Origin of the sequence: Chryseobacterium sp. AG363 (assembly GCF_003610675.1) — a bacterium.
Taxonomy (GTDB): Bacteria; Bacteroidota; Bacteroidia; order Flavobacteriales; family Weeksellaceae; genus Chryseobacterium; species Chryseobacterium cucumeris.
Map to the genome: position 1 here is coordinate 1 of NZ_RAQF01000004.1, position 115,343 is coordinate 115,343.

At 36.0% G+C, this 115,343-nt stretch carries 103 protein-coding genes (1 of these 103 running past the window's edge); 34 read left to right on the plus strand and 69 right to left on the minus strand.

The window, feature by feature from the left end:
* Positions 1-775 precede the first annotated feature (775 nt).
* The 10 genes from DEU39_RS16295 to DEU39_RS16340 form a co-directional block, all read right to left on the minus strand.
* Positions 776-1,339 carry a hypothetical protein gene (locus DEU39_RS16295; protein ID WP_147367600.1) on the minus strand — a complete coding sequence of 188 codons (564 nt, stop codon included), beginning with the start codon at positions 1,337-1,339 and terminating at the stop codon, positions 776-778.
* 7 nt (positions 1,340-1,346) lie between these two features.
* Positions 1,347-1,880 (minus strand): hypothetical protein, encoded by a 534-nt coding sequence (locus DEU39_RS16300; RefSeq protein ID WP_120232660.1) that lies wholly within the window; start codon positions 1,878-1,880, stop codon positions 1,347-1,349.
* Entirely contained in the window at positions 1,877-4,630 is a 2,754-nt protein-coding gene (locus DEU39_RS16305; protein WP_120232661.1) for a hypothetical protein, read from the minus strand. The genes DEU39_RS16300 and DEU39_RS16305 overlap by 4 nt, the downstream gene beginning before the upstream one ends.
* Complete coding sequence (locus DEU39_RS16310; protein ID WP_120232662.1) at positions 4,623-5,423, minus strand: WxL protein host-binding domain-containing protein; 801 nt, start codon at positions 5,421-5,423, stop codon at positions 4,623-4,625. Before DEU39_RS16310 ends, DEU39_RS16305 begins: the two co-directional genes overlap by 8 nt.
* Positions 5,424-5,527: 104 nt before the next feature.
* Positions 5,528-6,106: a hypothetical protein gene (locus tag DEU39_RS16315; protein ID WP_062675679.1), complete on the minus strand. Its 579-nt coding sequence runs from the start codon at positions 6,104-6,106 to the stop codon at positions 5,528-5,530.
* Positions 6,107-6,278: 172 nt separating this feature from the next.
* Positions 6,279-8,624 carry a phosphocholine-specific phospholipase C gene (locus tag DEU39_RS16320; RefSeq protein ID WP_120232663.1) on the minus strand — a complete coding sequence of 782 codons (2,346 nt, stop codon included), beginning with the start codon at positions 8,622-8,624 and terminating at the stop codon, positions 6,279-6,281.
* An 82-nt stretch (positions 8,625-8,706) separates the two neighbouring features.
* A complete protein-coding gene (locus DEU39_RS16325; RefSeq protein ID WP_228436810.1) occupies positions 8,707-10,227 on the minus strand; it encodes a SusD/RagB family nutrient-binding outer membrane lipoprotein in 1,521 nt (506 codons plus the stop codon).
* A gap of 20 nt (positions 10,228-10,247) precedes the next feature.
* The gene (locus tag DEU39_RS16330) at positions 10,248-13,388 is read right to left on the minus strand and encodes a SusC/RagA family TonB-linked outer membrane protein (RefSeq protein ID WP_120232664.1); all 3,141 of its coding nucleotides are present in this window, start codon (positions 13,386-13,388) and stop codon (positions 10,248-10,250) included.
* 302 nt (positions 13,389-13,690) lie between these two features.
* A complete protein-coding gene (locus tag DEU39_RS16335) occupies positions 13,691-15,295 on the minus strand; it encodes an autotransporter assembly complex protein TamA (RefSeq protein ID WP_120232918.1) in 1,605 nt (534 codons plus the stop codon).
* A 122-nt stretch (positions 15,296-15,417) separates the two neighbouring features.
* On the minus strand, positions 15,418-16,212 hold the full coding sequence (locus tag DEU39_RS16340; protein WP_120232665.1) for an SDR family oxidoreductase: 795 nt from the start codon (positions 16,210-16,212) through the stop codon (positions 15,418-15,420).
* A 396-nt stretch (positions 16,213-16,608) separates the two neighbouring features.
* On the opposite strand from DEU39_RS16340, the gene DEU39_RS16345 reads away from it, so the two are divergent.
* From DEU39_RS16345 to DEU39_RS16355, 3 genes are all read left to right on the plus strand, one after another.
* Positions 16,609-19,497 carry a SusC/RagA family TonB-linked outer membrane protein gene (locus DEU39_RS16345; RefSeq protein WP_120232666.1) on the plus strand — a complete coding sequence of 963 codons (2,889 nt, stop codon included), beginning with the start codon at positions 16,609-16,611 and terminating at the stop codon, positions 19,495-19,497.
* Between the two features lie 25 nt (positions 19,498-19,522).
* On the plus strand, positions 19,523-21,031 hold the full coding sequence (locus DEU39_RS16350; RefSeq protein ID WP_062675684.1) for a RagB/SusD family nutrient uptake outer membrane protein: 1,509 nt from the start codon (positions 19,523-19,525) through the stop codon (positions 21,029-21,031).
* A 123-nt stretch (positions 21,032-21,154) separates the two neighbouring features.
* Positions 21,155-22,981: an alkaline phosphatase gene (locus tag DEU39_RS16355; RefSeq protein ID WP_120232667.1), complete on the plus strand. Its 1,827-nt coding sequence runs from the start codon at positions 21,155-21,157 to the stop codon at positions 22,979-22,981.
* Between the two features lie 221 nt (positions 22,982-23,202).
* Here DEU39_RS16355 and DEU39_RS16360 read toward each other — a convergent pair whose 3' ends face one another.
* The 5 genes from DEU39_RS16360 to DEU39_RS16380 form a co-directional block, all read right to left on the minus strand.
* On the minus strand, positions 23,203-24,201 hold the full coding sequence (locus tag DEU39_RS16360) for a phosphatidylinositol-specific phospholipase C (protein ID WP_120232668.1): 999 nt from the start codon (positions 24,199-24,201) through the stop codon (positions 23,203-23,205).
* Between the two features lie 331 nt (positions 24,202-24,532).
* Entirely contained in the window at positions 24,533-25,213 is a 681-nt protein-coding gene (locus DEU39_RS16365; protein WP_228436812.1) for a hypothetical protein, read from the minus strand.
* A gap of 79 nt (positions 25,214-25,292) precedes the next feature.
* Entirely contained in the window at positions 25,293-26,513 is a 1,221-nt protein-coding gene (locus DEU39_RS16370) for a 3-phosphoshikimate 1-carboxyvinyltransferase (RefSeq protein ID WP_120232670.1), read from the minus strand.
* Positions 26,514-26,582: 69 nt separating this feature from the next.
* On the minus strand, positions 26,583-26,909 hold the full coding sequence (locus DEU39_RS16375; protein WP_047385875.1) for a nucleotide pyrophosphohydrolase: 327 nt from the start codon (positions 26,907-26,909) through the stop codon (positions 26,583-26,585).
* On the minus strand, positions 26,909-28,318 hold the full coding sequence (locus DEU39_RS16380) for a hypothetical protein (RefSeq protein ID WP_120232671.1): 1,410 nt from the start codon (positions 28,316-28,318) through the stop codon (positions 26,909-26,911). The genes DEU39_RS16375 and DEU39_RS16380 overlap by 1 nt, the downstream gene beginning before the upstream one ends.
* Positions 28,319-28,502: 184 nt before the next feature.
* Between DEU39_RS16380 and DEU39_RS16385 the strand changes: the two genes are divergently transcribed.
* The 8 genes from DEU39_RS16385 (at position 28,503) to DEU39_RS16420 (ending at position 37,024) form a co-directional block, all read left to right on the plus strand.
* Positions 28,503-28,754, plus strand: coding sequence for a type B 50S ribosomal protein L31 (locus DEU39_RS16385; protein ID WP_002976190.1), 252 nt, complete (start codon positions 28,503-28,505; stop codon positions 28,752-28,754).
* A gap of 97 nt (positions 28,755-28,851) precedes the next feature.
* A complete protein-coding gene (locus DEU39_RS16390; protein WP_120232672.1) occupies positions 28,852-30,012 on the plus strand; it encodes a GlmU family protein in 1,161 nt (386 codons plus the stop codon).
* 99 nt (positions 30,013-30,111) lie between these two features.
* Positions 30,112-30,621 (plus strand): RNA polymerase sigma factor, encoded by a 510-nt coding sequence (locus DEU39_RS16395; RefSeq protein WP_120232673.1) that lies wholly within the window; start codon positions 30,112-30,114, stop codon positions 30,619-30,621.
* The gene (locus DEU39_RS16400; RefSeq protein WP_120232674.1) at positions 30,596-31,285 is read left to right on the plus strand and encodes a hypothetical protein; all 690 of its coding nucleotides are present in this window, start codon (positions 30,596-30,598) and stop codon (positions 31,283-31,285) included. The genes DEU39_RS16395 and DEU39_RS16400 overlap by 26 nt, the downstream gene beginning before the upstream one ends.
* 16 nt (positions 31,286-31,301) lie before the next feature.
* On the plus strand, positions 31,302-32,588 hold the full coding sequence (locus DEU39_RS16405; RefSeq protein ID WP_228436814.1) for a DUF4252 domain-containing protein: 1,287 nt from the start codon (positions 31,302-31,304) through the stop codon (positions 32,586-32,588).
* A 12-nt stretch (positions 32,589-32,600) separates the two neighbouring features.
* Positions 32,601-33,104, plus strand: coding sequence for a DUF4252 domain-containing protein (locus DEU39_RS16410; RefSeq protein ID WP_120232675.1), 504 nt, complete (start codon positions 32,601-32,603; stop codon positions 33,102-33,104).
* 242 nt (positions 33,105-33,346) lie between these two features.
* Positions 33,347-34,807, plus strand: a complete 1,461-nt coding sequence (guaB, locus tag DEU39_RS16415; RefSeq protein ID WP_120232676.1) for an IMP dehydrogenase — start codon at positions 33,347-33,349, stop codon at positions 34,805-34,807.
* Positions 34,808-35,155: 348 nt separating this feature from the next.
* The gene (locus tag DEU39_RS16420) at positions 35,156-37,024 is read left to right on the plus strand and encodes a GEVED domain-containing protein (protein ID WP_120232677.1); all 1,869 of its coding nucleotides are present in this window, start codon (positions 35,156-35,158) and stop codon (positions 37,022-37,024) included.
* Positions 37,025-37,078: 54 nt separating this feature from the next.
* On the opposite strand, the gene DEU39_RS16425 is transcribed toward DEU39_RS16420, so the two are convergent.
* From DEU39_RS16425 to ruvC, 5 genes are all read right to left on the minus strand, one after another.
* Complete coding sequence (locus DEU39_RS16425; protein WP_062675694.1) at positions 37,079-37,276, minus strand: KTSC domain-containing protein; 198 nt, start codon at positions 37,274-37,276, stop codon at positions 37,079-37,081.
* Between the two features lie 95 nt (positions 37,277-37,371).
* Positions 37,372-38,055, minus strand: coding sequence for a T9SS type A sorting domain-containing protein (locus DEU39_RS16430; protein WP_120232678.1), 684 nt, complete (start codon positions 38,053-38,055; stop codon positions 37,372-37,374).
* A gap of 5 nt (positions 38,056-38,060) precedes the next feature.
* Positions 38,061-38,654 carry a phage tail protein gene (locus DEU39_RS16435; RefSeq protein WP_062675696.1) on the minus strand — a complete coding sequence of 198 codons (594 nt, stop codon included), beginning with the start codon at positions 38,652-38,654 and terminating at the stop codon, positions 38,061-38,063.
* A 174-nt stretch (positions 38,655-38,828) separates the two neighbouring features.
* Positions 38,829-39,899: a DUF4407 domain-containing protein gene (locus tag DEU39_RS16440; protein WP_120232679.1), complete on the minus strand. Its 1,071-nt coding sequence runs from the start codon at positions 39,897-39,899 to the stop codon at positions 38,829-38,831.
* A gap of 155 nt (positions 39,900-40,054) precedes the next feature.
* Positions 40,055-40,609, minus strand: a complete 555-nt coding sequence (gene ruvC / locus DEU39_RS16445) for a crossover junction endodeoxyribonuclease RuvC (protein ID WP_034692903.1) — start codon at positions 40,607-40,609, stop codon at positions 40,055-40,057.
* A 100-nt stretch (positions 40,610-40,709) separates the two neighbouring features.
* On the opposite strand from ruvC, the gene DEU39_RS16450 reads away from it, so the two are divergent.
* Together DEU39_RS16450 and DEU39_RS16455 are read left to right on the plus strand one after the other, a co-directional pair.
* Positions 40,710-41,195, plus strand: coding sequence for a hypothetical protein (locus DEU39_RS16450; protein ID WP_147367601.1), 486 nt, complete (start codon positions 40,710-40,712; stop codon positions 41,193-41,195).
* 2 nt (positions 41,196-41,197) lie between these two features.
* Positions 41,198-42,556 (plus strand): M64 family metallopeptidase, encoded by a 1,359-nt coding sequence (locus DEU39_RS16455; protein ID WP_120232681.1) that lies wholly within the window; start codon positions 41,198-41,200, stop codon positions 42,554-42,556.
* Positions 42,557-42,586: 30 nt separating this feature from the next.
* Here the strand turns inward: DEU39_RS16455 and DEU39_RS16460 are convergent, their stop codons facing one another.
* Positions 42,587-43,111 (minus strand): 2'-5' RNA ligase family protein, encoded by a 525-nt coding sequence (locus DEU39_RS16460; RefSeq protein WP_120232682.1) that lies wholly within the window; start codon positions 43,109-43,111, stop codon positions 42,587-42,589.
* Between the two features lie 81 nt (positions 43,112-43,192).
* Between DEU39_RS16460 and DEU39_RS16465 the strand changes: the two genes are divergently transcribed.
* Together DEU39_RS16465 and DEU39_RS16470 are read left to right on the plus strand one after the other, a co-directional pair.
* Complete coding sequence (locus DEU39_RS16465; protein WP_120232683.1) at positions 43,193-43,516, plus strand: PadR family transcriptional regulator; 324 nt, start codon at positions 43,193-43,195, stop codon at positions 43,514-43,516.
* A complete protein-coding gene (locus DEU39_RS16470) occupies positions 43,513-44,232 on the plus strand; it encodes a hypothetical protein (RefSeq protein WP_147367602.1) in 720 nt (239 codons plus the stop codon). The genes DEU39_RS16465 and DEU39_RS16470 overlap by 4 nt, the downstream gene beginning before the upstream one ends.
* 17 nt (positions 44,233-44,249) lie before the next feature.
* Here the strand turns inward: DEU39_RS16470 and DEU39_RS16475 are convergent, their stop codons facing one another.
* The 3 genes from DEU39_RS16475 to DEU39_RS16485 all read right to left on the minus strand — a co-directional run bounded on the left by DEU39_RS16475 (position 44,250) and on the right by DEU39_RS16485 (position 49,702).
* Complete coding sequence (locus DEU39_RS16475) at positions 44,250-45,362, minus strand: serine hydrolase domain-containing protein (protein ID WP_228436816.1); 1,113 nt, start codon at positions 45,360-45,362, stop codon at positions 44,250-44,252.
* Positions 45,363-45,573: 211 nt separating this feature from the next.
* On the minus strand, positions 45,574-46,284 hold the full coding sequence (locus DEU39_RS16480; protein WP_120232685.1) for a diphthine--ammonia ligase: 711 nt from the start codon (positions 46,282-46,284) through the stop codon (positions 45,574-45,576).
* A gap of 70 nt (positions 46,285-46,354) precedes the next feature.
* Entirely contained in the window at positions 46,355-49,702 is a 3,348-nt protein-coding gene (locus tag DEU39_RS16485; RefSeq protein WP_120232686.1) for a methylmalonyl-CoA mutase family protein, read from the minus strand.
* A 256-nt stretch (positions 49,703-49,958) separates the two neighbouring features.
* Here DEU39_RS16485 and DEU39_RS16490 point away from each other — a divergent pair, with 256 nt between their 5' ends.
* Entirely contained in the window at positions 49,959-50,291 is a 333-nt protein-coding gene (locus tag DEU39_RS16490; RefSeq protein ID WP_062675912.1) for a hypothetical protein, read from the plus strand.
* A 38-nt stretch (positions 50,292-50,329) separates the two neighbouring features.
* On the opposite strand, the gene DEU39_RS16495 is transcribed toward DEU39_RS16490, so the two are convergent.
* The gene (locus DEU39_RS16495; protein WP_183037434.1) at positions 50,330-51,427 is read right to left on the minus strand and encodes a DUF3667 domain-containing protein; all 1,098 of its coding nucleotides are present in this window, start codon (positions 51,425-51,427) and stop codon (positions 50,330-50,332) included.
* Between the two features lie 349 nt (positions 51,428-51,776).
* Between DEU39_RS16495 and rplM the strand changes: the two genes are divergently transcribed.
* The 3 genes from rplM (at position 51,777) to rpsB (ending at position 53,594) form a co-directional block, all read left to right on the plus strand.
* Positions 51,777-52,232 carry a 50S ribosomal protein L13 gene (gene rplM / locus DEU39_RS16500; RefSeq protein WP_002976217.1) on the plus strand — a complete coding sequence of 152 codons (456 nt, stop codon included), beginning with the start codon at positions 51,777-51,779 and terminating at the stop codon, positions 52,230-52,232.
* A 6-nt stretch (positions 52,233-52,238) separates the two neighbouring features.
* Positions 52,239-52,625 carry a 30S ribosomal protein S9 gene (gene rpsI, locus DEU39_RS16505; RefSeq protein WP_002976218.1) on the plus strand — a complete coding sequence of 129 codons (387 nt, stop codon included), beginning with the start codon at positions 52,239-52,241 and terminating at the stop codon, positions 52,623-52,625.
* 207 nt (positions 52,626-52,832) lie between these two features.
* Positions 52,833-53,594: a 30S ribosomal protein S2 gene (rpsB, locus tag DEU39_RS16510; protein ID WP_062675707.1), complete on the plus strand. Its 762-nt coding sequence runs from the start codon at positions 52,833-52,835 to the stop codon at positions 53,592-53,594.
* A 73-nt stretch (positions 53,595-53,667) separates the two neighbouring features.
* On the opposite strand, the gene DEU39_RS24220 is transcribed toward rpsB, so the two are convergent.
* From DEU39_RS24220 to tsf, 9 genes are all read right to left on the minus strand, one after another.
* Positions 53,668-53,853 (minus strand): bacteriocin-like protein, encoded by a 186-nt coding sequence (locus DEU39_RS24220; protein WP_131797547.1) that lies wholly within the window; start codon positions 53,851-53,853, stop codon positions 53,668-53,670.
* A gap of 386 nt (positions 53,854-54,239) precedes the next feature.
* Positions 54,240-54,680: a membrane lipoprotein lipid attachment site-containing protein gene (locus tag DEU39_RS16515; protein WP_120232688.1), complete on the minus strand. Its 441-nt coding sequence runs from the start codon at positions 54,678-54,680 to the stop codon at positions 54,240-54,242.
* A 6-nt stretch (positions 54,681-54,686) separates the two neighbouring features.
* Positions 54,687-55,376 (minus strand): DUF6759 domain-containing protein, encoded by a 690-nt coding sequence (locus DEU39_RS16520; protein WP_120232689.1) that lies wholly within the window; start codon positions 55,374-55,376, stop codon positions 54,687-54,689.
* 17 nt (positions 55,377-55,393) lie between these two features.
* Positions 55,394-56,071: a tRNA (guanosine(46)-N7)-methyltransferase TrmB gene (trmB, locus tag DEU39_RS16525; protein ID WP_034692928.1), complete on the minus strand. Its 678-nt coding sequence runs from the start codon at positions 56,069-56,071 to the stop codon at positions 55,394-55,396.
* 96 nt (positions 56,072-56,167) lie between these two features.
* Positions 56,168-56,932 (minus strand): DUF6759 domain-containing protein, encoded by a 765-nt coding sequence (locus tag DEU39_RS16530; protein ID WP_120232690.1) that lies wholly within the window; start codon positions 56,930-56,932, stop codon positions 56,168-56,170.
* A gap of 295 nt (positions 56,933-57,227) precedes the next feature.
* Positions 57,228-58,022: a hypothetical protein gene (locus DEU39_RS16535; RefSeq protein ID WP_120232691.1), complete on the minus strand. Its 795-nt coding sequence runs from the start codon at positions 58,020-58,022 to the stop codon at positions 57,228-57,230.
* Between the two features lie 203 nt (positions 58,023-58,225).
* Positions 58,226-61,624 carry a T9SS type B sorting domain-containing protein gene (locus DEU39_RS16540; RefSeq protein ID WP_183037435.1) on the minus strand — a complete coding sequence of 1,133 codons (3,399 nt, stop codon included), beginning with the start codon at positions 61,622-61,624 and terminating at the stop codon, positions 58,226-58,228.
* A 221-nt stretch (positions 61,625-61,845) separates the two neighbouring features.
* Positions 61,846-64,671, minus strand: a complete 2,826-nt coding sequence (locus DEU39_RS16545; protein ID WP_120232692.1) for a gliding motility-associated C-terminal domain-containing protein — start codon at positions 64,669-64,671, stop codon at positions 61,846-61,848.
* A 300-nt stretch (positions 64,672-64,971) separates the two neighbouring features.
* Complete coding sequence (tsf, locus tag DEU39_RS16550) at positions 64,972-65,796, minus strand: translation elongation factor Ts (RefSeq protein ID WP_034692936.1); 825 nt, start codon at positions 65,794-65,796, stop codon at positions 64,972-64,974.
* 143 nt (positions 65,797-65,939) lie between these two features.
* On the opposite strand from tsf, the gene DEU39_RS16555 reads away from it, so the two are divergent.
* The gene (locus tag DEU39_RS16555) at positions 65,940-66,710 is read left to right on the plus strand and encodes a DUF6759 domain-containing protein (protein ID WP_120232693.1); all 771 of its coding nucleotides are present in this window, start codon (positions 65,940-65,942) and stop codon (positions 66,708-66,710) included.
* Between the two features lie 60 nt (positions 66,711-66,770).
* Here the strand turns inward: DEU39_RS16555 and DEU39_RS16560 are convergent, their stop codons facing one another.
* Together DEU39_RS16560 and gltX are read right to left on the minus strand one after the other, a co-directional pair.
* Positions 66,771-67,727, minus strand: a complete 957-nt coding sequence (locus DEU39_RS16560; protein ID WP_062675714.1) for an acetyl-CoA carboxylase carboxyltransferase subunit alpha — start codon at positions 67,725-67,727, stop codon at positions 66,771-66,773.
* Between the two features lie 49 nt (positions 67,728-67,776).
* Positions 67,777-69,285 (minus strand): glutamate--tRNA ligase, encoded by a 1,509-nt coding sequence (gene gltX, locus DEU39_RS16565; RefSeq protein ID WP_120232922.1) that lies wholly within the window; start codon positions 69,283-69,285, stop codon positions 67,777-67,779.
* A 440-nt stretch (positions 69,286-69,725) separates the two neighbouring features.
* Between gltX and DEU39_RS16570 the strand changes: the two genes are divergently transcribed.
* From DEU39_RS16570 to DEU39_RS16580, 3 genes are all read left to right on the plus strand, one after another.
* Positions 69,726-71,156 carry an MAC/perforin domain-containing protein gene (locus DEU39_RS16570; protein ID WP_120232694.1) on the plus strand — a complete coding sequence of 477 codons (1,431 nt, stop codon included), beginning with the start codon at positions 69,726-69,728 and terminating at the stop codon, positions 71,154-71,156.
* Between the two features lie 279 nt (positions 71,157-71,435).
* Positions 71,436-72,836, plus strand: coding sequence for an MAC/perforin domain-containing protein (locus DEU39_RS16575; RefSeq protein ID WP_062675716.1), 1,401 nt, complete (start codon positions 71,436-71,438; stop codon positions 72,834-72,836).
* Positions 72,837-73,095: 259 nt separating this feature from the next.
* Positions 73,096-74,061 carry a hypothetical protein gene (locus DEU39_RS16580; RefSeq protein ID WP_120232695.1) on the plus strand — a complete coding sequence of 322 codons (966 nt, stop codon included), beginning with the start codon at positions 73,096-73,098 and terminating at the stop codon, positions 74,059-74,061.
* Positions 74,062-74,113: 52 nt separating this feature from the next.
* Here DEU39_RS16580 and DEU39_RS16585 read toward each other — a convergent pair whose 3' ends face one another.
* The 18 genes from DEU39_RS16585 to pdxA all read right to left on the minus strand — a co-directional run bounded on the left by DEU39_RS16585 (position 74,114) and on the right by pdxA (position 91,607).
* Complete coding sequence (locus DEU39_RS16585; RefSeq protein WP_120232696.1) at positions 74,114-74,995, minus strand: hypothetical protein; 882 nt, start codon at positions 74,993-74,995, stop codon at positions 74,114-74,116.
* Positions 74,988-75,890, minus strand: a complete 903-nt coding sequence (locus DEU39_RS16590; RefSeq protein ID WP_228436818.1) for a glycosyltransferase family 2 protein — start codon at positions 75,888-75,890, stop codon at positions 74,988-74,990. The genes DEU39_RS16585 and DEU39_RS16590 overlap by 8 nt, the downstream gene beginning before the upstream one ends.
* Positions 75,869-77,008 (minus strand): glycosyltransferase family 4 protein, encoded by a 1,140-nt coding sequence (locus tag DEU39_RS16595; RefSeq protein WP_120232697.1) that lies wholly within the window; start codon positions 77,006-77,008, stop codon positions 75,869-75,871. The genes DEU39_RS16590 and DEU39_RS16595 overlap by 22 nt, the downstream gene beginning before the upstream one ends.
* A complete protein-coding gene (locus DEU39_RS16600) occupies positions 77,008-78,255 on the minus strand; it encodes a glycosyltransferase family 4 protein (RefSeq protein WP_062675720.1) in 1,248 nt (415 codons plus the stop codon). Before DEU39_RS16600 ends, DEU39_RS16595 begins: the two co-directional genes overlap by 1 nt.
* Positions 78,256-78,331: 76 nt before the next feature.
* Complete coding sequence (locus tag DEU39_RS16605; RefSeq protein ID WP_120232698.1) at positions 78,332-79,567, minus strand: glycosyltransferase; 1,236 nt, start codon at positions 79,565-79,567, stop codon at positions 78,332-78,334.
* Positions 79,568-79,570: 3 nt separating this feature from the next.
* Positions 79,571-80,758, minus strand: a complete 1,188-nt coding sequence (locus DEU39_RS16610) for a glycosyltransferase family 4 protein (protein WP_120232699.1) — start codon at positions 80,756-80,758, stop codon at positions 79,571-79,573.
* A gap of 3 nt (positions 80,759-80,761) precedes the next feature.
* Positions 80,762-81,748 (minus strand): hypothetical protein, encoded by a 987-nt coding sequence (locus DEU39_RS16615; RefSeq protein WP_062675723.1) that lies wholly within the window; start codon positions 81,746-81,748, stop codon positions 80,762-80,764.
* Between the two features lie 4 nt (positions 81,749-81,752).
* On the minus strand, positions 81,753-82,499 hold the full coding sequence (locus tag DEU39_RS16620; protein ID WP_062675724.1) for a glycosyltransferase family 2 protein: 747 nt from the start codon (positions 82,497-82,499) through the stop codon (positions 81,753-81,755).
* Positions 82,500-82,552: 53 nt separating this feature from the next.
* Positions 82,553-83,317: a polysaccharide deacetylase family protein gene (locus tag DEU39_RS16625; RefSeq protein ID WP_120232700.1), complete on the minus strand. Its 765-nt coding sequence runs from the start codon at positions 83,315-83,317 to the stop codon at positions 82,553-82,555.
* Position 83,318: 1 nt separating this feature from the next.
* The gene (locus tag DEU39_RS16630; RefSeq protein ID WP_062675726.1) at positions 83,319-84,119 is read right to left on the minus strand and encodes a glycosyltransferase family 2 protein; all 801 of its coding nucleotides are present in this window, start codon (positions 84,117-84,119) and stop codon (positions 83,319-83,321) included.
* Positions 84,120-85,367 carry an ornithine--oxo-acid transaminase gene (gene rocD / locus DEU39_RS16635; RefSeq protein WP_062675727.1) on the minus strand — a complete coding sequence of 416 codons (1,248 nt, stop codon included), beginning with the start codon at positions 85,365-85,367 and terminating at the stop codon, positions 84,120-84,122.
* 285 nt (positions 85,368-85,652) lie between these two features.
* Positions 85,653-86,786 carry an FAD-dependent oxidoreductase gene (locus tag DEU39_RS16640; protein WP_120232701.1) on the minus strand — a complete coding sequence of 378 codons (1,134 nt, stop codon included), beginning with the start codon at positions 86,784-86,786 and terminating at the stop codon, positions 85,653-85,655.
* Between the two features lie 78 nt (positions 86,787-86,864).
* Positions 86,865-87,437, minus strand: coding sequence for a Crp/Fnr family transcriptional regulator (locus DEU39_RS16645; protein ID WP_228432415.1), 573 nt, complete (start codon positions 87,435-87,437; stop codon positions 86,865-86,867).
* Positions 87,438-87,565: 128 nt separating this feature from the next.
* Positions 87,566-88,921 (minus strand): acetyl-CoA carboxylase biotin carboxylase subunit, encoded by a 1,356-nt coding sequence (gene accC, locus DEU39_RS16650; RefSeq protein WP_062675730.1) that lies wholly within the window; start codon positions 88,919-88,921, stop codon positions 87,566-87,568.
* Between the two features lie 98 nt (positions 88,922-89,019).
* A complete protein-coding gene (gene accB, locus DEU39_RS16655; protein WP_034692974.1) occupies positions 89,020-89,502 on the minus strand; it encodes an acetyl-CoA carboxylase biotin carboxyl carrier protein in 483 nt (160 codons plus the stop codon).
* Positions 89,503-89,629: 127 nt separating this feature from the next.
* The gene (gene rpmF, locus DEU39_RS16660) at positions 89,630-89,833 is read right to left on the minus strand and encodes a 50S ribosomal protein L32 (RefSeq protein WP_002976251.1); all 204 of its coding nucleotides are present in this window, start codon (positions 89,831-89,833) and stop codon (positions 89,630-89,632) included.
* Between the two features lie 67 nt (positions 89,834-89,900).
* Entirely contained in the window at positions 89,901-90,431 is a 531-nt protein-coding gene (locus tag DEU39_RS16665; RefSeq protein ID WP_062675731.1) for a YceD family protein, read from the minus strand.
* 84 nt (positions 90,432-90,515) lie between these two features.
* Positions 90,516-91,607, minus strand: a complete 1,092-nt coding sequence (pdxA, locus tag DEU39_RS16670; protein ID WP_120232703.1) for a 4-hydroxythreonine-4-phosphate dehydrogenase PdxA — start codon at positions 91,605-91,607, stop codon at positions 90,516-90,518.
* 48 nt (positions 91,608-91,655) lie between these two features.
* Here pdxA and DEU39_RS16675 point away from each other — a divergent pair, with 48 nt between their 5' ends.
* From DEU39_RS16675 to DEU39_RS16685, 3 genes are read left to right on the plus strand one after another with little or no spacing between them, the layout of a single operon-like run.
* Positions 91,656-92,240, plus strand: a complete 585-nt coding sequence (locus DEU39_RS16675; RefSeq protein ID WP_120232704.1) for a riboflavin synthase — start codon at positions 91,656-91,658, stop codon at positions 92,238-92,240.
* 1 nt (position 92,241) lies between these two features.
* Positions 92,242-93,696, plus strand: a complete 1,455-nt coding sequence (locus DEU39_RS16680; protein WP_062675734.1) for a sensor histidine kinase — start codon at positions 92,242-92,244, stop codon at positions 93,694-93,696.
* Positions 93,696-94,388: a tRNA1(Val) (adenine(37)-N6)-methyltransferase gene (locus DEU39_RS16685; RefSeq protein ID WP_120232705.1), complete on the plus strand. Its 693-nt coding sequence runs from the start codon at positions 93,696-93,698 to the stop codon at positions 94,386-94,388. Before DEU39_RS16680 ends, DEU39_RS16685 begins: the two co-directional genes overlap by 1 nt.
* 37 nt (positions 94,389-94,425) lie before the next feature.
* Here the strand turns inward: DEU39_RS16685 and DEU39_RS16690 are convergent, their stop codons facing one another.
* Both DEU39_RS16690 and rpmH read right to left on the minus strand, forming a co-directional pair.
* Positions 94,426-95,136 (minus strand): cell division ATP-binding protein FtsE, encoded by a 711-nt coding sequence (locus DEU39_RS16690; protein ID WP_062675736.1) that lies wholly within the window; start codon positions 95,134-95,136, stop codon positions 94,426-94,428.
* 154 nt (positions 95,137-95,290) lie between these two features.
* Positions 95,291-95,449, minus strand: coding sequence for a 50S ribosomal protein L34 (gene rpmH / locus DEU39_RS16695; protein ID WP_002976260.1), 159 nt, complete (start codon positions 95,447-95,449; stop codon positions 95,291-95,293).
* A 236-nt stretch (positions 95,450-95,685) separates the two neighbouring features.
* Here rpmH and DEU39_RS16700 point away from each other — a divergent pair, with 236 nt between their 5' ends.
* Positions 95,686-96,690 (plus strand): DHH family phosphoesterase, encoded by a 1,005-nt coding sequence (locus DEU39_RS16700; RefSeq protein WP_120232706.1) that lies wholly within the window; start codon positions 95,686-95,688, stop codon positions 96,688-96,690.
* A gap of 33 nt (positions 96,691-96,723) precedes the next feature.
* On the opposite strand, the gene DEU39_RS16705 is transcribed toward DEU39_RS16700, so the two are convergent.
* The 8 genes from DEU39_RS16705 to tilS form a co-directional block, all read right to left on the minus strand.
* Positions 96,724-97,530 carry a patatin-like phospholipase family protein gene (locus DEU39_RS16705; protein WP_120232707.1) on the minus strand — a complete coding sequence of 269 codons (807 nt, stop codon included), beginning with the start codon at positions 97,528-97,530 and terminating at the stop codon, positions 96,724-96,726.
* 71 nt (positions 97,531-97,601) lie between these two features.
* A complete protein-coding gene (locus tag DEU39_RS16710; RefSeq protein WP_120232924.1) occupies positions 97,602-98,384 on the minus strand; it encodes an alpha/beta fold hydrolase in 783 nt (260 codons plus the stop codon).
* A 110-nt stretch (positions 98,385-98,494) separates the two neighbouring features.
* Complete coding sequence (locus DEU39_RS16715; protein ID WP_120232708.1) at positions 98,495-99,019, minus strand: biopolymer transporter ExbD; 525 nt, start codon at positions 99,017-99,019, stop codon at positions 98,495-98,497.
* Positions 99,020-99,202: 183 nt separating this feature from the next.
* On the minus strand, positions 99,203-100,738 hold the full coding sequence (locus DEU39_RS16720) for a T9SS type A sorting domain-containing protein (protein WP_120232709.1): 1,536 nt from the start codon (positions 100,736-100,738) through the stop codon (positions 99,203-99,205).
* A gap of 135 nt (positions 100,739-100,873) precedes the next feature.
* Positions 100,874-102,943 carry a protein-disulfide reductase DsbD family protein gene (locus tag DEU39_RS16725; protein ID WP_062675739.1) on the minus strand — a complete coding sequence of 690 codons (2,070 nt, stop codon included), beginning with the start codon at positions 102,941-102,943 and terminating at the stop codon, positions 100,874-100,876.
* A 335-nt stretch (positions 102,944-103,278) separates the two neighbouring features.
* Positions 103,279-104,238 (minus strand): redoxin domain-containing protein, encoded by a 960-nt coding sequence (locus DEU39_RS16735; RefSeq protein ID WP_120232710.1) that lies wholly within the window; start codon positions 104,236-104,238, stop codon positions 103,279-103,281.
* 61 nt (positions 104,239-104,299) lie between these two features.
* Positions 104,300-104,878 carry an RNA polymerase sigma factor gene (locus tag DEU39_RS16740; RefSeq protein WP_062675741.1) on the minus strand — a complete coding sequence of 193 codons (579 nt, stop codon included), beginning with the start codon at positions 104,876-104,878 and terminating at the stop codon, positions 104,300-104,302.
* Positions 104,851-106,203 (minus strand): tRNA lysidine(34) synthetase TilS, encoded by a 1,353-nt coding sequence (gene tilS / locus DEU39_RS16745; RefSeq protein WP_062675742.1) that lies wholly within the window; start codon positions 106,201-106,203, stop codon positions 104,851-104,853. The genes DEU39_RS16740 and tilS overlap by 28 nt, the downstream gene beginning before the upstream one ends.
* An 87-nt stretch (positions 106,204-106,290) precedes the next feature.
* Here tilS and DEU39_RS16750 point away from each other — a divergent pair, with 87 nt between their 5' ends.
* Entirely contained in the window at positions 106,291-107,124 is an 834-nt protein-coding gene (locus DEU39_RS16750; protein WP_047435593.1) for an OmpA family protein, read from the plus strand.
* 52 nt (positions 107,125-107,176) lie between these two features.
* On the opposite strand, the gene DEU39_RS16755 is transcribed toward DEU39_RS16750, so the two are convergent.
* From DEU39_RS16755 to DEU39_RS16765, 3 genes are read right to left on the minus strand one after another with little or no spacing between them, the layout of a single operon-like run.
* Positions 107,177-108,139, minus strand: coding sequence for an HTTM domain-containing protein (locus tag DEU39_RS16755; RefSeq protein ID WP_120232925.1), 963 nt, complete (start codon positions 108,137-108,139; stop codon positions 107,177-107,179).
* A 4-nt stretch (positions 108,140-108,143) separates the two neighbouring features.
* Positions 108,144-108,716, minus strand: coding sequence for a hypothetical protein (locus DEU39_RS16760; RefSeq protein ID WP_120232711.1), 573 nt, complete (start codon positions 108,714-108,716; stop codon positions 108,144-108,146).
* A 52-nt stretch (positions 108,717-108,768) separates the two neighbouring features.
* The gene (locus DEU39_RS16765) at positions 108,769-109,362 is read right to left on the minus strand and encodes a hypothetical protein (RefSeq protein WP_062675744.1); all 594 of its coding nucleotides are present in this window, start codon (positions 109,360-109,362) and stop codon (positions 108,769-108,771) included.
* Positions 109,363-110,189: 827 nt separating this feature from the next.
* Here DEU39_RS16765 and DEU39_RS24835 point away from each other — a divergent pair.
* The 6 genes from DEU39_RS24835 (at position 110,190) to DEU39_RS16790 (ending at position 114,003) form a co-directional block, all read left to right on the plus strand.
* Positions 110,190-110,345 carry a CCPGW family putative bacteriocin gene (locus tag DEU39_RS24835; RefSeq protein WP_409193480.1) on the plus strand — a complete coding sequence of 52 codons (156 nt, stop codon included), beginning with the start codon at positions 110,190-110,192 and terminating at the stop codon, positions 110,343-110,345.
* Between the two features lie 133 nt (positions 110,346-110,478).
* Positions 110,479-111,126 carry an O-methyltransferase gene (locus tag DEU39_RS16770; RefSeq protein WP_120232712.1) on the plus strand — a complete coding sequence of 216 codons (648 nt, stop codon included), beginning with the start codon at positions 110,479-110,481 and terminating at the stop codon, positions 111,124-111,126.
* 85 nt (positions 111,127-111,211) lie between these two features.
* Positions 111,212-111,928 (plus strand): C40 family peptidase, encoded by a 717-nt coding sequence (locus DEU39_RS16775; RefSeq protein ID WP_062675746.1) that lies wholly within the window; start codon positions 111,212-111,214, stop codon positions 111,926-111,928.
* Between the two features lie 22 nt (positions 111,929-111,950).
* Positions 111,951-112,418, plus strand: coding sequence for a DUF1648 domain-containing protein (locus DEU39_RS16780; protein WP_120232713.1), 468 nt, complete (start codon positions 111,951-111,953; stop codon positions 112,416-112,418).
* On the plus strand, positions 112,415-112,759 hold the full coding sequence (locus DEU39_RS16785; RefSeq protein ID WP_120232714.1) for a cupin domain-containing protein: 345 nt from the start codon (positions 112,415-112,417) through the stop codon (positions 112,757-112,759). The genes DEU39_RS16780 and DEU39_RS16785 overlap by 4 nt, the downstream gene beginning before the upstream one ends.
* A 5-nt stretch (positions 112,760-112,764) precedes the next feature.
* Complete coding sequence (locus DEU39_RS16790; RefSeq protein ID WP_120232715.1) at positions 112,765-114,003, plus strand: 3-deoxy-D-manno-octulosonic acid transferase; 1,239 nt, start codon at positions 112,765-112,767, stop codon at positions 114,001-114,003.
* Here the strand turns inward: DEU39_RS16790 and DEU39_RS16795 are convergent.
* The gene (locus DEU39_RS16795) at positions 113,995-114,621 is read right to left on the minus strand and encodes a deoxyuridine 5'-triphosphate nucleotidohydrolase (RefSeq protein WP_120232716.1); all 627 of its coding nucleotides are present in this window, start codon (positions 114,619-114,621) and stop codon (positions 113,995-113,997) included. The two genes, DEU39_RS16790 and DEU39_RS16795, sit on opposite strands and share 9 nt — an antisense overlap.
* Positions 114,621-115,343 carry the 3' portion of a glycosyltransferase family 2 protein gene (locus DEU39_RS16800; protein WP_062675751.1) on the minus strand. The gene runs 33 nt beyond the window's last position, so only the last 723 of its 756 coding nucleotides appear in the window; its start codon lies off the right edge, out of view — the gene reads right to left on this strand; it ends in the stop codon at positions 114,621-114,623. The genes DEU39_RS16795 and DEU39_RS16800 overlap by 1 nt, the downstream gene beginning before the upstream one ends.

Below are 115,343 nucleotides of genomic sequence, written 5' to 3' on the forward strand. Positions count from 1 at the left end.
GGTACTGCTAACGCGGGAGAGTAGGCCGCCGCCAGTTTTTATTTTATTTTTAAAAAACCTTTATCTTTACGATAAAGGTTTTTTTGTTATATACCTACATCAACACCATCAACACCATCAACACCAACAGCACTCAACATACTCCGTAAACTAACTAACACAAATCTAAACAGAAACAGAAGTAATGAGTAATAGGTAATGAGCAGTGGATAATAGATGTTCGTAGTAAGTAGCCCATCTCATCTATCCGCTATTCTTCTTCCTCCAGCTTTAGGCTTCCTGCAGACCTCTGTTTTTTATTCTTTATCCAACGATGGGTCTTTACCTTCAATACTATTTATTCTTCCCAGGCTGTCACTCCAAAGAAATCTAAATAAGGTTTTCTCTATTAAAATGCTTCGACTCCGCTCAGCATGACAATGCCAATACTAACTGCTAAAGAATCGTGGACATTATCCTGCCATCTTGCATCCTTTAAACCTCTAATAAATAAGTCTGGATTCCTGTGGAACGAAATAATTGGAATAAACGTGCATTCTTACACTTGCAGTTCTGAGATCTAATCGCTGTACCTCGTACCTCGGAAATTAGGAACTCTATCTTTTTAAGACCGTAAATCGCTTATTGTGGTTGAAAGCTAGTTCATATATATAAATGAGATTTAATCCCTCAGAATTCACCTTATTTTAAGTCAAAAGAAATAAAAAACCGCTTCTCTAAAGAAACGGTTCTTATGGGTTACATTTTGATTGTAATCTAGCTTACCAATGATGACTTAGTTTGCTGCTATCGTAAAGACGATTTGTGTGCTATAAGATGCTGCAGGAATAGTCACAGAAACACCTCCTATTTGGAGCTGAACACTAATGGCTGAGTAATCTACACTATTATTGACACCCAATAATCCACTAAAGGTTATTGTTGATAATGTGACAGCGCCAGCCTGTGGAATTTCTATAAAATTTGCACTTCCTCCATTGATAGAAGCGGTACAAAGGACACAAAGACCATTGATTATTGCTGTTCCTCCACTTCTTTTTGCGGACAGTTTCAGGGAACTGTTCCAGGAAGTCGGGTTAAGTTGCATGGTTATTTTGGCTCCGGAGGCTGAAAGAAGATTAAGAAAAGATCCTGGTAAATGACCTGATATTGTTAATTGTGCAGGGTTCTCATAAGTTCCGATATAATTACTTCCTGCCTCAGTAATGGTAGGTACACTCACAGTCCAGTTAGTTCCGGCAATACTTATGGTTTGCCCTTCAAGATAGCTTCCCATTATTAAAGCAATAATGTAAAGATATCTTTTTAAGAACTGTTCTTTGAGAAAGTGACTTTTCATTTTCATTTTATTCTGTGATGGTATAAGTGATGATGATTGCTGTATTGGCCTGAGCTTGTAAATTGGCATAAGTATTAGTAGCAAGTGAAATGGTAAGAGCATGGCCGTTATTCGCTCCGTTTCCTGTATATGCTCCGCCAATACCACTAATGATGGTAGTAGGAGTTGTGGTGAGAATTATTTGTCCTGAAGATGTTCCCAATGTTCCGCCGCCAGCTCCTGAAGCCGCCGCCGCCTGAATTCTTATATTGACGCCTGCGATAACTTTATTTACTGAGGCCGTAATCCTTCTGGTAAGACCTCCGGAAGCAATAGCTGAAGTATAGTTGATCCATTTCGATGTATTGGGAGTAGGTGCTCCAAGAGCATTTCCAGCTTCTGTAGGAGCTGTAAAATTTAACACAATACTGCCTGTAGGCTCAATGTCCATTAAAGTTACTACAGGCAATGTAAGACTAACAGTAGTATTTGCGGTCTGGGAATAGATTGGCCCGGATACAACACAAAATGCAATTAATAATAGGGTACGGATCAGAATCATCTCTTCTTTTTTATTTCATTATATCCTACTTTCAAGGATTCCTTTTGATATTTGATCTCTATCTGTTGCTTAACAACATTGATGCTTATTTTTTTTGTTTCCGAAGGCTTTAAAGTAAACAGAAACTTGTCTGATGAAATTTTATATCGTTTATCAAGCCCGTTACGATAGACTTTAATAGTCCAGTCTCCAGGCCTAAGATAAGTAAAGTCGAAGTTTTCTCCAATGAGACAGATCTTACGGTAAGTCTGATCATTATTGGTAGCTTCCACAATAATACTTTCTTTTTTCTTTTTTCCTTTTTCAGATTGTATCTGGTCAAAATCAGGTTGATCTTTTTCTCCTGTCTCTAAGAATTTAACGTGGCCCTGAACATTTGCAGCTGTGGTTAATCCAAAGTTAAAAGTGTTTTCCTTATTGATCAATGAAAGAGCAGCAGGAAACGTTTGAGTCGGAATATCATTGATTTCCGTAGTGGAACGGTCAATTTCAAGAAAATAATTCCCTGGGATAACGTTTTTAAATATATAATTTCCTTCCTTATCCGTAATGGACAGATAACTTCCAAGCATTAATCTTATGCCTTCAGTCTTTTTTATACCCAGGTTACCAACATTTCCAGACAATGAAATATATTCGGCAGTTTTCTGTACAGGAATATTGGGACGCCATGTATAACGCATGGAGAATATAAAATCTTTATCTCCGATTTCTCCTCTTTGCAATGAATATCTTCCGGAAAGATCAAGTTCATTTCCGGGAAATAACTGCTGGTGAAATAGAAGTTCAAACAGATTTCTGTCTTTAAAATACTCCTCAGGCATATAATTATTCTGATAAAATATACTTAAGCTGGTCTTATCAGAAAACCGACTAAAGATTCTGGCTCCATAATAGATATTTCTCTGATTTTTAAGCTGATATCTTGAGCTGATGGCATAACTTCCGAAGATGTTAAAAGATGTTCTGAACTTTTGAAATGACAGATTTGCGGAATAAAAGCTTGAATTGCCACTGAATCCCGTTAGATAATTATCTGTTTTTCCAAATTGTCCATCCACATTTACCTGAAATACCCCAATCTGCTGATTAATACTTACTTTAAAGTAACGTTCATAATAATCAAACTGTTTAGGTTCTAAACGGTCTTTATAGGTTTGATATCCATTATTAAGGATAATGAAACCACTCGGTATATATTTGTACTGTATACCATATTGAAAATACTTTCTATAGGGTGCTGCCAGGAGCAGTGTATCTCTTTGGAAATTTTTGGCATCCTGCATATAATTGGCAAAGAAACTTATTTTCTTTGTGAGATTGTAGGAAATATTACCATTAAAAGTATTTGTATTGGTAAAATATCCTCCGAAATCAGGACTTGCTTTCATGTACATTAAATTTCCATTCAACTTTTTAAAAACGGCCTCAGCCTGTAGTAAATAAGCTGTTCCATCTGTTTTTTGTGTAGTACTGTATGCCAATTCTCCAGAAAAAGTTATATTGTTTGAAACCTTAAATTTTCCCTTGGCGTAAGGTAAATGAGCATTAGAATCAAGTCTTACTTCACTATATCTGATTTCTTCTTTTCTTGGAGTTTTGTAAAGGTATCCTACAGAAATTTCGGACTCTTTTCGGATTTTAAAGGCTGAATAGAAATTGAATTCATCTTTAATATCTCTGAAAAATCTCGGATGGTTATAGAACCCACCGAAGCTCACTTTATCAAAGTTATACCGGATTTCTGCCCCGCGGCCATATCTTGCAAATTCTGTAAGATAGGATGAAGAGTAGGTTTTATCACCTAAATGAATAGAAAGATTGTTCCGTTTATAATTTACAAAATATTCTTCATATTGAGTAAATGTATTGAGTTCTACAGGATTGTGAGTAACCGCCCTAAACTCAATCTGATTCTTATTGTCTTTGTCAAGTGCTCCTTTACCATAGATTTCTCCCTGAAAACCATCATTATACACTCCCATATTCTGCATGCCAATAAAAGATAATGAGAAAGCAACAGGAAGCCTGTGATAAATATCTTTCTCAGAAGGTTTTGCTGATATCACCTGAGTACTCACATAGACATCCTGATTTTCTTTGGGATTAGCCTTTGAGTGCACCGAAAGGTTTAGGTTTTGAAATTCATTTTGAGCGAGTTCAGGATTTGTTACTTTATGAATAGTAATTGTTTTAGACTCATTAGGCTCCAGTACCAGTGATGTTTCATTATCGACAATAGCATTTTTACTTTCGAGAACAATACTTTCTGTTACATTACCATTATTTTTTAAAAGAAAAGAGGCGCGAATTGTTTCTCCTGCTCTTACAAATTCAGGTGTATTTAAAGCGGTAACTAAAAGATTCCTGTGTCCGGAAACAATGATTTTTGAATTTTTTGTAAAAGATATTCCGTTATGGCGATCAGTTACATTCATTATCACGGAATAAATACCCTGTCCTGTTTCTGTTCCCACCCGTAAAGGAACAAGATATACAGAGGTTTCATGAGGAAGAATCTGAAATTCTCCTTTTGCTAAAATAGGATTAATAGAGGAACTTGATGTGGTAATTGAAATATCATAGGTCTTGGCTTCATCCGAATTGTTTTCTAAAGTGAAGGGAATAGAAGTAGACATTCCCGGCATTAAACTATCTTTTTTACTGATCAATCTATTGGATTGCTCTTGAGAAAAAATAAATACCGGGAATAATGATATGATAATAAATAAAGTCCAAGTTCTACTCATTTTTTACTTCTAATTCCACATTGAGTGCAAAAGCATTCTCTTCTTCATCGGCAGCTATGATAGCAGCTTTATATTTGTCTGGTGGTACTTTACTAATGTCAATGTAAAATGTTTTGGAGGTGTTGGGTAACAGCCCCATCGTTAAACTTGAATAAGTTCCCACCTTCTCACCCGTTTTTCGGTTATAGATTTCTATGGAAGCAGTTGGTTTACAGTAAAGATTACCATTATTGGCTATTGCTATCTTTGCCGTTTGTTTTCCTTCCTGTTTTTCCACCTTGATACTTTCAAACTTAAGATCCGGTTTTGCTTTTTCTGTTTCAAAATCTGTAATGACCTGAATGGCATATCGTATAATAGAAGTGATGCTGACTCCTGGTTTACTGTCACTGGGTTTTATATCTTCTACCGGTTCTACAATGATCACACTCCAATAGCTTCCCGGATCCATTGCCTGATTGGGAATGGTTATTTCATAGAAGATCTCAGTCTTTTCTTTACCTTTAAGGGTAACAAGATTAGTGTTGAGTTTCAGCCACTCTCCGTTACTTCGTTTATTGGTACGTAATGCTGTATAATTGATCGTTCCGTCCGCATGGTAGGTATAATCCTGTAAAAATATTTTTACGCTTTGAGGATTGCTGCCCGTGTTTTCAATGGCAACTTTTCCCTTATAAACCTTTCCGTTTTCTATTTTGTAAGAATGCGTAAGTCCGTTGAGAATCACAATACCGGCACGTAAAAAGCTGAACTGCAAAATCAGGGTGATCAAAAGAAGGATACGCTTTATCATTGTGTAAAGTTTGAAGTTAAATCATGAATAATACAAAGCCAGGAAGAAACTGGATACTAATTTCTTCTTGTTTTTGAAACGTAAAATAGAATTTTAATTAAATTCTAATTGTCTGATATTGTATAAGTAACGGTAGCAGCAACAGTAGCTGTAGCCTGTAAATCTGCATACGCGGCTACCCCTCCAGGACCACTTCCTGCAGCGAGTGCATAGGTAAGATTATGACCGTTATTAGCTCCATTTCCTGTATAAGCACTTCCAATACCAGAAATAATTGTCTGGTCAGTACCAGTTAATGTAAGCAGTCCTGCGGAAGTTCCCAATGTGCCTGCTCCTGCTCCGGTGGCCGCCGCCGCCGTTACATTAAGATCTACTCCAGGAATGATAGCGTTCATTTTTACGCTTACGTTACGGGTAGGATCTGCCACAGATTTAATAGAAGAATAATTAAGCCACAACGTAGTGTTGGCCGCAGATGGAAGAATAGGATTTCCGGCTTCAGTAGGAGCTGTAAATCCAAGAGTAATGTTTTTGGTTGCTGCTGGTTCAATATCGACCAATGCAACTTCGGGAATAGAAATGGTAACCGTATGGTTATCTGTAGCGAGATCTTGGGCACTAAGATTCCCGGATAGAGCAAACGCAAATAAAGACGCTGCAATAGTTAAATTTAGTTTTTTCATGACACTGTTAATTAGTAAAGTGAAGATAACAAAATTCAATATGTTTTAAAAAAAATACACCACATATTTTTTATAATTGCTTATTTCTCATATGTAATGCATTATAAGATGAAATAACTCAAAAAAAATACTGCACAATTTTGTGCAGTATTTTATGAATATATAGGCGTTTTTAAGCCCAATGCGGGTCAGAAACGGAAACTTTTCCGGTTTCTATTCTTCCGGCAAAGTGCCACAGATGATCGTTTAATTTTAGCTGCAAATCATACCAGCCTTTGTATTTATCAAGGTCAATAATGATTTTTTCTTCCATTTTTTGTACAGAAATTGTTCTTTCGCTTCTTGTATAAAGATCTTCCAGACTTATGGAAAAATTTTTCTTTTTGTGATTTTTGATAATTAATTCAATCTGATTTTTTGAGGTCATATTCGTCAAGATCACCTCTGTTTCTACAGTTTTATTTCCCTTAAATTTCCTGAAAAAGCCATTGGGACCGAAAACTTCATAATCATAAGCTCCCGGCTGCACAGTATGGGATAGCGTTTGCTTTTCATATAAAGCATATGAAAAATGATAATTATTATTGTCGAATTGAGTTCTGTCATATACCAAAAGCGGAACCCCATTATCTTTCAGGTTAGTCATTTTTATATGGTCTCCTTCCAGATTTACATGGAAATGATAAGGCAATGGGTTGGAAGGTTTCAGTCCTCTTTCCTGAATGTCAAGCAGGCTATCTTTAAGTTCATCTTCAGAATACCATTTCAAATTAGGGACAGGTTTATTTTTAGCTGCGTTGATGGTTTTAGCGTAATCCTTCTGATTCAGATAATCCATTTTCGGAACTTTCACGCTGGAAGAATTGAAAGCGGAAGTAAGATCGCCACATATCGCTCTTCTCCAGTCACTGATATTTTCTACACGGACATCCTTTTTGAATTTCTTCATAATGAATTTTTCCAAAAACTGCAGGACAGACGTGTGATCCGATACTTCAGAATTGACAAAACCTCCTTTCGTCCAGGGAGAAGCGATGATCATAGGGACTCTGTAACCCAATCCGACAGTTCCTTCTACTTTTTCATAGCTTTTTAAAGAAGGAGAGCTCATATATTCCTGAGTTTTATCCACATATTCTACCCCTTCTTTTCCGTTCATATCTACGGGCTGGCTTGGATTCACTGGTGGGGCAAAAGGCAATACGTGATCAAAATACCCGTCATTCTCATCATAATTGATGATAAATATGGTTTTCTTCCAGGTTTCAGGATCTTTGGTCAGAATATTCAGAACTTCAGAAATATACCAGGCTCCGTACCATGGTGAACCCGGATGATCAGAAAAATGTTCCGGAGCTACCAGCCATGAAACCAACGGAAGCTTTTTCTCTTCCACATCTTTACGGAACTGAAATAATACATCACCTTCCGGAACAACAAGCCTTTCTCCGTTTTCATCCTTTCCAATTTCCAGTTTCCAGTAATCAGGATCGTTGGAATTAGTGGTAAAGGCTTTTTCATGAAGATTTTTTTCTTCTTTTGAAAGTTTGGAATAATTGTCAGGGTGGTATTTCACCTGATCTTCCTGAACTTCAGCCAGCATAGCTTCCAGTCTTTTTTTCTGATCAGGATTTTTTTCAATCTCCTTCTTCAGATAGGTGATGATATTGGGAATATTCTGATAATATCCTTTTGAAAATTTAACGTTGAATTTTGAAAACCACTCAATCGGGTTATCTGTAAAATTACTCAGCCAGGCTTCCTGTTCTCCGGACATTCCTTTTGGAAGACTGATTTCATTCTGATAAATTCTCCACGAAACATTTTGCTGCTCTAATATTTCCGGGAAACTTTTCCATTTTGCCTGCCTCGCTTTATCATAATCAATATTTTCATTGACAACATTGGCTTTTACCTTTCCATTTTGCTGTTCTCTTAATGTTCCGGACCAAAGAAACAGCCTGTTGGGAGTAGTTCCGGTAAGCGATGAGCAGAAATACTGATCGAATATGGTGAAGGCATCTGCCAGCTGATAATAAAACGGAAGGTCTTCGCGGTTGTAATATCCTAACGTAAGCGGAATATTTTTATAATCTTTATTTCCTGAAGCTTTCGCCTGAAGCCATTGGTCAAATTTACCTTTGTTCAAAGCTTTCTGCTGATCTGCCCATGAGTGTGGCAGTGAGCTCATCCAGGTAGATTTTGTATTTCTTAAATCCAGACGGGCAGGAGATGCATATTTTCCTTCGTCACTTTTTTGAAAGAAAACAGAATGGCCGTCCTGTTTTATAAAAGCTCTTTTATCCAAAAAACCTCTTACTCCTTTGAGAGCACCAAAAGCATGGTCAAATGAACGGTTTTCCTGCATCAGGATGACAACATGCTCTGCATCATAAAATGTAGACTGGGCAGCCGGATCAATGGCTAAAGCTTTTAAAATGGAAGGATGTAAAACATTTGAGGTTCCTAATCCTGCTAATAAAAGACTTGATTTCTCTAAAAATTCTCTTCTGTTCATGTTCAATCGTAATAAGAAAGAAACCGCAAGTTAATAGGATTTTCCTGCGGTTTCTTTGTTTTATATAAAATTAATCAGATTTTTATTGTAACCACCAAGGTTTGGAGCTGATATTATCATTTCCTCCATACTGAGCCGTTAAAGCAGCTTTTAAATTATTGCTGTTGTAATTATATTCAGATTGCGGATATCTGAACCTGAAAGGAGCTGCGACTCCTGCTTTTAAAGGATAATTTGGAAAGCCTGTTCTTAAATAATCAAAGTAAGAAGTCCACTGTGCCTGATGGAACATCGTCATGTATTTTTGAGTCATGATCTTTTCCAGTTGTGTTTGTAGTGGATCAGCATCATTATATACTACCAAAGGAGTTGTAAGATATTGGTTGACATCAAAGCCTGAGAAATATTGTCCCGGATTTTTTACATAGGTCTGATAAAAATTGAAACTTGCTTTGATCGCATTATCATAATGTGTTTTTGCCGACCCGGAAATCCAGCCTCTTGCTGTAGCTTCAGCCAGAATAAACTCAAGTTCTGAATAACTTAATACAGAAGCAGGTTCATTGGTAGGGTCTTTATAAAAACGATCGTTTACTTTGGAAATGTTTTTTGCCGTGATCAGTGCTGCATTATCAGAATACGGAGAAGTAGGATTTCCGCCGTTATATCCTGTATAGTCTGTGATGGCTTTTCCTGCTTCTTTTGCTCCTGTAGTCTGTGCTGCAAACGTGAACAAACGTGGATCATGCCTGTCTTTGAACATATTAATAAAATAATCAGCCATGTACAAACTTGAACCATATCCACTGTTGTTAAACATCGTGTATCTGCTGTCTGCTGCATCAGCAAACTTAAGTTCACCGTTATCTGCAATAGAGGTCATGAGAGACTGGCTTCCTGCAATAGAAGCAAATTCTGCAGCGATATTATAACTTCCTACTGTCGTTTTTTTAGATAAAGTGATCAGAATTTTCAGACGGAATGAATTAATCAGTTTTTTCCACTTTAAAGCATCTCCGTTGTAGACAATATCACCTTCAATTTTATCGGTGGTATTAATAAGATCATTGGCTTCTTTTAATTCTGATAAAATTCCGGACATGATAGCTTCCTGTGTATCATATTTAGGCTGGGTAATGCCGGATTCACCCTTTGCTGCCTCAGAATAAGGAGCACTTCCAACTTTTAAACTGATATTGAAGAAATGATACGCTCTCAAAAATTTTCCGATGGCCAGATAATTTTTGTTTCCTCTTTTTTCAGCTTCCTGCATCATTTTTCCAGTGTTCAGAAGTCCTTTGGTATAGACTTCAAAAGAAGTATCATTCCATTTCATATACTGGTATGAATTCTCACCATCAGTACCAATCATCATTCTGGAGGCATACATATTGTCCCCGTTTACCTGAAAAGTATATTTTTCAACGTAAGTCAATAGATTTTTGGGATCAATACTGGCCTGGTCATTAGGATTTTCATTGATGGTATCAAGGTTAGATTCACATGATGCTAATGTCAGAAGTCCGGCTGCAAATAAAGATTTCATCAGCCATTTTGCTGTTTTACCTTTTTGCTCTGTCACTTTGTTTATATTATTTTTCATTGTCTTGACATACTTTTTAGTTAAAACTTAAGATTAAATCCGATTCCAAACCATCTGCTGGATGGATCCTGAATATCATTGTCTGTTTTTGTCTGGAAGTCTGGATCAGAATAAAGGTTTTTTGATTTTTTCCACATCGCCAGATTGTAAGCAGAAATATTGGCGGTGAAACCTTTCACCATTCCTCTTGGGTTGAGTAATGAAGAGAAGTCATATTCTAATACTACAGATCTAAGCTTGACGAAAGTTCTGTCAAAAACGTTAGCAAACTCTTCGCTTTCGTCCTGTGTTACTCTTGCACGGTAGGGATAATTTTGCGCCCAGTCCTGGTAGCTGATAGCTTTTGTGTGTGGAGTATAGGTTCCGGTTGCCGGATTGTAGTTAACCCCATCAGGTACAAAATAATACGTTCCCGGATTTGCATATTCAAGATCTCTGTACGCTACAGAATTAGGGTGTTTTCCTCCCCACCACATTTTTTCCACAACCTGGGATCTCATCACACCTCCGATGCTTCCGTCAATTCCGATGTTTAAAGTGAATTTTTTATATTTGAATGTGTTGTTGAAACCGAAAGTCCAGTCAGGATTGAAATGTCCCAGATTACTTGGGTTATTAGCTCTTGTCGGCATTCCTGTATTCGCATCAAGAATTACTTTTCCATCCGGAGACTTTTGCCATGTATAGTCGTAATAGCTATCCATTCTTTCGCCTAGCTTAATATTTTTGTAGTTCGGCATATTATCATAAATGGAAGTCAGCTTTTGTTCATAAGTACTCCAGTTGATTAATGTTTTCCAGCTGAAATCAGAAGTTTTTACCGGAACTAAACCAAGGGAAACTTCAAATCCTTTGGTTGTATATTCATTTCCGTTTACATATTGAGAAGTGAAACCGGATGATTCTGCAGCAGGAAACTGGAGAATATTATTATAATCTAATGTTCTGAAATAAGTAGCGTCTAAAGTGATTCTGTTATTCAGGAACCCTGCGCTTAAACCTAATTCATAAGATTTTGTCTGCTCCGGTTTCAAAGAATTTTCTACATTTAGAGTGGTTGGATAATAATAAGTAGGATTTCCATTGAATGTGATTCCCCCATTGTTCAGATAATAATTTCTGATGGAATAAGGCTGGAAGTCATACGCTACTTTCGCCCATGAAGCAGAAAGTTTCAACATATTGATAGATTCCGGCATTTTTACCAGGTTGGAAATAACCGCACTGATGGAAGCAGAAGGATAGAAGTAAGATCTGTTGGCCTTAGGTAGTGTAGAAGACCAGTCATTACGCCCGGAAACATTGATGAAGAAAGCATTGTACAACCCGATATCAATCGTTGAATACGCACTGTAAATCAACTTTTCCTTCAGATAAGTGTAATTTTTCAGCGCTCCGATAGAGTTTTCGAAAGTATACACTTCAGGAATTTTTAATCCATCCGTAGACCTTTCATTGTTGTTGTTTTTATAATAGAAAGCAGAACCTCCCGCATTGATTGTAAAATCAAAATTTTCAGATATCTTTTTCTTGTAAGTCGCCAACACATCATAATTGAGGTTCCATGTTTTATTATCCTTCAAAATATAACCGCCACTTCGTGGTGCATCATAATTGAAATAGGAATAAGGGCTCAGAATTTCCGTTTTGCTATGGTTTTCGACAAGAGATATTTTCCCTTTTACCGATAGATCCTTTGTCGCTTTATACTCTAGACCTGTCTGAGCATTAATAATATTGGTTCTGTTCTGATTCTTGTAATACTCGGCTCCGAACCATGGGTTGTTATACCAGGCATAGTTCCAGTTGGCTTGTGCTCTTCCTTCCTTTCCTGGGATCCACATATGATTTTTCAATGCTTTTCCATCTACATCTCCTCCCATCCAGATCAGGATGGTGTACATGTGTCCGCTTGGATTATAATCATAATTGGGGATATTAGGAGTAAAAGCCTGGTTGAAGTTGAATTTTGTATCGAAGGTTAATTTATCTCCTAGATGGTTTTCAGAAGAGAAGTTGATTCCATATTTCTGAAGATAAGAATTGGGAACTCTGTCATCATAATTCATGAAATTCCCGGAGAATCTGTATACGTCTTTATTGCTTCTATAGCTGATCGCGAAGTTATTATTGTTGATTACTGCCGGTTTTAAGAACGTACTTAAGTTATCATGGTATTTCCAGTCAATCGGAACTCTTTCATATCTTGATTTATCATCATACTGAGTTCCTGTTACTGCTCCATACCACGGAACAACCTGCCCTGTTACTTTATCTCTGATAGGGCTGTTCCATTGAGCGATCTGTAATCCCGGAACAAATTTTGGTCCCCAGATCATATCTCCGTCATTTACCCCGCCATCGGCTCCGTCCCAGAATTCGTATTTTCCATGGGAACCGTTACCATATTCAGTCTGGGTTTTCGGAAGATTGGTAAATCCTGCTGTAATCATGGTGTTTTGGGAGAATTCTACAGAAAAGCCTTTCTTTTTAGCATTTTTTGTGGTGATTAAAACAGCTCCGTAACGACCTCTTGAACCATAGAGAGCAGAAGCGGTAGCTCCTTTCAGGACATTGATGTTTTCAATATTATTAGGATCTAAATTCTGGAAAACCTCTTTTTCTACAATCACACCATCAATGACGAAAACCAGATTAGAGTTTCCTCTCAGCGTAAACTGTGGAGCCTGCTGCATTCCAGTAGGATTGGAAACGTTCAATCCTGCTACCTGTCCGGAGAATAAATTTCCAATACTTGGAGTAGTGATGGTTTCAAACTGTTTTGTTCCTACTTCCTGAGTAGAATATCCGATTTTTTCTTTCTTTTTGGCAATACCTAAAGCGGTAATAACAACGCCTTCAATCTGCTTTTCGTTTTGCTTTTTTAAGACAACGGAATACTGTTTTTTGGAAGAAACCTCAACGGTATAAACAGAAAAATCAGGAGCAAAAAATTCAAGAATATCTTTGGGGTTTGCAGAAATAGTGAAATTACCATTTTCATCTGTAGTAGCAGTCTTTCCTGTGTTTTTGTCGGTGATGTTCACACCGGAAACACTAGAACCGTTTTCTGATTTTACATTTCCTGAAATATTGATTTCCTGTGCAGAAAAATAAAGAGGAAGTAAAAAAACGGCAAAAGTGGCTAGAGTTTTCTTCATTTTTTTGAAGGCAAATTTAGCAGTGCACTGTTACCAGTACTTTAATGATGTATTAAAATAAAAATACGATTTAATATTTTTTAACAATAAGAATTAATAAATAAGTAAAATGAAAAATGTCCTTTGTATAGGGACTTTTGCTTTATTATATAAATATTAATATAAAGAAGGAGGCTGGAGAGGAGTGCTGGAGGTTGTTATCGTGTTATAAGATTAACATAAAACCTTTTAAAAATACTGGGATAGTGAAACCGTGACCTCAATAACTTGTGGCATCACGCTTCCCACTTCCTTCTTTTTTTCTAAAACCTACTCAGAATTCCCCAATGGATTTTAATATCATTAAATTTAAAAGGATTTCCGAACTCATTACCATTAGACAGCTGGAAACTCATCAGACCAATAGGAATGAAGAAATTGAAACCGAGCCCGACACTGTAGAGCTTGGGTTTTACATTTAAAGATTTATTATTAAGCTGCCCATATTGTCCAAAGACGTCAAAGAAGGCCTGGTTTCCGATCAGATACCGGTATTCCAGACTTCCATAATAATAAAAGTCAGCAGCGAGGGAGTTTTCATTGAATCCCCGCATGGAGTTCCATCCTCCGAAACGGTATAATTCATTGGCAGAGAATTCTATTTTAGAATCCATCATCGCACCTTCCGCTTTGATGTTCAGGAAGTGATTCCCGGAAATGTGGTAATTGTGTTCTCCAAAGAAATAAAACTGGTTTTGATTAGCTTTAATATTATCTTTAGAATAAGTAGTTGTTAAGAAATCATATCCGGCATTGATCCTTGTTTTGTACAGGAAAAGGTCAATATCAGTAGGTTCTGTCATTTCATACCATATCCCGATCCCTTTTTTATTGTAGTCTTTTCCCTGAACGTATAAGGTATCAATAATAGTAGAGGTTTCCAAAGTTGCCCTTAGACCGATTTTATTCCTGTTATTGATATGGTAATAGAAAGCAGGAAGGAACTTTACATTGGCAAACGTAGAATCCTGTCGGTAGATATTTACCTTCGTATCCATCCCTACATTTGATTTGAAAAGGTATGGAATATCTACTCTAAGATCAAAAGTCTGTCCTTTGTCCGGGTTTCTCTGCCAGTATAAATTGACGGTTTCAAAACCATTGAACATATTCCTGAAATTCACATTCATCGTCCCGTTTAAGGTGAACTTGGAGGTTTTGTCATTTCCAAAACCGATGACCCCATCAAAAGTATTGGTCTTTTTCTTTTCCAGAAACAGGTAAATACTGGTAGAGTCTTTCGTAAATAAAGTTTGTGGCTGCCGTTCAAGGGTTAGGAAAGGATGACTCTGGAAGGTTTTATTGATGGCTAGAAGGTTTTTGTCATCATAGTTTTTACCCTTAAACTCCTTTTCCAGGTTTTTGATGAATCTTTTGGGAACCTTTTCGTATCCTTTCACTACGAATCCGTTGATTGTTCTTTTATCATTCTTGTTGATGTCAAGTTCCACTATTGGATAGCCGTTTTTCTGCCCTTTGTATTTAGATTTTATTCTGCTGAAAGAATATCCTTCATCAATATAAGTTTTGTTGATACTTTTCTTGGTGGAGTCTAAATTTTTAGTGAAAAAATCTTTCTGGATTTTCAATTTCTGAACCAGAGAATCCGTAAGGTTTACATAAGTTTCATTGAAGTTTTTCCCTTTATCATAGAAAATTTCGGTGCTGTCACCTTTTACTTTTACGTCTTTCAGTTGAGTGAAGAAATAATTACTTTGGGCTAATGAATCCAGAAATTTTACAGCTGAAGTAGAATCTTTTACTTTTTTCCTGACCTTGGTCTCCGTATCAATCAGCCAATACTGCTTCTTCTGCGCTTGTGTGAAAACGCAGAACAGTACAAAAAATATTTTTAAAAGTAATTTCAATTTATTCTTCTGAATATGAACAGGAATCTCTATAAAATACAAAAGATTCTTCACTGCATTTCTGAACTACGTTCGAAGACTTTCAGTCAGTGTTCAGAATGACAATGCGCCTTATCAATCAACTAATTTTTATCCAGTTTATTATACTTCTTCATCAAATTCTCATAAGTTCCCTGCGGAAGAATCCATTTCAAAGGAACTCCGATTTTCTGTCCGAATTTACCAAAATAATAATGAGCTTTCCATTTATTTTTTGCTAAAAGTTTTTCAATGTATTCTGCGACTTCCAAAGGATCTGTTCCGTCATTCACGTGAGAATTCATCAGCGCATATACTTTGTCAAAAACATTTTTGTAAGGCTGGGAGACCTGTGCAATGACTCTATTGTCTGCAATATTGGTTTTAATATCTCCCAGATGCAGAGAGCATACATCAATATTCCATGGATAAACTTCATATCTCATCGCTTCCGTTACTTTATCCAAAGCCGATTTAGAAGCCGAATAAAATCCACGGAAAGGCAGCCCCATTTCACTTCCGATACTGGAAACATTGATGATTTTTCCAAATTTGTGCTCACGCATATTCGGGAGTACGGCACTCATCATCTGCACAGGTCCGGCAAGATTCAGGCTGAAAAGCTTCAGAATATCTTCTTTCGTAGAATCTTCCACGGCGCCTACCATTCCCATTCCGGCATTGTTGATCAAAACATCAATTTTGCTTTCTGTTTTTAAAACCTCAGTTACAGCATTTTGAACTGCTGTATTGTCTGTCACATCAGTGGGGATAGATTTGAAGTACTGGCTTTCTGTATGCTTTCTGCTTAATCCGTATACTTTATGTCCTTTTTTACCAAAATATTCGGCTAATGCAAACCCGATTCCTGATGAGGTTCCTGTTATAATGATGGTCATTGAATTCGTATGATTTTTAATGTTTTATTTTTCTTCTGATACCAGTAGGCCGTTTTTTAAAGTCTTTGTTCAAAAGTAAAATCTATTTTCAGCAAATGTAAAAAAAGAAAAATGAACTCAGTTATTTATTATTCCTGAAATAATTTTTTAATGATTTCCTGATCAATTGCCCGGATTGATGGTAAAATTAAAATAAAGTTAATCTCAATTATGCATAGATTATTTGAGGAATGATTACTTTTAATTGCTTATGTTGTTGAAATACAGTTTTTTAATTCTGTTTTGTGGTGGTTGTCATCTGAAAAAAGCTAAAATTTCTTAATAAAAACATAAGAAAACCTTAATGAGTGGTGGGAGCAGGCTGATCTAATTTTGCACCTAATCAAAAAGGAGATCATGAATGTATTTAAAATCCCTGTATCCGTAACGTACTTAACGGGAAGGGTATTACTTATTGGTGCAATATCAGCTTCACCGATGTTCCTCGCTCAGAAAAAAGACAGCTTAAAAGAAAAATCCATCGACGAGATTGTTGTGGTTGGATACGGAACACAGAAAAAAAGTAAAGTTTCCGGAGCTGTTTCGGAGGCTTCACTGGATAAGCTTACTTCCAGATCTTTGTCCGGAGTAGGAGAGGTTCTTCAGGGTAAAGCGCTCGGAGTTACTGTAGTGAACGAAGGCGGTGATCCTAACGGAGCACCGAAGGTCAATATTCGTGGTCTGGGAGGAATCAATGGTGAAACTCCCCTTTATGTTGTGGATGGAGTGGTTTTCAACGGAACACCGTCTATCAATCCCAACGATATTCAGGATATTTCTGTACTGAAAGATGCTTCTGCAGCCATTTACGGAGCCAGATCCTCCGGAGGGGTTATTCTTATTACCACTAAAAAGGGGAAAAAAGGAAATCTTACCGTTGATTTTGATGTTAAGTACGGAGTAAACCAAGCGTGGAGACTGAAAGAATCTCTGAATGCAGCAGAATTTCAGGACGTGATGTACAAAGCCTATGAAAATGCCGGGAAACTGGGAAGCTTACCGATGGCTTTTAATCCTAATCAATATCCGGACGGAAGAATTACCAGAACAGACTGGATGAAAGAAATTTTCAGAACAGGAACGATTCAGGAATACAACGTAAATCTGAGCGGTGGAAGTGATAAATCAAGATATTTTGTGGGCATGAATCACAGAAGTCTTGAGGGGATTTTACTGAATACTCAGGCAAAACGATACAATTTCAGAGTTAATTCTGAACATAAAGTAAAAGACTGGCTGACGATCGGAGAAAATATGTACTATAATTACTCTGACGGCAATACAGCCGATACCAAAAGTGGATATACGGGAGCTTTGGTAGCGGCTATGTACTATCCGCCCAATGTTCCGGTATATACGCCAAGTGGTGCGTTTTCCGGACTGCCGATTGATGTGGCAGGTGGTTACGGAGATATGATCAACCCTGTTGCGTATCTTAAAAGAATCAGTATCAGAAATCCTACCCACGAAATTTTAATCAACCCTTATGCTGAAATTACACTGGCGAAAGATTTAAAATTCCGTTCCAATTTCTCACAGACTTTTAAACTGGGAGATGTAAAGAACTTTACATACAGAGTCCTTGAAATTGGGAAAATTTTTGATACCAATAATCTGGAATACCAATCCAATAATTCTTCAACAGCGCTTGCAGAACAATTGTTAACGTATAAAATCTCAGTAGGACAGCATAATTTCGATTTCCTTGGAGGTTTTACTTTCCAGAAAACAATTGATGAGGGTTTTGTGGCAAAATCATATGATTTCAGAAGTGAAGCTGAGGTTTTCCAGCACCTTCAGAACGCTGCGGATACCAATAAAGATGTTTCCAGTTACAGATTCAAACAGTCTTTGGTTTCTTATCTGGCGAGAGTAAATTACGACTATGCCGGAAAGTATATTGTAAGTTTATTGGGAAGACGTGATGGCTCTTCTCTGGTAGCGAAACAAAACAGATTTGCTAACTACTATGCGGTTTCCGGTGCATGGGTGGTTTCGAAAGAAAACTTTATGAAAGATATCTCATGGCTTTCAAGTCTGAAATTAAGAGGAAGCTACGGTATTTTGGGTAACCTTGGGGGAATTTCACCTCAGGCTGTAAATCCTTTGATGACGAGAGATAATAATGTAATTTTCGGTCAGGATCCTTCTCAGAATATTGCTTATTATGCCACCACACGTCCGAATCCGGATCTGAAATGGGGGAAGTCTGAGCAGACCAACTTTGGGGTAGATGCTTCATTCCTTCACAACAGCCTTTCTTTACAGTTCGATTACTTTGTGAAAAATTCCAAAGATCAAATTTTTAATGTAAGCTTACCAAGTACGGCAACGTATAATAATCAGTATGTGAATGCGGGGTTATTCCAGGATAAAGGATACGAATTGGGAATCAATTATAACAAGGTAGTTTCCGGCGATTTCACGTTCTCAATAGGAGCTACGATGAGTCAACTAAAAAATACGGTGAAGCAGCTTGCCAATGTGGATGAGATCTTCATCAATGATAACGGAGTAAGAGGCGTATTGAAGCCAACCCGTGTGAAAGTGGGTGATCCTCTGTATTCTTTCTATGGTTATAAGACAGGAGGAATTTTCCAGAGTCAGGAAGAAATCAACAATTATAAAGATGCCAACGGAAATCTTATCCAGCCGAATGCCAAGCCGGGAGATATTAAATTCCTGAAGAAAGAAGGAAATACGGGAGTACTCAATAATAATGACTTCGTCAATCTTGGAAGCCCATATCCTAAGTTCTCTTATGGCTTTTCGTACAACATGACCTGGAAAAACTTTGATCTGAATTTATTCTTCCAGGGCGTTTACGGAAACAAAATTTTCAACGGAATGAAGTTTATTTCTTTGAATCCGGGCGGAACGGGGCAGAATTATAATATGGACAGAGATATCCTGAATGCATGGACACCTCAGAATACCAATACTGATATCCCGAGACTGGTACACGGTGACCCAAGCGGTAATTATTCCAAAGTATCAGATTTTTATGTGGAGGATGGATCTTATTTAAGACTGAAGAACCTTACCATCGGGTATTCATTACCAAAAGAATTGTACAGAAAACTGGATGTAAACAAAGTCAGAATTTATATGACCTCCAACAACCTGTTTACCATAACGAAATATACAGGATTCGATCCTGAAGTAGGGATGAACTCTTACGGAGTTGATACCGGAAGATATCCTCAGGCACGCTCATTCATCTTTGGAATAGAGGTCGGATTATAATTTTTAACCAGCAAAAAGTAAAAAAATGAAATTTTTCAATAAAATATTGTTAGTATCAGGAATATCAGTGATGCTTCTGTCATGCACGGGAGAACTGGATATTCAACCTGAAGGAACACCTACTGAAGCAAGTTTCTGGAAGACAGAAAACGATCTTATTACCGGGGCAAACGCTATGTACAAGCCTTTATTCGATGGTGAATTTTACGGAAGAGGTTTGTTCTGGTTTATCAATGCCAGTGATGATATGGTAACCGGAAGAGCAAAAAGTGAGGCAGATAATGCTAAAAACTTCAGCAGCAATTATATCGCAGCAGGTGATCTTGAAACCCAATGGAACAAAAGATATAACGTAATTGGAGTGGCTAATCGCGTGATCCGTAATGTTGATAATATTCAGACTTCGCAGGCCACCAAGAATAAATATCTTGGAGAAGCACTCTTCATGAGCAGCAGAATGTATTTTGAGCTTGCCTATTCTTATGGAAATGAAAAAGCAGGTGTTCCTATCATCGACCGTTCGAAAGATCCGGATCCCAACCCGATTCCAAGAGCAGCCAACGTAATGGAAAATTACACGTACATTGTCAACGACCTGAAAAGAGCTGCTGAATTATTACCTACACAGGCAGAACTTCCAGCAAAGGATTACGGAAGACCTCATAAAGCCGCAGCTTGGGCATTGTTAGCAAAAGTATATCTGTTTATGAAAGACTGGAAGAATGCAGAATTCTGGGCTAATGAAGTAATGACCAAAGGAAACAGAGCCTTATTAGGTAATTTTGCTGATGTTTTCAAAGCTGAAAATAACTACAGTTCAGAATACATCTGGTCGGTTCCGGGAACTACAAAGTTTACTGCCTGGGGAAGTATTCTTCCGGGAGTAATGCTTGAAAACAAAGGATGGGGAGAATATAACGGATGGGGATATTTTCAGCCAACAAAAGAGTTGTTTGATGAATACGAAACGGGAGACCTTAGAAGAAGTGCGACCATTCTGAAAATTGGAGATAAATTTACCTTCAACGGAAAAGAAAGAATATACGCTTCTACGAATTCCCTTACCGGATACCAGTTTAATAAATATATGGATGCCTTCAAGTATGAGCTGAAAAATGGTCACGTGAGTGCCAACGGAGATTATCCGTGTACAGACCTTGCCGTTCCGATCATGCGTTACGCTGAGGTGATCCTGATCAAAGCAGAAGCTTTACTGATGCAGGGAAAATCTGCAGATCAGGAGATCAATATGATCCGAGTACGTGCAGGATTACCTGTGAAAAACGGATGTACATTGGCTGATCTTAAACATGAAAGACGTTGCGAACTGGCGGGTGAATGGGCAGACAGACACAGAGATCTTGTACGTTGGGGAGATGCGCAGGCAGCGTATGCGAAGCCTCTGCACGGTATCAATGGACAGGTAGTGTGGGCCGCAAGAAACTTTAATCCGGCTGTACATAATGTTTGGGCAGTTCCACAGGCTGAAATCGTAAACAGTCACGGGATCATTAAACAAAATGAGGGCTGGTAAAATTTTAATCTTTTTATATATAAGTCACTATATCATTACAGAACCTTCTGTGGTGATATAGTTTTTTCAAAGGTATGGAGATAGGTTGTTTCATTTGACCTATAAAATAATAACGATATACGAATGAAATTATCAAAAATATGGGCTGTATTAGCCCTTGCTGTTTTTTCTGAAAATCAGGCACAAAATTATTTGAATTATAATGTAGGGAATGCACATTCACATAATGATTACATGCAGGAGATCCCATTCTGGCAGGCTTATTATGCCAACTTCGGTTCCATTGAGGCAGATGTTTTTCTGGTAAAAGGAAAGCTTTGGGTAGCGCATACCGAAAAGGAACTTTCTGCAGACAGAACATTGGAAAATCTTTATCTCGATAATATTTCTAAGCAGATTAAACTGAACAAAGGAAGTATTTATCCTGATGCTGGTAAGAAACTTCAATTGCTGATTGATATAAAACAGGATTATAAAACTTCACTGGCAGCTTTGGTGAGTACGCTGGAAAAATATCCGGAGATTACCAGAAATTCCGGAATTAAAATTGTCATTACCGGAGGAAGACCTCAGCCTGCAGATTTTAAGAACTATCCCAACTATCTTTACTTTGATGGAGACCTTGACCAAAATTATTCTGCAGATCAGCTGAAAAGAATCGGGATGTTCAGTGCAGATCTTCCGGGATTGGTAAAATGGAACGGAAAAGGAATTCCAAGGGATGAAGAAACGCAAAAAATCAAAACTGCAGTAGGCAAAGCCCATGACCAGCAGAAACCTATTCGTTTTTATGGAGCTCCGGATTTTCCGAATGCCTGGGTAAATCTGATGGATTTAGGCGTAGATTATATCAATACCGATCATATTCCGGATCTCAAAAAATTCATGAACACGATTCCGAAAAACTTTTATAAGAATACAAAGGAATATGCCACTTATACTCCAACGTATCAGTCAGATGGTGTGGAGAAAAAAGTAAAGAATGTCATCCTTCTTATTCCGGACGGAACTTCTTTACCGCAATATTATGCTGCCTTTACAGCGAACAAAGGAAAACTGAATGTTTTCAACATGAAATCCACAGGGCTTTCCAAGACCAATTCATCCAATGCCTACATTACAGATTCAGCACCGGGTTCTACAGCGTTCGCAACAGGAGTTAAAACCAAAAACACTTTTGTCGGAGTTGACAATATGGGAAAAGCACTGGCACAGATCCCTGATATAATTGCTGAAAAAGGAATGACTTCCGGTTTAATTTCCACAGGAGATGTTACAGATGCTACGCCTGCTGATTTTTACGCCCATTCGGATAACAGAAACAGTTCGGAATCTATTTTAAAAGATTTTGCGGCTTCAAAAACAAAAATATTAATTGGAGGTCCCACAAGCGGATTGTCCCAGGATAATCTTCAGAAATTTAAGGAAGCAAAAATAGATTTGTATCAGGATTTGAAATCAGTAATGAAAATTAATAATCGTACATTGGTTATTGATCCTCTGGCTTCACAAAGGATCACTAATGGAAGAGGAAACTGGCTTGCCGAAGCTTTTGATCTTACTTTAAATGATTTAAATAATAATAAACAGGGATTCTTTATGATGATTGAAGCTTCCCAAACGGATGGCGGAGGTCATAGCAATAATATAGAACAGATGGTTACAGAATTACTGGATTTTGATCATGTGGTAGGGAAGGCTATGAAATTTGCTGACGAAAATAAAGAAACCTTAGTGATTGTAGTGGGGGACCATGAAACCGGAGGTTTAACACTTTTAGATGGCAGTCTGAAAGAGGGTTGGGTATTCGGGAACTTCAGTACGAATGATCATACTTCCATTCCGTCAAGTGTTTTTGCGTACGGACCGAATTCAAAAGAATTCACAGGATTGTTCGAAAACACTGAGATCTTCAACAAAATACTGGCTGCTTACGGAATTAAGAAATAGCTTTTTTACACTTTTACTTTTACAAAGAGAGATTGTTTCATTGTTGGAACAGTCTTTTTTTATGAATTAATTTAGAATTCTCGCAGATTCTACAGATTAAGCAGATGGTTGAGTTAATCTGCGTTATCTGCAAAATCTGCGAGAGATAAAAGCAGAACAAAACGCAAAAAGGCTGCCTCAAAAAGAAAGACAGCCTTTGAATAAATCTAACAAATAATAATTTAGAAATTGGTGTTAACGATCAATTGGGAAAGTTCAGCATTCACAAAATCAATCGGCATTATTCCGAAAGATCCGTGAGTATTGGATTGGAAGAATGTTTTAAGCCTTGGATTGATATTGTTGGATACGGTAGGAATACTTGGGATACCAAAAATTCCTGGTTTATAACCGCTGGTAAAATTCACGAAAAGTTTACCATTCGTATCATTTTTAGCTTCATTAAGCAGGCTGGAAATTCCATTCCACTTATCGTCGTTATTAGTTACTTTGTAATAATCCTGCACTTTTAACTGTACCCCGGAATTGTTAATGTCAAAAGTTGTATTATCAGCCCATGGTGAAGCGTTGATTCCCTTAGTTGTTCCTGAAGAGAATCTTCTTAGTAATTTGATCTTTCCTCTTACAGCACCAAGCGTAGGAATGTTTGCTCCAAGATCCCATTTCGAAGGATTTTTCTGTACATAAGAATCAAAAGTCTGTTCAAAACTTCTGGTGGTATTGGAAGCATCATATTCTTCTTTTACAGACATGATGATTGTTTCTGAAGGATGGCTGTTAAGGAACGCATAGCACGCATTAAGTACATCATCAAAATTCAGATTTTGGTAAATCGCTCCGTGATGAATGGTGAAAGCATTGTCAATATGTCTGCAACGTATATCCAGAAAACGGACTCCGGCGTTCAGTTGTTCTGCGATGCTGAGGTCCTGAGTTTTAGCCGTACCTGATACAACAGGGGCATCTACACGTGCTCCGGAATCATGGGTTCCGGGAATCGAGATTTTTGAAATGGAAATATTATCCTGAAGACCAGACATCCAGCTGTTCATCTCGATAGGTGCTAAAGAAGCTCTACTGCTAACTTTTGCTAAAGAAGCTAAGCTGTTTTCATTAGAGTCTCTTTCCATAAGGCTGTCATTGGAACAGGAAAAAAAGACAGATGCAGTAACCACTCCAAGAGTGATAGCTGTCATACGTTTCATGCTTTGTTTGAACATAGTTTTTTTATTTTTAAAGTAGCTTAAAAATAAGAATATATCAAAGCACTAGGAGTTAATTTAACTTTAAGAGATAATTAAGTTGGTATAAAGTAAGGGAGCTGGAAGAAAGAAGAAAAACGACGATTTTTATTAACGCAAAGCTTATTTTGGTTCCGGATATAGAGAGGAAGCAAAGATGAAATCAATAAATTGACTCTTTCTAAGCGGATGCATAACAATTAAGCTTCATCAGCGACATTGTCGCCTTCTTTGCTTTCTTTAAATAGAACTATAGAATTGTTTTCTTTGCGTTTTCAAAAGATATAGCTTTTCCAGATAGAAGTCTCTATTAAAACGCAAAATCCTCCTTCAACCCGGGAATTTTGAACTTGTGGTCTCCGATAAAGAAATCATTCATTTTAATAAGAGCCGGGAATTTATGAGTAAATTCTTTATGTAAGTTTTCGGGTAGTTTGGTATCATCATCACAGGAGGAATATTCTCTGTCAACAATTACTTGGCCTGTAGAAAAATTAATTTCATTGGTGAAACTGAAATCACAGGTATCTTCAAAATGATCGTATAAACCTATCAGATAAAAATCTCCGTTCTGAAATCTGAAGGTATGTTTATATTGCTGTGTATGCCTTGAATTGGTAAAAAACAGTTGTTCAATAACAAGACAGTTATTTTTTATATTGATTGTAAGAGTATTATCGGAAGGATAAAATCCGAATCCGCTTGAAAAAATGATGTCAGAATTTTCTTTCCATACTTTCAGACTACTGTTTTCCTTTTTCAGAATATAGAAAACCCTTTTATAGTCACTTATACCTTCCGGGTTCTGCTTGTATGATGCTTTTATATTCGTATTAAATACCAGGATAGTTTCATCTTTTCCATCTTTGTCAAGATCGCCTTTGGCTTCTGCAATCTGAGTATAACCTTTCGGAACCGAAAAATTTTTCAGCTTCTGAGCAGATAAGCTCGTCACAGATAAGAATATCAAAAAGTGAATGACAGATTTCATGATTATCAGTATTATTAAAAATGTGGTAATCCGAAATAAAAATCATTTTTTCAAATTACCACATTTTTATATTGTTAAATTAATGAGTCAGTATACTTTCAAGATCTTTCCAGAACATTGGATAAGACTTTTCTACTACATCTTCATCTTCAATATTGAGCTCGCCGATCAGACAAAATGGTGCAAAACTCATGGCCATTCTGTGATCCTGATAGGTCTTAATAGAAATATGGCTTTGTGGCTCTCCAAAACTGATTGATTTAATCGTCAAATCTGTGATCTCTGTTTCGGTACCCAGCTTTTTAAGCTCATTATATAAAGCCAGAAGCCTGTCGGTTTCCTTTACTCTTAAAGTCCCCAGTCCGGAAATCTCAAAAGGAATTATTAAAGCGGCGGCTGTTACACAAAGAGTTTGTGCAATGTCCGGACAGTCGTTCATATCCAGCATAATTTTTTCCGGAAAAGAAAAATCAGGCTGAGGTTCAAGCGTTAGTTGATGTTCATCTTCAGAGAATGTAGTTTTGATTCCGAAGAACTTTTCGTAGATGTTGGCAATTGCAGAATCTCCCTGTGTGGATTCTTTGTAAAAACTTTTTAGATGAATCTTTTCTCTTCCTAATGCACAGATAGAGTAGAAGTAGGAAGCCGAGCTCCAGTCGCTTTCCACTTCATAATGTACAACTGCGGAATTGTCAGGAGTGAAAGGTTCTACTTTGATGGTATTTCCTTCAAAACTGCTTTGAATACCAAATCTGGTCAGGATATCAAGCGTCATTTCAATATAAGATCTTGAAGTAACGTCACCCACAAGATTAATCACCAATCCATTCTCAAGTTTTCCTGCTATAAGTAGCAGTGAAGTGATAAACTGGCTTGAGATATTCGCAGGAACATTTACCGAAGTCTGTGTGATTTTTCTTCCTGTAATTTTTAAAGGGGGAAAACCTTCATTCTCCATATATTCAATTTCCACTCCAAGATCTCTCAAAGCACTTACCAGATTTTTGATAGGTCTTTCCTTCATTCTTCCGGAACCTGTAAGAACAGTTGTCTTTCCTTCCTGAATAGAATAATAAGAAGTGAGAAAACGCATTGCTGTTCCCGCATGATGAATATCTACCACTTCGGTATTCTCAGATAAAGCTTTTTTCAGCAGCTGAGTATCCTGAGAATTGGATAAATTCCCGATTTTTATATTGTTAAACAGACTTTCCAGAATCAATAAACGATTCGAAATACTTTTCGAACCGCTGATCTGTACTGTTTTATCTCCTGATAATTTTGATTTTTCTAGCTTCATTATGATCTACATTTCTAAAAAAATAATGAGTTACAAATTGATGTATTATTTATAACTCATCATTTATCATTATTTCAATTTTTCGTTGTTCTGATGCCGGTCTTTATCACGGTCAGTTTTTATTTTCATTTTTCTGTCGAAAGCATCCTGTAGGTTGACTCCGGTTTGATTGGCTAAACATAATGTTACAAAAAGCACATCTGCCAGTTCTTCACCAAGATCTTTAGTCTTATCACTTTCCTTTTCGCTTTGTTCACCATATCTTCTGGCAATAATTCTTGCTACTTCGCCTACTTCTTCTGTCAGCATTGCCATATTGGTAAGCTCATTAAAGTATCTTACCCCAATGGTTTTGATCCATTCATCTACCTGCTGTTGTAACTGCGTAATTTCCATTATTGATAAGCTCCTAAAGTTGGGTTAGTGGTTCTGGAAACATTCACGATATCAAAAGGTACCGTTGCTGCAACAGCCGCATTTCCTTTTCCAAGAGCCGGAGAACCAGGTTTTACCCTTAAATTCATTTTAGCCATAAAATAATTGACAAACTGAGGTTCTGCATTCTTCACCGTTTGTATCACATTCGGATTATTGTCAAAAGTGAAACCTGCTTCGGTGGCACTTGTATATTTGATTAATGAATTTTGAAGCAAGAATTCAAACTGCTGTCCCGGAGTTTGCTCAAAATGAACAGCATCATCCCTGTCAGAATAGACAATACTGTTTTTGATGTCAAGCTGCTGTAAGGCTCCTTGTTGCGACTGCCCGGCGTCATTTTTCCATTCATTGGCTGCAAAAATTCCTGCTCTGTCAAAAGAACTCATTGTTTTAGAATAATTCGCAATGGTAGCATGAGTATAGCTGTGTTTTCCACCAAGGAAAATACCGATACATGATAAACCGCAATTGTTCATGACAAGATTATTGGCATTCACGGTAGAACCTACGGCATAAATTCCGTACTCAAAGAAAGTATGGATGAAGGAATTGGTAATAGTAGCATTGGTTTGCTTCATATCCAGCCCTCTCGTCCCTCCGAAAAGTCTTGCATGGTTCATCTTAAGGGTAGAATTGGCCTCCATTTTAATAGAATTCCAGTTTTTAGGAATCGTATCATAATAAGGATCATTCCTGTCTCCGCGAAGAATAACCTGATCTGCCTGAGTACCGTTAATATTTAAGACCGCTCCGGAAGAAACTTTCATTCCGCTGTTTTTGTGGAAGTATACTTTCGTTCCGGGATTGATATCCAATGTTATATTAGGATTAATGGTAAGATTTCCGTAGATGATCTTTGCTTTATTGTTATTCCATGTAGTGGAACTGGTAATTACATTCGGGTTTCCGGGAGTCTGAATGAAAAATTCAGCATCCTGAACGACAGAAAATAAAGTTACATGCTGTTGTCCGCCAGGACTTGTAAAAAGAACTTTGTCTTCTGCAATGGCTTCCGGTCCTGTAGCTTCCGGAGCAATTTCAACAAAAATATAAAGGCTGTCTTTCTTTCTTAAAGGAACATTTTTAAAATCATATCCCGGTTTTCCATCTACATTGATTCTATATAATGAAGCAGCTCCTTTTTCAAGGTTCACTCTTGGGATCATGATATCCTTATCTTCATTATTATATACTTTTACAACATAAGTTTCTGAACGTACCTGATGATATACCGTATCACAAAATACCGTATCTCTGGAGAAGCGGAGTTTCTGTGAAGGACTGTCAAACGTGATGTCATCTTTATTACATGATACTGCTACAAGTAACATCCAGAAGGAAAAAGCCAGTAATAATTTGAATTTCATTGAAATTAAAGTTTAAGTAAGTTCCAAATTTAACGAAAATACTTTGAATTTCTTATCTATAAAAAAATATTGAATTCAGTATTTGGAATTTTAAAAAAATGTTGTATTTTTGCAACCTAAAATTTAGCAGAGAAATATCCATTACTATTTCGAAAGCAAACTTAATTTTTTTAAAAATAGTATTATGAAAAACGGAATCCACCCAGAAAATTATAGACTTGTTGTTTTCAAAGATATGAGTAACGACGAGGTGTTTCTTTGCAAGTCTACTGCGGAAACAAAAGACACTATTGAGTACGAAGGACAAGAGTATCCTCTAATCAAAATGGAAATCTCTTCAACTTCTCACCCTTTCTACACTGGTAAAGTGAAACTAGTTGACACTGCAGGTAGAGTTGATAAGTTCATGAACAAGTATAAAAAATTCGCTAAGTAATTTTTATACATTAAAAATATTAAAGTCTTCCAATTTTTGGGAGACTTTTTTTATTGTAAATTTGTTTAACATAAATCTTAAACTTAAAAACTGAATGATGCAGTTGGTATTTTCAGACGCACAATATTGGGAAGACTTTCTTCCGCTTACTTTTACCCGCCCGGTTGCTGCTATGCGATGCGGAATCCTTACATTTTCTGAAAGATGGCAGAAAATACTTGAAAACACTGAAGTAACTTATTTCACGGAAATATACCTTCAGGATAAATTTAAAAGCCCGGAGGAAAAAGAAAGTCTATTTTTAGTTCCCAATTTCCTTCCTACAGAAACCGTAATTCAACAGATTAAAGATCTTAAGCAAGGGGAGGCACTGGTGTATGAAGACGAATTAATCGCCGCTAAAATCAATATGAAAGGGTTTTCTCTGAACCAGATTGAAAAAATGACGGATATTAAGGAAGAACTCGTTTTTTTCAAAAGACCGAAAGATCTTTTTACCTATAACCATCACGCGATTGATTTTGATTTTGAACTGCTTACTAAAGGAAGAACTTCACAGGAATTGTCTTCAACCAATGGTTTCTTAGGCGATAAAAAAGATCTGTTTATTGAAGAAGGAGCTTATGTTGAATTCTCTACCATCAATACAAAAACAGGGAAGATTTACATCGGGAAAAATACTGAGATCATGGAAGGCTGCCATCTTCGCGGGCCAATTGCGCTTTGTGATGATTCCAAATTCAACCTTGGCGCTAAAATTTACGGAGCTACCACCATCGGCCCTCACTGTAAAGTAGGTGGTGAAGTGAATAACATTATTATCTTCGGATACTCAAGTAAAGGGCATGAGGGTTTTGTAGGAAACTCTGTGATTGGGGAGTGGTGTAATTTCGGAGCGGATACGAATTCTTCCAACATGAAAAATAATTATGGTAGCGTAAAATTCTGGAATTACAGAACAAAATCATTCGAAGATACAGGATTACAGTTTGCAGGTCTGATTATGGGAGATCATTCCAAAACAGCCATCAATACCCAATTGAATACAGGAACGGTAATCGGCGTTGCTTCCAATATCTTCAAACCAGGTTTTCCCCCTAACCTTGTGGAAAACTTTTCATGGGGCGGCTCGAAAGATGATGAAAGATTCAAACTTGATAAAGTATATGAAGTCGCAGAAAGAGCCATGGCGAGAAGAAAAGTGGCTTTAACAGAAGAAGATAAAGCGATTCTGAAACATATTTTTGATACGTATTAATTCAATAAAAATAAAAAACTTCAAATTATTTGAAGTTTTTTTATTTTTGATGTAATAGATAAGTAACTGCAATTGTCTTACCTATAAGAAACAAAACTCATGACCCAAGAAACTTTCAAGAATACGGTGTTTATTCTCAAAGACGAGATGTATCGTTTTGCGAAGCGGTTTGTCATGAGCAGTGATGAAGCAGAAGATGTAGTACAGGATCTCATGATGAAGTTTTGGCAGAAGAGGGATGAGCTTGAGCAATTCGGGAACTTTAAATCCTATGCGCTGAAGTCTGTTCGGAACGAATGCCTGAACATATTGAAGCATCACGACGTAAAGATCGGCTTTGCGGATATGCAGCTTCACCGCTCGGAGCTTTACAGTATGGAAGTTGATAACCTTAAGGAACATATTGTAGGATTTATCAATCAGCTCCCTGAGAAACAGAAGATGGTCATCCACTTGAAAGATGTAGAAGAGTATGATGTTTCCGAAATTTCTGAAATGCTGGAAATGGAGGAAAATGCAGTAAGGGTAAACCTGATGCGTGCGAGACAAAAAGTAAAAGAACAAATCTCACAACTGATGAGCTATGAAAGAAGATCAATTACAAGATAAATACAACGAAGTCTTCCGGGAAATTAAGGAAGAAAAAATGGACTGGAGTTTTGAAGATTTTCTTCAGACTGCAGAAGGTGCGGAGCCTGAACAGTATATGGCACCTATCATCCCATTAGGCGAAAAAAAGAAACCTTCATTTCCTAAATGGTTCTGGATGGCCGCCAGTGTAATGCTGGTTTTGGGTATCGGCTTATTTATCAATTATAATAATTCCGGTACGGCAGATGCCCTGGAAAGAGAAAAACTGGTAAAAGACGAGATCTTAAAACAGAAATCAGGGTTCATTGAAGAAAACAGTGATCATCAGGAACAGGTTGCAGTGAATCATACAGACTCTATTTCCGGTGTGAAAAAAGATTCTGTTTTTCAGGACAACCAGGTGGCAGAAAAAGATGTAATGGATGAAATTCTGCCAAAAAGAGGAAGGCTTAAAAAAGAAAGAAAACCTAGATATGTTGATAATTCTTCCTTCCCAGGTAAAAATTTAAATGATTCTGCAACAGCTTACAATGACTCTTATGTTATTGTAAACGGAAAAAGAATTAGTAGTGAAAAAGAAGCCCTGGATGTTACAAGATACTCCTTTATGAAATTAGGAAACGAGTTTAAAAAAACAGTAGCATCTTCCCAAAAAAATGAAAATCTTGACAGCGAATACTAAAAATCAGATCAATCTCATGAAAAAAATATTTTTTATAATAGCCATAATGCTAAGCAGTTTTGCAACATCTTCTGCACAGACTGACAAACTGAACAAGCTTTTTCAGGATTTTGAAAAAAATGGAGGAGTAACATCTATCAATATCAAGAAGCCAATGTTCAAACTACTGAATACCATTGATGTTAATGATGCTTATGTAGGAAAGATAAAACCAATTTTGAACGAAGTAGAGGGATTGAAAATTCTGATCATTCCCAAAATAACATTCCCGGATCGTTTAAAAGATGAAAATCTCGCGAATATAAGAATGAACGAAGAAAAGACGGATCGGGTAAATAAAGCTCTACGATCTCTTAATTTCAATGAACTGATGTCCATGAGCAGTGATGGCACTTCCATGAAGTTCCTGGCCGAAGAAGAAAAAGATAATTATCTGGAAAATCTTGTGTTCAATGTAGATTCCAAAGAAGAGAATATTATTTTTATTCTTAATGGAAAAATGAAACTGTCAGATGTGAACAAAATCATTAATTCCGGCGAAACCATTACTTCTTCTGTGACAAGTACCATGAAAAGCAGCCTTACTTCAGAGAATACATCTTCTTACCTGAATGGAGATAGCAGAAATGTAGGTGAGTTTTCAAAAATAGATGCCAGCGTGGGAGTAAATGTTACCTTCAAGCAGGAAAATAACAGAAGTGTAAAAGTGATTGCCGATGCAGATAAACTTCAATATGTCATCACTAAAGTGGAAAACGGAGTGCTGAAAATATACGTGGATAATAAAGGCGTTCGAAATCTTAGATTTAAAAATCTTAATGTGAACGTTTCGGCTCCTAATCTTCACGGTATAAAAACTTCATCGGGAAGTATTTTTACAGCTGTAGATACTGTTAATGAGAATAGCATGGAGATCGATGCAGAATCAGGTTCTATTATTAAAGGAGCTTTCAATGTAAAACAAGCTGCCGCTGTTACAGTGAGCTCTGGTGCTGTTGTGAATGCTGAACTTATCACAGAGAAGCTGGCTTTGGATATCTCAAGCGGAGCAAGTGTAAACTTATCCGGAGAAGCTGTTTCTGCAGTAATAGAAACGAGTAGCGGTGCTTCGTGTAAAGCCGATGACCTTAAGATTACCACAGCAGTTGCAGAATCTACTTCAGGAGCAAGTCTTTCCTTACTTGTTACAGACAAATTAAAAGTAAGTGTTTCTTCAGGAGCTGATGTAAAACTGAAAGGAAATCCTGAGTTAGATGCCAAAGTGGACAAAATTTCGGGAGGAAGCCTCAGACAAATCAAATAAAAAAACTAACCTATGAAGACTCTTAAAAACATTTTTCTCGTGATTCTGACAATCGGGCTGATGCAGTCATGTATTGTCTCAGAAAAGCCAAATATAGATTTTTTTCAGAATTCAAAATATGATTTCAAGGGCGCACAGTTTGCAAGTATTAATGTGCCCATGGTTTTAGCTAAATCTTATATTAAGAAAGCCCTGAGCGAAGAAGGAGAAAGTGAAGAGACCATAGATATGGTTAAGAAAGCCTCTAAAATAAAAGTCCTTACTGTAACCAATGGGAGTAAGGAAATGCTAAATGACTATGCTCAGTTTTTGAATAACAATCATTATGAAGAGTGGGCTAGCATAAAACATGATGGAGAAGATATCAACATTAGAGTAAAACAGGAAGGAGAGATCATTAAAAATATGCTGATCATTGTAGGTTCCAGCAAGAATGAAATGGTTTTTGTAGATGTAAAAGGAAGTTTTACGGCTAATGATATTTCAAAAATGATTAATTCTGTTTCTGATAAATAATCATATCACCTCAAGAATTCAACCTGGATGAAAATGAAAACCTCATGAAACAGACCTTCAATGTTCATATTTAACATATAAATAAAGTAGTTTCAAACTTATTCAATTATTTTGTACCGTAACCGTTCTGATAAAAGGACGGTTTTTTTGATTTAAGTTATTGATTATTAATTTTTATTTAAACTATCAAAAAGGATTTTCATATCTCACTAAAATAACCTAATTTTGCAAAGAAAGTAAAGATGTCTATTCATAACAAAATTGTAGAGACAGCCATCACTTTCGATGACGTTCTTCTAGTCCCTTCTTATTCAGAAGTTTTACCTAACCAGGTTTCATTAAAATCAAGACTTACCGACAAAATCACGCTGAATGTTCCGATAGTTTCCGCTGCGATGGACACTGTTACTGAAGCTGATCTGGCCATTGCTTTAGCAAGAGTCGGAGGGTTAGGATTTATCCACAAAAACATGACAATCGCTGAGCAGGCAGCTCAGGTAAACCGTGTAAAACGTTCCGAAAACGGAATGATCTCTGATCCGGTTACTTTATCTAAAGATCATACTTTAGGTGAAGCTAAAGATCTTATGTCAAGATATAAGATTTCCGGTCTTCCGGTTGTAGATCCCGATAATGTCCTGATCGGAATTATTACCAACAGAGATGTAAAATATCAGGAAAATCTTGATATGAAAGTAGAAGAGATCATGACCAAAGAAAATCTGATCACTTCAGACAAAAATACCAATCTTGAAAAGGCAAAAGAAATCCTTCTTAAGAACAGAGTTGAAAAACTTCCTATCGTAGATAAAGATAACAAACTTGTAGGTTTAATTACTATCAAGGATATCGATAATCAGTTGGAGTACCCTAATGCCAATAAAGATGAAAATGGTCGTCTTATCGTAGGAGCAGGAGTAGGAGTAGGAGAAGATACATTAACGAGAATTGAGGCTTTAGTACAGGCAGGAGTTGATATTGTAGCAATTGATTCTGCACATGGCCATTCAAAAGGAGTTTTAGATAAAATTTCAGAGATCAGAAAAGCATATCCTAACCTTGATATTGTAGGAGGGAATATTGTGACAGCAGATGCCGCAAAAGATCTTATTGCAGCAGGAGCAAACGTATTGAAAGTAGGAGTAGGCCCAGGATCTATCTGTACAACCAGAGTAGTGGCCGGAGTTGGGGTTCCTCAGTTATCTGCTATCTATAACGTTTATGAATATGCTAAATCTCAAAATGTAGCAGTAATTGGCGACGGAGGTATCAAGCTTTCCGGAGATATTGTAAAAGCTATCGCTAGCGGTGCAGGTGCTGTGATGTTAGGTTCACTTTTAGCAGGTACAGATGAGGCTCCGGGAGAAGAAATTATCTTCCAGGGAAGAAAATTCAAATCTTACCAGGGAATGGGAAGTCTTTCAGCAATGAAGAGAGGAGGTAAAGAAAGATATTTCCAAAGTGAAGCTAAAAAATTCGTTCCGGAAGGAATTGAAGGAAGAGTTCCGCATAAAGGAAAATTGGAGGATGTTATTTTCCAGTTGACAGGAGGTTTAAGAGCCGGAATGGGATACTGTGGTGCAAAAGATATTGAAACCCTTCAAAGGGATTCAAAACTGGTTATGATTACCGGAAGCGGACTGAAAGAATCTCACCCGCATGATGTCATTATCACACAGGAAGCTCCGAATTATTCTTTATAAAATTATAATTGAATTTAAATATGAAAAACCGCACAATTTGTGCGGTTTTTTTATTTTATGATTCTGTTTTAATGATTTGGTTGATAGGGTGTTGATTTTAAAATGTCTATTTTTTAAATTGTCAATTTGTTTTTATTTTTCTGTGTTTTTTAATTATAATATAAATAAAATTAGCTCTGTTGGGTTTTGTGTTAATTTTATTTTTTAATTTAAATGTAACAATAGTTAAGTTTTTTCTACTAACTATAATAAAATTTTAAATTTATTGCTTGTTTTGGTTGTGAATATCACGATTCAGGATGTGTAGGCAGTAAATTTGCAAATTGTTTAATTTTTTAAATTAGTGAAATGAAGAAAACTATCCTTTGTGGGGCTTTGTTACTATCCCTTTCAGTATCTGCACAACAAAAAAAAGATTGGTGTGACTTTGATAATGAACAGAGAGTACATCAAAAACAGAATGCGGAAATTGATGAGATGATTCGTAATATCCGTAACAAAATTATTAGCGGTAATCAGAATACTACAGCTAAAAACGGAAGTGCATACAAAATTGTAAATGGAGTTTACGAAATTCCTGTAGTAGTACACGTAATAGCACCTACTGGTGCTGCTATTGGTTCAGCTTATAATAAGAGTGATGCACAAATTCAGGCTTGGTTAGATCATTGTAATCAAATGTATGCAGGTACTTATCAATGGGCGCAGGGAGTTCCTGCAGATTTTGGTAATGCTGCTACGATGCCGATTAAATTGGTGTTGGCTAAAAGAGACCCTAGCTGTAATGCTACTACGGGGATTATTCGATATAATGGAGGAGTCCTTACTGGATATGATACTTATGGAGTAAAGCGTAACGGAGCCAATGGAGTTACAACAGCACAGGTAAAAACAATTGCTCCTCATTGGCCGGAAGCATCTTACTTCAATATTTATATTATGAATAAAGTAGATGGCGGTGGTACTTATGGTATTATGGGATGGGCAGGATTACCTCAAAATCCTGATTCTTCTTATGAATCCTTTATGAAATCTTTTGTCGTTACACTACAGGATGATATTACTCTGGCACACGAATTTGGACATAGTATGGGATTACTTCATACTTTTGGAAATGTAAACCCGGATGCACCACAAGGAGATACAACTACTAATTTCTGTCCACCAACTACTGGTAACTGTGAGAATGATGATGATCAGGTTTGTGATACAGAAAGATCAAGAAGCTTGCTGAATGATTTTCCGGCACCTACCAATAATGATATGAATTATTGTTCAGGGGTGAACTATCAGGGAGTACAGTATAATATGATGAACTATACAAACCCAACAGCATTTAAGTTTACCAATGGGCAACATGATAGAGCAGCTCTTTATTTCTTCCTGATGAAAGGAGGGCTAAGTACTTCATTAGGAGCAACAGCTCCTTCTGCAGGATCGGCTATTGGAACTCCTATTGCAGCTTCGTGTAATCCAACAGGTATTACAACCCCAAGTAATTATTTTGTAGGACCTACTTTAGTAAAACTGGGAAATATCAATAATGCATCAACAGGATATTGGCAGAGTGCAGCTAATTTCTATGAAGATTATACAGGAGCAAGCTGTTTAAGAGCAACATCCACCGAGCTTTCTGCAACGGGAACTCATAATCTTCAGGTGAATGTGTCAGATTCAAATAATGATATAAGAGTATGGATTGATTATAATAATAATGGAACGTTTGAAGCTTCTGAACTTGTAGGTTCGGCTGATAATATTATTGCAGATCCTGTTACTTTAATTGGTACTTACAGTACTACGATTACAGCTCCGGCTTCAGTAGTATTGAATACTCCTCTAAGAATGAGAGTCCTTGTAGATGATGAGAATGCTAACATGACTCCTTGTGGACAATTAAAATACGGACAGGTTGAAGATTATACAGTAAAATTTGTTACCAACCTAGGAACAAGTGAAGTAAAAGCTGATAATGGTGATTTAACAGTTTATCCTAACCCGGTAGCAACCGGAGATAAGATCTTCATTAAAGCTAAAAATGGTAAAAATCTGAAAGTTTCTATTTCTGATATGTCAGGAAGACTGGTATCAAGCCCATCTGTATCTGAAGAAGGAAATGGTGTTTTCAAAGTAGACCAGCAATTAGAAAAAGGAGTTTACATGATTCAGGTTTCTAATGGAAAAGACAGTAAGTCTTCAAAGTTGATTATCAAATAAAATGATTATCATTTAAAATATATATAAATGTCTCCATTGTAATGGGGACATTTTTTATTCAATTTTTATATACTTAAATTTGGGCTTAATAACTTTGTTAAGAAATTGTCCCTTAGATTTTGCCTTTGCAAACTTTTCTATAATAGTAGAAGGTACTTTAAAATAGTCATAAACAGCCCCCGACTGATATATAATTCTCAATATTTCAGTTTCTTGGAAATAAATGAAATGATTTACAACACTTGAAGGCATACTGTATTTTATGCAAAAAACATTCCTTATCTTAAAATAAAAGCTTACGGAGATCCCGAAAGCTTTAATAATTGATTATTTAAAAAAACAGTACCTTATTTTTTTACAAATTTAAATTGATGCGTCTGAAAATTTCGGGTATTTATTTTCAGTACATATCCTCCGGGAGCGAGTTGTGAAACATCAATCTTAGAATCAAACATTTCAGACTTTACTAGACGTCCGTCAATAGTATAAATCTGGATTGACGTTCCGTCGTCGATACCTCTAATACTGATGAGATCAGTCACAGGATTAGGGAAGATCTGAATTTTATTTTTAGTAAGTTCCGAAGTTCCTAATGTTGTGGTTTGCACATCACCGGTCATGGTAGAATTTCCTGCAGTAAGATTTCCATTGCAAAGCCCGGTTGTAAATGCCGTATTTTCAACCCAGGTTCCAATGTTGTTACCAGGAGGAAAAGAGACTGAATTATTTCCCGTTGAATTGTAATAAACAAGTTTAGGATTTGTAAATGTACCATATCCTTCATCAGCAAGAAATTCCCATCTTGTAAGAGTGTTGTTCCATTGTATTTTAAATTCGCAGGTTCCCAGGCCGCTGCATGGCTCTCCGTCAACAGGAGTCGTTACATAGATGCTTTTGTTATTGGTGTCAACCCCGGTTTTATTAAAAATAAAAGTTTGATCATCAAACAGATTAATGCATCCTTTAAAAGTTATAGTCTGCGCAAAAGCTGTGCTTCCTGCTATCAGGCATAATAAGTAAAGAATTTTCATAGTTATTAATTTTGTGATGGGAAAACTCCGGCTAATGCAATAATACATTTCAAGGTAATAAATGGAGGTCTGTTTTCATGAGGTTGGCTTCCTCCTGTATTTCCTACCATTGTGTTTTTCATTACAGTGTTAGCAGCTGTATCGGAATATTCTTTATCGAGCCCTTTTGTGTCAGCAGGTAAATTATTTGTTGGAGTACTTTGGTTTCCTTCTGCCGTTACGGCATTTACAGTATGATTGTGAGCTGGCATTTGTGTTATCAATAGTGTTACACTTTCAGCTCCTCCGGTTTCTCCCATGGTGTATGTGGTAGGACTTCCCGGAGCTTGTCCGTTATGAACAAGTACCCTTCCTCTCATATCTGGTAAGGCAAATGTGGTTGTCCCATTTCCTCCATAAGTGGTTCCTAACAATGAAAAAAGTGCTTGATTTTGAGCGATGGGCAGAAGCTGCCCATTACATTCTGCCCAGTATTTTGGAGCAAAATTATAAGGTACAAAGGCTATTTGCCCTAAAAATGGTTCTGATGCCTGTGCTTTTAGAGCAGGAGCAAATGCACTGCCTATCAACAGTGTACATGCAAAAATTAAGTTTTTCATGATAGCAAGAATTTTAAGTAATATAAAATTAAAAAATATTTTACATAAAACACTTAATTAAAAGAAAAACCTTTCGTTGTATAACAAAAGGTTAGATTTTATTTATTGAAAAATATTTTATTATAGATTTTTTCTCTAATGTTTAAGGTTGGATGATGGGAATAAGTTATCATTTTAATTTTTCAGATTATCCTTAAAATCATCAATTCTGAAATCAGTCAGAGCATTTCCTTTTTCAATTTTCTCTTTAGAATACAACCTGAAATCATTTTCTGTTTTTTCTAAAAGATAATCATAGGGCCCTACGTGAGAGATTAATTTTACCAGAACCGGAGAAATCTCAAGACAGATAAACAATCCCATGATAAAAGCGGCTGCAAGTCCAATGATCGCAGAATTTTTACCAAGCTCATCCAATGCCTGAAGTCTTGCTGCAAAACCATTGAATTTATCTTCAAAAGTTTCTGTAGATTTTCTTTCTGTTTCCAGATTAGTGTATACCTTGGAAATTTCTTTATCCAGATATTCCAGTCTGGGAGCAGCCTGTTTCTGATAGTTTTCAAGGTCCAATCGGCGTTGCTCCTTTAATTGTTGCTTACGTTTGGCATTGGGGCCATAACCTTCTTTTCCACTGGTTAATCCCGATTGTTTACCCAGGATTTCCTTCTCAAGCTCTACAGAAGCAGAGTCATACGACTGCTGATACTGAGCAATTTTTCCTGAAATTTGTTGCTTTTCTGTTTCAAAAGGACCGCTTTGTTGAAGAATCCTACCATTCATTTCACCCTGTAACTGCTTTTTATTTCTTTGAATAATGGTATTCAACTGTTTGTTCACCTCCTTTTCAAAAATTTTAAGTTCTAAAGGTTTAGAAATGATAATTCCCAGAAAGGTTGCAAGAATGAGGCGTGGGATAGACATCAGAATCTGATTCCACCATGTTCCTGTTTTTTTGATGGAAGAAACAATATAACGGTCAAGATTGAAAATCATTAGTCCCCACAGAATTCCAAATCCTATAGAAGCCCAAAGATTATCAAAAACCGTATACATAGCATAGCCTGCAGATAAAGTGGCGAATACTGCAGTGAAAAGGACAATACCTCCGATGCCGGAAAACTTATTCCATTCACTCGGAGTCTTTCTTAAAATATGGATGTTCCCGCCTGAACATACCATCAGAAACTTTTGGAACCAGTTTATTTTATGAGTCCCTTGATTTATAGTTTGTTGTTTTGTTTTCATAACTGAAAATTTATACAAAGGTAGTACTAAAAATCATACCAATGTAAAAGATAGTATTATGTTTTACCAAGTAATTATGTGTGTTTGTATAAAATTCTGTTTTTGAGGATGTTAATTTTTTTAATTTTGAAAATTTGCAAAATGAAGATGAAAAACTATTTCAATCTATCAGGATTCTGCTTTAAGAAACTCTCCCATCCGGAATATGATTTGGTATCTGCTATCGTTCCGGAATTAAAATGATGACATACTGCTACAGCAAGACCATCAGAAGCATCTAAATATTTTGTAGGAAATTCTTTTAATTTAAGAAGGTTTTGAAGCATACCTGCTACCTGTTCCTTACTGGCGTTACCATTTCCGGTGATAGCCATTTTGATTTTTTTTGGAGAATATTCCGTAATAGGGATGTTTCTGTAAAGACTGGCAGCCATGGCAACACCCTGAGCACGTCCAAGCTTCAGCATACTCTGTACATTTTTTCCATAGAAGGGAGCTTCAAGAGCGACTTCATCAGGATGAAACTCGTCAATAAGAGACAGGGTTCTTTCAAAAATGTACTTAAGCTTGGTTTCGTGATTGGGATATTTTTTTAAGATCAGTTCATGAATAGAGACCATCTCCATTTTTCCTTTTTTTACGGAGATAATACCAAATCCCATTACCGTTGTTCCCGGGTCAATTCCTAAAATTATTTTCTCTGAAATCATTGCGTCAAAGATATGACTTTCTATGTTTTAAGTGTAAAAAAGTATTGATAATGATTTCCATTTTTATTTGAAACTTTAGTAACTTTAAACAAAAATGATTATGAAAAATGTATTTAATGTACTTATTGTTCCTGCTTTTTTGTTATGCAGCTTTCAGAAGGAAAGTAGTTTAATTCAAAGTAAGGATTCAGAAATCGTTACAACAAAGAGCGACCGGATTATTTATCTGTTTTTCAAGGCGGATAAAGATTACTCAGGAAATGCAAAAATTACACTTCAAAGTACTAAAATTGCAGACGGCAGACTAAAACATGTACCCTCTTTTGATAGAGATGATGTTCGTAAGGGTGATCTTGTAATCACATTAATAGGGTCTGATGGAAAAGAAGTAGTTAAACAGCTTGTGAAAGATCCTTTTAATCCTGAACTGGAGGTATATGAAAAAGAAGGAATTTCCAGACATAAAGCTTCCCTTCAAAATACGGAATTCAGTGCCCGGTTTTCTTATTCTGAAAACGTAAAGTCAGTAAAGATTGAAAAAGCAACTGATGACGGAATACAAGTATTATTCACACAAAAACTATAATTATGAAAAAAACTTTATTATCCCTTTTAATCGGAAGCAGTTTTTTTGCACAGTCATTCGAGACTGTTCCTCTTTTACAGAATGGAGACAACAGTAAACGAGTTGTGATTGCCGTGTTAGGAGACGGATTTACCTCTGCACAGCAAGCTGCCTTTACAACATCTGCTCAGAATACAGTCAATTATCTTTTTACAAAAAGTCCGTATACGGAATATAAAAATTACTTTAATGCCTATGCCGTAAAAGTAATCTCTACCGAATCCGGAGTAAAGCATCCCGGAACGGCGACAGACGTTACCGAGCCCGTAATTCCTGTAACCAATCCCAATAACTATCTTGGGTCTACTTTCGATGTAGGAGTTCACCGTTGCATCTACAGTAATACAACCAATAAAGTAGGACAGGTTCTGGCAGCCAACATTCCTGATTATGATATTACTTATGTTTTGGGTAACTCTACAGAATATGGAGGTTGTGGAGGAACTTATGCTTTTGCTTCACTCAATGGTTCTTCCAATGAAATTGTGGTACATGAGCTGGGGCATTCTTTTGGTAAATTAGCCGATGAATATTGGTTTTCAGGTTCACTGGAATCTCCCAATAAAACTCAGAATTCTAACCCGGCAACGATAAAGTGGAAAAACTGGGTAGGATTGAATGGAGTAGGAGTTTATGCCCATGCTGAGAGTCCCACCTGGTTCAGACCGCATCAGAGTTGCGAAATGAGATATCTTAATCAACAGTTCTGCTCCGTATGTAAAGAGGCAATTATTGAAAAAATTCATAGTCTGGTTTCTCCTGTAGATTCCTATACCCCGGCAAATAATACCACTGTGGATGCTACATCCAATGTTACTTTCACTGTCAATGAAATCCTACCCATCCCGAATACGCTGGTTAATTCCTGGAGTTTAAACGGAACGGCTCTTGGGGAAACAGGAAGTAGCATTACGATAACTCCGGGACAACTTAACAATGGAAGTAATACCCTGACTCTTTCGGTAGTGGATAATAATCCGCTTTTGAAAGTTGACAATCATAGTACACTTCATGTAACCAATGTTTCCTGGACTTTGAGCAAGACTACGCTTAAAATTTTAGAGATAAAAGCTGAAGAAAGGCGTTTTAGTATTTATCCTAACCCAACAGATGGAGAATTTTTCATTAAAGGCAAGCAGGTCTTTTCAAAAGAGTTGAAAGTAGAAGTTTATGATGCTTCAGGAAAGCTCATTCCATCAAGATTTGAACTGAATGATTCTGCTATAAAGGTTGATATTAAAAACTATCCCGCAGGTACTTATCTGTTGAATGTAAAAGAAAATAAAAACCTGATTATTTCTCAGAAGATCATCAAAGAATAAATGAAACGAAACCGGCTCCAGTAGCCGGTTTTATTTTTCCAGTTTTTTCTCTGCTACAGGTACCCATTGTCCATCGTGGCGAAGTAGGAGAATTTTATCAACTATAAATTTAGTTTTATACTCCTTGGTTTCATATTTTTCCCATGCTCTAAGATAATTTTCCCAAGTCAGATCTCTGAATCCCACAGTCATATGCGGGTGAAAAGAATATTGAGCAAAATTAAAATGCTCCTTTACCCTGTGGTAAAGCTCTGTTAATTGAATATTTTCTTTTGGCTGAATATAGAGTACAGGATTTTTAGGGTTGGGAAAGCTTCCAAAGCCATCCAGTTCTACTTCAAAAGGTGTAATTTCTGTATTGATTTTCTGAAAAGCAATGTGAATATCTTCTTCCAGTTCAATTTCTCTCGAAAAGGGAGGAAAGAGTGTAATATGTGCTTCGTTTTTCAAAGCCTTGGAATTGGCATAATTTGTTGCCAGATCCTGTTTAAAAACTTTTATTTCTTCAATAATTTCCTGAGGAGGGTAAATGGCTATGAAGTACATTTTTTTCATATGACAAATTAAAAGTTTTTAAATTAAATTTTAATACATAAGAAAATTATGCATAAGTTTGTAAGGTATTTAAACCATTCTATGAAAAAAAATAGTCTCTATAAGGGTACTTTACAGAATATTATTTTAAAGCTCCTTTCGAAAGAAGTGAAGATGTATGGTTATCAGATTACCCAAAGAGCTAAAGAACTTACTTTGGGTGAACTTGAAATGACAGAAGGTGCGCTCTATCCATTGCTGCATAAATTAGAAAGCGATGGAATAATTACTTCCGAAATTCAAAAGATTAATGGGAGAGACCGGAAATATTACCTGTTGACTGAAAAAGGAAAAAAACAACAGGCAGAACAGGAAACTGAGATGAAAAGTTATTTACTCAACCTACAGACAATATTTAACATATGATGACTGAAGCACAGGAAAATAAAATTACAGATTATCTGGTGGCCCAAGAGTTGTCTCTGGATATTCTGGTAGAAATCAGAGATCATATGATCAGTCAGATTTTGGATATTCAAAGCAATGAGAATATCAATTTTGAGGAAGCTTTCTTGAAGGTAAAAGAATCATGGAGCAATGAGTTTAAAATGGTTAATTATTTTTTATTTTATCCTACAAAAATTCCTTTGATTGCCAAAAGAATTATCCGGGAGAAATACAAAGGGATTTTCAAAAAATCATTGATGATAGCTGCTCTGGCATTTGCTGTTAATCTGTTACTAATTTTTATGGCAGGAAATCAGGAAGAATATAAGCTGTTTTTCCGACTTCTTAATGGTTCATTTGTAGTGACAACAATATTGATATGGATTTTTAATTACAAAATCTGGAAGTATATAAAAGCAGACTTTAAATACAAAGGAAAATGTCTTTATACCATGTATCAGCAGAATCTTGGATTAATGGTTGTGTGTGCCAGCTCCATGACGCAGGTGGCCATAAGGAACGGGCAATATGCCTACCAGTTTTTCAGAGAACAGAATTATGCAGATGTTGCCGGGGTTCTGGTAACCTTAATTCTTCCTTTTGTATTACAGGCAGCTCTTGCTTTTGCGGTATTCAATTTTCTTGAGCATAAAAAGAATTTAGTCAAGATGCAGGAATTCCTGAAGCTCGTGTAAACAAATGGGTGCTAAAACTAATGTTTTGATCGAAGTTGGTTCAGTGTATTCTCAAGATGATCAGTGATCTTTTTCACTTCAATATGAGGTCTGAAGATCACTCCTTTTCCTCTTTCTTCATCGGCAATATTAGAGAGAATAATCACAGACGTTTTGGTATCCGGATAATAGATGTTTAAGGAAGGAGAACCTTTTATATAGCCGCTGTGGAAATAAGAATTGGGTTGACCGATATTAAGCATAATTCCATAGGCGTAACCCATTTTTCCAAAAATAGCATGATGTCTTTCTGAACTTTTTGCCATAAAGAGTTTAAGGGTTTCCGGTTTTAAAATTTTTCCACCATAGAGAGCTTTATTCCATGAATGAAGATCCTGAATCGTAGATAGTATTCCTCCAGCGGGTGTCCCGATTTCTGATCCGCCCAATCTTTTCGGCATATTGGGAACTTCTGAGAATTTGGCAGGTGTTCCTACATACGCACTGGCAAAATTACTTTCTTTGAAAGTATTTCCTGTTGAAGAATGGGACATTCCTGCTTTTTTGAATAGTTCCGATACATTCTCATCATATGATTTTCCAGAAACTTTTTCCACAATCTTTCCAAGAGTATTGAATCCATCATTGGAATAAAAGAAATCTGATCCACTTTTGAACATCAGTTTTCCACCCATCAGATTCAAACCGGAAGTATGATTTAATAGCTGATGAATTGTGATGTTTTCATATTCTTTGATTTGAAATTCTTTCAGGTATTTTGACGCTTTATCTGTTACATTCAGTTTTCCCTGTTCCATCTGGAGCAGAATCAGAACAGCAGTGAACTGTTTGCTCACAGATCCGATTGCAAAAATAGTATTGCTGTCAATTTTACTTTTACTTTTAAAATCTGAATAACCGTTTTCCCTTCTGTAAAGAGGTATAGAATCTTTAAAAACAGCTATGCTTCCATTGAAATGATATTTCTTGAAAGTGGAATCAATCTGTTGCTCTAAAAGGGTTTTCTGAAAAGCAGCAATGGTTGAATCAATGATTGCTTTTTTATCAACCGGGGCAATTTTTGGAACCTCAGTTGTGGTACAGGAAGATAAAAAACAGAAAAAAGACAGGAATAATAAATTTTTGATCACAGGTGTTGTATTTTTTAAATGATGATTGATATTCTTAAAGATACTAAAATATCCTGAAGAGCATTAAGGGAAGCAAATTGCGTGCTAGGATGAGGTTCCGGAGCAATTTAGTGCTAATTGAATTAATATTTGTGGACAATTTTAGTCTTAATAAAATTCTCCTGCGATAAAAATGGTATATTTAAAAGCATGGGGAAGAAAATTCACAGGCCTATTTTAATACAAGGTCGCTAAACCAGAAAACATACTCTCCATCTTCTTCGTCAGGAGATGTTTTGGGTCTGGGATACGTTTTCTTTACTGTTTCTCCAATTTTAAACTGAATCGGATTTTTGAAAATGGGACCATCAAAAGTAAAAGTATGAAACTCTCCGTTTTCTCCGCATGGATCAACATTTTCAGGAAGGTCATCAATGAATTGCTGATCAATAATTCGTCCGGCAAAACTTTGATCAAGGTAAGATCCGTTAACGCAGGTTACGATAGTTTTAAAACCAAGATCTAAGAACTCATGGATGAGGTTGGAGGTATTTTGTTTCCAAAGAGGAAATACTGCATTCATGCCAATAGTGTTTAATTGGTCTTCTCTGTATTTTCTCAGATCTTCCAGAAAGATATCGCCAAAAATTGAATAAGTAATGCCCTGTGCCTTAATTTCAGTCATTGTTGTATTCATGATCTGTTGATATTCTTCCATGGATGGTTCTTTAGGGAGTTCCATTTTGGTTAATGGGATTCCGAGGCTTTCCGCTTGCTTTTCTAAAAGCGATACATGAACTCCATGCATAGAGATCCTTTGAAATTCCTGATTGATGCTGGTAAGCAGTGTAGTGATCTCGTACTGATCTTCCTGTAGTATTTTATAAAGAGCAAGGGTAGAATCTTTTCCACTGCTCCAGTTGAATAAAGCTTTTGGTTTCATTGTAAAATAAAAATCTCCCAAAAATAGGGAGATTTCATGTATTATAAATTAAAATGATAGTATCAGTATATTACATATTTCTTCTGTACTTACCGCCTACTTCAAATAAAGCATTGGTAATCTGTCCTAAAGAACAGTATTTCACAGCATCCATCATCACTTCAAACAAGTTTTGCTGGTTGATGGCTGCATGTTGAAGTTTTCTTAAGGCTTCGTCAGACTTACTTTCATTGGCTTGCTGGAAGTTGTGAAGAGATTCAATCTGTGCCTGTTTCTCTTCTTCTGTAGAACGGATAACTTCTCCTGGTAAAACAGTTGGCGAACCATCTTTTCCTAAGAAAGTATTTACTCCGATAATAGGATATTCACCGGTGTGCTTCAGCCATTCGTAATGCATTGATTCTTCCTGGATTTTTGAACGCTGATACATAGTTTCCATAGCTCCAAGAACGCCACCTCTTTCTGTGATTCTGTCAAATTCAGTATATACAGCTTCTTCTACAAGATCCGTTAATTCTTCAATGATGAATGATCCCTGAAGTGGATTTTCGTTTTTAGCCAATCCTAATTCTTTGTTGATGATTAACTGAATCGCCATTGCTCTTCTTACCGATTGCTCAGTAGGCGTTGTAATTGCTTCGTCATAAGCATTGGTGTGAAGAGAGTTACAGTTATCATAGATTGCATAAAGTGCCTGAAGAGTCGTTCTGATATCGTTGAAATCAATTTCCTGAGCGTGCAGAGAACGTCCTGAAGTCTGAATGTGGTACTTCAACATCTGACTTCTTTCGTCTGCTCCGTATTTTAATTTCATGGCTTTTGCCCAGATTCTTCTTGCCACACGTCCGATTACTGAATACTCAGGGTCGATACCATTGGAGAAGAAGAAAGATAAGTTCGGTGCAAAATCATTGATATCCATTCCACGGCTTAAGTAATATTCCACATAAGTAAATCCGTTAGCCAGTGTGAATGCCAATTGGGAAACCGGATTCGCTCCTGCTTCAGCAATATGGTATCCTGAAATGGAAACAGAGTAGAAGTTTCGTACTTTTTCTCTGATGAAATATTCCTGAACGTCACCCATTAATCTCAATGCAAATTCTGTAGAGAAGATACACGTATTCTGGGCCTGGTCTTCTTTTAAGATGTCAGCCTGAACAGTACCACGAACTGTAGCAATTGTTTTAGCTTTAATTTCTGCATACACATCAGCAGGGATTACTTCATCACCTGTTAATCCTAAAAGTTGTAGTCCTAAACCGTTGTTGGATGGAGGAAGTTCACCGTTGTATTTTGGTCTTTCTAATCCTTTATCATCAAATTTTTCTTTAAGCTTAGCTTCTACTTTAGACTCTAAACCATTTTCTTTGATGTATTTTTCAACATTCTGATCGATGGCAGCATTCATAAAGAAAGCCAGTAGCATCGGTGCAGGACCGTTGATTGTCATTGAAACCGAAGTTAATGCATTTACCAGATCAAATCCGGAGTATAATTTCTTCGCATCATCCAGTGTCGCAATAGAAACTCCCGCGTTCCCGATTTTACCATAAATATCTGGTGGTAAAGCAGGATCCTGGCCATATAAGGTTACAGAGTCAAATGCTGTAGATAAACGTTTTGCAGGCATCTCTGCAGAAACATAATGGAACCTTCTGTTGGTTCTTTCAGGACCTCCTTCTCCTGCAAACATCCTTGTAGGATCTTCACCGGTTCTTTTGAACGGATAAATACCTGCGGTATAAGGGAAGCTTCCCGGAAGATTTTCCTGGCCTTTCCATTTGATCAGATCACCCCAGTCATTGTATTTTGGTAATGCAATTTTTGGAATTCTCAAATGAGATAAAGACTCTGTAGAAGTTTCAACTTTAATTTCTTTTCCTCTTACGAAATAAGAATAAAACTCTGCATGGAATGCTTTTTTCGTATCGTCCCATGTCTTTAGGAAGTCGATATTATCCTGTTGAAGCTCTTTCTCTGCTTTTTGGTATTCAGCGTCCAAAACTTCATTGGAGATGATATTTTTTACACCTTCAATATGATACATTGTTCTGGCCAGCTCAGCCTGCTTTTCAATATTGACATCATATTGTTTGTTGTTTTCAACGATTTCAGAAAGGTAGCGAACTCTTTTCGGAGGAATAATCGTTACTTCTTCAGTAACTTCCTGTTCTACAAAAGTTTTTAGATTTAAATCAGCGAATTTATCGTTTACTTTTGAAACTAATCTATTGTATAATTCTGTAGTTCCATGATCATTAAACTGAGAGGCTTTCGTAGCATACACCGGCATATCATCTAATGGGCTTTCCCATAGAAGATGGTTTCTCTGGAACTGTTTTCTTACCGCCTGAAGTGCATCTAATGCACCACGCTTGTCAGATTTATTCAATGCTACCAGATCCGCATAGTCTAACATGTCGATTTTTTCCAACTGTGTAGAAGCTCCATATTCAGGAGTCATTACATACATGGAAATATCTGCAAAATCAGAAACTTCTGAACCAGACTGCCCGATCCCTGAAGTTTCGAGAATGATGACGTCCGGATGAGCCAGTTTCAATACATTGAGTGCAGAGTGAATAAATGGAGAAACGGAAACGTTATTTTCTCTGGTTGCCATCGAACGCATATAAACTCTTGGATCATTGATCGCGTTCATACGGATTCTGTCTCCCAATAAAGCTCCTCCGGTTTTCTTTTTCGAAGGGTCGATGGAAATAATAGCGATTTTTTTATCTGTATTGGAACGTAAGAAGCGTCTTACCAATTCGTCTGTTAAAGAAGATTTACCAGCTCCTCCGGTACCGGTGATACCAATAATTGGAATAGTAAGATATTGAGATTTCTCGTCGATTGCTTTTACAAGCTCAGGCTTTTCTTCTGAGAAGTTTTCAACAGCTGAGATAATTTGTGCAATACTTGACGGATTTTCAAAACTGATATCGTCAAGATCTTTTGCAGTGACATCTTTTCCAGTTGCAAAATCTGATCTGTGTACCAGGTCATCAATCATTCCCTGAAGACCAAGTTCACGGCCGTCATCCGGAGAATAAATTCTGTCAATTCCGTAAGACATCAGATCTTTGATTTCTTCAGGCAGAATTACACCGCCGCCGCCGCCAAAGATCTTGATCTGAGGTGAATTTTTTTCTCTCAACAGGTCATAGATATATTTGAAATATTCATTGTGACCTCCCTGATATGAAGTTAATGCAATAGCATTGGCATCTTCCTGAATCGCTGTATTTACAACTTCTTCTGCCGATTTATCGTGTCCTAAATGGATCACTTCGCATCCTGTTCCCTGAATGACACGACGCATAATATTGATCGCAGCATCATGCCCATCAAATAATGAGGCAGCAGTTACGATTCTTACCTTGTTGGTTGGAGTATATTTTTGGGTTTCCATAAAAATTCTAGAAAGTTTCTAAGTTTCCAAATATAATAATAAAAAAAGAACATAGTGTTTGAATTTATGTTTTTGATTTTCAGATTATTATTTTGTGTTATTTAATTATATCTCCCCAATTTTGTATTTAAATGTTTGAAAGTTGAATGGTTCGGTAACTACAGAATTAAAATGAGTTATGACGATTTCATTGTCAAAGGGGGCTTCTTCAGATTCTCAAATTAATTTCTCTATTTTTGCACTATATTTTACAGACATGCAAAAAGCGTTGATATATTTCGCATTGGGAACTGCGGTAAGCTTCCTGATTAATTACTTCTTTTTAAGTTCAGAGAATATCGGTTTAGAGTTCTACTATGCTATTGCTTTTGGTGCAGCGTGGGGGATTGCTTATTATTTAGATACTCCGGATATTACATTGGTAAAGAAACTGGGACTGTCTTTTGTAGTAATGGCTATTCTGGTTTTTGCAGGAACTCTGATTTTTAAACTTGAGCTTGCTATTCCTTCTATTCTGAAGTTTTCCATGGTATTTGTTGCCTATTATGTTATAGCGAGCTTTAGGGCGACTAAGTCGTTAAGAAAATAAATAAAAGGAGGCTTTCACATTGAAAAGCCTCTTTTTTATTAGTGTATCATCATGAAACTTATCAGGGCAAGGCCTAGGAGTAAAAACATGAATGCGATAAAATTAATGGAGAACAGTATTATTCCGACAATAATGCTTACCAAACCATGGGCACGATAAACGCGTCTGTGGGCAATAAAGAAATAGGCCATAGTATATAATAACAGGAATGATATTGTTAAATATAAAATAGTATTAATAGGCCAGAAGCCTGTGAGACCTGTCAATTTAGAGAGTAAGAATATAAGTAAGACGGTTAGTAATAAAAACGAGAAATAATGCAGCGTAAAGATTCCGTGATCAAAATACCACCACTTTTTCTTACTATGGAAAACCCATAAAAAGAATGCGAAAAGAGGAAGGTAAATGAAAAGGGCTTTAGGAAGATTATGAAAAGACTTTTCTATCATACCGGCAATAATCTCCTTTTTCTTAACGCCTTTTTCTTTAAGTTCAAAGAATTTGTGAACGATGGGAGCTTCAATAAAACTGAGAGATGACGGGTTTTTGGCTTTAGCGGAATCGTAAGCTTTTCTGGTTTTATATTCTCCAAAGCTAACGTCCGGATCTATTTTTTTGTCCATGTTCATCATGTCTTCTAATTCAGAAGAATCAGGAACAGCTTTTAACTCTTCAATGGTAAGAGAGTCCTTTGCAGTCAGATGTTTTTTTGCTTTGATACTGTCTATCAGCTTTTGTTTCCCGACAGGGCTCATGATTTTTAAAAGGTTTGTCTTACTCTGCTCTTGTGTGTTTCCTTCTTTAGGGGAACCTATATTAACCATAGGAAAAAGGGCAAATACGAAGAATGTAATAAAACTGACAAAAATATAAAGCTTTACAGGAGGTACGAACTTCTGTCTCTTTCCTTCGAGATATGTGTTTGTCAGTTTGCCAGGTTTAAATAACAAATTTTTTACTGTTCCCCAGAACTGTCCGTCATAATGAGTAAAATCTTCAATGAAATGGGTGAAAAGAAAATAGAAAGGCTGTCGTCTTTCAATATTTTCCTGTCCGCAGTGGGGGCAAAACCTTTCTTCAACCTGATGTCCGCAGTTTAGACAGGTTTTATCTTCTCGTACTTTTCCGTGGCTCATGATTATGGAATATGATTGTCACAAATATAATTATTTCAATGAAATTATGATTATATTAATATGTTTTACGGGAATAGTTAGAGTAAGATTAATGAAAGAAAGAGTTGAGGGAATAAACTCTTTACTGTTTCATTGGTGTTTTTAGAATCTACGAAGTGTTTTTTTTCATCGGCTCATGAGTTCGCAAGATCTGTGCCAAAATTATAAATAGTGTTAAAATCTATTGATAGAGGGGTGTAGAGTAAAGATTATATAGATTAAATAAAATATGTTTTTGGGTTACGAAAATAATTTGTACCTTTGCACACCCTTTTAGGGGTAAATTATGTTTAATCTTTAACTAAAACGTGTGAATACATTAAGTTACAAAACTGTTTCAGCGAACAAAGCTACTGCTAATAAAGAATGGGTTGTGGTAGACGCTGAAGGACAGCCGTTAGGTAGATTAGCTTCTACGGTTGCAAAGATTTTGAGAGGTAAGCACAAAACGAACTACACACCTCACGTAGATTGTGGTGATAACGTAATCGTTTTGAATGCTGGGAAAATTACACTTTCCGGAAACAAGTGGGCTGATAAGACTTATATCTGGCATACAGGATACCCTGGTGGACAGAAGTCTATGACTGCGGCTGAACTTCAAAAGAAAGATTCTTTAAAGGTATTAGAGAAGTCTGTAAAAGGTATGTTGCCTAAAAACAGATTAGGAGCTGCTATCCTTAAGAACCTTTATTTATATGAAGGAACTGAGCACAAACATGAAGCTCAACAGCCAAAAACAATTAATGTTAACGAATTTAAATAATTAATTATGTCTATAGTTCACAAAATCGGAAGAAGAAAAACTTCTGTAGCTAGAGTTTATGTAAAACCAGGTTCTGGTGTTATTACAGTAAACGGTAAAGATGCTAAAGAATATTTCTCTACAGACGTGATGGTTTACAAATTAAACCAACCGTTTATCCTTTCTGAGACTGTTGGTCAGTATGACGTTACCGTAAACGTATTCGGTGGTGGTAATACAGGTCAGGCAGAAGCTATCAGATTAGGTATTTCTAGAGCTTTATGCGAAATCAACGCTGAGTTCAGATTAGCATTGAAGCCAGCTGGTTTACTTACAAGAGACGCAAGAATGGTGGAAAGAAAGAAGCCAGGTCAGAAAAAAGCAAGAAAGAGATTCCAATTCTCAAAACGTTAAGATTTCTCGTTGGCAGATGGCTTATGGCTATTGGCTACAGGAATGTATTAAATTTTTTTTAAACTTAATCTCGGCGAAAAGCCCATTGCCAAAAGCAAAAAGCAGACCGCCAATTGCCCGTTACGTTTAGCATCCAAACGCTTCTCCCATCTAAAGAAGTTGTTGATTGTTTAAAAGACGGAAAGTAAACTAACAAAAACAGAAAACATGGCAAAAGCAAATGTAAAAGACCTTTTAGAGGCTGGCGTACACTTCGGTCACATGACTAGAAAGTGGAATCCAAATATGGCTCCATACATTTTTATGGAGAAAAACGGTATTCACATTGTAGACTTACATAAAACAGCAGTTAAATTGGATGAAGCGTGTAGCGCTTTAGAAAAATTAACTTCTGCAGGTAAAAAAGTTCTTTTCGTAGCTACTAAGAAGCAAGCGAAAGAAGTGGTTGCAAAACACGCTTCTGAACTTAATATGCCTTATATTACAGAAAGATGGCCAGGTGGTATGTTAACGAACTTCGTTACTATCAGAAAGGCTGTAAAGAAGATGAATGCTATCGACAAAATGAAAAAAGACGGTACATTCGAAACTTTATCTAAAAAAGAAAGATTACAAGTTGACAGACAAAGAGCTAACCTTGAGAAGAACTTAGGTTCTATCGCTGACATGGTGAGACTTCCGTCTGCTGTATTTGTAGTTGATATCTTAAGAGAACACATCGCGGTAACTGAAGCTAAGAAACTAGGTATTCCAGTTTTCGGTATCGTTGATACAAACTCTGACCCTAGAAAAGTTGACTTCGTTATCCCAGGAAACGATGATGCTTCTAAGTCTATTGATATGATCCTTAGCGTAGTTTCTGAATCTATCAAAGAAGGTCAGTCTCAAAGAAAAGCTGATAAAGAAAAATCTAAAGAAGAAGGAGAAAAGGTATCTGCTGATACAGATGCTGATTTCGATGCAGAATAATTAAAGATTTTCTTTAATATAGGAAAAACGCTGGATTTCGGTCCAGCGTTTTTTATTGTTTATACCAGAGAAATTATTTCTTAGGGCATACCATCAACTCTGGTAGATCAGGGTCGGTACTGGGTATAATTACTCCAATTCTGCATACTCCATTGCAGCACATTTCGCCCAGTTCCATACTACAGCCATCCATACAGCTTCTGTATCCTCCTTTGATTGTTCTTAGCTCAGTTCTTGAGACTTTTTTTAAATTTTTCATGGTTTTAGTTTTAATTTTTTTCCTACTCTATATGCTTTTCGGATACCGCAATTATATTTCTAAATATAAGGAAATATTTTTTATATGTTTGATCTTCAAAATACTATTTGATTTGATGCCAATTTTTACTTCTAATAAAGGGATTTAGCTCAGCACTATTTAAAGAACAATGAAATATGAGGACTGGTTTATGGATATTTGTTGATGCTGAGCGCTCTATTAAGCGTTTTCAGGCGGTATAAAGTCTTTTATGTACTTTTTCCTATAGCGAGTTATTTTGAGAACTTTAAAAGCAATCTGATCTTACGGTAAAAAGCTATTAACTATAATAAAAGATGAGAGTCTTCATTAAAAACAAAAACCTGCAGAATTCTGCAGGCTATATTTTAGTTTGAAAGTTTTATAGAATAAGATGTTGTAACAAATTTTGTGGATTGGTATGTTGAGTTACAAACAATCCCGGATAATCTGTAGTTCTGATTTTTCGGAACCATGGTATATCCTATTTTACCTGCACCAATGGGAATCTTCTTGAAGAAATTGCCACCACTCACTGTAAGGACCATATTACAAGGAGATTTATTTTCCACGGAAATAGAGGTCTTTGGATTTTTAGGATCATCACTGTTAAGAAGGTCATTAAGTACATCAGCTGTTTCCGGCTTATAAGTCTTCATAAGATCGTTATACTCTCTTTCCGTATTGGCTCTGTTCCCTGAATTGTTAGAAGGATAAGGGTAGGAGGTTCTTCCCGGATAGCCTCCATAATTAACATTACAGCTGGCAAGAATCAATAAAATTCCGGTAAGAACTAATAGTTTTTTCATCCTATTCTATTTTTTTGACTTTTGTTTTCTCTCTGACTTTTCCGTTATGGGCTCCTTTTGGGCAGACTTCAGTCCAGTGTTGGCAGGTTTTGGATTGTCTACCGTTACAAATATACTTTTTTTTATCTCTTTCTGAGAGGAATATTTCATATCACAGATATTGCTGCTCAATGTATATGAATCTTTTTTAAGTACAATGAAATTTTCTGCATGAGCAGGAACAGCAAGATTGTAAAATTCTTTTCCTTCTATCCGCAATACAATATTACAGTCAGAATTATTTTTGAATAAGAGAATCGCTTCATTACGGTTAATGTCCTCATTAAACATTGCATTCAGTACTTTTACAGTTTTTGCCTTGTGTTCAGCAGATGTCTCAGTAATAAGTTTTTTAAACTCTTCGGCATCGTCCGAATTAGGATTTCTCATTGCACTTTTAGGTATGTCTGCAATAATAGGTCTTGCTTCCATAGGTTTGGCCGTTAGCGCTCCCTTTGTCCATTCTGTGTTTTTTAAAGCAATAAGTTTTGGCTTCAGCACAGTCTTTTTAGGATCGTCAGGGTGTGCGTTCCTCAGGTATTCTTCGATTTCTTTGATATTTGTGCTTTTTAAGATGTCTTTACTGCTTTTCTGAGCTTGTGTAAAGTGGGGAATAAGAAATGTGAAGAATAAAATCGTTAAAAATTTTTTTTTCATCAAGTTTGTTTATTTCATCAGCTTATCCGGAATTTGATGTAAGTAATAGTTTTTCCTTTCGCTGAGAATAGCTCTTCGTAATACGTTTTGATATCTCTCAGGTGTTCCGTATTAGGATCATATTCTGGTGCGCCATAGATATCATGGTGGGCAGAAATGATTTCATAGCCTGCTCCTTGTAAATATCCTAGCGTATAGCCGTGCAGGAATTCTGAATCGGTTTTCAGGTGAATGATGCCTCCTGGCTTCAGGAATTTTTTATATCGGTTTAAAAAATCCGGATGGGTTAATCTGTGTTTTGTTCTTTTGTATTTAATCTGTGGATCAGGAAATGTAATCCAGATTTCGTCTACTTCATTTTCAGCAAAGAAATAATCTACAAGTTCGATCTGAGTTCGCAAAAACGCTACATTAGTCATGTTGTTGTCCACAGCTTCTTTAGCGCCAAACCAAAATCTGGCTCCTTTAATATCAACTCCGATGAAGTTTTTTTCAGGAAATGTTTTTGCAAGCCCTACAGAATATTCTCCTTTTCCACAGCCCAGTTCCAATACGATAGGATTATCATTTTTAAAAAAATTGTCTCTCCATTTTCCTTTAAGATCGAAACCATTTAAAGCATCTTCTCTTGTTGGCTGGATTACATTCGGTAATATTTTGTTTTCTGCAAATCTTGCTAATTTATTCTTGCCCATTGAGTTATAAAATGAGTGCAAAAATAGTGAAAATTTATGGAGTCTCTATGTCTTTTGGTAGTAAAAGACATAGATATCATTCGTATTTAGTTTGTATTATTGGCCTCCCAAGGCCACCATAATTGGTCTTTCAATCGTTTTTTGTGAAGCATATTGAGCCCCGCAAACCAGGCTGGTAAAAAGATATTGTCCTTTATCTATCACAATGGAACCTTCACCCTGGGCAGGAACTGCTAGTCTATATTTGGTCGTTCCTACGCCTTCCATTCTTACAATGATGTTGCAATCTGATTTATTTCGAATCAAAACAATACATTCTTTAGCATTAGGATTATTATCAAATAGGGAATTTAAGATTTTTACTGTTCTGTTTTTGTGTTCTACAGGAGATACAGCCATCAACATATTAAATTCTTCTGCTTCAGTATTTGGAATGGTGGCATTAGCATTAGCGTTTACAACGTATGTATTTTGAGCAGTACTAGGTGTATAGACTGTGGTAGATTGTTTTGCAGCCAGCTCAGCTTTGTATTTTGCAATTTGTTTTTGTTTGATGATGGCATTCATTTCATCAAAAGTAATTTTGGTAGAAGGTCTTCTCCTCAACATAGCAAGCATTTCCTGCATGTCTTTTACTTTTTGATCAGCAGGGTGTGCATTTTTGATGTACTCTTTCATCATTTCCATTACCCTGGGTTTCAAAACAGATCTTCGGGGATCATCAGGATGAGCATCCCTTAAAAAGGCATTGATCTCATAGATATTCTTACTTTTTAAAATATCACTATAATCTTTCCCTTTCTTTTGGGCAGAAGCCATAAAAAAGAACATACAGCCAAGAAGTAAAAGTACTTTTTTCATTAATTAATATTAAGTTAGAAATTAGGTGCTTCACTCTTAATTTGCGTTTTGGTTGCTTAGTTTTTTATTTGATAACGAAATATCTGGTGTTTTTATTTTAAACACTTGTTTGTGAGATAAAATTAAACATATTTTTGAATATTGAGGAATAATATGTTGCAAAATTTGAATAATTCATATTGTGAATACTTTTGTAGTAAAGCATAGCTGGTGTTCTCAGCCATTCCGCAAAAAAATAACCCATGTAATGTACATGAGTTATAAAATATTTTGAATTGTTTTTTTGCCGAAATTTCTAGTTGCCGCCTACAACTTCCTGAAGATGTGAGCTTCTGAGCCTTTTCTGATAAATAGGAAGATATTTTTCAATAGGAATTTTTACTGCTTCAAAGTTGCCTGCTAATACGTAGGCCTGGATATTTTCGGAGGAATAAACAAACTGAAGGAAGTTATCAATTAAGTTTTCCGGTATTTTAAACTTTATAAAATAATCTTTCCCCAGATATTTTTTGATCTGTGCTACGGAGCTGTTCATCCTTTCATAGGCCTGGTAACGCTGTTTTTTCTTTCTTTCTCCGGAAAGGATATCATAAATACTTTCCAGGCTGAAGGTAAGTCCTCCATCTCTAAGTCCTGCAACAGGAAGTTCCGGAGGTGTTCCGTCTCCTTTGGGTTCAGGAAGACCAATTACTTTTTTAAGGGCATATGCTTTGTCTTCTTTTCTTAAAGAGTTCACGTCATATCGGAGGTTACCGGTAGGCTTGAACCTGCTGAGAACAATCTCCTGAATTTCGTAATAGGCGATTTTAAGCTCAACCAGATTTTTTTGTTCCATAGACTGAGGAGTCAGTTTGATGTCTTTTCTTTCGGTAACAATAGAGGTAAACCGGATGACATCCCCGGTATTGGCAGGGATATTAAAGTTTCCATTGTAGTCCGTAAGAACGGTTTTCTGTGTATTCAGATTGGTGACATACACCTGATTGAGATATAAAATAGAGTTGTCTCTCAGAAATACCTCCCCGGAATATATTTGTGCATTAATTTTTGCCAGAAAAACCAATAGCAGTAGAGTAAACAGTTTCTTCATATAATGCGCAAAATTACATAGAAATAAAGCAATTCTGTGTAGTTAGATGAAGATTAGTGGTTAAAGTTATATTAAACTTTGGGATTAAATTGTTAAGGAGTGTTAGAAACTTGCCATTCATGTAAAAAATGAAACATTTACATAAAAAACCGGAAGAAATAAGTGCTGAATTTTCAGATGTTTTTTCTTCCGGTTTTCTGTTGTTACCTATGTTTTACAAGCAGCCAGCTCGTGTATTTTACCATAAGGTTGGAGCCATATTCCGTCCAGGTGATAAAATACCAGTAATTTGCTGTAGGAACATATCTGCCTCCTATTCTTCCATCCCAGGTGTATCTGTTTTCAGGAGTGCCCCTGAAGACTTCTGCACCATATCTGTCAAAGATCCGGAATACAAGATTATCATTCTTCATTAAGGCAGAATAGTCGATGACTTCATTATGCCCATCTCCATTCGGAGTAATGGTATTGATCAGATTAATAATGGCAAATGGTTTTTTAACATCCTCACACATTTTAGAGTCTCTTACAAATATGTTGTGAGCTCCTCTGGGTACATTGTAGAAAACATTGGAACTCTGCCATACCACACCATCTAAGGAATATTCATATGGAGGTGTACCACCGCTCGCCCCAACTTTTACAGTTGTTCCATCAATTTCAATAGAGGTTATGATAGGAAGCGGCAATTCTGTAACATTTACATATTGCTTGTAAACACAGCCATTGAAGGTAAGTTCTACCCAATAACTTCCGGGAGCAACATTCGTAATGGAAGGAGTAGTCGCTCCGGTGCTCCATAAGTATTTTTCAAAGCCAGGTCCTGCATTAAGTGTAGTAGTAGTTTTTGGGCAAATTGCCTTGTCTTTTAAAATATCTGATTTCTTAGGAACTTTAATGTTAATCTTCAGAGTACCTACTTCAGGACAAACTCCATTTTTTTCAAAACGGATATAGTAGGTCTGTGAATTAGTGATATTAACAGGAGATAAAACTGCATTCACATTGTTCTGAGCATCTGTTAGAGTTGTATGAAAAGTAAAAGTAACATTCGGATCTAATGTAAACTGAGGAATAAACTGAGCTAAGTTGACACTTTTTATTCCGTCCAGATCATCATCACAGGTACTTTCGGTAACGGTTTTTGTAATCAATATTATTTTTGCTCCGATACTAAATTGTAAAGGTTTGATCACAGAAGCACATCCATCAGGAGAATCTACCCTGATGTAAATGGTTGTAGTTGCTGTATAACTCCAGTTATTAGGGAGCGTATTGTTATTCCCTGCATTGGCATCTGCCAGATTTGCATAATATCTTACATTCGTAAAATAATTTGGATTATTAAGAACAATAGGGGTGATATTGGAAAGCACAATATTAACTGTTCCATCCAGATTATCATCACAGAAGACTCCATTGTAGTTATCCTGTACAATAGCTTTATTAAAAAGTGATAATGTTATTTGTGCAATGTTTTTACATCCAATATGGTCATTAACAAGTGCATATACTATTGTTCCGTTAGTTGCAGTATAGGCCGTTGTGTTAGTTATTAGTGCTGCGGCATTTTCATTCTGAGCATCCGCAAGGGTAGGGTAATAAGTAATAGTAACAGGTGAGTTACTGGTAACATTTGCTGTCGTCAGGTTGAAGGTTCCCTGACCATTGATATCACAGGCAAATAATGTCGCATTCATTACTGTTAGAGGCTGAATATTCAGGGTAACGGTTACTGTTTCACAATCTGGAAAGTCTGGATCATCTCCACAGAATGTATAGGAGAACGTATCAGTTCCTGATGTTCCGGGAGTATTTACAGTATAAGTAATAGCACCTGTAGTAGGGTTTATAACAGCTGTACCCAATGAAGGTGTTGATGTAATAGCTACTGTGCTTGGAACGGGAGTTTGTGATGAGCCACTGAATGCAGGGATTATCGTTTTAGCATTACATACGTTGTATGATGTATTGGTCAGTTTTGTACAATTGAGAACTTTAAATTGTTCAGTAACTAAAGGTGCACAGCTTCCCATTGTTACAGAACATGTATAATATCCAGGTAATGTAGGTGAGATTGATGAAGTGATAGCTCCCGGAACAATAACCCCGTTTCTGTACCATTGGTAAGTATCATAGATTAAAGGATCCACAGTAAGAACCATACCTGGAATACAACCACCTCCGGATTGTAAAATAACCGGCTGTGTAGGAAAACCGGCAAAAAAACCTCCATATCCTACTGCATCACTTCCGGCAGTGATGCCAGCCATAATTGCTTTATCTGAAATTACAGTAATCGTACCTGTTACATTGGGAATGCCATAGGTTACCCAATTAGTTGTACCTGTCATATTGTAAGGACCGGTTATTGCAGAAGGATTCGTGCCGTTCACGGTAACACTGGCTCCTCTTTCTGTAATAATATTCAGCTTTGTGGTGATGTTCAGAATACCTCCAGGGTGACCGTTTGAATGAACAAAGTTTTCATTAATAAGACCCAGCTCGTTAATCTGCTTGGGAAGATAACAGTTTAATGCAGGAATAAAATTGAATCCTCCGGTAAATACTTCACTTCCTGCATTTGAATCTCCAGCTAAAATCTGGTATACATAAGCATTTTTAGATGTTTTGAGATATAAATTATAGTGACCGTTTCCCTGAAGAATATATTTGGAATCTGGAATAATGAAATATTTTCCTGCATTGATAGTTGCTACAGGAGGGATTTCATTATTGACAAAAACCTGAGTATTGTCTTCCGTAGCAATTACAATGGCTCCTTCTGTACGAGTACCAATCGGTCCGCTACCCTTTACAATAGCAAATTCATTTCCAAGTCTGTTAACAGGCACTGACTGGTCCATTAAAATATCTGAACTAGCGGGATAATTTCCGGCGTATTGACCGTTAAAATTTCCGTTGGTTACATTAACAGGTTTGTTTGAAGTAATCTTTGCGCCAATGAAGCCATTAAAGTTTCCCGTTATATTTCCGATTCCATCAATAATGTAGGACTGGCCTTTATTTAAAGTAAAGGTTAATGTTGGGTTGGTTGTGCCAGTCAATCCATTTGAAAACTGAACAGTAGGGCTGTAGCCGGAAACGGTAACAGTTGTGTTATCTTCGGTTGCCAACACGCTCGTCATGAAATTCAGAATGGAGTTACTCACAGTAATAGGAGCTGTAGCTGCATAAAACTTTAGCCCTGTGGAGGAAGTCCCTTTGGAAGTAATGATTTCTGCATGGTTGAATACTGAGAACCTTAAATTAGCATAAAAAGGAAATTCAGCTTTAAGATATAATCCCTTAGTGGTTGGTGTAAATAAATCTGCCTGTAGTTTGGTAATGATATAATCTCTTAATACATCGAATTTTTGCGGATTATTTTTACTGATATTTACTGTTCCAATCAGAACGTTATTATTGTAAATGCTTACAGGAAAAGGAGTTGTTCTGTTGGTTGATAAATACAGTTTTTGATAGGGATTGGGAGCGCCTGTTCTATCTATCATCGGAGCAAACCAATGCTCCCGGTCCAACTGGGCAAAAGCAGAGGTGAAAATGCAAAACATAAATAGAAAAGATAAAATTTTTTTCATTCAGCGGTGGTCTTTATCACAAATTTAGTGATAAAAAGTATTAAATTATTGAAAATAGAATAAAAAAATATGATTTTGAAATCGTGGTTAAACAAAATTTAAATTTATATTATTTTTTTTGCTTTTAACATAATATAATAGGCGGATTTAATTGAAAATCTAAAAAAAATGAGCCGCGATTATTTGATCGCGGCTCATTAAATATAGTTTTAAACTAATTATTACTCTCTGTTTTTAACAAGAATCCAACCTGTATATTTTATTGGGGTCTTTTCTTTGTTGGACTCATTCCAGCTGATGTGATACCAGTATGTTCCTGTTCCCAATTTTTTATCAAAGTGTTTTCCATCCCATCTGTAGTTGTTGAACCTATTTCCGGTGAACACCATGTTTCCATATCTGTCATACACTACAAAGCTCAGATTTTCTTTATAAGCCAGTTCACTGTAATCTATATAATCATTTACATTATCTCCATTAGGTGTAATCGCATTTAATAGATTAGGAATGGTAACTTCCACGGCAATAGGAGTACAGTTATAAACATCTTTTACATAGAAAGTGTGCTGTCCTCTCGTTAAACCTGTGAAGGTACTTGAATCCTGCCAGTTTGCAGTTCCATCAACTGCATATTTGTAAGGAGCTTTACCTCCGCTTACAATTACAGTTGCTGTATTATTATTGATTTCAATAGTTTGAATTACTGGATCTTCAACTTTTTTAACTTTTACAGTCTGTGTAAGGAAGCATCCGTTCTTACCAAGAATTACAGTGTATTCTCCCACCCCTATATCTCTGATACCTGAGGAGGTAGCTCCAGTGCTCCATTGGTATGAATCATATCCAGGACCAGCGTCCAGGTTCGTTTTCGCATCCATACAGATATACTGATCTACAAGGATTGGAGATTTTTTAATTGGAAGTACAATTAATTCAATTTTTGCATTGGCTGTACATCCCTCAGCAGTTGTTACTTTCACGTATACAAATCCTCCTGTTGAAGGGAAGTTGTTTGGGGTTGTGATTTCATTGATTCCTGCAGTAAGATCATTCAAAGTACGGTAGTATTTTTTTGTAACAGCATTATAGTCTGTTACTTTTGCTTTTGTAAGGTCAAAATAAGCGTAAGGATCTACATCGTACCAACAGGCCTTAATAGAAGCATCGGTTACGATGAACGGTACTACAGTAAGGTTGAGTGTTACCTGTTCACAATCTGTAAACTCAACAGAGTTTCCACAGAATTTATAAACGATTTTATCTGGTCCTAAATATCCCGGATTAGGTGTATAAGTGATTGTTCCGTTTGGATTCACTACAGCTGTTCCTTTGGTAGGCGGTGTTAAAATTACTACTGTACTCGGAACCACAGTTTGAGTGGAGGAAGTAAACGTAGGGGTAATAATTTTAGTAGAACAAGCGTTAAGTGCTTGTGTCGTTTCTTTTAAACAAGTTTGTACTTTATAGATAGGTGTTGTTACAGGAGGACATGTTCCCATGGTTACTTTTACGGTATAATTTCCTGATTGAGTAGGAGTATAAGTATAACTTGTAGCACCAGGAATGGCAACTCCGTCACGGAACCACTGATAGGTTTCATATCCGTCGTCTACCTCAAGAATGATTCCCGGAACACACTCACCTGTCTTTTTCGCAATGACAGGGATTGATGAGAATCCGGCAAAGTACCCTCCGTATCCTGCAGAACTATATCCTCCGTTGATACCTGCTGTTACAGCTTTTGTAGATGTAATCTTAATGTTTCCGGATACACTGTTGATTCCGTAGGTAACCCAATTGGCATTTCCAGCCAGTGGATAAGGTCCGGCTTCAGGTAAAAGAGGAGCATCGTTTAACATGACAGTAGCACCAGCCTCTGTTAAAATATTTAATTTTACGACCAGATCACTTGGTGTTGAGCTAGCACCTCCTACTCCAAGAGGCATTTCATTAATCTTACCGATCTCATCAATTTTTCTTGGAAGGAAACAGTTTAATGGCGGGATATAGTTGAATCCATTGGTAGCATCACTTGCTAACACTCCAATAAATTGATATAAATATACATTTTTTGTTGTTGAAATAAACATGTTGGAATGTCCTAATGTTCCCTGAGCCACATAGCTGGTTTCATTAATTCTGTACCATTCTCCGGCAGCAAGTGTAGCAACAGAAGTACCTCCGCCATTTAAATATACTTCAGTATTATCTTCGGTAGCAATAATAAGACCTCCTTCCATATTTAAACCAGGAGATGTAGATCTTGTTTTTACCATAGCAAAAGTATTCCCAAGTCTGTCAACCGGAACCGATTGATCAAGTACCGGGTCACTTCCTGTTGTTGAAGCAGAGAAGTTGGCATTACAGCTACCATTGGTCAGTGTTACCGGCTTATCAGCAACAATTTTAGCTCCAATAAAACCTGTTTTGTTTCCAGACTGAGATCCGGACCCTGCCAGAATGAAAGATTGTCCTTTTTGTAGAGTAAAAGTCTGAGTATTTCCAGTGGGGCTGCCGTTAATAAAAACGACTCCTGCAGTTGGGTTCCATGATACGGTTACATTGGTATTGTCTTCTGTAGCAAGCACACCTGCTGTAAAATTCTGAATACTGCTGGTATTGGTGTTAGGGGCGGCTGCAACAAAAAACTTTTTTCCAATTCCGGCCTTTCCTTTACTGGTTATTACTTCCCCGTGAACACTCTGAGCCAGTCTTAAACTACAGTAAAAAGGTTTGGCTGCTTTTAAATAAAGCCCTTTGTTTCCCACAATGAATGCTTCAGTAGATGTTCCTGTGGAAATAAGGCTGTTGGTAACCTTATAGGTCTGTGGGCTACCTTTACTGATAGTAACAGTGGTAAGCACAATATTGTTGTTGTAAATGGTTACGTCAAAAGGAGTGTCTGAATCAGTAGAAAGGTATATCATATTGGTATACCCTCCAACACTGTCATAATAAGGAGCAATCCAATGCTCGGTATCCCTTTGTGCAAAGAGTGTATTAATTGTTAAAAAAATTAATACCAAACTGAGTAGAAATCTTTTCATGAGTATGGAATTAGGATTTCTACAAAAATAAAATAAAAAATGAAATACTTTTAATAAAATTTAAATAAATGTTAAATATACGCCTTCGGTTTTTAATCAAAAACCCTGTTAGGTATGAAACTGGTAATAGACTCTTGAGCGTAACCATGGTGATTATCTGGTAATAATTCTTTTTTCGGTGAATTTTTTAGTCTGTTAATTTTTTCGGATGTATGACCGCATTATTGAGTGAAAGTAATGGTAATAAAAAATCCCGATGAAATTTTCACCGGGACTCTATATTCTTTTGAAACAGTCAGCTTATAGGCTTACTCTTACAAATCCTGTTACTTTTAAGTCTGCGTTTACAGATTTTACGTAATCAGCAACTGAGATACTTCCGTCTTTAATGAAATCCTGGTGTACCAAAGTGTTGTCTTTGTAGAATCTCTGCATTTTACCTTTCAGGATGTTGTCGATAATGTTGGCAGGCTTACCTTCTTCAGTAAGTTTGTGTCTTTCAATCTCTAACTCTCTGTCGATAGTTTCCTGAGAAACTGCAGTTTCGTCAAGAGCAATTGGGTTCATTGCAGCAACCTGCATAGAAACAGCTTTAGCAGCTTCTTCAGCTCCGTCTACTTTTGCAGAAAGAGAAGTGATAGCAGCAATTTTGTTTCCAGCATGGATGTAAGCTCCTAAGAAATCTCCCTGGATTCTTTCGAAAGATCCGATTTCGATTTTCTCACCGATAACTCCTGTTTGCTCAACTAATTTCTCAGCAACAGTGATTCCGTGGAAATCTGTAGCTAAAAGCTCTTCTTTAGTAGCAGCGAAAATAGCCATTTCAGCTAATTCGTAAGCTAGCTCAACGAATGCTTCGTTTTTAGCAACGAAGTCAGTTTCACAATTTAAAGAAATTACAGCACCTAAAGTGTTGTCTTCATTTACTCTTGCGATTACTGCCCCTTCAGTAGACTCTCTGTCAGCTCTGTTAGCAGCAACTTTTTGTCCTTTTTTTCTAAGGATATCTACCGCTTTTTCGAAGTCTCCTTCAGCTTCAACTAGAGCTTTCTTGCAGTCCATCATACCTGCACCTGTTTGGTTTCTTAATTTAGCTACGTCTGCAGCAACTGGTGTATAAGACATAATATCTATTATTTTTTATTTAAGATTAGTATTAATTTTTAGCTTAATTTTAGAGCAGTGCAAAGATAATGATTTTAATGATAAACTAAAAAATGACTTTTCACGTTATTAATATATTTAATACTATTTTAAAGGTTTGATTAATGAAAAAAATCTTCTTCCTTCTATTTATATGCATTTTTGCTCTAGGTTTTTCTCAAAAAAAGAAAAAAACAAAATCTAAAGCTGTTGTTGAAAAAGAAACTGTAATTATCTATACCGAACAGGAAGCTGAGATTTCAAAGGAGGCAAGAGTCATTGCCGGATTTTTGAAACAGAACCCCGGTCATGCTAAAACTGACTATTTCAAAAGAAAGCTGATTGATATTATTATGGCAGATAATTCGCCGGAAGCAAAGCCTACAATCAGACCAATCAGTAAAGAGAAAATTGAAAATATTGTAAAAAATAATGAACTGAATAGTGGTAAAACACTTGCTGCAAATAAAACAAACACAGTAAACGGTAAGGCTGTGTCTAATAATACTGCAGCGGCTATTGAGGCTTTAAAAGAAGAAAGAAGAACTACTTTTGCATCGGTGGGATCTGCAGGTACAGCAAAAACGGCAGGAACATCTAAAGCTGAGCCAAGTGAGGAAGGGAAAAGGAGAGCAGCGATGCTTACTCATCTTTTTAATAATGATATCAACAAAAGTGAAGCTTATATCAATATTAAGAATAGGTCGTCCTGTAATCTTATAGTTAAGATCAGCGGGAAAAAATATTACAATTTAACGGTTCCAGCAAAAGGAGAAAATTTTATCCTGGTTGATAAGGGAGAGTACGTAATGACCACATCAGTCTGTGATGCAAAATATTCATCTGTAAAGAAAATTACTCAGGATATTGAAATTGCCCTGAATGTTTCGGAATAGAATAAATAAGAAGAAAACTAAAGAAAAAAGGTTAAGAAAAATTCTTAACCTTTTTATTTTTTATCCTTTAAACTGGCCCATTGCAATGAATTTGTCCTGTCTTTGGGTTTCAAGCTCCTGACCTGTAAATTTGGAGAAAGCTTTGATATTCTGTAAAATTGAATTTTTCAGGTTTAAATAGGTTGTCTCCTGATCATAATGAGCACCTCCAAGCGGTTCCTCAATGATTCCGTCTATGAACTTTTCTCTTAAGGCATCTGCCGGAGTAAGATTTAATGCGTTGGCGGCATCTTCTTTGTGATCCCAGTTTCTCCATAAGATAGAAGAACAGCTTTCTGGTGCAATTACTGTATACCACGTGTTTTCCAACATATACACTTTATTTCCAACACCTATTCCTAATGCCCCACCACTGGCACCTTCTCCGATGATGTAAGTGAAGATTGGAGTTTTCAGCTGAACCATTTCAAAAATATTTCTTGCAATAGCTTCACCTTGCCCTCTTTCTTCAGCTTCCAATCCTGGATAAGCTCCCGGTGTATCTACTAAAGTTACCACAGGGATATTAAACTTTTCAGCAAGTTTCATTAATCTTAAAGCTTTTCTGTATCCTTCCGGATTTGGCATTCCAAATCTTCTGTGCTGTCTTTCTTTAGTCGTTCTTCCTTTTTGAGTCCCTATGATCATTACTTTCTGACCATCAAGGGTAATCAATCCTCCAATCATTGCCGGATCATCAGCGAAATTTCTGTCTCCATGAAGTTCTAAGAAACTGCCTTTGTCTGCCATTCCGTTGATATAGTCCAGTGTATAAGGACGATCCGGGTGACGGGACAGTTGTACTCTTTGCCAAGGTGTAAGATTTCCATAGATTTCTTTTTTCTTTTCTAAAATCTTATCCTCAATCTGGCTGCATGCTAATTTTACATCAACACCACTTTCTTCTCCTACTAAAGAACACGTCTGGTATTGGTCCATCAATTCTTTGATAGGAAGTTCGAAACTTAAATATTCCATTTCTTGAAGTAAATTAAATCTTTCAAATGTATGAAAAATTATGGTTATTCTATTTAAAATTATTTATAGCATTGTTTATTCTGGAGATACTTTCCTCTTTACCAAGGATTTCCAGAATATCCGGAACGTCCGGTCCTTTCAGTTCTCCTACTAAAGATAATCGTAACGGCATCATTACTTTACCCATTCCTAATCCTTTGTTTTCAGCAAAATCATGCATGGTTTGTTTTAATGTTTCAGCAACAAAGTCTGTAGCTTCAAATGAAGCAGCCAATTCTCCTAAAATTGCTGATGTTTCTTCATTCCAAGCCTTTTTTGAGGCCTTTTCATCATATGAAGTAGGAGCTTCAAAGAAGAATTTTCCGCTCTCATAGATGTCTTTCGGGAAAGTGGCTCTTTCTTTCATCAGATGAATTACTTTCAATAGTTTTTCATCAGAAGCACCGGAAAGATCAAGATCTGTGTTTTTCAGAATCTGAAGAAGCTCTTCATCAGATTTCATCTGAATATATTGGTGGTTGAACCATTCAGATTTTTCTTTGCTGAATCTTGCTCCCGCTTTATGTACTTTATGAAGATCGAATTCCCTGATCATTTCATCCAAAGGAAGTATTTCTTTATCATCTGCAGGAGACCAGCCTAATAAAGCAACCATATTAATGAAAGCGTCAGGAAGATATCCGTTTTCTCTGTATCCTTTAGAAATTACCCCTGTAGCAGGATCTTTAAAGTCAAGAGGGAATACCGGGAATCCGAATTTATCTCCGTCTCTTTTGCTTAATTTTCCTTTTCCTTCTGGTTTCAAAATTAAAGAAAGGTGGGCAAACTGTGGTGCTTCCCACTGCATTGCTTCGTATAATAAGGTGTGAAGTCCCAAAGATGGAAGCCATTCTTCACCTCGGATGACGTGGGAGATTTCCATTTCATGGTCATCAATAATGTTGGCAAAATGATACGTTGGCATTCCGTCATTCTTTACCAGAACTTTATCATCTAAAGTATTGGTGTTGACTGAAAATTTTCCACGAATAATATCTTCAAGATTTAATACTCTGTCAACAGGCATTTTAAACCGTACTACATAAGGCGTCTTTTCGTCTAATAATCTTTGAACCTCTTCTTCAGAAAGGGCAAGGCTGTTTCTTAAACGGTTTCTTGTTTTATTATCATAAGAGAAAACATCACCTTTAGCTTCATATTCTGCACGCATTGCATCCAGTTCTTCTGCAGTATCAAAAGCAATGTAAGCATAGTCTGTCTTCAGGATCTGCTCAGTATATCTGTCGTAGATGTCTCTTCTTTCAGACTGTCTGTAAGGAGCGAATTTTCCTCCTTTCTTAGGACTCTCATCAGGAATGATTCCGCACCATTCTAAAGCTTCTTCAATATATTCTTCAGCTCCCTCTACATATCTGGCGGTATCTGTATCTTCAATTCTTAATACAAATTCTCCTCCTTGATTTTTAGCAAAAAGATAATCATATAATGCGGTTCTTACGCCTCCCAAATGTAATGGTCCTGTAGGACTTGGAGCAAAACGTACTCTTACTTTCTCCATTTCAATTTTAATTTTTGCAAATTTACTTAAAATTATGCGTTTAAGAGATGATTTCTGACCGCGTATTGTTTTTTTGATCCTGACTTTTTTATTTATTTCTATAGATTTTCGATAATTACGGTTTTTAAAACTTCCAATCTTATATTTCTGATCAAATTTTTTAGTCATTGATTGTAAACTATAAAATTAAGGTTGTGAAAAATGAATTCATAAATAGTAAATATTGTGTTTAATACGTGTTTTCTTTTGTGAGTGTTTGTACGTTTGTTTCTATAATTTATTTTGTTTATTTAAATCACAATTAAGTGATTGTTTTAATATTTATTCATGGTGTTTTAAGTGCATAATAAAATCACTAATTAATGATATATGTCAGTTGTTGTTTTTATATTTCACCTGATATTGAAGTTTATATTTGTAGGAAATTTTAAAATAATACTATGAAAAAACAAGTTTTATTTAGCTTCAGTGCAGCACTGTTGCTTTTCATGGGGTCATGTTCTTCAGATGATCTTAATAACGAATCTACTCCGGATAGTCCGGCAAAAACGAATCGTTTATCAGCAGCGAAATTTGCGGGTGATGGTGCTTATGATGTTTTAGGACATGGTTTTAATGCTACCGGGGAATATGCCAATGCTAATTCTGCAGGGTTTAAAGTAATTGATATTGATCGTTTTAAATCTGAACAGGCTGCAAGATTACTTTCTGAAAATACAAATACACAGCAGTATCTTGAAGAATATGGAGAAAATGCAGAAACCTATTCTAAAATGGTTTCTACAAAAGTAGACGCTACTGCAGGAATTCCCTTGTTTAAAAAAACAGTATCAGTAGGATTTAATTCTGCAGTTACGACCAACCATAAATTTGATGCCAAATATATTTATGGCAGTTACAACCTTATTATTAAGCAAAAAAGGCTAAGATTCAATGCTACCACAGATATGTTGGCGGACTATGTAACTCCGGAATTTACCCAGGATTTGCAAACGAAAACTCCTCAGCAGATTGTAGAGGATTATGGAACCCACGTTATGATTGATATTTATACTGGAGCTAAAATGGATATCATGTTTCAGTCTGAAACAACTAACGAAAGCCGTGACCGTGCTGCCAGAATTGGAGTAAAAGTGGGGGTAAAATCTATCTTTGATGTTGATGTAACCAATGATGTGAATACTTCGGAATCATCTATGAATTACTCTAAGAAATTATCCTACAGAACAAGAGGTGGGGATCCTTCAAAAGGTTTGGTTGGAGAGCTGAATCTTGACCAGGATGCTCCAAAAATTAACATTACAAACTGGCAAAGCAGTTCTACTGCTAGCAATTCTGTATTGGTGGAATTTGGAAATAACGGCCTTGTTCCTATCTATAATCTGGTAAAAGATGCTGCCAAAAAAGCTCAGCTTAAGACGTATGTAGATCAGTATTTAATTGATAACCAAATTTCATTGGAGTATAATACTACAATGTTATATGGCTACCAAAATCAGGCAGACAGTAATCATTATTTCACTTTCAATACAAACCTTCAGCCATCTTCTTACTGGACTAATGAAGGACCGACATTTAAAGTGTTTCAGTATAAAGCACCTGATACAGTTCCTATTTATTGCTATAAAAGTACTTCGGGAGCTGATCACTACTTTACCCAGGCAAGTACGTTACAGCCATCTTCTTATTGGAATGTTTATATGGGAGTAGCATTCTATGCTTATAAAGATCCGGGAGCTGGAAGAATTCCTGTATATAGCTATAAAGCTAAAAACGGATCGGATCATTATCTTTCAGTGTCACCTAATTTAGGTCCTGTGAACTATTGGAGCATCAGAGAAGGTATTGCTTTCTATATTCCAGCTAATTAATTTTTGGATTTATATAAATCAATTTGGTTATACATTATGAGTGGAGTCGGTAATTCTGACTCCACTTTTTATTTATCATCAAATAGGGCTTGGGTTTGATGTGAAAATAACAATAGTAATTATTTATTTTTGTTATTTCTCTATTATGTGATGTTATAACTGTTTATTAATGGAGTTTTAAATGATTATTAAATTCACTTATTGATGATATATATCATTATTAAATTATTCCCTCACTTGGTGATGAGTTTTATATTTGCAGAAACTTTTTAATAATCTATGAAAAAACAAATTTTATTTTGCTTCAGTAGTTTACTGATGCTTTTTATGAGTTCGTGTTCTTCTGAAGATCTGAATTCAGAGGTAACGCCTGAAAGTCCAGCGGCAAAGGCTAATAACAGAATGTCTGCAGCTAAATTTGCAGGCGACGGAATTTATGATGTCTTAGGACATGGCTTTAATGCTGCAGGAGAATATGCTAATGCTAGTTCTGCGGGATTTAAAGTGGTTGATATTGATCGTTTCAAAGCTGAACAGGCAGCAAGACTGGTTTCTGAAAATACAAATACTCAGGAGTATGTTGAAGAATATGGAGAAAATGCAGAAACTTACTCCAAAATGGTATCTACAAAAGTAGATGTGACTGCAGGAATCCCTTTATTTAAAAAAACACTTTCGGTAGGATTTAATTCTGCGATTACTACCAATCATAAATTTGATGCCAAGTATATCTATGGTAGTTACAATCTTTTGATCAAGCAGAAAAGATTAAGATTTAATGCAACAACAGATATGTTGGCTGATTATATTACACCTGAATTTGCACAGGATTTACAGGTAAAATCCCCACAACAAATTGTACAGGATTATGGGACTCACGTAATGGTTGATATTTATACCGGGGCAAAAATGGATATCTTATTCCAGTCTGAAACAAGAAATGAAAGTCGTGACCGTGCTGCAAGAATCGGAATAAAATTGGGAATGGCTAAGATTTTTGATGTTGATGTTCAGAATGATGTCAATACATCAGAATCTAGCATGAACTATTCTAAAAAATTATCATACAGAACAAGAGGAGGAGATCCTTCAAAAGGTTTGATTGGGGAACTTAATCTCGATCAAAACACTCCCAAAATCAATATAGCAAACTGGCAGAACAGTTCTACACCCAATAATTCCGTATTAGTGGATTTTGGAAATAACGGGTTAATATTTATTTTTGATCTGGTAAAAGATCCTGCTAAAAAAGCAGAACTTAAATCATACGTTATCCAATACCTTATCGATAATAAAGTAATGCTGGATTATATTCCGGTTCCAATTTATGGATTTTATAGCGGTTCAGATAGAGATCACCTGCTTTCTACATGGGCTGGAACTCCTAATAATTATCAGGCGGAAGGCGAGCAGTTTAAAGCGTACAGCTATAAAGCACCTAATACAGTCCCTGTTTATCAGTTCTATAGTGCAAATGACAGGGATCATTATTATTCCACTTATCAGGGAACACCATGGAATTATACCTATGAAGGGATAGCTTTCTATGCAACAATGGATAGCACAAAAAAACCTATTTATCAATTTTACAGTGGCAGCGACAGAGATCATTACTACAGCACTTATCCGGGAACACCCAATAACTATGTTGCAGAAGGAATTCCTTTTTATGCTTATTAACTAAATAATATTAATATTTTACAATAAAGAAATAGAAATCAATTGTGAAAAATTTCATTAGTGATATGAATTTAAGACTGATATTTTTTACTCGCTTATAGGTAAAAATGTATTTTTGTAGCTTATTAGTTTAGTTTATCAATGAAAAAGCACTTTGTTTTTATCAGAAACTATCTCAGAAACTACAGAAATAAGTTCATAATACTTTTAGCACTGTCATTGAGAAGGGTTGAAACTAAATAATTTAACTTACTAACAAATGAAAATTATTTTCCACGAAAATCAATTGTGCTATAGAGGGACGTCCAATGCTCTTTTTGATTATGCTTATTATAATGAGGAAATGCTTGGTAACGAGTCGATGATTCTTTATCCTAAAAATAGTCCGAATAATGCTGAAGAAGCTATTGAACGTTTTAAAAAAAGGTTTAACGTTGTTGGATATAGCGACATCAAGGAAAGGGATGAAATTATTAAAAAGGCAAATGCAGATCTTTTCTATGCAATAAAATCCGGAGAAAGAGAAACAGATACTCCTCATGAGCTTATTAAAACGGCTATTCATGCGGTTTTTAAATACAACGAACCCTATGGAGATGTTTATGCCTATGTTTCTGAATGGCTGGCCAAAACGATGAGCGGAGGAAAGCTTCCTTTTGTTCCCCACATTGTAGATCTTCCCGAGGTGAGTGGAGACCTTCGTGCTGAACTTAATATTCCGAAAGATGCAGTGGTATTTGCAAGATATGGAGGAACTGAAACTTTTGATATTGGTTTTGTAATGGAAGCCGTAAAGAAAACGGCTCTGAAAAATAAAAATATATACTTTGTTTTTATGGGAACTGATGAATTTGTAAAGAGAAATTTTTTCAGGTCTTACAAGAATATTATTTTTCTTCCACCGACTACTGATGTAGAAAGAAAAGTGAAATTTATTAATACTTCTGATGCATTTTTGCATGCCCGCACGCAAGGAGAGAGTTTCGGAATGGCTGTAGGTGAGTTTTCTATTAAAAATAAACCTATTATAACATGGTCCGGATCTGATGAGAAATCACATCTGGAGATTCTGGGAGATAAAGCTATTCTATACAAAGATAAGCAGGATATCATGCAAATCCTGAAGAGCTTTCAACCGGATGCAGGTAAAAACTGGGATTGTTACTCAGAACTTTTCAATCCGCGGGCAGTTATGGAGAAATTTGAAAATGTTTTTATCAAATAAAATAATAAAGGCTAATGTTGTTACATTAGCCTTTTATTTTGGTCTGAAAGAATTAAAAAAGACTTCTAATTCTCATCTTTATTTTTTTCGTGAAAGATAAATTCAGATTGAGTTTTTGCTGAGGATATTTCTTTGAAAAGGAAAGAATAAATTCATCAATGTTTTTTGCAGGGAAAAAGGAAAGCTCTTTCCAAATGCCTTTATATAAAGGATGAAAGTCTATGAATGTCTTATAATTGTCAGCATTCACCGTTTTCCAGGAGTTTAAAAACGTTGAAGTGTCAAAATCATTTTTATGCCCCCAGTTATTGATCTTTTCTGAAATTTCACTTTCTTCCCGCGCCCATGACTGATGTATTAAATAAAAATCCAGTGGCAGAATTCTGCCTTTATTTGTATTTCTTGCATATTCATATTGAGGATTGTTTGTAATAAGCATACACTTTTCATCAAAAGGCGTAATAACAAAGAATCCCTCCGCATTATGTTTGAATAATGTCACAAAATTTACCTGAAAATTAAAAGGATTTTTTGCAGGGTTCTTTAGTAAAAATTTATTCCCTTTCAAAAACTTTGCTAATACTCCGAAGTCATAAGCATATTCATCTCCATCCATCTGGATATGCCATCCGCCAGAGCCCATTTTTTCTGCCATCATGTTCCTTTGTCTGGTCTCCAGCTCCATTGGCTGCATCCCTTCAATGAAAAAAGTGTCTTTGTAAAAGATGATTTTATTCTGAGTATCCAATTTTTTGATATCACTGAAAACACTTTCAGGAATATGAATATCATTACCTGCCCATGTCTTATTATTGGCATCATAGCTTATCACAATACAGTCCGCATGTTCATAAATATGCTTAAGAGATGTAAAGATGTAACAGTAGTCATATGATAGAAGATATCCTACTTTAATAATATTTTTTTTACTCATTTTTTATTTTATCTAAATTGGAATAAAGACCGTCTAATATACCTTTTATGTACGCTTTCGCCATGGAAATTTTTCTTTTTTTAAGGGCTTTCCTTGCGAACTTCCATCGTTCTTTGGTTACATATTTTAAATTCCCGTCATACAGCCTGCACATCCAGATCCGGTTTCTGGTGATGTAATACTCATAAAAACTGCCTTTATCACTGGCAAGATTGAAAGCTTCACATTGTGTATTGACGGCAATTTTCCATTGGGTGTTTTTAAGAAGCCGCAGACACCATTCAGACTCTTCATAATACATGAAAAAGCTGGTGTTCATTAAGCCTACATCGTCCAATATTTCTTTTCGGAACATCAAGGCGCTTCCATCTACATATTTTATATTGTAGTTGTAATGAGGAGCATTTACATGGTTTTTATCCTGTTCAGAATGGGTGTGTCCTCCCTGAAAACCTTCTTCCGGGAATAACAGCCCACCGTCTGAGAATATTCTGTCACGAATGTTTCTGTAGCAGATTCTTGGGCCAATGATTCCTATATCTGGAAATTCTTTTAAATCGTTATATAACTGACTAATTGTGCTGCGGGATATTTCAATGTCCGGATTTAATAGTAAAAAATAATTCCTGCCGTCTTCAATCGCTTTTTTAATGGCTAAATTATTACCGAAAGCATAACCCCCGTTATAATCACTTAAAATATAATTGATTTGCTTTTGTGAGCCCAGTTGCTCTATTTCCTTTCTGTCTTTTGAATGATTATCTACTACATAAATAGATTGTTGCGAAATGCCTTCGTTTAATAATGAATTAACTTCTCGCTGGGTATCTTCAAAAGAATTGTAATTCAGTATGATAATGGCCAGGTCATCCATTAGTGTAAAATCTTTTTCCATTTTTCAATTGCTTTTTCTTCAGAAAAATTATTTTTAAAATATTCCTCAGCCTGTATTTTCATATCCTGATAATAAGATTGATCCAGTAGTAAAGACATGATCTGATCTTTAAAAATTTCAGGATGATCATTTACCAGACATCCATTTGAAGTTTTTGAAGGGAACCCATCAATCGCTCTTTCTGTTCCCACAATAGGAAGGCCATAGGATAACGCTTCTATGACTTTAATTTTGATTCCTGTGCCCTCCAGCATTGGGCAAATTGCAATTTTTGACTGGTGGTAATACTCTTCCAGGCTTTCTGCAAATTCTATTAAGGTAACACCTTTTCTTTCTTGAATATGCTTGCAAATTCTCCCGATAATTACAATGTTGATATTTGGAGGAAGCAATGGATATACATGATCAAAAAACCACTGTATGGATTGTATATTGAAAATGTTTTCAGACCCTACGAAAATCAGATCATACTTTTTATCACCATCACTTTTTTCGAAATGAGATGGGAAAGAAGGCGGTATATTGATTACTTTTTCACCTAAAAATCTTTTAAAAACAAGGTTTTCATCTTCTGATATGGTGATTACTTTATCAAACTTTGAAAGATTATTGATTTCCTCATTGAAACGTTTTCCGATATCTAATGATTTGTTTTTGTAGAACTCATTCAGGGTAATCCAATCATGGGTATCTATGATTTTTAAAGTATTTTTCATAGATTCATGATCAACTAATCCAGCCCAGAATTCATAATTGATAATGATGGCATCATATTTTTCCTTATTGAAGATGTTAGAAAATTCTTGCTTGGCAAAATCTGTCAATAAGTGGTTATATTCATTAGGCTTTTTATAAAATTTTGATATTTTGTGCTTCCAATATGCGGAAGATGTTTTTACTTTTAATGGTCTGTGTTTAATTAAGAACAGATGATCAACAATATTTTGATCAATATCTGTAGTGTCGTTTTGGCTCTTATAAATCTCAGCGGCTCCTACCAGGTCAATATGATATCCCATTTTTTTTAAAACAGTAAGGGTCGTTTTTGCTCTCGTAGTATTTCCTGCCCTGTTTGAAAATGGATTTTCAGGAAAAAAAAATAGAATTTTTTTTGTCATTATAAAGATGTAATGGCGGAATTAAATTTGTTGATGATGGTATCCCATGAATAGTTTTTTAAAACATAATCTCTCGCTTTGATGCCTTCAGAAACAAGATCATCCTGTGATTGTTGCATATAAAACGTTAATGACTGGGAAAATTCTGTACTGTTTGTAAAGCTTTTTCCGGTTTTACTCTTTTCAATATGAGAATACAAAACCTCACAGTTTTTATTTACAATGATAGGGATTTTCAATAACATGGCTTCTAATGTAATCAATGAAAGGCTTTCATAGAATGAAGGCATTATAAGTGCGCTGGCATTTTCCAGTAAAGCATTTTTGAGGTCGTGGTCTACAAATCCCGTAAGGATAATATCATCTCCCTGAGTTATTTTTTCCTCAAGAGAATTTTTGCCTGCCAAAACGAGCTTTACATCTCGATATTCAGGATGTTTTTCTTTGAAATCTTTAAAATATTCAATCATCATGACACAGCCTTTGTCTTCAACAATCCTTCCTATATAAATAAAGTATTTGGTCTGATAAAGATCCTTAGGGAGTTCACCCGATGCAGCATCATAATCATCAAAACCAATTCCTGCAATTTCTGATTTTAACTTTTTTGCCTGAGGATAAACGCTTTCTACAAAATCTTTTTCAATCTGTGTATTGTACATGATGAACTTTGGAAGAGAAAACAATTGAGAATAGCCATCAAGATAAAACTGAGACTCGTCGTGGGCAGTTGGAATAAGAATGCTTTTGTCAGCAACTTCTCTGATTCCTATATTGGTTGGGTGATATAAATAGGTAAAGAAAATAAAAGCCTTGTAATCTTCTTTTTTCTCTTTTATAAATTGAATTAAATCCGGGGAGAATGGTCCTTGTACTTCTAACCATTCATTGAAATTAAAGTTTTTTTTGTTGTATTTAAATCTCTTATAAAGCAAATAAGGGAAGTTTAAAAAGCTTAGCTTTCTACTATAATATTTATATAAGTTACGGGCTGTTTTACTGAGCTCATTAAATCTTTTTAAATCCTTTTTTAACGTTTTAAATCTTCTTACTTTAATATCATTGATAATTTCAACACCTTCCGGGTAATGATTATCCCAACGTTCGAATTCTATAGCACAGGTTGTAATAATTTCAATATCATAGAGAGCAGACAATTTTTCAGCTAATAATCTTGCGTGAAGTTCTGCACCTCCGTTGATCTCCAGCCCATATCTTTGGACTACTATTGCAATTTTGTCTTTCATCTGAAATATGATAAGCTCATTCGTAAATATAACAATTCGTCTATAAGCTGGCGAACCAGAACATTAACCAATACAATTACTTTCTGCCTTTTTTGAAGAAAGCATTGACTTTCTTTCTGATTTTATTATAAAGAGTTCGCTCGAGATAATGAACTCTGGAATTTAATCTTTCGATTTCGCTTAAATAGAAAACATTATTGACATCACCGCCTCCGGTGCTTTCTTTTTTACCAAAACCATCAATGAAATTCAATCTGATTTTAAATAGCTCTCCGATAGATTGAATAGAAAAATTCTCAGCAATTTGTGATTTTGCCTTTTCTCTCATTGAAGCCAGACTGTCAAAATTGTTTTTGATATACTGGAGTTTTTCAACAGCATCTTTCAAGCTAGGCTTGGCAAGCGTTAAGCCTTCGTCAATCAGTCCTTTTGTATTGGATGTTTTGATGAAATCATACTGGATAAGGAAGCTGTTATTTACATTCATAAAATCCAGATTTCCGGAATAGCCCGTTCCGACAACAATTTTTCCATAGGCCATGGCTTCTGCCATCGTCAGACCGAAACCTTCTGAACCGTGGAGAGAAATCAGAACATCAGACTGCTGGATCAAAGAATGTAGTTTCTCCTTTGAAAAATGCTCGTTAATGATGATGACGTTCGGAATATTTTGGTAAGCTTCCAGCGCTTTCTGAGCATCCTTGCTTCTTTCAAGATTATGAGTTTTCACAATAAGAACACTGTTTTTATCTTCTTTGAAAACTGTTGTGAAAGCTTCCAGCGTAGCTTCCGGATTTTTTCTGATGGTGGTACTCAGAGAATCGAAAATCGTCAGATAGATCTTTGATTCCGGAGAAATATGATATTGGCTTAGCTGAAAATCCTTAGACTCTGCCATTTTTTGGATCGGATGAGAAAATCTGATCACAGGAATTCCTGTATACTTTGTAAAGATATTCACACAGAAATCACTGGGTAACCACAGTTCATCAAAGACATTTAATATCTCAACAACTTTCTCGGAAACTTCGGGAAATTCCCAGGCCCAATAAATAATATTATAATGATCCTTAAGATTCAGATCCTGATTCTTAGAAAAGAAATTGTTGATAAAATTGATATTAATATGGAAAACATTAATAGAAGATGATGACTCGGAGCCCGAATCAATTCTTTCAAAAGTTTCACTGGAATAATTAATCCGGTTGACTTTGATGCCGATTGTTTCCAAAGCGATGGCATTCAGCCGTGTAGCTTCGGAAATTCCGAAATTTCCATCAAAAAAACCGTGATAATTTACACTTAATGACATGGATTATAATGTTTTAAGTTTTTCTTTTACTTCTTCAGGTGAAAATGCTCTCAGACTGTCCACAGAATTTCTGCTTAAAGTATTCCAAAGCTCTTCATCATTATTCAGCTGAATAATAGCCTCTGCGAAACTGTTCTCATCATTGGCAATCAGTACATTCTTTTTATCGGTAAGTTTCATTCCTTCAGCTCCTATATCCGTTGTCACCACAGGAAAAAAGTATTCAAAGGCCTGTCCGATTTTTCCTTTCACACCAGCACCGAATCTTAAAGGTGCCACCATAATTTTCGAATTCATAAAGTGCTCTTCAATGCTTTCCACAAAACCTAAAAACTTAAACTTAGGAAATAGTTTAAGGTCAAGTTTTTCTGCAACATTCCCGATAATGCTTACTTCCAGTTCAGGATTGGTTTTCCAGACGATAGGCATTATTTTATCATAGAGAAACTTTACTGCATCAATATTCGGCTCGTGAATAGAACCAATGAAGGTAATTCCCTTGCTTTCACTGAAGCTTTTTCGCTCAGAAATATCAATTTTAGGATAATGGATATTAGATATTGTAACGATCTTATTTTTGTCCGCATACTGGCTCATAATTTCTTTCTCCTTATCAGATATAGCAATGATATAATCCAGTTGTGGGGCAACGACAGTTTCCAGACGGAAAAAATGTTTATAATTCTTCTTTAAAGAAATACGGGTCGGTTCCAGTTCGATCGCTCTTTTAAACCTTAAAAAATGAATATCCACCATATCATAAATGAATTTGGCAGAAGGTAAAATGGCTTTCATTTTTTTATAAAAAAGATTCAGCGCCAGAGGGCCGTTGAACCAAACGTAATCTATCTTTTTAAAAGAAGACAGGAAATCATAAATATTCCTGTACTTATTGTTCTCTATGTAAACGATAACATTATGCTGCTGATAAAACTTCACATAAGAATCGTCTTCAAACATATGGGGTGCAAATAAAATGCAGTTGTATCCTAATTCTTTGTAAATAAATATAAGTTCTTTTAGTCTGTTAGCCCCGGATTCTTTATCGTGGGCAGGAAAATCTCTTGATGCAAACAGGATTGTTTTTTGGGAAGCGTCATACAGATTAATGTTGACTATATCCTTAGACTGAAGGTTTTTAAGTTTTTCTTTTCTTTCGAAGTGCTTTTTTATTTTTTTTAAGATTCCCATTTGTCAGTTTTTAGTATCGAGTTCAAAAACTTTATTTACCCAACTATCCAAAGTATATCTGTAGTAGATTTCTTCCGGAATTTTCTCGTAAGGTTTTTCAAAAAAAGATTTGTCAAGATTACTAATATTTTTGTTTAAAATCAAAATATTATTGGGATTGTAAAAATCATAGGTTTTAATGGCTTCATTATCAGTTATGATTTTCTTTTCCAGAGACATGGCTTCAAAAACTCTGAAACTGAGTCCATATTGCCCTTCACGCATCAAATCCAGTAGTACTTTTGAATTCTTATAATATTTTGGAAGATCATTATGCGGAATCTTCTTAATGCTGAACACCAGGAAAAGATTCTTAGGCACTGTCATGAACATATTGGTGAGCTGATGCTTCCAGGATTTTTTTCCAATGATCATAATCTGGAACTTCAATCCTTGTTCAATGAGCTTTTTAGCCAATAGTTTTATCAATGAAACCCTTCTGTTGTCATAAGAGGTAATGTAAAAAAGATCCATTTCAGGCTTTTGAGACTCTTTTGCACAATGCGGAAGATAAATATAATTGGTTAATTTTTCAAAGCCGTGTTTTTTAACATCAATATAATCAAAGGAAAATACTTTGTCAAAAAGATAGAGTTTGTCTTCCACAGGAACTCTTTCAAGATTATCGTAAAGATAGGTTACCAGACGGTCTGTAGATTTTCGGATTTTTTTAAGGGTAGACAGATCAAATGTATCAGGATTCATCACCAGAATCTGATCCTGATGCCCTAATTTTTCCAGAGAATCCAGAACATATTTCTGTCTTTTTTCAGTCTTAAGATTTTTGTTTAAAAAAGTTTTGCTTAAAGCATTTACAGCTCTTTCGTTGAAGTTGGAATGAGTAACGGTACTGATCTTTATATGATGAGCATCAATACCTCGCTGGCATAATGTTTCAACAATATACTTATCATAATCCCAAAAATCATAACTAATGATACAAATCTTCATTCAACTAATTTTGCTCTTTTTTTAATGATTCATAGGTTTCATAAACGCTTAAAGATTGCAGGTAAGATAACTGATAGCCTTCTTTTCCGTCTAAAATACCAAGTCTCATTATATAGGCTTTAAAAAATTTAAAAGCAGTTTTAAGATATTGAATCCAAACACTGTACTTTTTTCCTTTAGCAGCCAGTTCTTTCCCCTTTAAAACTCCGTAATGAATCATTTTTTTTTTGTAAGATTCATAATCTGAAACGGAGTAATGGAGTAATTTATTTTTTAAAACTCCAATGGTTCCATTAACCTCCAGAGTTTCATGTACCTTTTTTCCTGCCATATATCTGGCTTTCGATTTTCTGAATAGCCTGAAATTTTTATCAGACTGTGTTCCCGAAAAATGAATTGGTTTCTGGGCAAAAAAGAATTTCCTGTAAAAATAATAGGCATCTTTTTGCCCGGGTTTATTCAGCTTATCAATAATTTCCTGCTTCAGGGCTGGTGTAATTCTCTCATCACCATCCAAAAATAAAACCCAGTCATTGGTTGCAGTATCCAGAGCCAGATTTCTTTGCTTTGTAAAGTCTTCAAATTTATTCTGAATCACCTTTACATTGGGGAATTTCTTTGCAATTTCTACAGTGTTATCCGTGCTAAAAGAATCTACTACTATTATTTCATCGCAGAAATCAAAAGATTCCAGGACATCCTGTATATTTTTTTCTTCATTATATGTTATGATCAAACCACTTATATTCATCACAACGCTTTGTTTGACAGAGAAGTAAGTAAATACTTCCCTAAAATTGTTTTTTAAAATAGTTTTAGTCTGCCAAAGATAAGTTTTAATTTGAATTTTATAAGCGAATCTTTGCCTTTTATATCAATTCTACACAGTTCGTATGGGCGCTGGGTAGGGTAATAATTCACTTTATTTCCAATTCTTACTGCAAAATCAATTCCTAATTCTTTCAAAATAGAAAAAAATGCTAATTTATCATGTTTTTTTTGTGGATATTTTCCATAAGGATATGCCAAAACCTTTGAATATCTTATATTTTCGGCATCGAGAATCTCCATGTTTTTTTTTAGATCTTTTTCTATAAAGTCTAAAGACACGTTTCTTACATTTTCATGGGCATGGCTATGAAGGGCAATCTCAAAATATTTTTTATCCAGACTTCTGATTTCATCAAAGGTCATCATTGAATAATTATTATATCCCTTTTCAATAAATCCTGTTGGAATAAAAATTGTTGCCTTCAGATTATACTTTTCCAGTAAAGAGGGGAGATACTCAAGGTTGTTTCTATATCCATCATCAAAGGTGATGACAATGTTTCTTTTTGCTGAAAGAGTAAGTTCCGAAAAAAAATAGGAAGTATATTTTTTCGAACTCAGATATGAAAACTGCTGTTCAAGATTTTTTAAACTGACGGTAAGATCTTCATGACTTTCTTTTTCAACCTGGTGATACATAAGAATGACCAGTCTGTTGTAGGGAAAGGCAAATAAATAGAGACGGAAATATACAACGATAAATACCGCCAATAAAAGAGGAATAAGATACAGAATCATACTATTTTACTGTATTTTTTTCAATTTCCTGCAACCGTATTTTTTCGTACAGTCGTGTTTTTTCATGCAATTTTATGTATTTCAGGAAGGTGTAATAAGACATTGTTTTGGCAATGTAAAATCCTGGAAATCCATCCAGAAAACCAAGTTTGAAAATAAAAACCTTAATAAACTCAAACATTGGGCTTACAATAATTTTAAATCTATTGATTCTTTTTCCTCTCTCAAACATCTTTTCAGCCATCATATCCGAATATTTATTGATTTTCGAAACATGATGATGAATGCTTTTGTAAGTATAATGATCCAGCTTTCCTTCCATAAGACCCACTTTCTGATCAGTAATCAAAAATTCATGGACTTTATCATCAGAATACTTTGCATATTTTTTTCTGAAAAGCCTTTCACGGCATACATTTCCCCAACCACCAAATCGGATCAGGTGAATCCCAAGATGATTGTTGAATTTTGCTTTATACACATTGAATCCGGTGCTTCCAGAAGAAGTAATGCGTTGTATAGATCTTTTCAGAGTTTCATCAGGAACTTCGTCGGCATCCAGAAACAAAACCCATTCATGGGAACATAGAGCAAGGGCATGGTTTTTTTGTTCACCATACCCATTAAATTTTTTCTCAAAGAATTTTACCTGAGGATATTTTTGAGTGCAAATCTCTTTGGTCTTATCTGTAGAAAAGCTGTCGACAATAATTATTTCATCCACAATATCTGTTAATGAATCTAAAAGTCTTACAATATTCTCTTCTTCATTATAAGTAATGATTGCAAGGGAAAGAGCCATTTATTTATACTCAAGAATTGTCTTCTCAATAATTTTCACACAATCCAGCAATTGCTCTTCAGTAATTACCAATGGCGGTGCAAGTCTGATGATATTGCCATGCGTAGGTTTTGCCAGCAATCCGTTTTCTTTTAATTGCAAGCAAAGGTTCCATGCAGTAGAACTATCAGGGGTATCATTGATAAGGATAGCATTTAAAAGACCTTTTCCTCTTACTTTGGTAATAAGGTCTGTCTTTTCAATAAGCTTCTCTATTTCAGCTCTGAAAAGCTTTCCTAACTCTTCTGCTCTTTCAGACAGTTTTTCATCAGCTACCACATCCAATGCTGCCACTGCTACTGCACAGGCAATAGGGTTTCCTCCGAATGTAGAACCGTGTTGTCCCGGTTTGATAACATTCATGATGTTATCATTTGCTAATACAGCAGATACAGGATACATTCCTCCGGAAAGTGCTTTTCCTAAAATCAGGATATCCGGCTGTACATTTTCGTGGTGGCATGCAATCAGTTTTCCTGTTCTTGCAATACCTGTCTGAACTTCATCAGCAATGAAAAGAACATTGTATTTTTTACATAATTCAGAAGCATTTTTAAGGAAGTTTTCATCCGGAACATATACTCCGGCTTCTCCCTGAATAGGTTCTACAAGGAATGCCGCAATATTTCCAGCTTCTCTGCTCAGAACTTCTTCTAAGGCTGCAATATCGTTATAAGGAATTTTGATAAATCCTGGCGTAAAAGGTCCGTAGTTTTGGTTGGCATCCGGATCGTTAGAGAAAGAAACAATAGTTGTCGTTCTTCCATGGAAATTGTTTTCGCAAACGATAATTTTCGCTGCGTTTTCAGCAATTCCTTTTACTTCATAACTCCACTTTCTGGCTAGTTTTACAGCAGTTTCCACAGCTTCAGCTCCGGAATTCATTGGTAAAACTTTATCAAATCCAAAAAGAGTTGTTATTTTCTGCTCGTATTCTCCTAATTTAGAGTTGTAGAAAGCTCTTGAAGTTAAAGCAAGCTTTTGGGCCTGTTCTACCAAAGCACCTACGATTTTAGGGTGAGAATGTCCTTGGTTCACGGCAGAATATGCTGAAAGAAAATCATAGTACCTTTTACCTTCCACGTCCCAAACGAAAACACCTTCTCCGCGGTCCAGAACTACTGGAAGTGGGTGATAGTTGTGTGCTCCATGTTTGTCTTCAAGGTCAATAAAATACTGCGAGTTTTTTGTTTGTTCTGCTGTTGACATATATTTTGGTTTTCAACAAATTTACGCAATATTAATGATACTCATAAACAAAAATAGAGTAGAGTATAAGGCTGTGATTAGAGTATATTTTGAGGTAAAATGAATCCTCTAATGGAAAATATTTTCTTAACGGATAACAGTTGCAGGTATTCTATCTTTAAGAATAAGAAATTTATACTGAGAAGATAATTTTACATTTTAATTATTCCGATATTGATTTGCTGTTCCATCAGGACTATAATTTTTAAATGCTGTTCCCTAAATAGCTTTTGATTAGGGTTTGTCTTATAAATTGTTCTGGTACGAAATATCAAAAACTTTTTCCATTTGTTTTTCGTTAACAGAGCCAGGTGTTGCCTTTAGTAAAGTATTACGGAGCCAAACTGCCAGACTGTTCTCATAGTGTGAAATTTTACCGATGGCTGAGCTTGTGTGAACAATGTAATGCGCTTTTTTCATACGCAGTTTTTCGTATTGAGTGAAGACTTCATCCACGTTTTTCCCTTTACCAAAAAGTTTTCCGAGGATATATGCATCTTCAACGGCCTGGCAGGCACCTTGTCCCATATTAGGAGTCGTTGCATGGGCTGCATCGCCAATCAGGCAAACACGGTCTTTTTGCCATTGATAAATCGGTTCCAAATCGATAATGTCACTAACAAATATTTTTTCTTGCGGTGTTACGGAAATCATTCTTGGAATTTCGGGATTAAATTCAGCAAAAAGCTCAGCAAGATTATTGGGATTTTTGACCAGGTGCTCGTTAACCACAGCGTACCAGTAAACTTTGTGATCACTAATTTTCACGAAGCCGAAGCGTCTGCCTTTTCCCCAGGCTTCATAAGCGTGGTGATTATATTTTTCTGTCCAATCAGATTCGATGACGCCACGCCAGCATTTTTGCTTGGAAGATCTGAGTTTTCCAATATTTAAAATTTGATGACGTACTACTGATTTAATTCCATCTGCTCCAATAACAGCATCTGCATTAGCGATAGTTCCGTCTTCAAAAGTGAGTTGATAACCGTTTTCCTGTTCGATTTTGGATAAACGTTTAGAAAGTTCAATGTTTTTAAAACCAATTTCTTCAGTTAGAATATTTTGTAAATCAGCACGATGGATGGCAGTGTTGCTTACTCCATATTTACTTTCGAATGTATTCAGTTGTACGTCCGATATGGTTTTGAGCTGTGGATCAGTAATGTTAATAGTTGAAATTTTATGACCTGCCATTTCGATTTTGTGGCGAATGCTTAGTTTGTCAAAAATCTGCATGGCATTATTAGCCATAATGATTCCGGCGCCCACAGGTTTTATTTCGGGTGCACTTTCGTAGACGGTAACGTCCAGATTATTTTTTTGTAAGGCTAAAGCTGTTGTCAAACCACCAATTCCGCCACCGATAATTGCTATTTTCATTGTGATTGCATTTATATTATGAGGCAAAATTAAGGGCTGAAAAAACCAAAAACGTTCACTTAAGTTAATTTTCTGAAATTAGCAAATTCTTTTCCGGATTCTGCTCAACGATTGTGGCGTAATTCCTAAATATGACGAAATATATTTTTGTGGAATTTTGTTCAAAATTTCGGGTGACTTTTTCAAAAGATTGATATAGCGTTCTTCCGGTGTATAAAAAAACAGTTCGTCAAGCCTTTGTTTTGCATCCAGAAAAGCTAGATCCGATATGCGTTTTGCCAGCCCAAGCCAGAAAATATCTTTCTGAATTAAAATCTCAACATCTTTTTTATCAAAATATAAAACTTCAGTTTTTAGAAGAGCCTGTATAATTGCCATTGATTTTTTTCCGGTAATATAGCTTGCGTAATCACCAATTACATCATTATTCACCTGTAAAAGATAGCTGATATCCTCGCCTTTCTCGTTGATGTAATAAATCCGGACGGCGCCATTCAAAATGAGTCCTAAACGATCAAATACTCCATTTTTAGGTACTATCATTTTGTTTTTATCATAAGTTACGATATAGCAAATATCCAAAAATTCCTTCGCACGCTCCATAGAAATCTGAAGTGTCTCTGCTAATTTCTCCTGTATTGCTGATGTCATCGCTCCTATGTCGGTTTTAATTGATACTACAAAAATAACTTTTCCTGCTTTATTAGAACGAAATAGAGTATAAAACTGAAGAAGGCGCCTTTTCGGACGCCTTCTTTTTATATGAATGATAATTCTTTTCAGTGATTATCGTATTTTCTATCCATTACAAAATCTTCCATGAATTTTGTAGTATAGTTTCCTGAAAGATAATCTTCATTATCCATCAGCTGTCTGTGGAAAGGAATAGTTGTTTTTACTCCTTCAATATAGAATTCTTCAAGAGCACGTCTCATTTTTGCAATAGCTTCTTCACGGGTCTGAGCCGTAGTGATAAGCTTGGCAATCATAGAGTCATAGTTAGAAGGAATTGTATATCCGGAATAAACGTGAGTGTCAACTCTGATTCCGTGTCCTCCAGGGATATTTAATCCTGTGATTTTTCCCGGAGACGGTCTGAAGTCTGCGTAAGGGTCTTCTGCGTTGATTCTACATTCGATTGAATGTAATTTAGGATAATAGTTAATTCCTGAAATAGGAGTTCCTGCAGCAAGAAGAATTTGTTCTCTGATCAGGTCATAATCAATTACCTGCTCAGTGATAGGGTGCTCTACCTGGATTCTTGTATTCATTTCCATGAAATAGAAATTTCTGTGTTTGTCTACAAGGAATTCGATAGTTCCTACACCTTCATATCCAATGAATTCAGCAGCTTTTACGGCAGCTTCTCCCATTTTCTCACGAAGTTCGTCTGTCATGAAAGGAGAAGGTGTTTCTTCAGTTAATTTCTGATTTCTTCTCTGTACAGAACAGTCTCTTTCAGAAAGGTGGCACGCTTTACCGAATTGGTCACCCGCAACCTGAATTTCGATGTGTCTAGGCTCTTCAATCAGTTTTTCCATATACATACCTCCGTTTCCAAAGGCAGCTACAGCTTCCTGAATAGCAGATTCCCAGTGATCTTTAAGGTCTTCAGCTTTCCAAACAGCTCTCATTCCTTTACCTCCACCACCAGCAGTAGCTTTGATCATGACAGGGTAACCTGTTTCTTCAGCTACTTTTACAGCGTGTTCGTAAGATTCGATCAATCCGTCAGAACCTGGTACACATGGTACACCTGCTGCTTTCATGGTAGCCTTAGCATTTGCTTTGTCTCCCATTTTTTCAATCTGTTCAGGAGAAGCACCAATAAATTTGATACCGTTCTTCTGGCAGATTCTTGAGAAGTTAGCATTTTCAGATAAGAATCCGTAACCTGGGTGAATCGCATCAGCATTGGTAATTTCCGCAGCAGCAATAATGTTAGGGATTTTAAGATATGAGTCTTTACTCATTGCAGGGCCAATACATACTGCTTCATCAGCAAATCTTACGTGAAGACTGTCTTTATCAGCAGTAGAGTATACCGCAACGGTTTTGATCCCCATTTCTTTACAAGTACGTAAAATACGCATTGCAATTTCGCCTCGATTGGCTATTAATATTTTTTTGAACATCTTCTTCAATTTGAAAATTAGATAATTTGAAAATTAGATAATGTTATTTTAATGTAGAATTTAATCTAACATCTAATGTCTAACATCTAACTTCTAAATTAAGATGGATCTACTAAGAATAAAGGTTGGTCATACTCTACAGGAGTAGCGTCATCCACTAAAATTTTAACAATTTTTCCGCTGATTTCAGATTCAATCTGGTTGAATAGTTTCATTGCTTCAATAACACAAACTACTTTACCAACAGAAACTTCGTCACCTACATTTACGAATACATCTTTATCAGGAGATGGTTTTCTATAGAAAGTACCAATCATTGGAGATTTGATTGTTACATATTTGCTGTCATCAGATGCAGCTTCAGCTTTTTCAGCAACAGGAGCGGCCGGAGTTGCAACAGGTGCCGGAGCAGCTACCGCTTGTGGAGCAGTGTGGTATACTGCAGGTTGTGCATAAACAGCATCGCTTCCAGCTAATGGAGTTTTAATAGTGATTTCGAAATCTTTAGTTTTGTACTTCACTTCTGATACTTCAGCCTTAGATACAAACTTGATAAGATTTTGTATGTCTTTAATGTCCATAAATTTGATATTTGATTTGATGCCAAAGATACCAAAAAAACGTAAAAAACAACAAAAAACCGCCAAATTTTATCAAAATTGGGCGGTTTTTGTATTAAAATGAGGCTTTTTCAGCGAAAAGCGACTCTTAGTTTTCTTCAGTAGCAGCTACTTCTTTTTCCAATACTACTTTACCTCTGTAGTATAATTTTCCTTCATGCCAGTGAGCTCTGTGGTATAGGTGAAGCTCTCCTGTTGTTGCATCTTTAGCTAATTGAGGAACTACAGCTTTGTAGTGAGTTCTTCTCTTATCTCTTCTTGTAGACGACTGTCTTCTCTTTGGATGTGCCATTTTCTAATAACTTTTTTAATTGATGAGCGATGAGATTCATCATCTCATCATATTTAAATTATTCTATTTAATTATTGTCTTTTAATTTTCTTAAAGCATCCCATCTTGGGTCACTTTCATGTTCTTCTTCTTCAGTTACCTCAATATCTTTAGGACTGAACTGGTCAAGAATTTTAAGATCTTCATCACTTACATTCGGTGAAATCTTTTTCATCGGAATAGAAAGCATTACATTTTCGTAAATCAAATGTGCTACATTGAAAGCATGCTCTGCAGTAGGAATAGTAATAACATCTTCATTGCTGTCATCATATTCTTCCCCGAAATTCACCAGAATTTTGATTTCATTCTCAATAGGATAGTCGAAATTTTCATTTGTGATATCACAAACCAACTCAACCCATCCATTAATTTTAATCTCAAATTCTAAAAAAGTAGTGTGTTTATCAAGTGATACATTCACTTCTATTCTAGGATTTGTAAATTCCTGCTCAGTGTCAAATAATTGAAAGAACGTTTTATCTATCTCAAACTTGAACTCGTGTTTTCCGTTTTTAAGTCCGGAAAAGCTTACGTCATAGTTTCTTAACTTGTCCATAAAATGAGTGTGCAAAAATATGCATTTTTTTTATAATAACAAATAAAATCTGAAACAAATTAATTTAAAATTTGTTTTAAAGATTTATGCTTCAGTTTCCTCCGGTAGATCTTCATCTATTCCATTGTCTACAGCCATTTTTCTAGGCTGAAGGCGGTCATTCATCAGTTCGCTGTATTCACTTCTGTTCTTGAAAACCTTGATCGCTGTGAAGATTGCTTCTGTAAAACTCTGCTCATCGGCCACATTTTTTCCTGCAATATCGTAAGCAACTCCGTGATCGGGAGATGTTCTGATAAAAGGAAGTCCCGCAGTATAATTTACTCCTTCCTCATAGGCTAATGTTTTGAAAGGAGCCAGTCCCTGGTCATGATACATCGCCAAAACAGCATCGAAATTTTTGTATTTACTCGGCTGGAAAAAGCTGTCTGCCGGGAAAGGCCCGAATGCCAGTATTCCATTGTCAGAAAGTTCTTTAATAGCCGGGCTGATGATTTCAATTTCTTCGTTTCCGATTACACCTCCGTCTCCTGCGTGAGGATTTAATCCTAATACGGCAATTTTTGGTTTTTGAATACAGAAATCTTCGATAAGCGTTTGATTTAATACTCTGATCTGTTTCTTTATTTTTTCCTTGGAAATATTTTCAGCTACCTGTGCAATAGGAATATGATGCGTGGAAACAGCTACTTTAAGATCTTCAGTAACAAGGAACATTAATCCTTTTTTGTTGAATTTCTCTTCAAAATACCCTGTATGTCCCGCATGTTTGAATCCCATTTTTACCATTTCATCTTTGTTGATCGGAGCAGTTACCAATACGTCAATATCTCCATTCGTCAAAGCTTCAGTAGCTGCTTCTAAAGAATCAATCGCCATTTTCGTAGATTCTTCAGTAGGAACTCCCAATTCTACATTCACGTTTTCTTTGGTAAGGTTAACCATATTAAGTTTCCCAGCCTGTGCCTGTGAAGGTTCGTTAACGTAGTTGAAATTAAGATTCAGCTTAAAAATATTTTTCTGATAAGTGAATAATTTTCCCGAACCAAAAATTACAGGAGTGAAAAAATCTGTAATAGTTTTGTCTTTCAGAGACTTCATAATGATCTCCGGGCCGATGCCATTGAAATCACCGATTGAAATTCCTACTCGTACTTTATGGTTTTTTGGGCTCATTTTGATTATCTTTGAAGATTATAATTTACAAATTTAGCAAAAAATAATATGTTCACAGGAATTATTGAAGCAGTTGGTGTTATTGAGAAGATTGAAGAAAAAGGAAGCAATATAGATTTTACCCTGACTTGCCCTTTTACAAATGAACTGAAAATAGATCAGAGCCTTGCTCACAATGGCTGTTGTCTTACAGTTGTTGAAATAAAAGACAATCATTATGTGGTGACGGCAATCAATGAAACATTGGAAAAAACCAACCTTGGAAAATGGGAATTGGGAACCGTTGTCAACCTTGAACGCTGCATGAAGATGGATGGAAGACTCGATGGTCATATTGTTCAGGGACATGTTGATAAAACCGGTGAAGTGGTGAGTATCGAAAATAAAGACGGAAGCTATTTTATTACTATGAAGTACGAAAATGACGGAAGTTTTGTAACGGTACCTCAGGGATCAATTACCGTAAACGGAATCAGTCTTACTGTTGCTAAAAGCGAAGATGCTCAGTTTTCCGTAGCCATTATTCCTTACACCTGGGAATTCACAAATATGAAACATTTGAAAATTGGTGACAAAGTAAACCTGGAATTTGATATCATTGGTAAGTATATTGCTAGGTTAATTAAAAAGTAGAATGTCAATAAATAAGTATAAAGGATATAGCTTAAGAAACCGGGTGTTTTTCGGTTTCTTGCTGGTATGTTTTTTAAGTGTCGTTGCTACATCACTTGTTCCTTACTTTGTATTGAGAAATCATTCTTTACAGCAGAGTAATATCGATATGCAGGATAAAACCAATGCTGTCATGCGATATCTGGACTATGCGGTAAGCCAGAAACTTATTGAAACAAAAGATCTTCCGGAAGTTTTAGGGAATAAAATCTTTGAAATAGCGGATATCAACCAGCATGACATTTTTATTTATGATCTGAAAGGAAACTATTTGCTTTCCAACAAAGATGAAGGATTGGTGGAGCAGAAAACAATTCCTATAGAAATCATCAATAAGATTCTGTCTACCGATGCAAGGGTAGATATGGTGAATTATGATGCAGCTAAGGATGCAAAATTGACTTCTTCCTACCTTTTGCTGAAAAATAATGAGCTTGAACCTATCGGAATTGTTTATATCCCTTTATATCATAATGAATCTGCTTATCTGGAGGTTCTGCACCAGTACGTAAAGTATATTCTTTTAGTCGATATATTTCTTATCCTTTTTAGTATATGGATTAGCTGGGTTACGTCTAATAGTCTTGCCAAAACCATTACGAAATTCTCTGATATGATTACCCGTATTACTTTGTTTGAAAATGAAATGCGCCCTATCAGATATTATAAGAATGATGAGCTTAATGCTTTGGCAAGAGCTTATAACAGAATGATTCTACAGATTCAGGACCAGAAAGAAAGACTTAGATTCAAAGCATCCGAAGAAGCGTGGAGAGAAATGGCCAAGCAGGTAGCTCATGAGGTGAAAAATCCGTTGACGCCAATGAAGTTGACCATTCAGAATTTTGAAAGAAAATTTGATCCTGAAGACCCGAATATCAGAGAAAGGGTAAAGCAAATGAGTAAAACTATTGTTGATCAGATTGACCTGATTGCTACAGTAGCCTCAGCATTCTCAGAATTTGCCAAACTTCCTGAAAAAAATAATGAAGTGATCAATCTGAATACGGAAGTTGAAGATATTCTACGTGTATTCAATGATGACAGTATTTTCATGCATGCCAATAAGACGAATATAATGATCAATATGGACAGGATTTATCTTTCCAGAATCATTACAAACCTTGTTACCAATGCAAAACAGGCAGAGAGTGATCAGAGAAAACTCATTATCAATGTAGATGTGGAGCAGCATCAAAGAAGGGTGATTATCTCTGTTCAGGATAACGGAGTCGGGATTCCTGAAAATATGTACGAAAGAATTTTTGAACCGAATTTTACATCTAAAAGCAGTGGGATGGGGCTTGGCTTATCCATGGTGAGAAAAATGATAGAGGATTATAAAGGTGAGATCTCCGTGAAATCAGAAGTAGGGAAGGGGTCTACATTCATTATTACACTGCCTACCAATTTATAGTGAAGCTTTTTACATTTAAACAATTCCAAATTCAGCAGTCTAAAGACGTCTTCCGTGTAGGAACAGACGGTGTTCTGCTTGGTGCTTTGGCAAATGTTGAAAATGCTTCCAGTGTTTTGGAAGTAGGAACAGGCACAGGACTAATTTCTCTTATGCTGGCACAAAGAAATCTACAGGCGGAATTTTTAGGGCTGGATATTAATGATGATGCTGCCAAGCTTACCCAGCTCAATTTTGAAAATTCTCCTTTTCATGCCAGGTTGAAAAACAGTCATCAGGACTTTAAAACTTTTGAAACGGAAGATCGTTTTGATCTTATTGTATCCAATCCTCCGTATTTTGAAGAATCAGGATCTGAAAAAGATAAGATTGCACGTCAGAACGTAGAATTGAACTTCATGCAGTTGATCAGTAAGGCGGCAGAATTATTGTCAGAAAAAGGGATGTTTTCTGTAATCATACCTGTGGAAGCAGGGGAAGTTTTTATTTCAATCGGTAAGGAAAATAAACTGCATCTGAACAGAAAAGTGAATATTAGAGGAATTGAAAATGCAAAGGCAAAAAGATTGATTCTGGAGTTTTCATCACAAGTAAAAGAAGTTAACGAGTCTGATTTTATTATAGAAAAAAGTCCGAGACAATACTCGGACCAATATCTTGAACTCACCAAAGAGTTTCATGTTTTTAAATAGAGAAGTTAGTTATTTCTGACCTTCTTATTTTTTATTCTTATTCGAATAATTCTGAAGTATCCAATACAGAAACTTTTCCGTCTTCACATCTGATGGCTTCACCAGGGAAGTTCTGAATCATGTGGTAATCATGTGTTGCCATTACTACAGCAGCTCCATTTTCAAGGGCAACCTGCTTTAATAGCGTCATAATTTCGTTGGAAGTCTCAGGGTCAAGGTTTCCTGTTGGCTCATCGGCTAAAATAAGATCCGGATGGTTAAGAAGAGCTCTCGCAATGGCAATACGCTGCTGTTCTCCTCCGGAAAGTTCGTGAGGCATTTTGTGCTTCTTGCTTTTCATGTTCACACTTCCTAAAACCTCATTGATACGGTCTTCCATTTTTACTTTGTCATTCCATCCTGTCGCTTCAAGAACGAACTTAAGGTTTTTCTCAACTGTCCTGTCTGAAAGTAACTGGAAATCCTGGAATACGATACCTAGTTTTCTTCTTAAGTTAGGGATGTCAGAGGGCTTTAGTTTTGCCAGATCAAATCCTACAACAGCTCCGTGTCCTGATGCTAATGGAATATGTCCGTAAAGCGTTTTCAGTAGGGAACTTTTTCCGGAACCTGTTTTTCCGATAAGGTAGCAGAATCTACCTTTCTTTATATTAAGATTTACATCAGAAAGTACAGTAAAGTTTTTTTGCGCAATCTTTGCATTTTGTAAACTTATAATATTGTCTCCGGCGATATTTGTATGTGGCATAATTTAATTTTAAAGGCTGTTTTCTAACAAAAAAATTTCAATCTTTAAAAATAGAAAAAAGAAGTCTATTTGACTCTAATTTTAGTAAATTTTAACAACAAAAAATGCCTGAAAAGGAACTTCTCAAGCATGTTTTGTATATGATAATTAGAAATTATCTCTTAGCGCGTGCAGCACTTACAGTTAATCTCTTTCTGCCTTTAGCTCTTCTCGCAGCCAAAACTCTTCTTCCATTTGGCGTAGACATTCTTTCTCTGAAACCGTGTTTGTTTCTTCTCTTTCTTTCTGATGGCTGGAATGTTCTTTTACTCATTACTATATGTTTAAATCGTAATTAATCTATTAATTTTCAGGTTGCAAAGATATATAAATTTTTATAAGTTACAAACTTTAATTATCTTTTTTTAAAATTAAATGTAATGTTTTTTGGTCGGGTATTAACAAACCCTCATCACAAAACCATTTTTCCAGTACAAAAATAATATTTAAATGATTTATATAAAAGCTCTATCTTTGAAAACTTTAATTTTAACGAAAAATAAACACCGGATGTTTACACCAGCAGAACTTTTAGATATTAATACATTACTTACCCAGGATAGCAGAATAGTGATCCTTACCCATTATAACCCGGATGGAGATGCTATTGGTTCAAGCTTGGGATTAAAACATTATCTGAAAGCAAAAGGAATTCATGCAGAGGTTATCGTACCTAATGATTTTCCGAAATTTCTGAAATGGATGCCGGAATCTAAAAAAGTTATTATTGCAGAATATAAAAGAAAACTGGCTGCTGATATGATTGCGGGAGCAGATGTTATTTTCTGTCTGGATTTTAATTCCTCGTCAAGAATCGGATTATTGGGAGACTGGCTGGTAAAAGCTCCGGGGAAGAAAATTCTTATTGATCATCACCAACAGCCGGAACAATTTGATTTTGTGTATTCTGATACAGTCATTCCTGCCACTTCACAGATGATTTATCATTTCATTGAAGCAATGAATGATGAAAAGCTGGTGAACCAGGATATGGCGGAATGCCTTTATACCGGAATCATGACGGATACAGGAGGTTTCCGTTTTCGTTCTACCAGTGCTACTACCCACAGAATTATTGCTAATCTTATTGAACACGGTGCAGATCCTGCTATGATCACGTCCAATACATGGGATACCAATACGGTTTCCCGTCTGCATTTGCTTGCTTTAGTTCTTGGAAGAATAGAAGTAGTGAATGACGGAACAGTGGCTGTGTTAAGCCTTACCAGAAATGAACTGAAAGAATTTGGTTTTCAGAAAGGAGATACGGAAGGTTTTGTGAATTATGGTTTGAGTATTGCCGGAGTGAAAATGTCAGCATTCTTTATGGAAGATCTGTACGAAGACTTCGTTAAAATTTCTTTCAGAAGTAAAGATGATGTGGATGTGAACCAATTCTCAAGAAAATATTTCAATGGTGGCGGGCATATTAATGCAGCCGGAGGGAAATCTTTAGATTCTTTAGCGGGAACGATCGTAAACTTCAAAGAAAAAGTAAAAGAGGAAGGTTTATAGAGGCAAAAACCTGTAAATTTTTCTGATTAACTTCTAGATACTTTTACGAAACCCCTTTTCTTCAAGCTCCTGGCAGGTATAATCATACACTTGCTGAAACATTTCATCCATATATCTTTTGTTGAAAAGACTGTATTTCGTCATTTTGGGCGGATCAAGAAAAATATTGCAGTATTTTGCTTTAGAATAGACCGACTTTGCGATCGCTAAGTGAAGGATTCTGTCGAATTCTTTCATCAGGCTCATCTTGCTTAACTCATCATAGCTGATGGAATTGACATGAGAGGCAATCAGAAAATTACATTTATCCATGATAGGCTCAATGGGAAGGTTATCCAGAACACCGCCGTCTACATAAATTTTCTCACCAATTCTTACCGGTGGAAGAATAAAAGGAACGCTTGAGGAAGCCAGTAATGGTCCAAAAAGCTCTCCTTCAGAAAAGAAGTCTACGATGCCATGCGTCATTTCCGTGGCAGCTACATACACCGGAATTTTTAAAATACCGAAATTGTCTTCAGGGAAATAATCTTTGAACAGTTTTAAAATAAAATTGGAACTGAAGATTCCGTTTTTGGATAATTTTAAAGATGACCTGGAAAAAAAAGAAGTTTGCTTGACAATTTCCATCATCTCTTCCGGCGTTTTTCCAAAAGAATAAAAAGCACCAATGATGGATCCTGCGCTGGTTCCTGAAATAATGTGTGGTTTCAGATTGTATTCTTCCAAAGCTTTCAGTACGGCGATATGAGCAATCCCACGCATTCCTCCGCCTGAAAGTGTAAGTCCGATAACCGGTGGTGCCGGTGGTTTCTTTTTTTTGAATGAAAATAAAGCCATTACCCAAATTATCCTCTACTAATATACAGGATTTTTTGTTATGCACAGCTTAATTTGTCAGGTAACCTGTTTTATAAAATCAGTTTTTTAGGAAGATTGTGAAGAAGTTCTGTATTGATGATTTCTGCACAGATTCCTGGCTTTTCCCAATGACCGTTGTGTCCGCAGTCCAGGATATAAGATTTGATATTCGTTCTGTCCGGAAGATGTTTGATCATCATATCCGTTTTTACCGCATTATCATGTTTACCCGCCAGTACTAAGATTTTAGCTTCCAGGTTTTCCAGCACATGCTTTTTGTCGGTTCTTTCTACCATACCCTTTACGCAGGAAAGAGCACCTAAATTATTGGTGGAAAGGGCTGTTTCAAGTGCAGTTTCTATTTTACCTTCCAGAATGTCTCTTTCATTCGGATTGAATAAATTAGGTACCCCGGCTCTTGCATAATGGGCAAAAGCATCCTTGATGATTCTGTAGCTTTTGATTCGCTGCTGTTTTTTCTCTTCATCATCCGGAAAATACGTAGAGAAAAATAATGTAAGACTTTTTAAAGAATCAGGATACTTTTCTGCAAAAGCGAGAGATGTATATCCTCCCATAGAATGTCCCAGAAGATGTATTTTTTCTAAATGCTGATCATCCAATACTTTTTTTACTTCTTCAGCCATCAGTTCCATGGTGTGAACTTCAGCCAGAATTTCAGACTGTCCATGACCGGGAAGGTCAATTTTGAGCAGTGAAAAATCTTTGGAAAGGTGATGTTCCATATCACTCCAGATGGATAGATTTTCCATAAATCCGTGAAGAAGTACCAACGTTTCTTTTCCGTTTCCTTTTCTTTCAAAGTTCAGCATGATTCCAAAATTTAGAAGGTTAAAAATAATACAGCAGCTTACATACTGTGGATCTGTTTCTCCTTTCAAATTTAGTCAAAAAAAGAGCATTTAAAAAATGCCCTTGTCTTTTATTGAGTTAATTCCTTATAAACCTTTGTTTCCCAAGGTTTGATGTCTGTTACGCCATATCGTTCCTTTTTAGAAATAGCAAGGTTGTCCAGCATGTCTACAAAATTTTTGTAGTTGGCTTCATCTGTTGGTTTTACAATCACTGTGAATTTGTTGGGTGCAGGAGCATTTTTATACGCTTCAGCAATGATCTTTGAAATTTTTATTCCACTGAAATCTGTTTCTTTTAGGTTTCCTGTATTCAAATCTTTCTGATTGCTCTGATGATAAAATACCCGGTTGTCTTTTCCAAGGATAAAGGTAATCTGGTTTTGATCTCCAATTACCGGTTTATCAATAGAACTGGGATTTGGATCTTTTGCAGGGAGTCCCAGGTCCATTACATTAGGTTTTGTAAAATTAGTGGTGAACATAAAGAAAGTGATAAGTAAGAATCCCAGATCGACCATAGGCGTCATGTCCACTCGGATCATTTTTTTCTTTTGCTTTCCGCCTTGTTTTTCTTGTGCAATTACTTCTGCCATGATTAAAGTTTTTAAATGTTAGACTATATTTTTTTTTGAAGAATTCATACAAAACATATGCCTTGATTGTTAAAAACTTTATAGATTCATGAATCTATTGATTATTGTCGTATAAATTTTACCTATTTCTGTTTTTTAATACTTTTCTTGAAGGAAAAGGGTAATTATGATATTTTTAAGGGGTTACCGGGTGATTGTTATTTTCTTTGTTAGAATAATTTCTTCTCTGTTTTTTACCTGTACCATATAAAGTCCTTCCATGAATGCAGATGTGCTGATTTTAATTTTTTCTTCGTTATATTTTTGAGAGAAAAGTTTTCGTCCGGACATATCAGTAATGCTAATAGTACTTTCCCGGGGCAGATGATCTAAATAGAAAAAGTCTTTTGCAGGGTTAGGGTAGAGGTTGGGTTTATGCCTCTGTTGATTTTCCGGAATGCCAAGCTGTTCAGGACTTAGTTTAACTATCCAGGCATCGATCATACCATGATGTCCGGTAACGTCTCCACTTGTAGATCCTGTACTTCCTGAAACAATATATCCGTTATCAGCGGTCAGTTCAAGAGCAGTTAAGTAATCGAAATCGGGACCTCCCAGGGTTTTCTCCCACTTCAGATTTCCGCTGCTGTCCAGTTTTATGATCCAGTAATCCAGATTACCGTGGTGATTGGTTACCTGTCCGTTGTTGGAAGCTGTCCAGCCCGCAACAATATAATCCCATTCGGGAGTCTGGCGAATAGTTATGGCGTTGTCATGAAAACTTCCTCCAAAATATTTATCCCACTCGATGGTTCCGTTATTGCTTAGTTTGATAACCCAATAATCGGGAAGTCCGCTCTCAAGATTTGAAGAATTAAAAGAAGTGCCCACGGCAATATAACCGCCATCAAAAGTCTGTTGCGCATAATATCCTATGTTATCACCAATATTGCCCAACGTTTTTTGCCATTGCATATTTCCGCCGGAATCGAGTTTTACTACCCAAAAGTCATTGTTTCCGTAGCTTACAGTAATATCGCCATCTGTAGACACGGTGGTTCCTGCAATAATATACCCGCCATCAAAAGTTTGCTGCACAGAATTGACCTGTTCACTGCTGCTTCCACCCAGCGATTTCTGCCATTGTATATTTCCGTTAATATCTAATTTTACGATCCAATAGTCTCCTCCTCCATGATTTCCGCTCACATCTCCGTCATTGGAACTTGAAGATCCGGCTACAATATATCCTCCTTCAGAAGTCTGCTGAATAGATTGTGCCATATCCATACTGCTTCCACCCAGCGATTTCTGCCATTGCATATTCCCGTTGGAATCAAGTTTTACAATCCAGTAATCATAATTTCCATGATTTCCGCTGATATCTCCGTCACCGGAATTGGATGATCCGGCAATAATATATCCTCCATCGGTAGTTTGACGGATGGATTGTGCATCATCAACATTGCTTCCTCCTAACGTTTTTTGCCATTGTATGCCTCCTGCAGGGTTTAATTTTACGATCCAGTAATCTCCTCCTCCGTGATTCCCGGTGACATCTCCATCATTGGACATAGAATTTCCGGCTACAATGTATCCTCCATCGGAGGTTTGCTGAACGGCATTCGCAGATTCACCATGGGTGCCTCCCAATGCTTTTTGCCATTCTATGGAAGGGGCAGACTGGGCAGCTAATGCGGAATAGATAAGAAATAAAAAAGTAGATGTTAAATATCTCATATGTGTTTGAATTGGTGATAGTTATTCAAATATAATTAATTTTAGACTACGTTTTGTGTTTTATTGTTTATTTAATTCATGAAATAAAAAAACTCACACGATAAAGTGTGAGTTTTTGAATGATATGTTAATAAATTATTTATTCTTTTTATAGAAATTTACCCCGCATTCAAGGAATTTTTTGAAATCCTCTTTAGGCATATATCCTGAGACAGGCGTGTTGATGACTTTTCCGTCCGGAGTGATTAAAACATAGTGAGGTTGAGAGTTATTATTGAAGTTCACCTGCTGGAATAAACTCCATCTGTCTCCAATTGTTTTTACCTTCTTGATCTGTCCGTCTCCCAGGTCAATTTTGGTTTTCTGATCCTCAGGAAGCTCTTCCTTATCATCGACATAGAGAGAAGCCAGTACTACATCATTCTGAAGAATCGGTAAAATGTCTGGTTCGCTCCATACAAACTCCTCCATTTTTCTACAGTTTTCACATCCATATCCTGTGAAGTCGATCAATATAGGCTTGTCTTCTTTTTTAGCCAGTTCTATTGCTTTGAAGAAGTCGTGTTCAGGATGCATTCCTAAAATTCCGTCTTTTTCATCATGGAAATAGCTTACATTGAGTGGAGGTAAAATTCCACTTAATAACTGAAGTTTCGGACGGTCAGATGGGATTAACCCTTGAACCAGATAGATCACGAAACCAATTCCCAATACCCCTAATATTTTTCTGGTGATAGAGATTTTAGGCTTTTTATCATCATGAGGGAATCTGATCAATCCTAATAAATAGATTGCTAATCCTAAGGCGATAATAATCCAGATCGCAATGAAAAGTTCTCTTTTTAAGAAGAATGTTTTGGATACAAGATCGGCTTTAGACAAGAATTTCAATGCTAATGCCAGTTCTACGAATCCTAAAACAACTTTTACCGTATTCATCCATCCTCCGGATTTCGGTAGACTTTGTAATGCCTGTGGGAATAATGCCAGCAATCCGAAAATAATAGCCCATGCCAGCCCGAATCCTGCCAACGCAAAAGTCAACAGCATCGGAACATTGGATGAACCTGTTACCGCACTTCCCAGTAAACTTCCTAAAATAGGTCCCGTACATGAGAAAGAAACGATCACCAGAGTCAATGCCATGAAGAAAATACCAATAATTCCTCCTGCCTCTTCCGCTTTGGAAGATTTGTTGGCAATAGAACTTGGCAGCGTGATATCATAATACCCGAAGAAACTTCCGGCAAAGAAGATGAATATGATAAAGAAAGCAATATTCAACCATACGCTTGTAGAAATCTCGTTGAAGATATTTCCTGCGATTCCATCAATAATATGGAAAGGAATACTCAGTAAAACGAATATAAGAAGAATGAAAAAACCATAAATAAGAGCATCTCTTTTTCCTTTTGCTTTGTCTTTACTTCCTTTCGTAAAAAATGAAACGGTAAGTGGAATCATCGGGAACACACATGGCGTAAGCAAAGCAATTAATCCTCCGATAAATCCAAGGAATAGATACGTCCAGTAATTTTCATCCACTTTGGTAGAGGCAGTACCGCAATCCGTCAGTGGTTTTTTGAAATCAATACTTTCAATTTTCAACTGCTTTGGATCTAGTTTTGAAGTTTCTGTGATCGTAGCTTCAGTTTTTGCAGGATTTTCAGTAACCGTCTCAGTTATTTTTACAGAGTCTTTTGCAGGACCTGCAGTTTCCTCGGTCGTAGCCTCTTCCGTTGCCCCTTTTGGTGTAACTTTTTGGTTGAATTCTAATGTGTTGGGAGCCAGGCAAACTCTGTCGTCACAGGTCTGATACGTAATCTCAGAAGTGACATCTGCGGGTTTTGTTGGATCTTTTAATTTAAATTTTTGCTTAAATCCAGCAGAATTGGAGTAGAAAACAATTGTTCCTCCAAACGCTTCAGAAAACTCTTCATGTTTTTTACCAACTTCGGTAAATTTTCCGATCAACTCAATATTCTTTCCTGTCACTTTATACTCCGTCGGAATTCCGGTGTCTTCTGGTAGATCTTTAGAGTAAATATGCCAGCCGTTTTCCATGGTAGCATTCAATACTGCTTCGTATTGATTGTTCCCCAGATCGTTGATGGTGAATTTAAACTTTACAGGATTTTTTATCTGCGCATTAATTCCTGTCGCTAAAAATAGTAGAATTAATAAAAACCAATTTCTAAATTTCATTGTTCATTTCATTAAAGTTTTGAGACTCCATTTCGTTTTCTCATTCTTTGCAAATCTTCTGACTTACCTGAAAGGAAGGCTGTCAAATACAGCATTATTCCTAATGAGTCTGTGTCCAGATTTTTTGCCTCGCTAAAATAGATAATTTTTCGTCCCTAAAAAATTTAGAAACTTTCTTTTTTTAAGCGTGATCCCTAAAATATTTTGTCTTCTGCACTAATCGCAATAGAAGTGTTACTTATTTTATGATTCAAAATGATTATAGATTTTTTCAATTTTGCCAACTTGGTATTATGATGAGGTTCTTTTGCCATGACAAAAACTCTCCGAGAAAATCAATTCAGATTTTTTAAAATATCTTCTACAGATGCTCTGTTTTTATAGTCCGGATCAAAATGTCTCCATGTAATTTCTTTCCCTTCATTAAGGATGAAGGTTGCCGATACAGGAAGCCTTCCGGAATGATCTGATCTGCTGTTGGCAAAATCCTCCTTTAATTTTGAGTTGTAGAAATTAAGGGTTTCACTGTCTGGAGTATAGAGAACATCGAATGCTTCTGCAATTTTATATCCTTCGTCATATAAAACCGTATACTCTGTCTTTGTTTTGCTGATCGTCTTTTCTATAAATTCCGGTTTTTCGGGAGAAATAATAACAAGTCTCGCGTTTTTTGATTTCAGCTCAGGGGTCAGATTTTGTAATGTTTCAATGTATTTGTTACAATACGGACACCATTGCCCACGGATAAAAACAATTACCAGTTTTTTGTTTTCCTTTGATAACGAAAATGTATTACCCAAATGATCTTTCGCATTGAAATTATCAATTTTATCACCTATCATTTTTCCTTTTACCTGATCTAACGTTTTGCCGGATTGAGACATCTTTTTTTTCAGGACAGATGCTCCAACTTCCAGAAACTGTTCAGGATTATAGTATCCGAAATCATATTGAACCAGTTTCCCTTTTGGATCCAGGAATAAAAAGGAAGGATAGTTTACCACTTTAAATTCTTTGGCAAGGCTTAGACCTTCTTTTTCTGCATCAATGGCAAGGTTTACAAAATTTTTGTTGAACATCTCTCCGATTCTCGGATCAGTAAAGGTGTTTTTTGCCATCAGCTTACAAGGTCCGCACCAGGTGGTGAACAGATCAATGAAGATCAGTTTATTCTCTTTTGATGCGATTTTTTTCGCGGCTTCTAAATCAATTTTTTGAAAATTGATACCTGCGCTTTGTGCGTTAAATGAAATTCCTACTAATATAAGAAGACTCAATACGATTTTTTTGAACATATATTTCTTTTCTTATTATGTTCCCTGATCCATAAAAAAATCACCCTTAAATAAAAATATTTCATATAACTATCTGTTTTTCAGTCGTAAAAATATTTTTATTTTTAATTTTTTTGATCTGCTCTACACATTTGTATTTTTGATTCTGAGCATTATGTTTGCTGGAATACTGGTATTTATCCTGAATTTCTTCAATACTTTTGTTTTCAATAAAAATGTCATGGATGAGATTCTGACAATGGGAAGAAATCGATTTGATATAACCAACCAGTTTTTCCCAGTAATACCTTTCATTTTCAATGGCAGTACTTATTTCCTCCTGATGTTCCATAAAATAGTTTTCAGGAGACTCAACATAAAAGTTTCTGTTTTTTAGTTTTTTAAACCACAGGTTTTTTACAATTCCGATAATATAATTTCCCAGACAGGTTTGGACTTTGAAGTCATCAGCATTGAGTTTTTCGTAAAGAATGAGTAATGCATCCTGGAAAATATCTTCTGCATCTTCCAGATTACCTTTATTGTTCAGAATAAATTTCTGAGTATAACCAAAATACTGTTGGTATAAAATTCCAAAAGCTATATTGCTGTCTTTCTTAAAATCATCAACAGCTAACGAATTAGTTGTTTTTCTGTCCACGTTACAGTTATCTTTTTTTGAGTAGTTCTGTCTGCCTGATACCTGCGATCCTGTCTGAGAGGGATGACACCCAAAATATGGTTTTTGGAGTCACACAATAACCAGATCTTTTCCTTGATCAAAGCAGATAATTTTTCGTCCCTAAAAAATTTAGAAACTTTCTTTTTTCCTGAAAACCCTGTCGGAAAAAATTCATCTCCATCCTGTTGTTTTCTCAAAAGGAGGGGAAACTGAAGCTTTTCAGCATCGAAATCCCATTCAAATTCTTTTTGGATCTCTTCATTGTTTTCAATATCATCTACGAGATTGATTCTGATCAGGTTTTGAGAAAAATCAAAGTTTTTGATCAGTACTATTTCTTCCGGAGTTCCCTTTTCTTCATTTTTATCAATGAAAATAAGTTCATCACGGTTGACAATCAACTGATATTCTTTTGAAAAGAAAGAACTGTTGTTTTCAGCTTTAAAAATTTTGGGGATTTCTTCCTCCTGATTGAATCCGAATTTTTTTAAGATTTCAAATTTTACGAAATCACTTTCCTGATCCAGCTTTTCCTTTGATAAGATTTTATAGTTTTGGTTAAATACTGTAAGCTGATTTTCTATCTCCTGAATCTGTTTCTGAACAAAATCTTTAGTCTGATTCAGATATAAAGAACTTTTTCTGAAATTTTCCAGAAAATGATCGTTGGTTTCCATCAGCACCGGAACAATCTCATTCCTGATCTTATTCCTCAGATAATCACTTTTTTTATTAGAAAGATCTTCCCGAAATTCAATAGTATTCTGTTCAGCAAATTGGTAAATTTCTTTTTTTGAAACATTTAAAAGGGGACGAAGGATGTTATTATCATTTGCTGGAATTCCACTCAATCCATTAATGCCGGCAGCTTTGGACAGATTAATAATGAACGTTTCCAGCTGATCGTTAAGATGATGGGCGGTAACGAGAAATTCCAGTTTTTCTTTTTCCTGAATTTCTTTAAAAAAGGCGTATCGAAGCTCTCTTGCCCATAGCTGAATAGAGTTTTCGGGTTTCTGATCTTTTTCTGAAACTTCATACAAATGAAATTTTATATGATTTTTCTCACAAAAATCCTGCACTGTTTTCTGATCCAGATCCGAATCATTACCACGAAGTTTATAATTGATATGAGCTACCTGAAACCGGAACCTGGAATCCTGAATTTTCTGCCCTAAATCCTTGAAAAGAGAGGCGAGAACCATAGAGTCTGCTCCTCCGCTTACCGCCAGAAGATAGGTGTGGTTTTCCGGTTCGTGAACGAGATTTTTTAATTGATTGGTGAAGGCTGATTGATCCAACATAGATGTTGAGAATTTCTTTTATGCAAAGATAACCGATATAATTCAATTGAATTTTCCTAACTTTGAGTAGTCTAAAAATGATTATTTATGAAGATTTTAAAAATTTTAGCAGTTTCTGCAATGGCGCTGGGGATGACATCTTGTGTCAGCAAAAAGCAGTATGATGCTTTGAGCACAAACTATAAGCAGTGTATTGAAAATATCGGAGAAAGACAAAGAGAAATTCAGGATTTGAAATCTCAGAATTCTGCATTGGCGGGTGAAAACAACTTGTTGAAAAGCCAGCACGATGCATTAAAATCATCACTTGATGCGTGTCTGTCTAATACTGGAAAAAGTTCTGCTAACATTGACAAACTGGTAGGCGAAATCAATGCGTCCAATTCTTATATCAAGCAATTGATCTCCAGTAATGCTAAAAATGACAGTTTGAACCTGGCATTGTCTAATAAACTGAAGAGATCTTTGGATAATGTATCTGATGAAGATGTACAGGTAAAAGTATTGAAAGGAGTAGTAATGATCTCCCTTTCTGATAAAATGCTATACAAAACAGGAGATTACAACATCCTGCCTGCCGCTCAGGAAGTGTTGGGTAAAGTAGCAAAAGTAATCAACGATTACGATAAATACTCTGTATTGATCGAAGGTAACACGGATAACGCTCCGTTGAACTCTCCAAATCTTCCAAGAGACAACTGGGATCTTTCTGCATTAAGAGGTACTTCAGTTGCTAAAGTTCTTCAGACTCAGTTTGGAGTAGATCCGGCAAGAATTACTGCTGGTGGACGTTCTGAATACAACCCGAAAGCGACTAACATGAGCGTTTCAGGAAGATCAGAAAACAGAAGAACGGAAATCATCATTATGCCTAAACTTGATGAGTTTATGAAACTGATGGATATCGCTCCTAAGAAATAATGATTAAACCTTATATCATCATAAATCCCGAAGCAATTCGGGATTTATTTTTTTATGAACCAACCTGTTTGGGAATATACTCTGCCGATATTTTTTTCTTTGAAGAAGTGACTGTCTTTTTATCAGACTGTTCAAAATAAAAATTGGTGATATTCCAGACGATCATAATTGCTGAAAAATAATATAAATTCAAAACCAGTGCAATTCCTATATGCATGGAGATGGTAAAGAAAAGCCATGTTTTCTGTGTGGGTTTATACCAGATAAAAAAAGGATAACATATCTCAATAATAATGGTACTCCATCCAATCAAACTTATCAGATAAGAGTGTTCTATCAGCCAGCTGAAATCAATATTCAGGTCTCTGTTGGAGTAGGGGAGATGAATAGCTTTCCAGATAGATTCACCGTTCCACCAGTTGAACCCTAAAGCTTTATCCAGTCCGGAAAAGAAATAAGCAATAGAAATATGAATCTGAAATAATCTTTTAACTGGAGTAATATTACTATGCCCCGGTTTTCTGCCGAAAATAAAATTTCTCAGTGAAAAGTGTTGGTCAGCAGGAAAAAGAATCAGATAAAATAAAGACATGCTTGTGAAAAAATCTGCACCATAGGCAAAAAAAGAACTTCCCTTAAGTAATGCTATCTGTAAAATAAGCAACAATAATGCAGAGATTCTTGAATAAAATCCGGTGATGATCAAAATACACAGTGTAATAAACGATACCTTGGTTATTGCCATTGTTGCACTTTCTTCAATCCCGAGAGTTTGTAAAAAGCTTACTATTTTTGAGAAGGTTATCAACCAGTCTGGAGTAAAAACACTCATAATGTCCTGAGGAATAATACTGTTGCTTGAAAATAATTTTTCAAAATCCGGCAACACTGCAGCAAATTGTAAAAGAATTACAATTCCTATGGCAATCCTAAAGAAGCTTAAGAATTCCGTTTGATTATCTTGTCTGAAAAAGAAATTTTCAATTTTGGTATAGAATGCATTCAGATTTTTCATCACTTTAGTATTTGAATTCATCAATAAGAATAAGATTTTCACTCGTTTTTCCTTTTTTGAAATCTGCAATAGCAGGGTAGTTGTACAGATAAAGCTTTGTAGTTACACTGGATGCTAACGGATTTTCTTTCATTACGTGGGCTGCGATCTGTCTGATAATGATATCCAGGTACTGATAATATTTTTTGTCGTATTTATTTTTGTCGGAAATTTTATCAAGAAACATGTTAAAAACAGTTGTATATCTTACTCTGCTCTCTTTGTTCTTAAAATAAGGCAGGTTTTTCTGTTCAAGGATATTACCATTTTGATCTTTTAATTCAAAGCTCATGACAAAGTCGCTGGCAACATTGGGTGCGTAGAAACCATATCCTGTATCAAAACCAGTGTAAGAAGTAAATATATTAACGGGTTTTGATTGGGCAATGTCTTCGGAAATAGTATATAACAGCGGTTTTTTATAGTCTTTATTTTCATAATAAAAACCATAATATCCATCAAATGTTCCTTTCAGGCCAATGGTGAAAACCAGAAGCAGGATCATAAAAATTCCGGATAACTGAAGCTTTCTTTTCATGACAAAAGATTTAAGAAAAGGCTGTCTTCGGACTAAAAACAGCCTTTTGAGGTTATTTGTAATTCATCAATACGCTGTTCAGCTTTACATTGATTCTTGGATCAATGGCTGTATTAACTTTGTAAGATTTTATAATCACATTGGTAAGATTTCTTCTACCCATCGTTGGTGGACAAATTGTGTATTCTTCTGCTCCTTTAACGGTTAATCTACTTAGAGAGGCGATGTCTTTCTGGCTTAGCAAAGCTGCATTGGTTGCAACCTGGTTGTTTTGAATAGCATAATAATCTTTTCCCAATTCTTTAGCTCCATATTTTTTCAGGATACCGTCCACTTTTTCTCTTAGATCTCCATACTTTTTCCAGTCGATATTAGCTTTCATTAAGCATCCGCGGATTACATACTGTCTGTTGATTTTATAAATAATGAAATTGGTACCCAAACTGTTCTGATGAAGTTTCTGAAGACTTAACAAACTTTTCATGTCTTCGTCAGAAATTTTTTTCACATCTTTCAGTATGTAATTATGGTCTACAATATAATTGCCTTTTTCTTTATAAAAAGACATTTCCTGAGGTTTTAGCTGGGAAAATATCATCACAAGTCCCACTATCGCTCCGATTAATAATAAAGTCTTTGTTTTCATGTGGTTGTTTTTAAAATATCCCTACTCTTTTTTAGGATTTTCGGGTGCCTCCATTATTTGAATGTTTCATGGTTGGAAAACTTATATCAAAGGTAGAGGCATATGAGCGGTCAAATACAGGTGTTTTTCCTATATTTTATGAGGATTTTGACTTGTGAACTGAGATATGAATCAGGATTTTGAAAAATATTGGCTATTCATGGATATTTCAAGCTGATATATTGTGGCTTACAATATGACTTTTGAGAATGAATTGTAGAAATGAACTTAATGAAGTTCTGTTGAATGATGTAGAGAAAAATGATGATGAAGGAAATGGATGAGGTTTTAATCTGAAATAACCTGAGAGGGAATATGTGAGTATAAAGCAAAAATAAATCCCGAAGGTGGACGGGATTTATTTTTTAATCAAATTAATTCTTCCTTTTTCAGGAGTGAAATAATTCGTTGCAAAAATGAAGTGGATATTTCTTTCTTACTTTTTGCTGCAGAAGCATCAGTTCTACTTTTCAGTACAACTTTTTTGTGATTCTCATGGTTAGTTTGTGTCTCTCCTGCAATCATCTTGTTTTCTCTTAGTGTTTTTACCCCTTATTCTTATTGCAAACTTATAACTAATACCACAAAAATAATATCCGTGTTTTCACGGTATTTTATGTGGGGTTTTCACTGAAGTTTATTTTTTTATTTATTAAATGTGTAGTTTTTGTGTTTATAATTATTTGATTAATAAAAGAATATGTATATTTAAATCTCCGTTAAAGGAAATATTAAAGAGGTGTCCGAAAATCTAAAGAGTAGGAAATTAATACTAAACTAAAATCATTATGAAAAATTTAAAAAAGCTTTCAAGAGGAGAAATGAAAACTGTACAAGGTGCTATTAACGGATGTAATCCACAGATATTTTGTACGAGTCTACAAACAAAGTGTTGCCCGGGATGGGTTTGTGCTGGGATAAGACAATATTGTATAGCCATATAATAATTTTTTACGTAGAATGTAGATGGCTAAGAAAAAGAGAGGAATTAATTTCTCTCTTTTTTGTATTTTATATTGAACAAAACAAGGTTTGGGAAAGCTTTAAAATCATTAAATTTGTTTAAATTAAAATGGTATGAGTTTTTTTGAAGAAAAGAATCCTGAAATGGACAGATATTTGGAGGCACACGCTTCTTCGGAATCCGAAATTCTGAAAAAGCTGAGGAGAGAGACATATCAGAAAACCACACAGCCTCATATGATTTCCGGATATCAGCAGGGAAGATTGCTGACGATTATTTCCCAGATGATGCAGCCGAAAAGTATTCTTGAAATAGGAACATTCACAGGATACGCTACCTTATGTCTGGCAGCAGGACTGGCGAAGAACGGGAAAATTACAACATTGGATGTGAATGAAGATCTTGCCTATCTTCCTAAAAAATATTTTGAATCCAGCGAATATGCAGGTCAGATTGAATTTAAACTTCAGGATGCCAAGGAATATTTAAAAGAAACAGATGAATTTTTCGATCTGATTTTTGTAGATGCCGATAAAGAAAACTATGCTGAATATTTCAGACTGATTAAACCGCATACAAAATCCGGAACGGTGATCCTTTTTGATAATGTCTTGTGGTATGGAAAAGTATTGGAAGAAAATCCGAAGCTGAAATCTACCCAGTCGATCCAGGAGTTAAATGATTTGGTAGCAAAAGACGAAGATTTTGAAAATCTTATTTTACCTTTGCGTGATGGAGTCAACTTTCTTCGCAGAAAGTAACTGAAATATTCAAGGATTAAACATTTAAAGAGAGATATATCGTATTTTTAATCTTTAAATCATTCAATCTTTAAATTGAAAATTAATGAATAAAGGAGTTTGTATTGTTACAGTAGCGCCGGTTCGTGCAGAAAATTCTGACAGAGCTGAAATTGTTACGGAAATATTGTTTGGAGAAAGTGCAGATATTTTGGAAGTAGATAAAAACTGGACCAAAATAAAAATGCATTATGATGGCTATGAAGGATGGATGGATACCAAGCAGCTGAAGCCTATAACAGACGAAGAGCTGGCCAAAAGAAAAGTGACTGTCGTTACCGAAGATTTTTCTTCCGTACTAATGAATGATGGTAAAACGTTACTTTCTATGGGTTCCGAAGTGGAGTTTCCGGTGGTAGCTTCAAGAAGAAGCCATGATGTGCGTGAAAGTATCGCTCTGACAGCAAAAGAGTTCCTGAATGTACCTTATCTTTGGGGAGGTAAAAGCTTCTTCGCAGTAGACTGCTCCGGATTTACCCAATTGGTTTACAAAATTCATAATATAAAAATACCCAGAGATGCATCACAACAGGCTGAGGTAGGGGAGCCGCTTACTTTCGTTGAAGAAACACAGCCCGGAGATCTTGCATTCTTTGAAAATGCAGAAGGGAAAATTATTCATGTTGGAATTATGCTGGAAAATCAAAAGATCATCCATGCTTCCGGAAAGGTAAGAATAGACACACTGGATTCCACAGGGATTTTCAACAAAGAAATGAATAAGCATACTCATAAACTGAGAGTACTGAAAAGTGTAATCTAATCCTAATTCAATCTCGTCTGAAATGGAAAATATTCTTTTTACAATTTTTGATATTTTTAATTTTGGATTAGTCGTTTTTCTATGGTGGTTTACCCTGAAAAACTTTAATACATTGCCAGAGAGAATTCCTGTACATTTTGATATGGAGGGAAAAGCGGATGGATTTGGAGGTAAAATGTATGCTTTTCTGATGCCTTTATTGGCTCTGGGATTATATGCTCTGTTCGTGTATGGCTTGAGACATCCCGAAGACACTAATTTCCCGGTAGAAATTACGGCTCAGAATATGAATGCTCAGTTTTTAATTATGAAGATTGGCCTGAGAATTCTTTTTTTGTTTTTAGCGGTTATTTTTATGAATATTCAGGACTATATGTTCAGATATGCCGTAGATGATCAGGCTAAACCGAGAATTACATTCGCAACCATCTTTTTATCTGTCGTGTTATTTACTCCTGCATTACTTTTTATTGCCCATCTATTCAAATGATACATTCTAAAGATAATTCAGAACATTATATCTGGGGAAGCCAATGTGACAGCTGGATTCTTAAAAATACCCGAAGCTTATCCGTAAAACAGGAGAAAATGCCTGCAGGAACTTCAGAAAAACTACACTTTCATAAAGTGGCAGAACAGTTTTTCTATATTCTGAAAGGTGAAGCAGTATTCTATATCAATGAAGAAAAATTCCTGGTTGGGCAGGATGAATCTATATCCATTGAGCCGGGAGCAAAGCATTTTACCTCCAATGAATCAAATGAAGAAATTGAATTTTTAGTCATATCAAATCCTCCCACGGATCACGACAGAATTGAAATTAAAGAATAAGTAAAATGGCTTTTTTATACAATATATTTATCAGTCTTCTTACCTTCGGCATGAAGGTTTTTGCCTTGATTAATGATAAAACTAAAAAAGGCGTTGAAGGAAGAAGTCAGTCTTTGAATAAAGTAAAGTCTGCATTTTCAAAAACAGATCAGGTAATTTGGATGCATGCTGCAAGCCTGGGCGAATATGAACAGGGATTACCTGTTCTGGAGAAATTGAAAGAGAATTTTCCTCAACACAAAATACTCGTGACCTTCTTTTCTCCATCAGGATATGAAAATGTGGTTAAGAAAAAACATATTGCAGACGTTATTTGTTATTTGCCTTTCGATAAAAAAAGTATTGTAAGAGAATTTACAGACCAATTTAATACTGAACTATTTTTTACGGTTAAATATGATTATTGGTATAACCTCCTTGCAGAACTGAAAAATAAAGGGACAGAGATTTATGTCATTTCTGCACTGTTTTATGAAAGACAATCTTTTTTTACTTCCTATGGAAAATGGTTTGTGAAGCAGCTTCAGAAAAATGTAGACTGGTTTTTTCACCAGACTCAGTTTTCCTTGGCCTTGGCGAAAAGCGTTGGATTAATGAAGTCTTCCGTAACGGGAGATACAAGATTTGACAGAGTAAAACAGCTGCGAGAAAGAAATAATCATGTAGATTTCATTGCAGATTTCAAAGGGGAAAGTAAAGCTGTTGTTTTTGGAAGTTCATGGCAGGCAGAAGAGAAAATAGCAGAAGTAGTTTCCCGTAAAAATAATACGGTAAAACTTATTATTGCCCCCCACGATCTGAAAAGAGTAGAGCATTTGAAAAATATATTCCCGGATGCCTTATTGTATAGTGAAATACAAAATACCCGGCCTTCAACTTTCAATACTCCAATTCTGATTATAGACAGCATTGGTTTATTATCAAAATTATATTCTTATGCAGATGTAGCTGTTGTAGGAGGAGGATTTCATGATGCGGGACTTCACAATATTCTGGAAGCCGCTACTTTTGGTGTTCCTGTGATCTTTGGAAATCATTACAAAAAGAATCCGGAAGCGGATGACCTGATCTCGGCCAATGGCGGAAAGTCTTTCCCTGACGAATATGCAGCTTCAGAATTTGTTTTATTTCTTACGAATGAGGATAACAGAGAAGAACTTACTGAAATGTCTCAAAATGCAGAAAAATTCGTAGACGGAAAACCTGATTCTACCAGAATGATTCTTCAGAAAATCCTATCGTAAAAATCCCTGGCTTTTAATGTCTTTCATAATCTGATCGATATTATCCGGAATTCTGTCACATTCAAACCAGTTGAAGTCAAGACCATTATTGATGCATAGCTTTTGGAGATAATGATTTTCTAAAACTTTATTCAGGGTATCACGAAGGTATTCATCAATTTCCATCCAGTAATCTTCATCCAGTTTTTTTACAAGAATTAATGACTTGAAAATTTTGTTGATGGTGTAAATATAAAGCTTGTAAACATTATCAAACCTTTGTCTGCTGAGATCACCATTATTTTCCAATACCTTATTCACGAGAAGAAGATTCAGGGAAACCTCTCCGAATTTATCGGTCGTTATTTTTACATGTTCCGTGATTTCAGCACTTATTTTTCGAACAGTAGCCAGGAAATATTTAGCATTTCCCACATACTTTGAGGCCAAGAGCATCTGTTCCTTCACATGTTCTTCCATCGCGTTTCTTTTATCATCCGTGGTTTCCGGATCAATCAGTTCGAAGTAGAGTTTTTTAGATAATAATTTATCCTTTCTCAGGAGTCTGAAAATAAGTTTGTCCTTCTCCGTTCCGGAAAAAGCACTCAGAGCGGCTTTGAACTCTTTTGAATACTCCATTAATTGAAAATTTTCGAATATTTCAGAAATCCGTTTAATGCCCAGTTAGCCGTATAATACAACGATTTTACTGTGGAGAATCCCATGAAATCTTTATAAACAAGATATTGATCTTTAATGATGTTTTTTTTATTTCTTGAAACGCTGTTTTCACGCATCCTGTATTTGGCCAGTGTCTTTTTTACAGGAATTCCTTCCGGAATTACTTTTAAAAGATTCAGCCACATCACATGATCTTCGCGTTTACTTTTTACAGGGAATAAAAACTTGCCGACTCTTTGAGTGTCATACATTGTAGAAACCGGTGCCAGACGACATGTTTTCAGCAGATTGGAGAATGTAACCACTTTATCCGCCAAGAAATCTTTAAGTATAGGCTGAAGCTGTTCATCGCATCTTGAATAATTACAATAAACAAGTTCTGCTTTGTGCTCCTGCATATAATCCGTCATCATTTCCAGATATTCGGGATACCAGTAATCATCGGAATCCAGAAAGGCAATGTATCTTCCCTGTGCTCTTTCCAGGCTGTTGTTTCTTGCATTTCCTGCGCCTCCGTTTTTCTCCAGTACCTGCAGTTTTATTCTGGGATCATTATATTTTCGGATGATCTCAACGGTATTATCTTTGGAAAGGTCGTCAGTAATGAGCCACTCCCAATTTTCATAGGTTTGGTTAAGAACAGACTGTATGGTTTCCTCGATAAATTCTGCAGAATTATA

What these genes read in the sequence shown, in the direction of transcription:
- DEU39_RS16320 (WP_120232663.1), bottom strand. Translation starts at nt 8,624, where the DNA reads ATGAACAGAAGAGAATTTTTAGAGAAATCAAGTCTTTTATTAGCAGGA.
- DEU39_RS16450 (WP_147367601.1), top strand. Translation starts at nt 40,710, where the DNA reads ATGAAAAATGTATTTAATGTACTTATTGTTCCTGCTTTTTTGTTATGC.
- DEU39_RS16630 (WP_062675726.1), bottom strand. Translation starts at nt 84,119, where the DNA reads ATGGCTCTTTCCCTTGCAATCATTACTTATAATGAAGAAGAGAATATT.
- DEU39_RS16570 (WP_120232694.1), top strand. Translation starts at nt 69,726, where the DNA reads ATGAAAAAACAAGTTTTATTTAGCTTCAGTGCAGCACTGTTGCTTTTC.
- DEU39_RS16355 (WP_120232667.1), top strand. Translation starts at nt 21,155, where the DNA reads ATGAAATTATCAAAAATATGGGCTGTATTAGCCCTTGCTGTTTTTTCT.
- DEU39_RS16420 (WP_120232677.1), top strand. Translation starts at nt 35,156, where the DNA reads ATGAAGAAAACTATCCTTTGTGGGGCTTTGTTACTATCCCTTTCAGTA.
- DEU39_RS16715 (WP_120232708.1), bottom strand. Translation starts at nt 99,019, where the DNA reads ATGGCAGAAGTAATTGCACAAGAAAAACAAGGCGGAAAGCAAAAGAAA.
- DEU39_RS16410 (WP_120232675.1), top strand. Translation starts at nt 32,601, where the DNA reads ATGAAGACTCTTAAAAACATTTTTCTCGTGATTCTGACAATCGGGCTG.
- DEU39_RS16460 (WP_120232682.1), bottom strand. Translation starts at nt 43,111, where the DNA reads ATGAAAAAAATGTACTTCATAGCCATTTACCCTCCTCAGGAAATTATT.
- DEU39_RS16780 (WP_120232713.1), top strand. Translation starts at nt 111,951, where the DNA reads ATGGAAAATATTCTTTTTACAATTTTTGATATTTTTAATTTTGGATTA.
- DEU39_RS16515 (WP_120232688.1), bottom strand. Translation starts at nt 54,680, where the DNA reads ATGAAAAAACTATTAGTTCTTACCGGAATTTTATTGATTCTTGCCAGC.
- DEU39_RS16485 (WP_120232686.1), bottom strand. Translation starts at nt 49,702, where the DNA reads ATGGAAACCCAAAAATATACTCCAACCAACAAGGTAAGAATCGTAACT.
- DEU39_RS16640 (WP_120232701.1), bottom strand. Translation starts at nt 86,786, where the DNA reads ATGAAAATAGCAATTATCGGTGGCGGAATTGGTGGTTTGACAACAGCT.
- guaB (WP_120232676.1), top strand. Translation starts at nt 33,347, where the DNA reads ATGTCTATTCATAACAAAATTGTAGAGACAGCCATCACTTTCGATGAC.
- DEU39_RS16775 (WP_062675746.1), top strand. Translation starts at nt 111,212, where the DNA reads ATGAATAAAGGAGTTTGTATTGTTACAGTAGCGCCGGTTCGTGCAGAA.
- DEU39_RS16735 (WP_120232710.1), bottom strand. Translation starts at nt 104,238, where the DNA reads ATGTTCAAAAAAATCGTATTGAGTCTTCTTATATTAGTAGGAATTTCA.
- DEU39_RS16750 (WP_047435593.1), top strand. Translation starts at nt 106,291, where the DNA reads ATGAAGATTTTAAAAATTTTAGCAGTTTCTGCAATGGCGCTGGGGATG.
- DEU39_RS16330 (WP_120232664.1), bottom strand. Translation starts at nt 13,388, where the DNA reads ATGAAGAAAACTCTAGCCACTTTTGCCGTTTTTTTACTTCCTCTTTAT.
- DEU39_RS16305 (WP_120232661.1), bottom strand. Translation starts at nt 4,630, where the DNA reads ATGAGTAGAACTTGGACTTTATTTATTATCATATCATTATTCCCGGTA.
- DEU39_RS16405 (WP_228436814.1), top strand. Translation starts at nt 31,302, where the DNA reads ATGAAAAAAATATTTTTTATAATAGCCATAATGCTAAGCAGTTTTGCA.
- DEU39_RS16545 (WP_120232692.1), bottom strand. Translation starts at nt 64,671, where the DNA reads ATGAAAAGATTTCTACTCAGTTTGGTATTAATTTTTTTAACAATTAAT.
- DEU39_RS16345 (WP_120232666.1), top strand. Translation starts at nt 16,609, where the DNA reads ATGAATGTATTTAAAATCCCTGTATCCGTAACGTACTTAACGGGAAGG.
- DEU39_RS16540 (WP_183037435.1), bottom strand. Translation starts at nt 61,624, where the DNA reads ATGAAAAAAATTTTATCTTTTCTATTTATGTTTTGCATTTTCACCTCT.
- DEU39_RS16610 (WP_120232699.1), bottom strand. Translation starts at nt 80,758, where the DNA reads ATGGGAATCTTAAAAAAAATAAAAAAGCACTTCGAAAGAAAAGAAAAA.
- tsf (WP_034692936.1), bottom strand. Translation starts at nt 65,796, where the DNA reads ATGTCTTATACACCAGTTGCTGCAGACGTAGCTAAATTAAGAAACCAA.
- DEU39_RS16455 (WP_120232681.1), top strand. Translation starts at nt 41,198, where the DNA reads ATGAAAAAAACTTTATTATCCCTTTTAATCGGAAGCAGTTTTTTTGCA.
- DEU39_RS16350 (WP_062675684.1), top strand. Translation starts at nt 19,523, where the DNA reads ATGAAATTTTTCAATAAAATATTGTTAGTATCAGGAATATCAGTGATG.
- rpmH (WP_002976260.1), bottom strand. Translation starts at nt 95,449, where the DNA reads ATGAGTAAAAGAACATTCCAGCCATCAGAAAGAAAGAGAAGAAACAAA.
- DEU39_RS16720 (WP_120232709.1), bottom strand. Translation starts at nt 100,738, where the DNA reads ATGAGATATTTAACATCTACTTTTTTATTTCTTATCTATTCCGCATTA.
- DEU39_RS16375 (WP_047385875.1), bottom strand. Translation starts at nt 26,909, where the DNA reads ATGGAAATTACGCAGTTACAACAGCAGGTAGATGAATGGATCAAAACC.
- pdxA (WP_120232703.1), bottom strand. Translation starts at nt 91,607, where the DNA reads ATGAGCCCAAAAAACCATAAAGTACGAGTAGGAATTTCAATCGGTGAT.
- DEU39_RS16645 (WP_228432415.1), bottom strand. Translation starts at nt 87,437, where the DNA reads ATGACATCAGCAATACAGGAGAAATTAGCAGAGACACTTCAGATTTCT.
- DEU39_RS16560 (WP_062675714.1), bottom strand. Translation starts at nt 67,727, where the DNA reads ATGGAATATTTAAGTTTCGAACTTCCTATCAAAGAATTGATGGACCAA.
- DEU39_RS16765 (WP_062675744.1), bottom strand. Translation starts at nt 109,362, where the DNA reads ATGAAAACAAAGACTTTATTATTAATCGGAGCGATAGTGGGACTTGTG.
- DEU39_RS16605 (WP_120232698.1), bottom strand. Translation starts at nt 79,567, where the DNA reads ATGTCATTAAGTGTAAATTATCACGGTTTTTTTGATGGAAATTTCGGA.
- DEU39_RS16790 (WP_120232715.1), top strand. Translation starts at nt 112,765, where the DNA reads ATGGCTTTTTTATACAATATATTTATCAGTCTTCTTACCTTCGGCATG.
- DEU39_RS16490 (WP_062675912.1), top strand. Translation starts at nt 49,959, where the DNA reads ATGCAAAAAGCGTTGATATATTTCGCATTGGGAACTGCGGTAAGCTTC.
- tilS (WP_062675742.1), bottom strand. Translation starts at nt 106,203, where the DNA reads ATGTTGGATCAATCAGCCTTCACCAATCAATTAAAAAATCTCGTTCAC.
- DEU39_RS16440 (WP_120232679.1), bottom strand. Translation starts at nt 39,899, where the DNA reads ATGAAAACAAAACAACAAACTATAAATCAAGGGACTCATAAAATAAAC.
- ruvC (WP_034692903.1), bottom strand. Translation starts at nt 40,609, where the DNA reads ATGATTTCAGAGAAAATAATTTTAGGAATTGACCCGGGAACAACGGTA.
- DEU39_RS16530 (WP_120232690.1), bottom strand. Translation starts at nt 56,932, where the DNA reads ATGAAAAAAGTACTTTTACTTCTTGGCTGTATGTTCTTTTTTATGGCT.
- DEU39_RS16620 (WP_062675724.1), bottom strand. Translation starts at nt 82,499, where the DNA reads ATGAATATAAGTGGTTTGATCATAACATATAATGAAGAAAAAAATATA.
- DEU39_RS16595 (WP_120232697.1), bottom strand. Translation starts at nt 77,008, where the DNA reads ATGACAAAAAAAATTCTATTTTTTTTTCCTGAAAATCCATTTTCAAAC.
- DEU39_RS16340 (WP_120232665.1), bottom strand. Translation starts at nt 16,212, where the DNA reads ATGACCATCATTATAACAGGAACCTCATCAGGAATCGGGTTTGCATTA.
- rpsB (WP_062675707.1), top strand. Translation starts at nt 52,833, where the DNA reads ATGGCAAAAGCAAATGTAAAAGACCTTTTAGAGGCTGGCGTACACTTC.
- DEU39_RS16430 (WP_120232678.1), bottom strand. Translation starts at nt 38,055, where the DNA reads ATGAAAATTCTTTACTTATTATGCCTGATAGCAGGAAGCACAGCTTTT.
- DEU39_RS16365 (WP_228436812.1), bottom strand. Translation starts at nt 25,213, where the DNA reads ATGAAATCTGTCATTCACTTTTTGATATTCTTATCTGTGACGAGCTTA.
- rpmF (WP_002976251.1), bottom strand. Translation starts at nt 89,833, where the DNA reads ATGGCACATCCAAAGAGAAGACAGTCGTCTACAAGAAGAGATAAGAGA.
- DEU39_RS16705 (WP_120232707.1), bottom strand. Translation starts at nt 97,530, where the DNA reads ATGGCTTTATTTTCATTCAAAAAAAAGAAACCACCGGCACCACCGGTT.
- DEU39_RS16480 (WP_120232685.1), bottom strand. Translation starts at nt 46,284, where the DNA reads ATGAAACCAAAAGCTTTATTCAACTGGAGCAGTGGAAAAGATTCTACC.
- DEU39_RS16665 (WP_062675731.1), bottom strand. Translation starts at nt 90,431, where the DNA reads ATGGACAAGTTAAGAAACTATGACGTAAGCTTTTCCGGACTTAAAAAC.
- DEU39_RS16425 (WP_062675694.1), bottom strand. Translation starts at nt 37,276, where the DNA reads ATGCCTTCAAGTGTTGTAAATCATTTCATTTATTTCCAAGAAACTGAA.
- DEU39_RS16520 (WP_120232689.1), bottom strand. Translation starts at nt 55,376, where the DNA reads ATGAAAAAAAAATTTTTAACGATTTTATTCTTCACATTTCTTATTCCC.
- DEU39_RS16300 (WP_120232660.1), bottom strand. Translation starts at nt 1,880, where the DNA reads ATGATTCTGATCCGTACCCTATTATTAATTGCATTTTGTGTTGTATCC.
- DEU39_RS16470 (WP_147367602.1), top strand. Translation starts at nt 43,513, where the DNA reads ATGATGACTGAAGCACAGGAAAATAAAATTACAGATTATCTGGTGGCC.
- rocD (WP_062675727.1), bottom strand. Translation starts at nt 85,367, where the DNA reads ATGTCAACAGCAGAACAAACAAAAAACTCGCAGTATTTTATTGACCTT.
- DEU39_RS16315 (WP_062675679.1), bottom strand. Translation starts at nt 6,106, where the DNA reads ATGAAAAAACTAAATTTAACTATTGCAGCGTCTTTATTTGCGTTTGCT.
- DEU39_RS16295 (WP_147367600.1), bottom strand. Translation starts at nt 1,339, where the DNA reads ATGAAAAGTCACTTTCTCAAAGAACAGTTCTTAAAAAGATATCTTTAC.
- DEU39_RS16400 (WP_120232674.1), top strand. Translation starts at nt 30,596, where the DNA reads ATGAAAGAAGATCAATTACAAGATAAATACAACGAAGTCTTCCGGGAA.
- accB (WP_034692974.1), bottom strand. Translation starts at nt 89,502, where the DNA reads ATGGACATTAAAGACATACAAAATCTTATCAAGTTTGTATCTAAGGCT.
- DEU39_RS16725 (WP_062675739.1), bottom strand. Translation starts at nt 102,943, where the DNA reads ATGAAATTTAGAAATTGGTTTTTATTAATTCTACTATTTTTAGCGACA.
- DEU39_RS16360 (WP_120232668.1), bottom strand. Translation starts at nt 24,201, where the DNA reads ATGTTCAAACAAAGCATGAAACGTATGACAGCTATCACTCTTGGAGTG.
- DEU39_RS16615 (WP_062675723.1), bottom strand. Translation starts at nt 81,748, where the DNA reads ATGAAGATTTGTATCATTAGTTATGATTTTTGGGATTATGATAAGTAT.
- DEU39_RS16770 (WP_120232712.1), top strand. Translation starts at nt 110,479, where the DNA reads ATGAGTTTTTTTGAAGAAAAGAATCCTGAAATGGACAGATATTTGGAG.
- DEU39_RS16370 (WP_120232670.1), bottom strand. Translation starts at nt 26,513, where the DNA reads ATGAAGCTAGAAAAATCAAAATTATCAGGAGATAAAACAGTACAGATC.
- DEU39_RS16760 (WP_120232711.1), bottom strand. Translation starts at nt 108,716, where the DNA reads ATGAAAAGAAAGCTTCAGTTATCCGGAATTTTTATGATCCTGCTTCTG.
- DEU39_RS16495 (WP_183037434.1), bottom strand. Translation starts at nt 51,427, where the DNA reads ATGAGCCACGGAAAAGTACGAGAAGATAAAACCTGTCTAAACTGCGGA.
- DEU39_RS16390 (WP_120232672.1), top strand. Translation starts at nt 28,852, where the DNA reads ATGCAGTTGGTATTTTCAGACGCACAATATTGGGAAGACTTTCTTCCG.
- DEU39_RS16535 (WP_120232691.1), bottom strand. Translation starts at nt 58,022, where the DNA reads ATGAAGAAACTGTTTACTCTACTGCTATTGGTTTTTCTGGCAAAAATT.
- DEU39_RS16465 (WP_120232683.1), top strand. Translation starts at nt 43,193, where the DNA reads ATGAAAAAAAATAGTCTCTATAAGGGTACTTTACAGAATATTATTTTA.
- DEU39_RS16795 (WP_120232716.1), bottom strand. Translation starts at nt 114,621, where the DNA reads ATGGAGTATTCAAAAGAGTTCAAAGCCGCTCTGAGTGCTTTTTCCGGA.
- DEU39_RS16680 (WP_062675734.1), top strand. Translation starts at nt 92,242, where the DNA reads ATGTCAATAAATAAGTATAAAGGATATAGCTTAAGAAACCGGGTGTTT.
- DEU39_RS16555 (WP_120232693.1), top strand. Translation starts at nt 65,940, where the DNA reads ATGAAAAAAATCTTCTTCCTTCTATTTATATGCATTTTTGCTCTAGGT.
- accC (WP_062675730.1), bottom strand. Translation starts at nt 88,921, where the DNA reads ATGTTCAAAAAAATATTAATAGCCAATCGAGGCGAAATTGCAATGCGT.
- DEU39_RS24220 (WP_131797547.1), bottom strand. Translation starts at nt 53,853, where the DNA reads ATGAAAAATTTAAAAAAAGTCTCAAGAACTGAGCTAAGAACAATCAAA.
- DEU39_RS16435 (WP_062675696.1), bottom strand. Translation starts at nt 38,654, where the DNA reads ATGAAAAACTTAATTTTTGCATGTACACTGTTGATAGGCAGTGCATTT.
- DEU39_RS16755 (WP_120232925.1), bottom strand. Translation starts at nt 108,139, where the DNA reads ATGAAAAATCTGAATGCATTCTATACCAAAATTGAAAATTTCTTTTTC.
- DEU39_RS16690 (WP_062675736.1), bottom strand. Translation starts at nt 95,136, where the DNA reads ATGCCACATACAAATATCGCCGGAGACAATATTATAAGTTTACAAAAT.
- DEU39_RS16380 (WP_120232671.1), bottom strand. Translation starts at nt 28,318, where the DNA reads ATGAAATTCAAATTATTACTGGCTTTTTCCTTCTGGATGTTACTTGTA.
- DEU39_RS16590 (WP_228436818.1), bottom strand. Translation starts at nt 75,890, where the DNA reads ATGGAAAAAGATTTTACACTAATGGATGACCTGGCCATTATCATACTG.
- DEU39_RS16625 (WP_120232700.1), bottom strand. Translation starts at nt 83,317, where the DNA reads ATGATTCTGTATCTTATTCCTCTTTTATTGGCGGTATTTATCGTTGTA.
- DEU39_RS16710 (WP_120232924.1), bottom strand. Translation starts at nt 98,384, where the DNA reads ATGCTGAACTTTGAAAGAAAAGGAAACGGAAAAGAAACGTTGGTACTT.
- DEU39_RS16600 (WP_062675720.1), bottom strand. Translation starts at nt 78,255, where the DNA reads ATGAAAGACAAAATTGCAATAGTAGTCCAAAGATATGGGCTGGAGATC.
- rpsI (WP_002976218.1), top strand. Translation starts at nt 52,239, where the DNA reads ATGTCTATAGTTCACAAAATCGGAAGAAGAAAAACTTCTGTAGCTAGA.
- DEU39_RS16385 (WP_002976190.1), top strand. Translation starts at nt 28,503, where the DNA reads ATGAAAAACGGAATCCACCCAGAAAATTATAGACTTGTTGTTTTCAAA.
- gltX (WP_120232922.1), bottom strand. Translation starts at nt 69,285, where the DNA reads ATGGAGAAAGTAAGAGTACGTTTTGCTCCAAGTCCTACAGGACCATTA.
- DEU39_RS16700 (WP_120232706.1), top strand. Translation starts at nt 95,686, where the DNA reads ATGTTTACACCAGCAGAACTTTTAGATATTAATACATTACTTACCCAG.
- DEU39_RS16575 (WP_062675716.1), top strand. Translation starts at nt 71,436, where the DNA reads ATGAAAAAACAAATTTTATTTTGCTTCAGTAGTTTACTGATGCTTTTT.
- DEU39_RS16585 (WP_120232696.1), bottom strand. Translation starts at nt 74,995, where the DNA reads ATGAGTAAAAAAAATATTATTAAAGTAGGATATCTTCTATCATATGAC.
- DEU39_RS24835 (WP_409193480.1), top strand. Translation starts at nt 110,190, where the DNA reads ATGAAAAATTTAAAAAAGCTTTCAAGAGGAGAAATGAAAACTGTACAA.
- DEU39_RS16325 (WP_228436810.1), bottom strand. Translation starts at nt 10,227, where the DNA reads ATGAAAAATAATATAAACAAAGTGACAGAGCAAAAAGGTAAAACAGCA.
- trmB (WP_034692928.1), bottom strand. Translation starts at nt 56,071, where the DNA reads ATGGGCAAGAATAAATTAGCAAGATTTGCAGAAAACAAAATATTACCG.
- DEU39_RS16395 (WP_120232673.1), top strand. Translation starts at nt 30,112, where the DNA reads ATGACCCAAGAAACTTTCAAGAATACGGTGTTTATTCTCAAAGACGAG.
- DEU39_RS16310 (WP_120232662.1), bottom strand. Translation starts at nt 5,423, where the DNA reads ATGATAAAGCGTATCCTTCTTTTGATCACCCTGATTTTGCAGTTCAGC.
- DEU39_RS16785 (WP_120232714.1), top strand. Translation starts at nt 112,415, where the DNA reads ATGATACATTCTAAAGATAATTCAGAACATTATATCTGGGGAAGCCAA.
- DEU39_RS16675 (WP_120232704.1), top strand. Translation starts at nt 91,656, where the DNA reads ATGTTCACAGGAATTATTGAAGCAGTTGGTGTTATTGAGAAGATTGAA.
- DEU39_RS16580 (WP_120232695.1), top strand. Translation starts at nt 73,096, where the DNA reads ATGAAAATTATTTTCCACGAAAATCAATTGTGCTATAGAGGGACGTCC.